Here is a 115,343-nt window from a genome sequence, read left to right on the forward strand (position 1 = left end):
GTTACGGTGGGTCATGGAACGGGTCTCCTTTCGGACGACGGATGTTTTCGACACCACCCATCGTGCCGGTCAGAGGCCCGTTCCTTCTACCCACACTCCGGTGGCCACAACGTCATGGCCCACAACAACTAGGGGCGTTCGCAGCCTGGCTGCCCTACGCGGCCGTTCTGTCTGCCGCGCGCTGCCGCTTTGACTGTCGCGCTGCGCGCCTGCCTTGCCTGTCCACACTCACACTGCCCGGTGCTGCGCGCCTGCCCCGCTGTGCCGCGGCGCGCGCTGCCCTTCGCCAGGCCTCGGTGATCTCCCGTGCTTCACCCTTTCGCCACTTCGCGAAGTGCCCCTCAAATGACGTTTTGCACATGGCGTGCGATAGACATTTCGTCGATTGAGGGGCAAAGGCGGATAGAACAGTGCATGCGGCGTTTTGAGGGGACATTTGCGCGTGAAGCCGCGTTCACTCCAGCAGCCGCTGCGCCCGGTCCGCCACGGGCGAGGCCCACAGCGAGAACGCCTCGTTGGCCGCCGACTTCGCTTGCATTTTTTGGAATAAAGAGGATGCAGGGTTCCTCCTGGTGTCGTTATTTGCAAGCGCACTCGGCATTGCGGATCCCCGTGCGTTTGGGAATGTGGCTGAAGTGACTGGTGTGCCAGCGGAGCGCCGCGGCCGCTGGCCAGTCGCGCAACCGCTGTGCTCATGGATCACCTCTTGGCTGGCGCTTACTATCGGTCTTGCGGCGGCTACTTCCTCGCGATACTCCCAGGATGACTGGCTCTTGTCACCGTTGCACCTGTGACAGAAGCCAGTTAGGAGGCTAGAAGGCGGGCGCTGGGGCTCACTCGCGTGCGGGTGAATTGTGTCTGTCGTTTATCTCTGATTTGTTCTTAACGAGCTCGAGCAGCCCAATCAACTCCGGCTGCCGGCTCATGCAGCATCGACAACTCTTCATAGTTTTCGCGGCGGACTGCCAGATAGTCTTTTCCATCCGCGACCAAGACTACAGCTGGGCGCAGAGCACCGTTGTAGTTGTTCGTCATCGTGTAGCTATAAGCTCCAGTGACCGGCATAACGAGTAGATCACCAGGCTCGGCTCCTTGAAACTCAGCGTCGCTAACGAGCAAATCACCCGACTCACATTGGCGACCGACAACATCTGCAACAAAAATATCGTTCGGGTTGCTCCTGGAGATGTTCGTCACCGAGTATCGCTGCCCAGTGAGCGCGATGTCTAGCTGATCGGCCATGCCGCCATCGACCGCTACAAACGATTTTCTATCACGCCGCTTTACAGAGACCACGGAATACACCGTGACTCCGGATCTCGCGACCAATGCGCGGCCTGGTTCGATGATGATGCGTGATTCTCGAGGGAGAACCTCCACCGCAGCACCGGTCACGGCATCGAGATATGCATCGACAGCGGGGGCGCCTTCGCCGGGGTAATAGTCGACGCCAAGCCCACCACCTATGTCATAGGTAGCAACGTCCCCAAACTCGGCAACGGCTTTGACACCTTCTGCAAAGGGTTCAACATCGAGGATCTGTGACCCGAGGTGCAGATGAACCCCTTCAAATCTCAGGTGTGGATGGGCCTTGATTCTCTCGATCGCCTTACGTGCCTCATCGAATGTCATCCCGAACTTAGATTCTGCATGAGCCGTCACCTGATTCGGATGTACATTGACTGGCACCAGGGGATTGACCCGAAGCATCACCTCCTGAACGCGATCGCAGAGCTTCTCCAGTCGAGCAAGCTCGTCAAAGTTGTCGATGATGAAGCAGCGAATACCTGCATCTAGACCCATTCGGAGCTCAGCTTCGGTCTTAGCATTGCCGTGGAAGTAGATGTGTTCAGGTGAGACTCCGCCGCGGAGTGCCAAGTTCAGCTCCCCGCCCCCCGCAACGTCCACACAAATACCCTCAGATTCCGCAATCGAGTACATTGCACGAATCGGAAAGGCTTTAGAAGCGAAGAGTACGTCACTCTTCGGCCAGCGTGTGCGCAACCCATCTAGCACTCGGCGCATCTGCTGCCGGAGTCCAGTTTCATCGATCACGTGTAGTGGAGTGCCATATTTGGCAGCCAAATCACTGACGGGTAAACCGCCGATTTCAAGGGTGTGCTCATCAGAGAAAGCGGCGGTTTCTGGCAGCACTTGAAGAAGTTCGTTCTTGCTCACTTGTATTCCTAAATAAGTCGGTTCGCGCTCTGAGTATGAGCTGGTGTGGTGCTCGAAGAGTAGAATTAAAGTAGATGCGAAAGGAAATCCCGCGTCCGGGGCTCCTGCGGGTTGGCAATCATTTCGGCGGGTTTCCCAGTTTCAACCACCTTGCCACCGTCGACGAAAATGAGCTTGTCGCCAACTTCACGAGCAAAGCCAATCTCATGTGTGACCACAATCATCGTCATGCCGGTCAGTGCAAGCCGTTTCATGACAGACAAGACCTCGCCAACTAGCTCGGGGTCGAGAGCGCTTGTCGGCTCGTCGAATAGCATGAGCTTGGGTTTCATAGCGAGCGAACGTGCGATCGCCACCCGCTGCTGTTGCCCGCCAGAGAGTGTATTGGGATAGGCGTCACGTTTTGCGCTAAGGCCCACTTTGTTTAGTAGGTCTTCTGCGGTGGGGATGGCTTCACGCTTGGACTCTCGTAGAATCCCTACAGGGCCTTCGATGATGTTCTCTAGCACGGTTAGGTGTGGAAACAGGTTGAACCGCTGGAAAACCATGCCAATTTCACGACGTTGTTGTTGGATAGCGCGATTGGGCAGCTGCTTTAGTACGTCGCCCTTCCGTTCATATCCGATAATCTCACCCTCGACCTCGATGTAGCCACCGTCCGGACACTCGAGATGGTTGATGCACCGCAGTAGAGTCGATTTACCTGAGCCCGAAGGTCCAATGATGCAGGCGACTTGGCCTTTCTCGATTTCAAGGTTGATTCCATCTAGAACGACGTTGTCTCCAAAACGTTTTTCAAGCTCGACGACTGAAACCATAGGCTTTTCTGATGCGGTCATGACTGAGTAGCTCCCTCCGCTACCTTGCCCTGATTCGGGGTAGTTCCTTGCGGATTCTGCTGGCGGCCTTTCCAAGTCGTTAGATTATCGAGAATCAGTCTGCCTAACTTTTGTCCAGACTTCGGGCCGGCACCTTTCGAATAGTGTGACTCAATCACATACTGCACGATACTAAGCAGGGTAGTGGCGGCAATATACCAGAGCGAGGCAGCGATTAGCAGTGGGATGGTCTTGTAGTTTGTAGCCGCGATGTTTTGGGCGGTGTACAAGAGCTCCGGAACTGCAACGACGCTAACTAGTGACGTGGTCTTCAACATTCCGATGGCTTGGTTGCCGGTGGGTGGAATGATGATGCGCATCGCTTGGGGCAGGATGATCCGACGAATGGCGCGAGCCTTTGACATGCCAATCGAGTCTGCAGCTTCACGTTGGCCTTCGTCTACTGCGATCAAACCAGCTCGAACGATCTCGGCCATGTACGCGCCCTCGTTTAGTGACAGTGCCAAAAGGCCTGCCATGATCGGGGTGATGATTTGATTCGCGTCCAGTGTGACAAAGGTTACGACATGGGGGATTCCAATTGTGATTTCTGGATAGAGTGCAGCAATGTTGTACCAGAAAATCACTTGAACCAGCAAGGGTGTGCCGCGGAAGAACCAGATATATAGGTTTGCCAAAGCGGCCAGCAGCGGAACCTTTGACACTTGCAGTAAGGCAAGCACGATTCCGAGTAGGATTCCGGTGGTCATTGAGGCGACTGTGAGCGCAATCGTTACAAGGAAGCCGTTTACGATCCGTTCTGAGAATACGTATTCGAGAACTACATCCCAGTAGAATCGGGGGTTCCCAAGGATGTCAAAAAGAATGAGTGCAAGAATTCCTACTGCAATGATGCTCGCTATCCAGCGTCCGTAGTGGCGCGGATGTTCTACGCGTAGTCCTGACATGTTTCCCCTTGAGTTTATTGCCGCCGCGCGTTCTAGGTACGTGGCTACGACTTAGCATCGTTGATGGTCACGGCATCAATTGAATTGAACTCGTAGAGGCCCCACTTAGTCAGAATTTCCTCGTACACGCCCTCTTCGAAGAGTCTCTTCATGCCGGCCTCAACGGCGGCAACCAGCTCATCATTACCATTTGCGACTGCGATCCCAAGTTTCGCTGGGTCGTTGTAAAGTGACACCACTTCAAACTCCTCGGGTGACTGAGACACCATGTATGCAGCCGAACCGGCAGTGATCATGGCTACATCCGCGCGGTTGCTGGTGATAGCGAGTAGGACTTGGTCCTGGCCTTGAAACTCATTAATGGTTAGTGTGCCCTTGCCTGATTTTGAGCACTCTTCCACTTGTTCTGCAGCTGTGGAGGCCATGGTGGTGCCTGACTGCACTGAGATCGAAAGGCCACACAGGTCTTCGAGCTTCTCGGGTCGGTGCTCTGCAGTGGGTGTTACAACGAAGGCGCCACCATTCTGCATGTAGTCAACAAAGGTCACGGATTCCTGTCGCTCGAGCTTGTCAGCCATGCCTGACATAGCGAGGTCGTACTTTCCGCTGGAAAGACCTGGGATGAGGTTCGCTTGCGCTACAGGTGACATGCGGAACTCCACGCCCATGAGCTGTCCGAGGGCTGCGGCAATCTCAGGGTCGGCACCGATAAGTGTCTCGCCATCTTCGTCGAGGAAAACAAACGGTGGGTATGGGCTGTCAGCAGCGACAGAAATGTAGCCTCGGTCAAGGACCTCTTGAGGAAGCATCTCCCGAATCTCGGGGTCGACTTCCAGGTTGAATTCGCTCTGAGCGGTTGAGGCTGTTTCTTCGCCATCGGTGCCGCCACTTCCACTGGCGCAAGCCGTGAGCAGGAGCAGAGTTGAACTGACTGCCAGAGTCTTAAGCCACTTGTTCATCGTTGAACCACCTTGGGGTAGGGCGAGACGCCTATGTCTCGCGGTAGGGCCACTGTATCGCTCGACTCGTGCAAGTTCTTCGTGCAATCCGACGAGTAATGCTTGGAGTTCTTGTTGAAGACTCTAAACTACAAGCGGTTGGGTGGTCCTAAGTCAGGTTGTCGAGCTTGTCAGGTGTTGCATCGCTCAACTCCTTTGCCCACAGTGATAGCCAAAGGCCGAGGGTTTCGGCCCCGCCTCGGAGATCGAGTTCCCACCGTTCTTTCGCGCGGTTGAGTCGGTAGCGCAAGGTATTGGGATGGATATGTAGTGCTTCAGAAGCGCGTCCAATATCGCCGAAGTGGTTGAAGTAGGCCAGCAGCGACTTCCGATCGTCTGCCACGCTGGGGCTGTCGCCGTCTAGCAGTTCACGCGAGGCGGCGGGTGAGTACCGGCGAGCCGCTTCAAGGGCTTGATCGCCCAGGTCCAGCAGAAAGAAGTAGGTGCGCAAGGAGTTAATGTCGCGTACCTGGCCGCCGATCTGGGGGAGTGTCATGGCTTGTGCGCCCAGGCACAGTTCAGCCCAAGCTCCACCAGACCGGAGTTCGCTCAAGCCATAACGACCGTAGACAACTCTCGTGGGTAGAGTAGTTCGTTCTTCGACCGCTTCTGCGATCGCGTTGGCGCATTTCTCCATGGCCTCTTTTGTGCGGCAGTTCGTGATCATTACGGCTAGATCTCGCGCGATGACTGTTACGACCGCTTGGAACCCAAGTGTCCCAAGCTTGCGGCTGATTGCTAGAGTGAGTTCGTTGACACGGAGGGGTTCATTGTCATCTGCAGGCACGGCGTAGTGAAAGAGCGTTGGTGTCGAGGGAATCTGTTCGAGGTGCTGTGCGAATTCCATAGGGTTTCGTGACTCCCCAATCAAGAGTCGGTGCAGTCGTTGCCCCTCAAGACGCAGCAATAGGAGTTCCTTTTCTCGGACATTGAGCAGTGCTTCGCGGGAGTCTGCCGCGGCACGTCGAAGAGCCGCGGCAGTGTCACCGGGACTGGATTGCCCAGTGTCTAACACCCAGATCGATCCCAGGACTTCCTCTCCATCGCGGATGGTTATTGCAAAACGTGGGAACTCTTCGCCTTCTACGAGGCAGGGGTACCTTCGCGGTGCTTCGTTCTGATACAACTCTTGGTATTGCCCATCGTGAATTGAGCTCTCGGGAACCTTACGTGCCAAGATGCCAGCTTGTCGAAGTGGGTCGATCGGCTGTCCTTCGACACTGGAGTAGGCGATGACGTGACGTTCTACGTTCTCGATGGCAACAGCGCCTCCCATAAGACGTGCCAGGCCATTGGCGATGGCGAATAGTCTCCCTGATGGTGACACGCTACCCACATTGTGTTCGTCCTCTTGGTTCAGCATTGACCAGATTGACACATATGCTCGGCCGAGTGAGCTTTCTCGCCTTAAGTACACCCATGAGACTGCTCTCCAGACGGGGGACCCGTTGGTCGACTGCCCATCGATCTTGACGACAACGGTTGAGAAGCCGTTGTGCAGGAGCTGCTCTTCGGTGAATTGCCGTTGCAGCTCCCCGGGTGAACCTGCGTACACGAGTACGCCCCCAGTGCCAACGTCAGGGATCTCCGTATCGCTGGGTGAAACCAGCGCGCTTGTCAGGAGCCGTGGCTCGGTGTTGGGTGCGCGTTGCCAGCTGTAGACAGTTGTTGGGCCAAGAATCTCGATGAGTGCCTGAATTGAGTCGCGCTCGGTGCGAGGTTGAGTCATTACGATCGCCTCTCTGTGATTACTGACAATCCAGACTGCTAAATCTTGGTTTATCCCACTATGGCTCCAAATGTATGCTCAGGCAAACGAGACAGACTTTCAACGCCGAGGGAGCCACATGGCAATCCAGCTCAGCATCACCAACGCGCGCATCATTGACGGCACGGGGGCACCTGCGTTCACGGGATGGGTAACAATCGAAGACGGCGTGATCACGGCAGTAACGCCAGAGACGACCGCATCAGATGTGTCTCCCCTGCCCAATAGCATTGATGCCAGGAATGCCGTCGTGGCTCCGGGATTCATTGACGTTCACTCCCACGCGGACATTTCACCATTGCTTCAGGAGGACGACATCACCAAGATTCTGCAGGGTGTTACGACCGAAGTAGTGGGGAACTGTGGGAGCACCGTGGCGCCGATCAACCCTGACCGTGCTGACAGTCTCAAGAGCACCATTGGTAAGAGTCACAACGTCCCTCACTATGACTGGGTTACATTCGCTGAGTACCTGGATGTGCTTGATGGCCACGGGTATGTAACTAATATGTGTCCACTTGTGGGGCATGGGGCTCTGCGTGCGGCTGCAATGGGGGTGCGTGCTGAGGCGCCATCGGCCAAGGAGATGCTGCATATGCAGGAACTGCTTTCAGAAGCCCTTGATGCGGGTGCTTTTGGTCTCAGCCTCGGGTTAATCTATCCTCCCGGCCTTTATAGTGAAGAGGGAGAATTGGCGGCACTTGCCCAAATTCTTGGCGCGAAGCATACGCTTGCCTGTCACATGCGCAATGAGTCAAATTCGCTTCACGAGGCAATTGATGAAGTCTGTTCGGTGGCCGAGCGGTCGGGTGCCAATCTACAGATCTCACATCTGAAACTGTCGGGTAGTAATAACTGGGGGAAGGCAGAAGAAGCGCTTGCGCTCATCGAGGCCTATCGCAGTCGAGGCGTAAATGCTCATATCGATGTCTATCCGTATATGGCGGCATCTACCAAGCTTTCAGCATGCTTGCCGCCTTGGGCTCTGGCTGACGGTGCCGCAGAAACCATTTCAAGGCTTCGCTCGCCTGAATCTGCTGCGAGAATTCGGGCAGACCTAGAGTCTACTGAGATTCCCGACTGGGATAGTGCCTATCACAACGCCGGCCCCGAGGGGATTCGTGTTGCTTCGTCGAAAACGGAGCGATTCAATGGAATGAACCTAGTAGAGATTGCCCAGCAGTTTGATATTGATCCAATTGACGCGCTGTTCAAAGTGCTGATTGAAGAAGAGCTTGCTGTCATCATGCTCGAGTTCTCGATGGAAGAGGGTGACATGGTGAAGTTCTTGAGAGCCGATTACGCGATGGTTGGGTCGGACGGCAATTCGGCCAGCCTTGGAGGCTTGCCTCATCCCCGCCTGACTGGCACTTACCCGACTGTTCTCGGGAAGTACGTTCGGGAACAAGGTGCGATGACGCTGGAGGAGGCTGTTCATAAGATGACCGGTCTCCCTGCGGCGAAATTTGGGGTGCCAGCTCGTGGATTCATTAAGCCTGGAGCTGTTGCTGACCTTGTTTGCTTTGACCCCGACTCGGTGCGATCTGGCAGCGATTACGACCACCCGCTTGGTGAACCTGTGGGTATTAACTGGGTGATGCAGTCTGGTCGCATCGTCGTGCAGCAAGGCAAGTGGTGTAATGAACGCAATGGTGTACGACTCATGCCTGCATAGTCGAGTGGTGCCTAGCGTGAATACGGTTTCGATACACAAGCAGCGAGTTGCTCAACGCGTCGCGGAGCGTCGGAATGACCTTATTGCGCTCTCGCGCCAGGTTCATGGGTTCGCCGAAACTGCATGGCAAGAGTATGAGTCATCGCAGGCAGTGTCTGAGTTTTTGAGCAAGGAAGGGTTCGCAATTGAGATCCCTTACCTCGATCTCCCCACGGCTTTTCGGGCAACCTATCGCCCAAGCGAATCAAGAGGAGCAGTTGGTTTCATCGCCGAGTATGACGCCCTGCCTGGTATGGGGCATGCATGTGGTCACAATCTCATCTCTGCGATGTCTGTGGGTGCTGCGCAGGCGCTCTTGCCGGCTGCCGAAGAGTATGGGTTCGAGATTCAAGTCATTGGGACCCCTGCTGAGGAGGGGAAAGGCGGCAAGATCGAGCTGCTTGACCGGGGCGCGTTCGCGGACCTCGGTATTGCGCTGATGGCGCACCCGGGGCCGGAAGACGTAGTCGAGATCAGCCCACTCGCTGTAAGTCACCTTGAGATTGAATTCCACGGCAAAGCAGCTCATGCAGGGGCGTTCCCCATGAACGGGCGCAACGCTGCCGACGCAATGGTGATCGCTCAAACAGCGATTGGGATGCTGCGTCAGCAGCTTTCAGATGGGGTGCGAATACACGGGGTCGTCACTAACGGTGGGGCTTCCGCGAACGCGATTCCAGACCTTGTTGCAGGGCGGTGGTATGTTCGTGCAGCCTCAACAGCGCAACTGCTGGAGGTTGAGGGGCGCGTGCGGAAATGCTTCGAGGCCGGAGCTCACGCAACGGGTTGTGAGGTCTCGATTACTCTCGACGGTGGTCGGTATGCTGAGTTCAACAACTGCCCAGAATTGGCAGGGTTCTACGGCGAGAACATCCAAGCCTTGAATCGTGTGCCCTCAGTCGATAGTCCTGGTTCGCTCATGGCTTCATCAGCGTCAACCGACATGGGGAACGTATCTCAAGTGGTGCCGTCTCTTCATCCATATATTGGCCTCAATTGCTATCCAGTTGTGAATCATCAGGCAGAGTTTGCTGAGGCAGCGATATCGGATGCTGCCGACAAAGTGATCGTAGATGGCGCCATAGCCCTAGCATGGACCGCGCTTGACTGGTTCCACGCTCACGGTCGATGAGTATTCCTTCGACAGGGCCTGACGCACAGCCCCGCCGATCCGCCGTGCTCAGCCCCCCGTGGTACGGCCAGCGACTTCGTCGCTGGCAGGGAGTGCCGTCTCGGGTTGGTGCGCCGCAGATGCCTGCCGGCCACGTCTGATGGGGGTGAAATCCTGACGGGTCCGACGGGGTGACTGCGTTGTAAAGACCTATCGGGGGAGCTAATCCTTTGATGGCTGCTTCGTGGAGCACCGCCCGAGTTCGGATCGCTTGTGAGTCGGAGGTGGCCAGTTTTGCCGCCTCACAGGCGTCGTCCCAGCAGGTCTCAATGACGTCACGGATGCGGTCAATGATTGGCCTTGCCCGCCTGGCGATTGATGTAGAAGTCATTGCTGGTGTTAAGCAGCTCGGCAAGACTGCTGCTGCGCTGACCATCGCGCGAAAACGCGATCGCTTGATTCTCATCCCAGCCACGGCCCCGCGCTGTCGGGTCAAGGTCGTAGGCGGGTGTTAGCGAGAACTCAGCCCCGTCCCAGAACGCGGCGTGATTTCTCGCGTGGTCGTCAACATTGCCGATGGCGATGTTGAATGCGACTCGTCGGAACAGCTCTTCGCTGTAGTGCGCCCCGATCTCGTCAAGGAACTCGGGGTAGGTGGCGTAGCGTCCAGTCATTTCCGTGAGCCGGAGCACGGTCAACATAGAAACGGTGTGACGCCGCCCACCGTCCGGTGTGCGGTCAAACCGTTTGACCAGCAACACATGCTTGCCGAGCGACTGTGCCAGCTCATGTTGGGCTGCCCGCATCCCCGATCGTTTGGCAAGGTCAAGCGCGACGGCTTCGGCCTGCACGACCGGCAGAATATCGGTTGTCGACGAGAACTTTGCGATCCACTCGTCACCCACTTCATTGACCAATTGCGCCTTCGGGCGAGCGCCGCCGATGCTGGTGCCGTGACGGAGCGCGAGTTCAAGGTGCGGCGTGAGTGGTTTGCCCTTGTCTATGAGTTCTGCCGCAGTGTGGAGCTCGTCTAGCGTGGCCCGGCTGCCCCGATGTATGTAATCAACCGGTGACGTCGGGAAGTCGAGTGCACCGAAACGGTTCGAGTCGGCGTGCAGCATGCAGACGTGCATCGATGGTTCGTCAACCTTCAACTGCAGTTCCAGTACCCGCTGGCCCCATCGATCCGGGAGTGCGTCCAGCAGCGCGCCGGGGATGGGGAAGTCGGGATTCACTGGCAGCAGTGGGCCGTCCCGCAGGGGAAGATCTGGTCCGATCGGGATGGCGGCAGGGTTGCCCAGGTATGAACGCCCATACCGGAACCCTCGAGGCGGGGTGTCGACGATGCCCGCGACCACCGGCGAAGACTCTCCGGGTAGCCACGTCCACACATACGCTCTAGAAGTCATTGGGCAGCTCCTTCATCGGTGCGACTCGTGCTGGCAGTAGCTCGAGCTGTGCCTGGCGGCTCGGCGCGGGGTGGGCGCGGGCGGCCGACCCGGTGGTGCACAGTGCCGGGATCGATCTGGCGGTGAAGCCGGGCTACTCGGTGCGCGCGGGGGATTTGCTCTACACCCTGCACGCCGAGGATGCCGACCGCTTTGCGCTGGCGCTCGACTCGCTCGACGGCGCACTCGAGTTGGGTGAACCCGGCGCCGCCGTCGCGAGTCGTTTCGGGTGTGGCTGAAGTGGCTGGTGTGACTGGTGGGGCGTGCCCGGGTGGTGAGGCTTGCCCGACTGGCCCGGCTGGCCTGGCTGGCCTGGCTGATGTGGAGAGTGGTGTGCGACAGGCGCTGCTAAGTGGGGAGTTTGGCCAAAACCGGGAATCCACCGGGAAGCGCAGTATCAACTGACCGACGGGGTGAACCAACCGGTACTGTGTGCAAGCGACCAGAAACGAACGCTATTCAGTGTCATTCTGCACGGTCGGGTCGGTGCAGCGGCCAGATAGCATTGAAGAAGTCGAAATGCAGACCAGCTGCGATTCAATGAGGAGGGTGGCGTAATGGCACGCATTGAGGTCGATCGGCTGATGCTTGCTGACGGCATCGACGCCCGTGAAGTACCCAAAGTGCTGCTGCACGACCACCTCGACGGCGGCCTGCGCCCCGCAACCATCATCGAGCTGGCACAGGCAGACGATATCGCCCTGCCCGCTGAAATCCCCGAAGCGCTCGGCGAATGGTTCCGCACCGCGGCCGACTCTGGTTCGCTGGAACGCTATCTCGAAACTTTCGCGCTCACCGTCGCCGTTATGCAAAGTGCAGCGAACCTTGAGCGCGTCGCTCGCGAGGCGGTGCTCGACCTCGCCGCAGACGGTGTCGTGTACGCCGAACTGCGCTGGGCACCCGAACAGCACCAGCAGCGCGGCCTCGACCTCGACGAGGCGGTTGCGTCGGTTCGTGACGGTATCACTGCCGGGATGCAGCTGGCCGCCGAACGCGGCCACGATATTCGCGTACAGCAGCTGATCTGCGCCATGCGCCAGGCCGACCGCTCAGCAGAAATCGCCGAGCTCGCTGTGCGGCACGCTTCGCCCGAACCTGGCGGCGTGTGCGGCTTCGATCTCGCCGGCCCCGAAGCGGGGTTCCCTCCCTCGAACCACCTCGCAGCCCTCGACTACTGCTGCCGGCACTGGCTGCCCGCCACCTGCCACGCTGGTGAGGCTGACGGTATCGAATCGATCACCTCGGCGTTGCGGGATGCGCGCGCACTGCGGCTCGGACACGGCACCCGGCTGATTGACAACATCACGCTCTCGGATGGAGCGGCAGAGCTGGGTGCGGTGGCCCGCTGGGTGCGCGACCGGCGGATCACCGTCGAATCGTGCCCATCATCCAACCTGCAAACCGGTACGCCAAGCCTCGCCGCGCATCCATTCGAGCAGCTATTCCAGCTGGGATTCTCGATGACGGTCAACACCGACAATCGCTTGATGAGTGCCACGAGCGTGAGCCGTGAACTGGCGCTATTGGCAGCCGAGTTTGACTACACCCTCGACGAAGTCGAGCTGCTGCAGCTCAACGCTGCAGAGGGCGCTTTCCTGCCGGTAGCTGAGCGGGAAGCGCTCGCTGAGCGCATCACCCGACGCTGCGAACAATTGCGCCGCAGCTTTCAACCCCCGGCCGCGGCAACGGGCAGAGCGGAATAATGAGCAGCGACAAACGAATCCAAGTACATTTTGACGAGCAGCTGGTGCGGCTCGGCAGCCGAGCCAACACCTGGCAAGAGGCGGTCACCCAATCGGGTGATTTGCTCGTGCAGGCCGGATGCGCGCGGCAGGGCTACCAGCGGAGACTCATTAATGTGATCGACCGGTTCGGGCCCTATATGGTGATCGCCCCAAACCTGGCGCTCGTGCACGCGCAACCGGGCCCAGACGTTGTGCGCAACGGGCTGTCGGCGGTGACGTTCCCCGACGGCGTGAATTTTGAGCACCCGCACTTCGACCCGGTGGGACTTGTCGTGGGAATCACCACCACGAACTCGGCGCAGCATCTCGGAGTGATCGCCGGTGTGGCCACCGCGCTCGAAAACAACCCCGACCTGGTGGTGAGCGCGGTGCGCAGCACACAACCTCAAGACCTGGTGGCGCTGCTGCGCGCCGAACTGCCGATGCTTGAGCTGCACCACTAGCGGCTCGTGTGGGTTGCACAAAGCGAGACCCCGGCTGCGGCGGCAGTGCCGAGCCGGGGTCATGTTGATGGGCGGGGGATCGGGCCCGAGCCGCTAGCCCAGTAGCACCGCCCGCATTGCCGCTGCCGCAGCATCCGCACGCTGCTCAGCCGACGCGCGCCGCTGCGCAACCGAACCCTCACTCGAAGCCGCATCAATATACGACTTAATTTTTGGCTCGGTTCCTGAGGGTCGCACCATGATGCGAGTGTCGTCAGCGAGACGGATGCGCAAAATATTTGCCGGTTCAGCCGCGGTTTCGAAATCAAAAAACTCGGCCACCGGCACGCCACCGATCTCGGTGGGTGGCTGCTCACGCAGTCGGCTCATCGTCGCGCCCAGCTGGTTTGGTTCGTCAAAGCGCACCGAAACCTGCCGGGATGAAAACGCACCGAACCGTTCCGCAAACTCGTCGTCGAGACTGTGTAGCGTGCGTCCCTCGCCGGCCAGCCAGATCGCGAGATCCAGCATCGCGACCGCCGCCGAAATGCCGTCTTTATCGCGCACCTTATCGGGGTCGACGAGATATCCGAGTGCCTCCTCGTAACCAAAAATGATGCCGTCGGCGCGCGAAATCCACTTGAAGCCGGTCTGTGTTTCGACATAGTCGAGGTCGTATGCCTGCGCCACCCGTGACATCGCGGGGGATGACACCAGCGAGGTCGCCAGCGTGCCACCGGTACCGGCCGCCTTTGCTGCCTCAGCAGCGCGCCAACCGAGGAATTTGCCGATATCGTTACCGCCCAGGCGCTGCCACTGGCCGTGCACATCCTGTAGTGCCACCGCTAGCCGGTCGGCGTCAGGGTCGTGGGCAATCACCAGATTGGCGCCAACCTCGTCGGCCTTTGCATAGGCGAGATCGAGCGCACCCGGTTCTTCGGGGTTCGGGAAATCAACCGTGGGGAAGCTGCCATCGGGCTCAATCTGTTCGGCAACCACCGTCGGCTCAGGGATACCGCAGGCTGCGAGCACCCGGCGATAGGTATCCCATCCCACCCCGTGCAGCGGGGTATAAACCACCTTGAAATTCGCGAGCTGTTCGGCATCGAACCGGCCCCGCAAAACCTTCGCGGTTTCGGCCACATAGGCATCAATGACCGACTCATCGGCAATTTCGTAGCCGGCATCGCGCGGCAGCTCGTTCAGGAGTTGGTGGTTTGCGACCCGCTCGATGGCGGCAGCGATCTCGCCGTCGCTCGGCGGCACAATTTGCGAACCGTGGTCATCACCGCCCAAATACACCTTGTAACCGTTGTCCCACTTGGGATTGTGGCTGGCGGTAACCATGACACCGGCGGATGCGTTGAGGTGGCGAACCGCGAAGGCCAGCACCGGAGTGGGCATCATGCGCGGCAGCAGCGTGGCATTAACGCCCGCCGCCTGCATCAACTCGGCCGTATCGTGCGCGTACACATCACTGTTGACGCGTGCGTCGTACCCGATCACAACCGTGGGTGTGCCGGTGCCGTCACGCTCGGCGCGAGCGAGCAAGAAGTCGGCGAAGCCGCGCGCTGCCTGCCCGACCGTCACCCGGTTCATCCGGTTCGGCCCGGCAGCCTGCCGGCCGCGAAGCCCGGCGGTGCCGAAGCTCAAACGCGTTGAAAACCGGTCACGCAGCTCCCGCCACGCCTGCGCGTGCGGGGTGTCGTCGTCCTCGGCGATCGTGATGCCGTGCGGCTCGATCGAGCCGGCCGCATCCAGCAACTGCTGCAGCTCGGCGCGGGTGTCGGGGTCGGGGTCTTGTTCGAGCCAGCGCTGAGCCGCCGCGCGAATTGCGGTCTGGCTGACGCGGTGCAAGGGAATCATGGGCACTCCTATGCGTTCAAAATCGACTGCACGGCTCGAACGAGCAGCGCGGCCAGCTTGGGTTCGGCAGCCTTACCGGCGGCAATCACCTCGGCGTGGTTAAGCGGCGACGGTGAAATGCCCGCGGCGGCATTGGTGATGAGCGACAGGCCCAGCACCTCCATCCCCGCTTCGCGAGCCGCAATCGCCTCGAGCGCGGTCGACATGCCGACAATATCGCCGCCCATCACGCCCGCCATTCGCACCTCGGCCGGAGTCTCGTAGTGCGGGCCGCGGAACTGCACATACACACCCTCATCGAGCTGGTCGTTGGCGTGCACGAGTGCCCGCAGGCGCGACGAATAAAGATCGGTGAGGTCAACAAAGGTCGCGCCCTCGAGCGGGGATGCGGCGGTGAGGTTGATGTGGTCACGAATCAGCACCGGCGTGCCAGGTGCCCATTCGGGATGCAGGCCACCGGCACCGTTCGTGAGCACCATGACCTTCGCGCCCGTAGCAGCCGCGGTGCGCACCGAGTGCACCACCCGGCGCACCCCGTGCCCCTCATAAAAGTGAGTGCGGGCGCCGATAATGAGGGCGTGGTGGCCCGATTCCAGGCGGATCGAGCGCAGCGTGCCCGAGTGCCCCGCCACTGCCGAGCGGCTAAACCCGGGCACCTCTTCGGCCGGAATTACCGCGACGGTTTCGCCGAGTTCATCGGCTGCTTTACCCCAGCCCGACCCGAGCGTCAGCGCAATATCGTGCTGGTCGACCCCCGTGCGTTCGGCCACCACGCGGGCTGCCTGCTGCGCAATTTCAACGGGATCGGCTGCGGGATTGTCGAGCGGATTGGTGAACTGCTCATCTGTCATGCAATAAGCCTACGTAGTTGTGGGATGCGCAATTTCGGAATGCGCTGAAGATTGCTGGCGCACGAAAACGGGGCGCCCGATCAGCAAAAAGTTAATCAGGTTCACCAATGCATCCGGGCATGGCAAAATGAACCCCATGTCGGCAGCAAAGTTCATGGAACGTAAACACCGGATTGTCGTTATCGGCGGTGGCCCCGGCGGCTACGAAGCCGCCCTGGCAGGCGCCCAGCTGGGTGCCGATGTCACCATCGTCGAAGCATCAGGAATGGGCGGCTCGGCTGTGCTCACCGATGTGGTGCCCTCAAAAGCACTCATCGCCTCGGCCGAAGCAGCCACCGCGATCAGCGACGCGGAGGAGCTCGGCGTGCAGTTCTACGTGCGCGACGACCACAACAACCCGCGCAGCAGCGAAGTGACCGTCAACCTCTCCAAGCTCAACCAGCGCATCCTGCGCCTGGCACAAAACCAATCGGATGACATGCGCCGCAACCTCAAAGACCACGGCGTGCGCATTATCGAGGGCTACGGGCGCCTCGACCACGGCGGCGTTGCGGTAGCAACCTCGCCTGGCGGCACCGACTTCGACCGCCTCGAATATGACTACCTGGTTGTCGCGGTGGGTGCCTCGCCCCGCGAACTCGACTCGGCAAAGCCCGATGGCGAGCGCATCCTCACCTGGAAGCAGCTCTACAACCTCAGCACCCTGCCCGAGCACCTAATCGTGGTCGGTTCGGGTGTCACCGGCGCCGAATTCGCATCCGCCTACCGCGCCCTCGGATCGGAAGTGACGCTGATCTCATCACGCGACCGCGTGCTGCCCGGCGAAGACACCGACGCCGCCGATGTGATCGAGGAAGTGTTCAAGCGCGGCGGCATGAACGTGCTCTCGCGCACCCGTGCCGAATCGGTGGTGCGCGACGGCGATGAGGTGGTGGCGACGCTTTCAGACGGCACCGAAGTGCGTGGCTCGCACTGCCTGATGGCCGTCGGTTCGATTCCCAACACGGCCGGGCTCGGTCTTGAGGATGCGGGAGTTGAGCTGACCGAATCGGGACACATCCGGGTCAACCGCGTGGCGCGCACCAGCGTGCCGAATATTTACGCGGCCGGTGACTGCACATCATTCTTCCCGCTCGCATCCGTGGCGTCAGCCCAGGGGCGCACCGCGGTGTTCCACGCCCTCGGTGACCAGGTGCGACCGATCGGGCTGCGGAACGTGGCCTCGAACATCTTCACCTACCCTGAAATTGCCACCGTTGGTTGGCAGCAAAAAGACATCGAAGAGGGCACCCGCGAGGGCCGCGTCTACAAGATTGACCTGGCCAGTAACCCGCGCGCCAAGATGCAGGGCTTCCGCGACGGCTTCGTCAAGCTGATCGCCGGCAACAACCTCGGCACCATCATCGGTGGTGTGATTGTGGCGCCGCGCGCATCCGAACTGGTGTTGGCGCTGTCGATTGCGATCGAGCAGCGCTTGACCGTTGACGAATTTGCGAGCTCGTGGGCTGTGTACCCGTCACTATCCGGGTCGATTGTGGATGCATCCCGGGCCATGCACGTGGTCGACCGCAACGCTTAGCACCCCGGCTGGTTGCGCTGATTGGCCTGCTGACACCATTCAGCAGGTAATCAGCGCATTCCCAGCCACAAATTAAGTGAACGGTGTTTATAATCGTTTGAGTGGCCGGTTGCGGTCACGCCTGTCGCCGACGCCAGGCCGGTCGGATCGACACGAAACGAATCAAATTCGAATCTTTTAGCCGCAGGCCGGGCATGAAAGAGGAACTCTTATGGGTACCCCAATCAACGTCGAACGCATCGAAGAACTGATCAAGGTCGAGGAAGAGAAGCTCAACGCCGCAACGCAGAAGTCGAAGGAATTCTACGAGGCTGCGCAGAAGCACCTCTCGGGCGGTGTCGCATCGTCGTACCAGCTCCACGAGCCGTGGCCCATCTACGTCGAAAAGGGTGAAGGCCCCCGCATCTGGGACGTCGACGGCAACGAATACTACGACTTCCACAACGGCTTCGGCTCGATGGTGCAGGGTCACGCACACCCCGCCATCGGTAAAGCCGTCAGCGACCGTTACCCCATGGGTACGCACTTCGCCGCTCCCACCGAGGACGCCATCGTCGTCGGTGACGAGCTCGCCCGCCGCTGGGGCCTGCCGAAGTGGCGCTACACCAACTCGGGTTCGGAATCGACCATGGACGCGATCCGTATCGCCCGTGCCTACACCGGTCGCGACACCGTGATGAAGATCTTCGGTTCGTACCACGGTCACCACGACACCGTCATGGTTGACATCGGATGGATCCCCGAGCAGGAGATCGGCCCCCGCGACAACTACAAGTCGATCCCTTACGGCGCCGGTGTGCCCCAGGCAACCGTCGACATGACCGTTGCTGTGCCGTTCAACGACGCAGACACCATGGAGAAGCGCATCGAGGCCCTCAAGGCTGAAGGTCGCCTCCCCGCCTGTGTGATCATGGAAGCCGCCATGATGAACCTCGGTGTGGTGCTGCCCGAGCCCGGTTACCTCGAGCGTGTGCGCGAGATCACCAAGAAGCACGGCATCGTCCTCATCTTCGACGAGGTGAAGACCGGTCTGTGCATCGCTCCCGGTGGCGCAACCGAGAAGTTCGGTGTGAAGCCCGACATGGTGACCCTCGCCAAGGCCCTCGGTGGCGGTCTGCCCGCAGGTGCCATCGGTATGAGCGAAGAAGTTGCCGAGGTTGTTGAGAACGGTTCGGTGTACCAGGTGGGTACCTACAACGGTAACCCGCTGACCCTCGCCGCTGCTCGCGCTTCGCTGCTCGACGTGCTCACCGACGACGCATACGCACACCTCGCTCACCTGAACGACCGCATCCTCGCTGGCTGCAACGATGTCATCAAGCGCTACGACCTGATCGCCTACACCGTGGGTATCGGTTCGAAGGGCTGCGTGGTGTTCTCGGACAACAAGGTTGTCGACTACGAGTCGTACATGGAAAACGCCCGCACCGGTGGCCCCCTGGCCGACCTCGCATGGGTGTGGAACATGAACCACGGCATCTTCATGACCCCGGGTCGTGAGGAAGAGTGGACCCTCTCGGTTACCCACGACGACGCCGCAATCGACGCCTACGTCGAGGCCTTCGACTCGCTCGCAGCTGCTCTGCGCGCGTAGTTCTCGCCTCTTCGCAGCGACCCCGCCGGATGCTTGCCGGCGGGGTCGTCCGCGTTTCCGGCGCAGCGGGGCGCCGCGCGCGCTGCGCGCCCCGCTGCGCCCCGCCGCCTTCCTTCGGGTACACCGCAAATGTCGGGGTACACCGCTATAGCGGTGGCTTTGGCTGTTTGCGGTGTACCTGAGCGAGCGGCCACCTTCACAACAGCTCGAATAATGAGCGCCAGTCTGGTGGCTTGACCCGTTTCACCGGCTCGAGGCGAATAAATCCGCGAGGCGGCGGCGCAGATGCTGCGCTTTCAAGTTGTCTACGCAGCCGCCTGAGTAGCCCGGCTGGTTGCTGCAAATCAACCCAGTTCCAGCGCACCACATCCCATCCAAGTTCGCGAAGCCGTGTTTCGCGTTGCTTTTCAGCCATGATCATCGAAGCCGCAGCCTCACTCGATCCGGCGATGCGGTCATATTTAATGCGGCCATCGAATTCGCCGAGCACTCCGAGCTCGGTGCCGAAATCACATCGGGCAACAAAATTGCCATCAGTGTCGAACACGGAAACCTGCTCGAGGCGCAGCGGCACATCATGCTGAATGAAGATGTACCTGCTCCACGACTCGGCAAAACTCTCGGCTCGTTCAGAAGCATGCGCTTCAACCCAACGCAGCAACCTTCGCTGTCGTCGGGGCTCACTGAGATGTTCAAGGCTGGCGCCCTGCCGCAGGGCTGCGTCGGCTGCGGCAAGGAGCTCGTGTGGTCGAACCAGGCTCGCGAGATCTTGAATTGTTCGCTTTAGCGTGGTTACGGGGAGTTGTTGCACAGAGGTAATGTCTTCCGGGCGCAGCTCAGCGCGGCTGACCATCACGGACGGTCGCCGCGAACCAGGGTTTTTGCGGGTCACAGTGATGGGGCCGCGCAATCGTGATGCAAGCATCGGGAGCCCATGAAGTGCTGCGGCACTAATTCCGCTAAGTGTTGACTTCGAGCTGCGGCTGGCAAACCCAAATGCGCGGGCGACGTGATGGATTTCAGTGGTGATCTGCTGCGCATCTGCGGGGTTTGACTCTAGGTAGGTGCCGTGGTGCACGCGGGTGAGTTCGCCGCGGTGGAGCCGCTGCTGAATCTCAAGGCGGAACGGGCTGTCGGGCGGAATCTCTGAGGCCAAATGTAACTGCATGTTGCCAGCCAAGCGGACACTGGCGAGTTTGGGTGGTGCTCCAGGGCTTGCTGTGGAAAACCGGTGGCGGCGGCACCTGTGGAAAACTGCGCTCGCGGTTGCGGCTCGACTTGCGGGCTTGCCGTACACCACAATCGCTCAGAGACACCGGTATTGCGGTGGCTTTCGAGAGTTTCGGTGGCTTTGAGGATGCGGTGGGCGGCAACGCTGCGGTGGGCGGCAACGCGCGGGACCGTGTTGGTGGCAGGGAAGCCGCTGCGGTGGCTTTGAGGATGCGTTGATCTGCCTCGCCCGGCGCGGAGACCGGGTCTCGCCGGGCGAGGCAGAAACTAGTTGAGCGTCACGTGTTTATTCCACGACCGGTGCGAGAGCAGCAGGCATGCTGCCAGCACAACAAACATTCCGAGGAACACGCCAAGCGGCATCACTTCGCGATCGACATTGTTGACGAGATCATTGATCGGGCTGTAGGTGATGACTTCGGGGGTGTTACCGGATGCAAGCGGTGCGAAATCAAAGCCGAGCGGAACCGCCAGGATGCAGACGAACCCGATAACTTGCCCGGCGATCCAGACGCTGATGGCTGCGATCACTGGCCCGCCAAAGCCCATGCGCCCAAGCCTGCCGGCACTGCCAATAGTGGCGGCAAAGGCGTAGTACACCGGCCATTCGAAAAACAGCGCGAGCAGCAGCAGCGGGACAACGACGCCAATCAGCACTGGCATTGGCACGGAGGCGCTGGCTGCCTGGACTAGCGCTCCCATCATGGCGAACGGGTTTGGCTCACTGATTCCCATTGCTTCGGCGGCGGGTGTGTTGGCCAGGCTGAACCATGTCAAGCAGAACAGCAGGAAGGTGACTGCGAGCGTGATAGCGGTGGCGATCGTAGCCCACAGCAGTTTGGTCCAGAAAATCGTTGATCCTTTTACGGGGATCGAGTGGGTGAGATACCCGTTTGCTTGAAAGCTTGAGCGCCAGAAATCTACGGCAAGAATGATCTGTACAGCTGGGATGATGGCCATCAGCGGAAGCAGGGTGAGTAGTACGCCAAATCCGTCGAGCACTGGTATGCGCAGCATCATCAGGATGCATCCGAGCACTATTGATGCTGTGGCTGCGCCGAGCACAGTGGCGAGGATGCCGCGGGTGCGAATGAATTCGTGTTTGAGCAGCTTGGTAATCATCGGTACACCTTCCGAAAAAGTTCGTCGATGCTGAGGCCGTGTTCGGCACGGAGATCGTCTGCGTCTCCGGTCAGCGTGACCTGGCCTTGACGCATCAATACGACAGTGTCGAGTGCGGGTTCGAGGTCGTGGATGAGGTGGGTAGACATGATGAGTAGCGAGTCGGGCTCGAGATTGCGGAGAATGCCCTCGAGAATGCCTTCGCGAGCAGCCGGGTCGATGCCGCTGATCGGCTCATCAAGTAGATAAAGTTTGGCTCGGCGTGACATGGTCAGCGCGATCTGTACTTTTTCGCGCATCCCTTTTGACATTTCGCTAAGTTTCATTGACTCGTCCATTCCGAAGAACGAAATCATGTCGTGCGCTCGACCTCGGTCGAAATCTGCGAAGAAGTCTTGATAGATCTCAAGGCAATAGCGTACGGTTAGCCCGCGAGGGAGGAACTCGCTGTCGGGCAAGAACGCCGTGACGGCTTTGGTTTCTGGTCCGGGGGTGTTGCCGAGCACCCGCACGTCACCGCGGTAGTCGGCGACAACCCCGGCAATGGTTTTCAATAGGGTCGATTTGCCGCAGCCGTTTTCGCCGAGTAGTCCGACGATGCGGCCGGCTGTGAGATCAAGGTTGACACCGTCGAGCGCGGTTGTTTTTCCGTAGTTTTTGTGGAGGTCACGAATCTGGAGGAGTGGTGCGGTCGTGTTCATGGGGCTATCGACTTTCGGGCTCGTCATGGTCATGGCGGTGCCAACTTTCGGTGATGAGCTGCTGTGCTTGGTCTTGGGTGAGGCCGAGGCCTCGCGCGGAGCGGATGTAGTCGTCGGCTGAGGACTGGGCGAGTTCGACGCGGATGCGTTCGATGAGTTCCGTGTTGTCGGTGATGAAACGTCCGGAAGTGCGTTCGGTTCGGCAGAGTTCACGGCGTTCGAGTTCGGTGAGTGCACGCTGAACGGTGTTGGGGTTGACCCCCAAATCGCCGGCGAGTTCGCGAACGGCGGGGATGCGGTTGCCGGGTTGCCATTCGCCGCTGACGGTTCGGCGGGTGAATTCATCGACAAGCTGCGTCCATATGGGGATGCCGGCTTCGAATTCCACGTCACTCCTCTCGTTGTGTTGCTGTATTGAGGCCATAATACAACAACACAATTTGCGGATGCAAGGGGTCCTGTTTCCATCGGCGTCAGGAAACCGCGCGACGGGTAGTGTGAAAAAAGCGCGCGGAGCGGGGCGCGAGAGGATCTCGGGCGCTGGGGTCAAGAAAAAGAGCCCTGGGACAGGCGTATGGCGCAGGCGTAGGCGCCAGGGAAAGGTGGCAGAGACGCCCCGAAAAAAGCGTCGCGCCCGCCGGACGCGAAATCCAGCGGGCGCGACGCGCTAGGGTACAGGGCTACTCGTCGTCGCCCTCAATCTCGAGCAGCACGGTGCCGGCCGAAACCGTATCGCCCACGCTGCCCTGCAGGTTGCGCACCACACCGTCGCGCGGTGCGGGCATGGGCTGCTCCATCTTCATAGCCTCGAGCACACAGACAAGGTCGCCCTTCACTACGCGCTGGCCCTCTTCGACAGCGAATTTCACGATCGTCGCCTGCATCGGGGCAACCACTGCGTTCCCCGAGTCACCGGTTACAGCGCCCTGCGATTTGCGGCGCGGCGCGTGACCGGCCATTGTGCGGCCAACGCCACCGTGCTGCATCCCCGCCGAAATCACCAGCCGCTCGGGCAGTGACACCTCGATGCGCTTGTCATTTACCTCGACAACCACTTCGCGGCGCGAACCCGGCTCAACAATTTCCCCAGCCTCGCCCGACCACGGCTCAATTTCATTGACGTAATCGGTTTCGATCCAGCGCGTGTACACGTCAAAGCTGCCGTTTTCGGCGGTGAATGCCGGCTGTCGCACAACATCCCGGTGGAATGGAATCACCGTCGGCAACCCGGCCACCTCAAATTCGTCGAGCGCACGGCGCGCACGATCCAGCGCCTCCTCGCGAGTTTTGCCGGTGACGATCAGCTTGGCCAGCATCGAGTCGAACGCGCCCGACACCTGGTCGCCCTGGCGCACACCCGAATCGATGCGCACACCCGGGCCCTCGGGCGTGACAAAAGTCGTGATCTTGCCGGGCGCGGGCAGGAAACCGCGCCCCGCATCCTCGCCATTGATGCGAAACTCGAACGAGTGTCCCTCGATCTTCGGGTCGTCGTAACCGAGTTCCTCGCCCTCGGCGATGCGGAACTGCTCGCGCACCAGGTCAATTCCGGTCACCTGTTCGGTAACTGGATGCTCCACCTGCAGTCGCGTGTTCACCTCAAGAAACGCGATGGTCCCGTCACTCGACAGCAAAAACTCGCAGGTGCCGGCGCCCTGATAGCCCACCTCGCGCATGATCTTCTTGGATGCGTCATACACCTGACGCTCCTGCTCGGCAGTGAGGAACGGCGCGGGTGCCTCTTCGACGAGCTTCTGGTTGCGGCGCTGCAGCGAACAGTCGCGGGTGGAAACCACCACGACATTGCCGTGCGCATCCGCCAGGCACTGGGTTTCGAGGTGTCGCGGACGGTCGAGGAATTTTTCGACAAAGCACTCGCCGCGCCCGAATGCGGCGACGGCCTCGCGGGTGGCCGAATCAAATGCATCCGCCACCTCGTGCTCTTCGCGCACCACTTTGAGCCCGCGCCCGCCGCCGCCGAATGCGGCCTTGATGGCCACCGGGTAGCCGACCTCGCGTGCGAATTCGATCACCTCGTCAGCAGATTTCACCGGCTCGAGGGTGCCTGGTGCGAGCGGCGCGCCGACGCGTTCGGCCACGTGACGCGCGGTCACCTTGTCGCCGAGCGCCTCGATGGCTTCGGGGGAGGGGCCGATCCAGATGAGTCCGGCGTTCTGCACGGCGCGCGCAAACTCGGGGTTTTCGCTCAAAAATCCATAACCGGGGTGGATCGCATCGGCGCCACAGCGGCGGGCGACCGACAGGATTTTCTCGATCACGAGGTAGGTGTCGGCACTCGTTGTGCCGCGCAGCGCGTAGGCTTCGTCGGCCAGCCGCGCATGGGGTGCATCGCGGTCTTGGTCGGCGTACACGGCCACCGAGGTGATCCCGGCGTCGCGTGCGGCGCGGATAATGCGGACTGCGATTTCACCGCGGTTGGCGATGAGCAGTTTGGTAATTCGGGCCATAGTCACCAAGCCTATTCAGACTTTCCCGGTGGGTGTTATTCAAACCACACAAAGGTGGATGCGGTCTATTGCTGAAACCTGCAAAACATTCCGGGGTGGCACGATGGTCACATGGAGATCGTTGCAGCAGCAGATGGTTCATCACTCGGTAATCCCGGCCCCGCAGGCTGGGCATGGGTGACCGCCGAGGGGGATTGGCGGGCCGGTGGGTGGCCGCGCGGCACCAATAATCAGGGCGAGTTGATGGCCGTGCTCGACCTGTTGCGCGCGACCGAAAAGCTGGATGCATCCCTGCGCATCCTGTGCGACTCGCAGTACGTGATCAATTCGGTTACGAAATGGATGCCCGGATGGAAGCGTCGCGGATGGAAAAAATCTGACGGTAAGCCGGTGCAAAACCGCGACCTGCTGGAACAGATTGATGCGGCGCTCGCGGGGCGCAAGGTGTCGTTCGAGTGGGTGCGCGGGCATTCGGGGCACGATCTCAATGAGCGCGCCGATGACTACGCGCGTGCTGTGGCGACGGCCTATCAGCGGGGTGTCGAGCCTGAAACCGGTCCCGGCCTGGGTGAGGGCCGGGGTGCGGGCAGTGCTGCTGGTGCTTCGCGCGCCGGGGCGGCGGATGCTGATGGTGCGGCGGGTGCAGACGGTGCTGGTGGTCTGGAACGCGTCTCCGACCCCGCGTCGGCGGCCTCGAAACGCGCGGGCTCGGAACGCGCGGGCTCGGAAGGCGCTGCCCGAACCGTGGCGGGCGGCGAGGGCGCCTCGCTTGATGCGGCGCTTTTTGACCTGGATGACGAGTCGTTTGCGGCGGATACGAGTGCCGCGGCTGTCGCCGAGCTGCGGAGACTTGAGGCCGACAGCGCTGGCCGCGAGCATCCGGATTTTGAGCGAGTGGGTCCGGTGCTTGCCGGCGACCCCGAGCTGGTGCGCGTTTTGCTGGTTGGGTCGGGGATGGCGGTCGTGCGCTCGCAGATTTCCGGGCGCGAACGCACATCCGTGTGGCAGCTGACCGATGGGGGCGACTTCCAGCGCTGGCTGTTGCGCCTGCGCCACCAGTCGTAGCCGCGCCGCTACGCCGTGGCGGCGGCGCGCGCTCTGCGCCGCATGCCTGCCGCCGCTTCGCCGCCCGTGCCGCGTCCGCATCCCGCCGCCCGCGCCCCTACGTCCGCACCGCATCCGCCGCCGCTCGAGCCGGCTCTACTCGCGATCTGTGTGGGTTCGCGTCATTTGTATGTGGCAGAGCACACACATTTGACGCGGAGGCACACACGAGGTGAAAGAGGTGGCGGCGCAGAGGCTGCGTGCGCAGGGGCTGCGTGCGCAGGGGCTGCGTGCGCGAGGCGAAAGAGGTGGCGGCGTAGAGGCTGCGTGCGCATTCCTGCGCGCGCGAGGCGAGTAAGTAAGCGAGGCGCGCAAGCTCAGCGTGTATCCGGCAGCGGCTGTGACAAAATAACTTGGTTACGCGCCGCACGCGCCGCACGCGGCGAACAAGCCAAAACGCCGACCGGCGCGGCTCGCACTAGTTCCGATCCCACAAGGATGCACATGCTGGGCAAACTGCTCATTCGATACCTCCGCAGATACCGGCTCTTTGTCGCCGGCGTCCTCGTCTTTCAATTCGTGCAGGCACTCGCGGCACTGTATCTACCGACGCTCAACGCCGACATCATCGATAACGGTGTGGCCAAGGGCGACGTCGGCTACATCTGGCGAGTGGGTAGCTTCATGCTGCTGATCGCCTTTGTGCAAATCGTGAGCAACATCACCGCCATCTACTGCGCCTCGCGCGCCGCGATGGGCGTCGGGCGCGATATTCGCCGCGACATTTTCGAGCGGGTATCCGAGTTCAGCGAGCGCGAGGTGAGTCATTTCGGCGCCGGTTCGCTCATCACCCGCAACACCAATGACGTGCAACAGATTCAGATGCTCGCCCAGTTCGGCATGATCATGCTGGTGTCGGCGCCGATGCTGGCAATCGGCGGCGTGATTATGGCGCTGCGGCAGGATGTTGGCCTCAGCTGGCTCATTGCGGTGGCCGCTCCCGTGCTGATCGCCATCGTGGGTGTTGTGGTCGGGCGAATGATCCCGCTTTTCCGCTCGTACCAAGACCGAGTGGATGCGATCAACCGAGTGCTGCGTGAGCAGCTCACGGGTATCCGCGTGGTGCGCGCATTCGTGCGTGAAGATATCGAGCGCGAACGATTCCGTGAAGCGAACCAAGACATGGCCGATGTGGGGCAGCGCATCGGAAACCTTTTTGTCGCCGTATTTCCCGCCGCATCCCTGGTGATGCAGCTGACGATCGCTGGGGTCATCTGGTTCGGTGGTATTCAGATCAACAACGGCGATGTCGAGGTCGGCACGCTCTTTGCCTATATCGCCTATGTGACGCAGATTTTGATGGGCGTGATCATGGTGAGCTTCATGACCACGATGATCCCGCGCGCGGCGGTGTGTGCCGAGCGTGTCGGTGAGGTGCTCGCAACCGACACCTCGCTGGTGATGCCCGAAAACGGTGTGCGCGAGCTGCCCGAACCCGGCGCGATCGAGTTCGCCGGGGCGGGGTTCGCGTATCCCGGTGCCGAGCATCCGGTGCTTGGTGATATTTCGTTCCGCGTGCATCCGGGCCAGACCGTCGCCGTGATCGGATCGACGGGCGCCGGTAAAACGACGCTGGTGAATCTCGTGCCGCGCCTATTCGACGTCACATCGGGTGCCGTGCGCGTTGGCGGGGTGGATGTGCGTGAGGCCGACCCGGCCGCGCTGTGGGATGCGATTGGGCTGGTTCCGCAGCGTCCCTATCTATTTGCTGGCACGGTGCGCTCGAACCTCGAGTTTGGTTGCTCGGATGCGACCGATGAAGAACTGTGGCGGGCGCTGGAGATTGCGCAGGCTGCCGAGTTTGTGCGCGAACTTGATGGTGGCCTGGATGCACCGATTTCGCAGGGCGGCACGAACGTGTCGGGCGGTCAGCGCCAGCGACTATCAATTGCCCGCGCGATCATTCACGAACCGCAGATTCTGGTGTTTGATGATTCGTTCTCGGCGCTTGACCTGGTGACGGATGCGCAGCTGCGGCAGGCGCTGTGGCGGGAGCTTCCCGAGGTGACAAAGCTCGTGGTCGCGCAGCGCGTATCCACCATCACCGACGCCGATCAAATCGTGGTGCTGGAGGACGGCGCCGTGGTTGGTCAGGGAACGCATGACGAGCTGCTCGCATCGAATCCCACCTACCAAGAAATTGTCGAGTCGCAGCTCGGAGCGGAGGTGGAGCGATGAGTCAACAACAAAACAAAACGACCTCGCATGACGACGAGTTTGACGAGGCGGCAACCGCTGCATCCGCTGGCTGGGGTGCGGGTGACACTCGCCCGGCCAAAAATTTTTGGCCGAGTTTTAAACGCCTATTGAGTTTGCTTGCGCCCTGGCGCTGGCAGATCGCGCTCGCGACCCTGTGCGGTGCCGGCTGGGTGGCGCTGTATGTGCTCGGCCCGAAGCTGCTGGGTGAGGCAACGAACATCATCTTCGAGGGCGCGATTTCGAGTCACTTGCCGGCGGGTGTCTCGAAAGAGCAGCTCGCGGCCAGCCTCGAAGCCGAGGGGCAGCACGAGTTTGCGCAAATGCTGCAGGCGATGCATATCGTGCCCGGTGAGGGCGTTGATTTCACCCGGCTTGGCACAGTGCTGTTGTGGGTGGTGTTCATCTATCTCATCGCCAATACGCTCGACTACCTCTCGGGATACATCCTCAACCGCGTGGTGGTGCGGGCAATGTATCGACTGCGCGATCGGGTGGAAGAAAAAATCCACAGCCTGCCGCTCAGCTACTTCGACAAGGTCAAGCGCGGTGAGTTGCTCAGCCGCGTCACGAACGATGTCGACAACATCACCAACTCGCTACAGCAGTCGCTCATTTATGCGCTCACATCGCTGCTCACCGTGCTCGGTGTGCTGGTGATGATGTTCAGCATCTCGTGGCAGCTGGCGCTGGTGGCGCTTGTGGTGTTGCCGATCACGGGCGTGATTTTTGCGGTCATCGGGCCGAGATCGCAGCGCAATTTCCGCACCCAGTGGCAAAAGACCGGTCGCCTCAATTCGCGTGTCGAAGAGTCGTTCTCGGGCCACGCGCTGGTGAAGGTGTATGGCCGCGGCGACCAGGTGCGCGCCGCGTTTAACGAAGAAAACGATGCCGTGTACGAGGCCTCGTATAAGGCGCAGTTTTTGTCGGGTTCGATGATGCCGCTGATGCAGTTTGCCGGCAATCTGTCGTATGTCGGCATCGCGGTGCTCGGTGGTCTGCAGGTAGCGAGCGGCCAGCTGCGGCTGGGCGATGTGCAGGCGTTTATTCAGTATTCGCAGCAGTTCACGCAGCCGCTGGCGCAGCTGGGTGGGATGGCCGCAACCGTGCAATCGGCGACGGCTTCGGCCGAGCGCGTGTTTGAAACGCTCGATGCTGAGGATGAGCCGGCGGATGCTGTGGATGCGCCCGAGCTGGTGCCTGGGCCCGGTGAAATTGAGTTCCGCGATGTGCAGTTCTCGTATGTTCCCGAAAAGGAACTGATTCGCGACCTGTCGTTCGCGGTGCATCCGGGCCAGACCGTGGCCATTGTGGGGCACACAGGTGCCGGTAAAACAACGCTCGTGAACTTGCTGATGCGGTTCTATGACGTTGATGGCGGCGAGATTTTGCTTGACGGGCAAAACACTGGTGAGCTGCGTCGGCGTGAGGTGCGCGCTCGCACCGGAATGGTGCTGCAGGATCCGTGGCTTTTCCAGGGCACGATCCGCGAAAACATTCGCTATGGTCGCCAGTCGGCAACGGATGAAGAAGTGCTGGCGGCTGCGAAGGCGACCTTCGTTGACCGCTTCGTGCACTCACTGCCGGACGGTTACGACACGGTGCTTGATGAGGATGCATCGAATGTGTCGGCTGGCGAGAAACAGCTGATCACCATTGCGCGAGCGTTCGTGGCGAATCCGGCGGTGCTGATTTTGGACGAGGCGACCAGCTCAGTCGACACGCGCACCGAGCTGTTGCTGCAGCAGGCGATGGCTGCGTTGCAGGAGGGGCGCACGAGCTTTGTGATTGCGCACCGACTTTCGACGATTCGTGACGCTGATCTCATCCTGGTGATGGCGCAGGGTCGCATTGTTGAGCAGGGCACGCATGCTGAGCTGCTCGAGCTCGATGGTGCGTATCGCGAACTGTATGAATCACAGTTTGAGCGCGCGATGGTGGATGAGGGCGAGCTCGACGCTGGAAGTTCGGTCGATGGTTCGCACACCCCAGGCACCCCCGGAGTTGAAAACGATTCGCAATAACGTTAGGCTAATTCCGCACGAGGTTCGAGGGGGACCAGATCGTGTAAACCGGCCCGCAGCGATAAGCGCGGGCCGGTTCGCTTTTCCGGGCCGGCAGGCGTTCGCGGCCGGCATGCGTTCGCGGCCGGCAAACGTGAGTTCAACGGAAGATTTTGGGCCCAGGATGGCTGTAGCCGCATCCTGGACCCAAAATGTTCCGCGGACCTCCTCGCTCTAGCTCGCCGCGCCCGCCCGATTCCAAAACTCGTCCCAGCGAACCCCGAGCTCGCCGGCAAGCTGGCGCAGCGTCGGCAGCGAAATACCGATCACCGTCGAGGGGTCGCCAGCAATGCGCTCGATGAACGCGCCACCCAGCGAATCGATCGTGAACGCACCCGCCACCTGCAGCGGTTCACCGGACGCAATATAGGCGTCGATTTCGTCATCGCGCAGATCATCAACAAACGTCACCTCGGCCGACTTCACTGCGCCAACACCCGCATCGCCGTCATGGCCTGCGCGGCGGTCGACCAGCCAGTGCCCCGACCAGAGCGTGCCGGTGCGGCCCCGCTGCATCTGCCAGCGCTGACGCGCCACCTCGGGCGTGTGCGGCTTCCCATAGATTTTGCCGTCGAGCTCAAACATCGAATCGCCGCCGAGCACAATGCCGTCGGGGCAGTCGTCGCCATCAGCCACGGCGAGCGCCTTGGCCCGCGCGAGGGTCAGCACCGTTTCGGCAGGCGACAGTTCGCCGGATCCGGCGAGCACCGCATCCTCATCAACCGAACTCGGACGCACGATCGGTTCGATGCCGGCGGCGCGCAGCACCGCGAGGCGGGCGGGGGAGGTGGACGCAAGAATAAGTTGCATGGGCACCAGCGTAGTCAGCCTGGCCAGTGCGCGGCGCGGCTACCCTGGAAGCGTGAACGAAGAGCAAGAACTTACCGTCGACGATCTCGTCGAACTCGAGATTGGCGATGTCGCGCATGGCGGCATCTTCGTCGCCCGGCACTCGTCAGGTCGGGTGGTGTTTGTCTCGGATGCGCTGCCGGGCGAGCGGGTGCGCGCCCGCATTACCGAGGTGCGCAAACGCCATGCCCGCGCTGCCACGGTTGAGGTGCTCGATGCATCCACAGAACGTCAGGAGCATGTGTGGCCGGCGGCATCGCTCGACCGCGCCCCCGAAGACCGGGCGGGAGGGGCCGAATTTGGTCACCTGCTGCCGAGTTTCGGGCGCGAACTCAAACGCCGAGTGCTGGCCGACGCGCTTTTTCGGTTTGGTGGGCTCGATCCCGAGGACCGGTTGATTCGCGAGCTTGAGGTGGATGCACTGCCCGGCGATGATGAGTCGCGCGGCACCGGTTGGCGCACTCGCATCACTCTGCACATGGATGAGGCGGGCCGGGTTGGGCCGTTCGCGGCGCGCAGCCACCGCGTGGTTGATGTCGACTCGTTGCCGCTGGCGACTCCGGCGATTGAACAGCTCGCACTCGAGCAGGTGCGCGCCGGCGGACGCGGCAGCGGACGGATCGACTTTGCGGCGCCCGCCGACGGTTCGGCGCGGATGCGTGTGCTGCTTGACGGGCGCGAGCCGCGTGCCGCGGAGACGCTTGTCGAACGGGTTCACGATCACGAGTTTGTCGTGTCGGAGGCGGGGTTTTGGCAGGTGCACCGCGCCGCTGCGACCGCGCTATATGACGCGGTGCACGACATGGTTGATCCGGCGCGTTTCGACCCCGAGGCCGGCAACCTCGACCTCTACGGCGGGGTGGGTCTGTTTGGCGTGGCGCTGGCTGAGCTGGGCGGGCCGGTGACGAACCTCACTTCGGTGGAGGCGGTGGATACCGCCACCGAACTCGCCGCACGAAACCTGGCCGATTGGCAGTACGCCGCGGCCGTGACCGGGCGGGTTGACCGATTTTTGCGGGCCCTGCGCGACGATGCTGATGGGGCTGAGCGCGCGGCGCTGCGTCGCGGCACCGTGGTGCTTGATCCGCCGCGTTCGGGGGCTGGTCGGCAGACGATCGAAGCGCTGGCAGAAATCCAGCCGGCGCAGATCGTGTACGTTGCCTGCGACCCGGTTGCGCTTGCCCGGGATGTGGCACTGTTGCGCGAGCGCGGATACCGGCCGGTTCGGATGCGCGCGCTCGATTTGTTTCCAAATACGCACCACCTCGAGACGGTCGCGCTGTTCACCCGCGACGCCGAATAGGGCTCGCGGCGCGGCGCGCGGGGATGCTCCGCACCCTTGCGCTCCCACCTAGGCAGATTTGTGTGGGTTCGCGTCAACTGTGTGTGTTTTGCCACGTACAAATGACGCGAACCCACACAAAACCGGGATAGAGCGTGCGGGAGTTGGGCTTTCCGTGGCGGTGCCCGCGCCCGCACGCATCCGCACCGCACGCGCCGTCGCTGGCCGCGCACTCCGCTGCCCACCGCGCATCCCGCCGCTCGCCGCGCATCCCGCCACCTAGCTGGATTTGTGTGGGTTTGCGTCAACTGTGTGTGTTTTGCCACGTACAAATGACGCGAACCCACACAAAACTAGGATGGGTGTGGGGCGTGTGAGCGTGGTGAGCGCTAGGGGTGGGGTGCGGCGGCGCTCGCACGCGCCGCGCGCCAGCGCTACAGCTGCGGCGGCAGCGGCGAGGCCGGCAGCGGCTCCTGCACGCCGGTTTGTCCGGCGCCAACATTGCCGGTCAATTCGCGCAGCGCCTGGGCAACCGTCACCACATTTGGCACGTCGTGCAGCTGCAAACGCGCGCCATTGACCGCATCCAGCACCACATCACCCGAACCAAAAAGACGCTGCCAGCCGTTCTGTTTGAGCGTCACGCGCGCAACGTGATGGTGCGGCATCTCACGCTTTTTGACGCCGAGAAACCCGTGCCGCTGCACCGTTTTCACGGTGGTAATCACCACCCGATGCCGCAGCCAGCCAATAATCGGCAGCAGCCCGAGCAGCACCGCAACCACCGCCGCGATCGCCGCCCACATCAGCCAGCTGCCACCGTCGCGCAGCCCGCGCATCGCGTAACCAATGAACCCGGTGGCACCAATCAGCACCAGGCTCGGCAGGATGAGTCCGCGCCCGTGCAGGTGCAGGGTCGCCAGTCGCCACTCACTCATTGCTCGTCCTCAGCTTCCGCAGGGCGAGGCTCAGCTTCCGTGCGGCGCGAATCAGCTTCCGCAGAACGCACATCGGCTTCCGCGGGGCGCACATGCTCAACATCGCCCACCGACACGCTGTGCAGTTGGCCCTGCCCGTCCCGCACCTCAAGCCGCCCAAGCGCATCCACCCCAATCGCGCGGCCACGCAGCGCGGTGCCGTCGGCGAGCGTCACCGCCACATCCGCACCGATCGTGCTGCAATGGCGCCGCAGTTCATCCCGCAAGCCGGATGCATCCGCATCGCCATCCGCATCCGCAAGCGCCGTGAGGCGACGCGCGATCGCGCGAATGAGCTCGGGAGCAAGATCGAGCGGATCAACCGCAACGCCCTTCAACTGCAGCGAGGTCGCCTGCTCGGTCGGAAGCTGGTCTTCGGGGATGCGCGTGTTTACGCCGATGCCGATCACGCAGGCAAACGCGCGCCCGCCATCAACAACGCCCAGCAGCTCGCCGAGAATACCGGCCACCTTCGCGCCGTCGAGCTGCACATCATTGGGCCATTTGATGCCGATGTGATTGGCGACGATGCGGCTCGCCAGCACCTCGCGCAGCGCCAGCCCCGCGCTCAGCGACACCCAGCCCATCGCGCGTTGCGCGGCCGATGCGGGAAACTCGGCGTACACCGATAGCGCCAGCGTGCATCCCGGGGGCGCGATCCACTCGCGATCAAGCCGTCCCTTGCCGGCCGTTTGCGAGGTGGTGGCAATCGCGTAGAACGGCGCGAACTGTTCGTGTTTGTCAACGAAACGCTCGTGAAACAGCGCGTTGGTTGAGGCGAGTTCGGGATGCACCTCGAGTGTGCTGGATGCAGACAGCTCGGTGAGCGCGATGGTGCGGACGGTGACGGTCATTGAAGATCCTGCTCGGCTACTCGGTGGGCGTACTGTGCGCATTGTCTCGCATCTGTGGGCGCATCCGGGTTCGCGTCGCCGGGGGCGGGGGAGATTTATTGCTGGCGGGGGATGCGCCACCTGACCAGCTTTGTAGGAATCCTCAAGAAATCGGCTGCTGGATGCATGGGTTGCGCCACACAATTCATCCTGTCGCTGTGTAGATTGGTGACGATGAACGACTACCTCGACGACGAAGCGGCCATTGACCTCAGCACCGCCGGCCGCATCCGCGACCTAAAAGACCGCCACGCGGAGGCGGTCACCGACGCCGAAGTGCGCGCGGCCGAAAAGCAGCACGCCAAGGGTAAAAACACGGCGCGCGAACGCATCCTGGCGCTGCTTGACCACGGCTCGTTCGTGGAAATCGATGAGTATGTGCGACACCGCACCACCGCATTCGGGATGGATAAAAACCGTCCCTACGGCGACTCGGTGATCATCGGCACCGGCACCATCCACGGCCGCAACGTCGCGGTCTACTCACAAAATTTCACCGTTTTTGGTGGGTCGCTCGGTGAGGTTGCCGGCGACAAAATCATCAAAATCATGAAGCACGCCCTCAAAACCGGTGTGCCGATTATTGGCATTCTCGACTCGGGTGGTGCGCGCATCCAAGAGGGCGTGATCGCGCTCGGTAAATATGGCGAGATTTTCCGACTCAATACCGCCGCATCCGGGGTTATTCCACAGATTTCAATTGTGATGGGGCCGGCCGCCGGTGGTGCCGTGTACTCGCCAGCGCTCACCGACTTCGTGATCATGGTCGACAAGACCAGCCACATGTTTGTGACCGGGCCGGATGTGATTAAAACCGTCACCGGTGAAGATGTCGGGATGGAAGAGCTCGGCGGCGCGCTCGCACACAACCGCACCTCGGGTGTTTCGCACTATCTCGCGAACGACGAGGATGATGCGCTCGATTTTGCGCGACACCTGCTGTCGTATCTGCCCGACAACAACCTCTCTGATCTGCCGACCTACGATGCTGATGTTGAGCTCGAGGTGACCGATGCCGATATGAAGCTCAACGAAATCGTCCCCGACTCGCCCACGCAGCCCTACGATGTGCTCACGGTGATCGAATCGATCGTTGATGACGGCGAGTTTTTGGAGATCCAGTCGCTGTTTGCCCCGAACGTGGTGGTGGGTCTGGCACGCATCGAAGGATCGCCGGTGGGGATCATCGCCAACCAGCCCAAACAGATGGCCGGCACGCTCAACATCGACGCGGGCGAAAAAGCGGCGCGTTTTTTGCGGATGTGTGACTCGTTCTCGATTCCGATTGTGACGCTGGTGGATGTGCCCGGTTACCTGCCCGGCACCGACCAGGAGTGGTCGGGTGTGATTCGCCGCGGCGCCAAGCTGCTGTATGCCTACGCCGAAGCGACGGTGCCGCTGGTGACGGTGATTTTGCGCAAGGCTTATGGCGGTGCCTACATCGTGATGGGGTCGAAGCAGCTGGGTGCTGACATGAACTTCGCCTGGCCCACCGCCGAGATCGCGGTGATGGGTGGTCAGGGCGCGGTGAATATTTTGTATCGCCGCGAAATTAAGGCCGCCAGCGACAACGGTGAAGACCCGGTGGCGCTCGGGAAAAAGCTTGCCGATGAGTACACCTATGAGGTGGCGTCGCCGTATTTGGCGGCCGAGCGCGGCGAGATCGACTCGGTGATTGAGCCGGCGAGCACGCGGGTGATGGTGACCAGGGCGCTGCGGTCGCTGCGGTCGAAGCGCGCCTCGCTGCCGCCGAAAAAACACGGAAACATCCCGCTGTAATGCCGAACGTGAAGCGACCGAATGTTGCGATTCCCGACCTCGATCTGAGCGACTCGCTGTCGCCGGGCGAGGCGCAGCTGCTGCGGGGGAATCCCACCGATGATGAGCTTGCCGCGGTGGCGGCGACGCTGGCGGTGCTGTTTGCTGACGGCGTGCAGGTCGACCGGCCGCGGGATGCGGTGGTCAAGCTCACGCCGTGGGAGCTGAGCCGGCGCGCGCTGCGTGGCGGTGGCGGGTCGGGCGACCCCTTCGGCGGACGCTACCGGCTGTAGCCGGCTGTTTTGTGCTGCCGGCTCTGTGCTGCCGGTTGCGCAGTTCTGCCGGCTAGGGGCCGACTCCCGGGGCGTGCTGCGGATTTTTGTTTCCTGGCCTCAGAAATTTGGCTGCAAAACTGCTGGCTGAAACGTTTCAAACGGCAGGAGGCGCTGTTTTTGCAGCCTAAAAACAATTCTCCGTCCGAAAGTGCAGCCAGGAAACAAAATTCTGCAGGGGGATGCAGGGGATGCAGGGGCAGCGGATGCAGGGGTGCGGCAGGTCTGGGTCTGGATGCAGGGAATGCAGGGCGCAGGACGCAGGGGGGATGCGGCACGTCACGCGGCAGCACCGGCCAGCGCCTGCGACGTACAAAACTCGCTAGCTGACGCGGTGGGGCGCGTACACCCACCAGCGGTAGAGCAGGAACCGGAAAACAGAACCAACCCCAATACCGATGAACTTCGCGATGTTGTCGGCGGCCACCGAGGTCATCCCGAGCAGATAGTGCGAAATCCACAGCGGGATGAGGCCAATCACCATCCCGGCAAGGCTCACCAGGAAAAACTCAACCGCCTCGCGGGTCGCTCCATCGTCGCGTCGCTGTTCGCGGAAGGTCCAGAGCCGGTTACCCACCCAGTTCCACAAAATCGCGACGATAGTCGCGATGATGGTTGCCCACAGCGGCCCCCAACGCCAATCATCCGGTGACAGCACGGTGCTGCGTAGCAGGTTGAACACACCAAAATCGACGATGACGCCGGTGCCGCCCACCAGCCCAAATTTCAACAGCTGCGAGAACAACTGGCGAAACCACGGCCAGCTGAATTGGCGTGGCTGATCACCGGGATGCGCGGCAGAGTCGGCGGATGCGGCGGCGATAAGTGCGATGGGGCCCGTATTTGGAGACCGTCGATCGTGCCAGTGATACGGCTGAGCGGGCTCGCGCTGAGCCTGGCGGCGCTGATCGTTCGGTTTTTGCACAGGAGAATCTTTCAGGGGTGCTTTGGCAAACAAAATAGTTGGCCGGTGACTCGTTGCAGCCTAGTCGCCAAAGGTGATGCTCGCACTGTGCCCAGCCACACTTCCGCAAAACGTTAGCTACGCGCAATCTGCTTCGGTGGCTGACACCGTGTCCAATAAGCTCGCGAGACTCTCGAAGCTGGCCGAGCGAGGGTATGGGAACCAAATAGTAGCCTGAGGATGCCAAAGCGAGCAGCAAAACAGTCCGGTTATCAATCAGGTGATTAAAGAGATGAGGAACAGTGGGAAGTGAGCGGGGTTTGAGTTAATGACTGCTCGTGAATCTCTCTTGCGGAGGTCTGCCGCGCTCTTGTTGGGGGCGTCGCTGTTGCTGGCGGGGTGCGCATCTTCAAACTCTGCAGATCCATTACCGACCGGTACGGATTTGTGGGCCGGGGAGCCGATTGTGGATGCGCAGAGCGCGAAGCGGGTGATCTCGAGTGTGCTTATTGAACTTATCGAGCTTGCTCCTGAAGATCAGATGCTTCCTGCGGAGTCTCAGGCTCCGAAACCTGGGACAACGCCACAGTATTTAGTGTCGTGCAGCGAGCGCAATCACTATTACTATCCCGCGGCGACCGCGGTGTTCTTCAAGGATGAGGCGTCAGCTCGGGCCTATGAGTCGGTGGTGCGTGAATATCTGGGGTCTCAGGATGGGTGGGAGGCGCGGCAGGTGACGAACTCCACCGGCGGTATTGAGACGGTCTTTGTTTCGGCGAATCGTATTGTATTGACGGTTGAATACGATACGTATCGAGGGCGGCAAGAAGTGGTTATCTGGGTTGACGGTCCGTGTTTTCCGATGCCGGAAGATTTCAACTCCAATGTTGAACAAATCTAGAGCCGGGTCGTTGAACAACCCGGTGACCACGCAACGTTCCGCCTAGCGTCCCCATTCCTCGCACGCACCCGGCCAGCCGCCGCATCCCGGCCAGCTCTCCATCACGCCAACCCGCCCGGTGGCAGAATAGAGCGCAGGATCATCCACCCCGCAGCGAAAGGCGATGCACGATGCCCGTACCCACAGTAGGCGTGATTGGTGGCGGACAACTCGCCCGCATGATGGTGCCGGCGGCATCCGCGCTCGGTATTGAGATCCGCGTGCTGGCCGAGGCAGAAGGTTCATCAGCGCGGCTGGCCGCGACCGCAGTGGGTGACTACAAAGACATTGAAACCGTGCTGAAGTTCGCCCGCGAAGTCGACGTCGTCACCTTCGACCACGAGCACGTCCCGCAGGAAGTGTTGCGGGCCATGACCGCCGAATCGATTGCCGTGCATCCCGGACCCGACGCGCTCATCGCGGCACAAGACAAGCTGCGGATGCGCGAAATGCTGGCCGAACTGGGCGCACCGATCCCCGAGTGGGCGGCGGTGGCTTCACCCGAACAGCTGCAGGCGTTCATCGACGCCCACGACGGCGCGGCGGTGCTAAAAACCCCGCGCGGCGGCTACGACGGCAAGGGCGTGCGCATCGTCACCAGCGGTGATCAGGCCGCCGACTGGTTTGCACAATTCGACCAGCTGCTCGTCGAAGAGCGCGTCGATTTTCGCCGCGAACTCGCACAGCTGGGTGCGCGTCGTCCCAATGGTGAACTGCGGGTATGGGATGTGGTCGAAACCGTGCAGCGCGACGGCGTATGCAACGAGGTGTACGCACCGGCACCCTCGGCAACACCACGGATGCGTGAGGTTGCGGCCGAAATCGCCAAACAGGTGGCCGAAGGGCTCGGCATCACCGGCACCTTCGCGGTCGAAATGTTTGAAACCAGCGACGACCGGCTGCTCATTAACGAGCTGGCGATGCGCCCCCACAACTCAGGGCACTGGACCATTGACGGCTCGATCACCAGCCAGTTCGAGCAGCACCTGCGCGCGGTGCTCGACTGGCCGCTGGGCGCAACCGACGCGATCGCCAAGCACGCCGTGATGGTGAACATCCTCGGTGGCCCGCAGCACGAGGCAATCACCGACCGGTTCGCAAAAGTGTGGCGCACGCATCCCGCAGTGAAACTGCACACTTACGGAAAATCGGCGCGCCCCGGCCGCAAGGTCGGCCACGTGACCATGATTGGTGATGACCTCGATGAGGTCGTGTACCAGACGCGCGCAGCATCCGAACTTTTTGACGACCTCGACGACTAGTTCGGTAAGCAGCGACAACTCATGCACAGCCAACAAGACGGGAGCGAATCGATGACGGCAGCCGGGCCCCAGGTGGGCATCATTATGGGATCGGATAGTGACTGGCGCGTCATGCACGAGGCCCACGACATCCTCAACGAGCTCGGTGTTGCCGCCGAAGTTGAGGTGGTGTCAGCCCACCGCACCCCCGACAAAATGGTCGAATACGCTCGGTCGGCGCGCGCTCGCGGCGTGCAGGTGATCATCGCCGGTGCCGGTGGCGCGGCACACCTGCCGGGCATGGTCGCGTCGATGACCACGCTGCCGGTGATCGGCGTGCCGGTGCCGCTCAAATATCTTGACGGGATGGATTCGCTGCTGTCGATCGTGCAGATGCCCGCCGGTATTCCGGTGGCGACGGTGTCGATTGGCGGCGCAAAAAACGCCGGAATTTTGGCGGCCAGGATGCTCGGCGCATCCGACCCGGAAATCGCCGACCGCCTGCAAAAATATGCCGACGGCCTGACCGCGATGGTTGCCGACAAAAACGCGGCGCTGCAGGCACAGCTTGATGTCTAACGCGCTGCCGCTCAAGCATCCCGACACCAGCTCGCCGGCACTGATGACGCGGCGGGCCTGGTGGCTCGTATTTGCCAACCTGGTGATTCCAGGCATCGGGCCACTGCTCGCAGGTAACCGCCGTTTTGGTCGAGCGGCGCTGCGCGTGTGGCTGGGGGCGATCGTCACCCTGATCGTGGTGCTGGTGCTCGCACTGGTGCTGCGTGCGCCGCTGCTGTTCGTGCTCACCACCGTGTGGGGGCTCGGGATTGTGAAGTGGCTGCTGCTCGCGTACGGGCTGTGGATGCTCGTCACCATGATCGAGACCGTGCGGCAGGCGCGGTTGGTAAAAGTGGATGCTGCGGCGCGCGGGCTCGTGCTGCTGGTTGCGGTGCTGCTCGGTGCGCTGCCGGTGTTCGGTGGCGTGTTTGCCTGGGCGCAGGTCGGGCAGGTGCAGTCTGCCGTACAGACGCTTTTTGGCGGCAAAAAAGCTGGGCTGACGCTGCCGTCGGATGGTCGCATCAACATCATGGTGCTCGGAGCCGACCGCGGTGAAGACCGCGAGGGGTCGCGTCCCGACTCGATCAGTGTGATGAGTTTTGACATGTGGTCGGGGCAGCTGGTGACTATCGGTTTGCCGCGGTTGCTGCACGGTTTCGGGTTCGTTGACGGCCCGATGCGCGATATGTACGGCGACGACTATTCCGATTGCAATGTGGATGTTTGCTACCTCAACTCGGTGTACACCGAGGTGGAGGTGTACGACTACGACATGTATCAGGATGCGGAAGACCACGGTTCTGAGCGCGGTATCGAGGCCACACGGGATGCGGTGGAGTGGATCACCGGGCTCGACATTCACTACTACGTGCTGGTCGATATGGCCGGTTTCGCTACGCTCATCGACGCCATGGGCGGTGTTGAGGTGGATGTGCAGGAGCGGGTCGGTCTCGGCATCAACGATGATGGCACCAACCCCGATTGGCAGCCGCCGTCGGTGTATATCGAACCGGGGAAACAGGTGCTCAACGGCGAGATGGCGCTGTGGTACGCGCGTTCGCGGTATGAGTCGACCGACTATGACCGGATGCAGCGCCAGCGTCAGCTACAGGATGCGGTGATCGCGCAGCTGCCGGGGAAGATGGCGAGCCGCAGCAGTCAGATCATGCAGGCGGTCGATGACGTGGTGCAGACCGATATCCCGCAGGGCGCTGCGGGGTTGATTGCGGATCTGGCGCTGAAATCGCGCGGTCGCGACGATAATTCGCGGGTTGCGCTCGCGCCGCCGCTCGTGGATCCCGAAGCCGAGCAAATCGATTACGACGTAGCGCGCTCGGCGATCCGGGATGCGCTCGACGGTAAGCCGCAGCCGGAGGACACCCCCGCCGAATAGGCGGCGCGCCGCCTGCCGCCTGCCGCCTGCCGCCTGCCGCCGGCGCCGCGCTTGTCGCCGCGCTTGTCGCCGCGCGCCCATCGCCCGCCGGCGCCGCGCTCCCGCTTCCCGCGCGCGGCACCTTCTTCAACCGGATTTGTGTGGGTTCGCGTTAATTGTGTGTGGTGTGCCACATACAGATGACTCGGGTGCACACAGAAGGCGGTGAGTGGTCTTGTGCAGCTGCGCGCGGTGCGTGCACGCGGTGCCGCGGGGCACGGAGGCATCGCGTTGTGCGGCACCGCGCGCGAGCATGACCGCACCGGTGCCCCTGTGGATAGCCACCTATCCACAGCGACCGCCTGCACAAGAACGAAACCTGCCGGAATGCCGTCAAATGATGCGCATGCGGATAATTCGACCTGCGGCTCAATCGATTGGTGACTACCGCCCCGAAACGCTTCGCCGACGCCTGCGACGCGACGAGATCCACCGCGTCTACCGCGGCGCCTACGTTGAAATTGCAAGTGATGCCTGGGAATCGCTCGCGCCGACCACGCAACATGTGGCGCGCGCGATCGGCGCCGTTGGTGCATCCGAAACCGCTGTGGTCTGCGGCATCAGCGCCGCAGCGATCCACGGCCTGCCGCTGCTCAATTCTCGGCTGAGCGGGCCGGTCACTGTGAACCGATCGAGCGCGTCGCCGCCGGTGGCGGGTTTGCGAGTCATGCGGTCGCGGCTCAAGGATGCGGACATTGTCGAGATGTACGGGCTGAAAATGACGACGCTCGAGCGAACGATCCAAGACCTTGCCTCGCTGGTGTCGGGGCACGAACTATTGGCGGCGGCCGACGCGGCGTTGAGGTTTGGTGCGAATTTCGATGCGCTGGATGAACCGCTGCGCCACCGATGCACCCTGCGCTGGGTGAAAACGTACGCGAGCGATCGTGCCGAAAGCTATGCCGAGTCGTGGAGTAGATATTTGATGATCGAGCACGGGGATGAGTTCGATCTGCAACAGGCAACGATCCTCGACGATAACGGCGAGTTCTTGGCGCGCACCGATTTCGCCTCGCGCGCCGGGGTGCTGGGCGAGTTTGACGGCAGGATCAAGTACGGAAAATTGCTGGCGCCGGGCGAGGATGCGGTGGCGGCGGTCATGGCTGAGAAACAGCGAGAGGCACGCTTGCGCGCGGCGGGTTGGGAGATGGTGCGTTGGATGTGGAGTGATCTGCAGCATCCCCAAAAATTTATTCGGATGCTTGAGCGCGGCTTTGAGCGGGCGCGCAAGTTGCCTGCGCCGCGCGGTCATGTGGTGCTTGATCCGGTGCGGCCGCCGCAGCAACCTGACTGGAGCTTTCTCGTGGAGTAGCCGCGCTCGGCGCCGTCCGCCGCCCACCGCCCGCCGTGGACTGTGGGTGGCGTCGCCGTCGCCCGCCGCCCCTCGCTGCGTTCGGCACCGACCCTCCACGGATTTGTGTGTGCTCGCGTTATTTGTATGTGGCAGAACCCACACATTTGACGCGAACCCACACATTTGACGCGAACCCACACATGAGGGCGAAAGGACGGGGTGCGAGGCGACGAGGGCGCGGCGGGCAAGGCTCTACGGGCGCGAGGGTGAGGCGGTGTGAATGGGTGCGGCGGGTGAAGCGCAGCGACGTGGGGTGAAGGCCGCTAGCGTCGTGTCATCGTCGCTGCGAGAGGTGCGTGGCTCGGCGCGCACGACGTGGGGGCCGCGTTTCTTCGGGATTTGTGTGTGCTCGCGTTATTTGTATGTGGCACAACACACACATTTGACGCGAACCCACACACGAGGCGAACGGGTGGGGTGCGAAGGGCGGGTGTGGCACGAGGCGACGAGGGCGGGGTGCGAAAGAGTGGGACGCTAAGGGTGTGGTGCGAAGGGTGTGGTGCGAAGAGGGGGGCGCTGCGCGCCGCCCGGGGGCGGGCCCGCCCGCACGCCGCGCACGCCGCGCGCGCCGGGCGGCCCCACGGCCGCGCGCCGGCGCAACGCAGCTAGAGGTCGGCGTGCAGCTGCCAGACGAGGTCGGCCGAGTACGCCCACGAGTAGATGGGCTGGCGGTCTTGCCCGGCAAGCGTCAGGGTTTCGCGCAGTTCGCTGTCGCCGAGCACATTCGATAGTGCGATCGACAGCCGCTCCACGAAGGTCGCTTCGTCACCGAGACCAACATGCAGGGATGCACCCTGCGACACTTCCATGAGCGCCGGCACGTCGGTGTGTACCACCGGGGTGCCGGCCTTAAACGCCTCGAGAATCGGCAGTCCGAATCCTTCGTCGAGCGAGGGTATGCACAGCACGGTGGCGCGGTCGAGCACCACGGCAAGTTCGGCATCGCTCACATAGCCGAGGTTGCGCACTCGCGATCGGTCGACACCGGCAGCCGCGCAGAGTGAGCTGAGATCCACCTCGCCCCAGCCTTCGGGGCCGACGTGCACGAGCTGTGCATCCTGCAGCCGCGGCTGCGCCAGCGCCTGAATGAGCCGGTCAATCCCCTTGCGCGGTTCGAGCGTGCCGATCGCCAAAATGAACGTCTCGGGCAGCTGAAAGCGCTGGGCGATGTCGTGCTGCGCGGCCTCATCCGGCAGCTGAATATCGGGCGATGCGGCACCTGGAATCACACGCAGCCGGTCGCCAAAGTCGTGCAGCTCGGCCACCTGTTCGGCCGCGGCGTGCGTGGGTGTCACCACGGCGGCCGCGTACTGCCAGGCGCGTTTGAGCATCGCTTTGTGCCACCGCACCCCGTTGGGGGTGAGGGTTTCGGGATGCGTCCACGGCACTATGTCGTGGATGGTCACCACCACCTGTGCCGGGTCGCCGCTTTCGAGGGGGCGCAGCGGCGCTAGCAGGCTGGGGGAGTGAAATAGGCCACCGCCGAACGAGTTGGTGAACATGCCGCGCCGCCACGCCTGCGAGAGCATTTTGCGGTTGAGGCGTGACATGCGCACCGATTCGAGGCCCGGCAGCCGGTCGAGCAGTGCCGAGCGCTGTTCATCCGAAACGAACGAGGTGATGCCCGCCACATCGCAATCGTGTGGGGCGCGGCGAATCACCTCGCGCGCCAGGTTTTCGGTGTATCGACCGATCCCGCCGGGCACTTCGGCGGTGAGTTGATCGACAATAAAGTTCAGCGTGACCATTGGTGGCTAGCGCACCTCGGCAACCGGCGTGGGGTCGACCACGAGTACGCCGTCGTCGGCTGCGGCGGCAATCGCTTCGCGCCAGTCACGGATGGGTTCGAGTCCGGCCTCGTGCCAGCGTCGGTGTCCGAGCACCGAGTAGGCGGGGCGGGCGGCGGGGCGAACGAACGCGCTCGAGTCGGTTGGTTTGACTCGTTCGGGGTCGTTGCCGGTGAGCCGAAAAATTTCGCGCGCGAAATCAAACCAGGTGCACTCACCCGAGGAGGTGCCGTGGTAGATGCCGACGGGAGCATCTGCATCCAGTAGCCGAACGGTTTGTTCGGCCAGGTCGCGCGTGTAGGTGGGCTGGCCGCGCTGGTCATCCACCACCGTAATTTCGGGGTGCGAGCCGGCGAGCTTCACCATCGTTTTGGCAAAGTTGCCGCCGGCGGCTCCGTAGAGCCAGGCGGTGCGGATGATGTAGGTGCCGTCGGGATGCGCGGCCAGCGCCGCGATTTCACCGTCGGCTTTGGTGCGTCCGTAGGCGTTCAGCGGATCGCGCGGTGCGTCTTCGTCGTACGGCTCGGTGGCGTCGCCCTGGAACACGTAGTCGGTGGAGTAGTGCACGAACTTGGCGCCCGTGGCGGCGGCAGCTTTGGCGAGGTGCTCGACGGCGGTGGCGTTGAGCAGGTGCGCGGCCGACTCATCGGTTTCGGCCTGGTCGACTGCGGTGTACGCGGCGGCGTTAATTACCACGTCGTAGCCGGCGACCGCCGCCGCCACCGCATCCGCGTCGGTGATGTCGAGGTCGGTGCGGCGCAGCGCGGTGACGTCGCGGCCCTGCAAGGCACGCTGGAGGTCTTGGCCCAGCATGCCCGCAGCGCCGGTGATGAGGTAGCGCTGGCTAGCCTTCAAGAGCGGCACGCTCCTTCAGCGGCTCCCACCAGTCGCGGCGGTCGCGGTACCACTGCACGACGTCGGCGAGTCCCTGCTCGAACGGCACCTGGGGTTCGTAGCCGAGCTCGTTCTGGATCTTGGTGATGTCGACGCAGTAGCGCAGGTCGTGGCCCTTGCGGTCTTCGACGTGGTCGACGTACGACCAGTCTTTGCCCATGAGCTCGAGGATCTTCTTGGTGATCTCGACGTTGGTGAGCTGGGTGCCGCCGCCGATGTTGTAGACCTCGCCGGCACGGCCCTTGGTGTAGACGAGCGCGATGCCGCGGCAGTGGTCGTCAACGTGCAGCCAGTCGCGCACGTTTTCGCCGGTGCCGTAGAGGGGCACGTGCTTGTCGTCGAGCAGGTTGGTGACGAACAGCGGGATGAGTTTTTCGGGGAAGTGGTAGGGGCCGTAGTTGTTCGAGCAGCGCGTGATCGAAATGTTCATGCCGTGGGTGCGGTGGTAGCTGCGGGCCACGAGGTCGCTGCCGGCCTTGGATGCGGCGTAGGGCGAGTTGGGCTCGAGCGGCCACTCTTCGGTCCATTCGCCCTCTTCGATCGAGCCGTACACCTCGTCGGTCGACACGTGCACGAAGCGGTCGATGCCGTGTTTGAGGGCGGCGTCGAGCAGGCGCTGGGTGCCGATGACGTTGGTTTCGAAGAAGATCGACGAGTCGCGCACCGAGCGGTCGACGTGCGATTCGGCGGCGAAGTGCACCACGCCGTCAACGCGCGGCATGAGTGTGTCGAGCAGTTCGGCGTCGCAGATGTCGCCGTGTACGAACTCGTAGCGGGGCGAGTCGGCGATCGGGTCGAGGTTTTCGCGCACACCCGAGTAGGTGAGGGCGTCGAGCACGATGATTTCGGCGCCTTCAAGGCCGGGCAGCTGGTCGTTCAGTGCACGACGAACGAAGTTCGAGCCGATGAAGCCGGCACCGCCGGTGACGAGTAGTTTCATTGCATTCCTTCTCGGTTTCCCAAACTGCGCCGCTTGGGCGCAAACACTGCCTTCTAGCCTACCGGGGCGAAGCATCGCTAGCGCGGCAAACGCTGAGCCGCAGCAAAGTCTTGGTCTGCCAGCCAGGCAGGGTAGCGTTTTTGGTATGAGCGGAATCGTCACAGCAACGGCCATTGTCGTCACTTGGAATGGTGGGGCGGAGGCGGTCGCGGCGGTGCGGTCGCTGCTCGACCAGCATGTGCCGGCGGGGATGCGGTTGCGGGTTGTGGCGGCCGATAATGGCTCGTCCGACGATACGGTTGCGCGCATCCGGGCCGAAGCCCCCGAGGCCGAGGTGCTCGAGCTGCGCACCAATCTTGGGTATGGGGCTGCCGCTAACCGGGCGATGGCTGAGTATCCGGCCGATGCCTATCTGGTGCTGAATCAGGATGCGGTGTATCAGCCGGGTTTTGTGGCGGCACTACTGAGCGAGCTCGCGAATGATGAGCGGCTGGGTGCGGTGACTGCGCAGGTGCAGTTGGCGGGGGAGTTCGTTGCGGCTGAATCAGACACGCCGGCTGCCGAGGTGTTTGTGGGTCATGATGGCGCGCGTTGGCGGCGCACCCGAGATGGTGAGCACGGGCAGCGGCTGATTAATTCGACCGGGAATCAGCTCACCCGTTCGGGTAATGGTCTTGACCGTGGCTGGTTGGCGCCGGTTGGCACCGAGTTTCCGCGCAGTGTGCTCGGGTTTCATGGCGGTGCTTGCGGGCTGCGGGCTGATGCGGTGCGGGCGCTCGGCGGTTTTGATGAGCGGTATTTCATGTATTACGAAGACACCGATTTATCGCTGCGGATGCGCACGGCCGGCTGGTCGGTTGCCTATGTTCCCGAAGCGGTTTCGGTGCATCAGCACGCGGGGAGCTCTGGCACCACGAGCCCCGGTTTTGTGGAGTGGAATGCCCGCAACCGGGCTTGGAACGCGCGGCGCAATGGTCCGGCGCGGATGCGGATTGCGGCCACCGGGCGCACGCTCGCGGGTGCGGTGAAGGGTGCGCTGACGGCTGCCGATCCGCGCCGGCCACGGGATGAGCGCGAGCTTGGTCGGGCGCGGGCGCGCGGTGCGTTGGCGGGGGTGTTCGCGCCGGTTGGTGCGCGCCGCGAGTCGGTTGCGGATGCGCCGTCTGCGCTGCCACAGGATGCGGCTGAGGGTGCGCCGGCGCGGCAGCCGCGCACGCTGATTGATCTCACTTCGGTGCCGGCGCAGCTCGGGGGAGTGGGGCGCTACCTTGAGGGCCTCCTCACCGGGTTCGAGGAAATTGGTTTTAAACCGGTGCTCGTGTGCCGGGCCGAACATCGCGAACATTTCGCTGCGCTGGCGCCGAACGCCGAGCTGCATGTGGCCCCGCGCACCACGGCTAAACGGTCGGCGCGGTTTGCGTGGGAGCAGACGGGCCTTTTGCGTTTGGCAGGTGAGGTGCGTGCCGAGGTGATTCATTCGCCGCACTATTCGTTCCCGCGCGGTACGCCGCTGCGGCGGGTGGTGACGCTGCACGATGCCACGTTTTTTTCTGATCCCGAGGCGCATACGGCCGTCAAACGGCGCTTTTTTAGCAGCTGGATTCGCGCGGCGGTGCGGGCGGATGTGTGGCTGATCACACCCTCTGCGGCGACGGCGCGTGAAATTGAGCGGTATGCGGGCCGGCCGCGGCGGGCAATGACGGTGGCGCTGCACGGTGTTGATCGGGATGTTTTTCACGAACCGACCGCGGCCGAGGTCGCGGCTTTCCGCGATAAGTACGAGCTTGGCGACCGTCCCTATATTGTGTTTCTCGGCACGATTGAGCCGCGTAAACAGGTGGCGCAACTGATTCGCGCGCACCGCATCCTGAACCAGCGCCTGGGGGCGGACGCTCCGCTGCTGCTGATTTCGGGGCAGCGGGGTTGGGATGCCGAGGCGATCGAGCTGCTGGATGCGGCGGGCACCGATTCGGGGGTGCGTGAGCTCGGGTATTTACCGCTGGATGAACTGCGGACGTTTCTGGGTGGCGCGAGCGCGTTCTGTTATCCGTCAATTGCGGAGGGCTTCGGGCTCCCGGTGCTTGAGGCAATGTCGGCCGGGGCTGCGGTGGTGACAACAAATCGCACGGCGCTGCCCGAGGTTGGTGGGGATGCGGTTGTGTATGCCGAACCCGAGCCTGCAGCGCTCGCGGATGCGCTCGAAAATATTTTGACGGATGCTGACGCTGCTGCCGGGTTGCGCGCGGCGGGATTGGCGCGCGCGGCCGAGTTCACCTGGGAACGTTGCGCACGCATCCACGTTGATGCGTATTCGCGGGCGGCACATGGGTAATCGCGTTGTCACACTCGCGTCAATCAGCCACGGAGCTATCCGATGTGGTGACAGTTCCATTGCGAATTGTGAGCATACGTTGTGATAGTGAGCGAATATGCTCTGAATCGTGGCTGGTGAACACCACGGTTCCTCCATTCGCATGAAAGTCGCGAATCATCTCCATCACGGTTGTTACGGCATCAGCGTCGAGTGCATTGAATGGCTCGTCGAAAAGCAGTACCTGGGGGTTCTCCATGAAGGCCTGTGCGATAGCAATCTTTTGTTTCATGCCCAGCGAGTAGTGCCGCATTTTTTGACGTAGGTCGGGATCCAGTCCGAGAGTTTGCATGAGTGAACGTATCTCCTGTTCGCTCACACGTTTGCGTATTTCGGCGAGTTGTAGCAAATTGTCGAGCCCGGTTTCATCTGGCAGGTAGCCTGGTCGATCAATAATGATGCCAAACCGGTCAGGGTAGGTGCGCCGCTTGGAGAGAAACCGGGGTGAAATGCTGATGCTCCCACTATCTGGCTCTGCAAGAGCGCACATGAGTCTGAGTAAAACACTTTTGCCTGAACCGTTGGGTCCGACTAATCCGGTAATGGTTCCTTGGGGTATTTCGAAGTTTACGTCGGTGTACAGCGGCCGTTGGCGATAAGACTTGCTGACGTTGACCGCCTGAATCACTGATTCCATGCGCTTTACGCTCCATTCTGCACTGTGAAGAGATTTACTAGTTGGACTATTTATACAGGTTGGGGATGCTTGTATCGGTTGGGGATAAGTAGGGCAAATATGCTAGAGGCAAGAGCTAGCAGCCAGATCGCTAGAATGGATCCATAATTGATGCTTTGTAAGCCCGGGTCGATTGAGTAGGGTGCGCCAGGGTTTATGGCTGCTGGAGGCAGGGCGTAGCCGATTAAGAGCACTACTGAACAGATGGCGATCCAGGTCTTGTCGATTGATGACCACCAGATGAGGGAAAGAGTTGTCGAAAATGAGAAAATGCAAAGGGCTGCTGCGCCAGATCCTGCGGCAAGAAGCAAGTACGGCAGTTGTTCGGGACCAAAAGTGTCGTTTTGTGCGGATGTGTCGATGAGGGCCACTAGCCCGAGGAATGCGCCAATCCAGCAGCATATCCAGGCAACTTCGCGCAACCACAGGTGTCTTAGCCAGCGGCCGTTCGTTCCGTAGCGAATGGCTCGCTGTTCGAAAACGGATCTGGGTGTTGATTGTTTCCGCACTCGCAAAACTGACAGAGAAGTGAACCCGAAAAGTATTATCTGTATGACCGCATACGAGATTAGGTCATTATTTCTTCCTGCTAATCTGTCGGCAGTGCCGGATGTGTTGGTTGGGAAAGAAAGGGCTAATGGTATGGCGATGGCAAGAAAAACCAGGCCGGAAACGCGATGAGAAAAAAGGGCTCGGGTGTAATTCGCTATTGCGCTCACTGAGTACATTGTTATCAGCGAGGTCAGTGCAAGTATGCAGAAAAAGACAACTATTGAAGTGGTGAAGGTTTCGGTTCCGATCGCCCAAGGGAGTGACACTAGGCTCACGGGCAAAAAGGAATCCATGCTCCCTGCAAACGTGGTGATTGCCATGGCTGAAAAGACTGTCCAAAGCAAGACAGCTGCTGTCACTCGTCCGAAACGAACTGCGACCGCGATGCACAGCGCAGCAATCAGCAGGTAGCCAGTCGCGCACCACGCGAGTATTGCGATGAGAGCAGTGAAGGGTGACTCAAAGTGTGCGAGCAGTGCTCCCGGGCTGAACACAGATAGTTGGATTTCGTCTCTAAGGTCATGTAGTAGATGTGCGCTTTCGCTCCAATAAAGGCTGTTACTTTTCGCGCTCGCGACACAGTAGGTTGACGCCGAAACGAGGAGTAGCCCAGCAAGAAGGCTGGGAAGCAACTGCACTAGTGAATAAGTCACCGACCGTAGAACCGAGCCAAGTCGAATGAGTCGCTCGGGTGAAACGACGGTCGGGATCTGGCGGGCGAGTAGAAGGGCCCACCACAAGAATGTAACGAGCGCCAGGGTGCGTGTCTCTGAAAGTTGTGGCAGGAAAACATCCCACGCATTTTGCTGACCGTATGACTCAGGCGGTTGGGATAATGCGTAGAGAGTTAACCCGACCTGGAGCAATGCAAGAGTAAGGGAGGGCCACCAGGTAATCGTGTTCCAAAACTGCCTGATCATGAAAAGCGTCCCGAATGGCGAGCCCGCAGTATGATGAATGTGCATCCGGCTATGCCTATAAGGAATGTGACTCCCATTGGTATGGCTGCAGGTACAAGTTTAAAGTTGGTGAGGCCGTAGGGATATGGGGTGGTGATGGTGAACGAGTACTCAGGTAGTCCGGCAATCTGCGCGACAGTCGAGGTTCCAAAAAACCAGATAAATGGCACGATGAGTGCGACGAGTGAGTTGTTGATGGTCAGCGAGGCGATCGCGGTGGCAAGAGCGAAAGCAATTGCGGTCAGGCTGGTCCAGCAGGAAATAGCCGCGACAAAAGCTAATGGGCTGAGGTTGAGAGCACCGGCTAACGGAGCGGTCTGGATAGACTCGGCAAGAATCTCGTCACTGCTGTGTAGGCCGTACTGTGTGGGGGAAATCGCATCTGGGAAGAGTGCGGGTGCGATCCAGTAGCCGATGCAAGAGAGTGTTAGCCCAAAAATAAAGAACAGTGCCCCTGCTTTCAAGCATGCGTGAATAATATTTTGAGTGAGTAGCTTCCTCACATCAATCCGGGTGCGCGTCGAGACAATGTATCGTTCCTCAATAAGGCGGTAGAGTATTGGTTGACATATGAGCGCCACGACCACTGGAAATAGCAGGCGAGCTGGTCCCTGAAAGAACGCCGCTGTCATAGTCTGAGGTGAGGGGTACACCGAAGATTGCGCGTCGTAGAAACCGGCAATTATATGAAGCGCTAGCAATACGGTGAATGAAATCAATCCAACTGTGTTGTGATGCGGATAGACTCTCATTTAGAATCCCTCACTGTCAGTTTGCGAAGTGTGAGCTGCACTAGCAGGTGCAGCTCACACTTATTGCTCATGTTCTCTCCTGGTGTATCAACTACGCTGTTGTTCGGAGGAGCTAGCTCGAGCAGAAATTGTACTCAACTGTCGAGACACTTTCTCGCCATCCAGTGATTTTTACGGATTTACTCAGCAAACACCTGGTCGGGCCACCACGGCACGTGGTCGTGGATTTCGTCAGCGAACCGCTGGGTGAGTGTGCGCGAGAACGCAGTGGTGATGTGGCTCGCATCGAACCAGGTGACGACACCCCCGACTTCGGGACGGCAGGTGCCGTCGGGGCAGTAGTAGTCGGTGAAATCGACCCAGAGCGCGCCAGCATCCTCGATCTGTTTGATGTAGGTCTTGCTCACCGGTTTGTTTGCGGGATGCTGACAGTCGGGTGAATCAAACCCGTTGACGAGCGCGCACTCGTAGGGCGACACCTCAAACCGGGGGTTGTCGCGCACCACCACAAATTTCGTATCGGGCGAGGTCTTGCGCATCTGTTTCAGCCAGGTGGGGAAATGCTCCCAGGTTTCTTCGGTGCCGTCGGGTGCCGATTTTGTGCCGAGTACCACGACGAGTTCGGGCTGTTTATCGGCGATGTAATCGGATGCATCCAACCAAACTCGGTCGCACACATCGGCCGCTTGCAGGCCGGGCTGCCAGGTGAACGTGCAGCTCGGGCCGGCTTGCACTCGCACATTGAGATAGCCGGTGATCGCGGCGGTTTGATAGCCGACCGGTGCCAGCTGCTGGGTGTGTGAATTGCCCACGAAAAACGCGGTGGGTGCTTTGGTGTTGCCGGAGGCGAGCTCCCAGCAAATGGCGTCGTCACCGGGGTTGGGTGCGTGGTCGGTGCAGTCGGTGCCTTCACCGGCGTAGGTTTGTGCCGCATCCGGGTCGTCGGGTACCGGGGACGGATTGGCGGGTGCATCTGGGTTTTGCGCGCCCACTTGCACATCCAGCGGCGCAAAATCGGGGCCGTCGTAGGCATCCTCGGTTTCGGCGGGGGTGGGGGTGCTGGTTGCGGTGGCGAATTCGTTTTCGAGCTGCGCCTGCGAACTGGCATTATTGGCGAGCCGCTGCTGGGTGTGGATGAGCGCCGGTGCAGCGACCATGATCGCGGCAATGGCGATGACGGCCAGGTGGCGGGCGGGGTTGCGCGGTTTCCCCACGCGCGAGACGGGTTTTTCGATGAGTTCGGTCAGCACAAAACTGAAACCGAACGCGACTGCGAGCACCCCGGTGCCGAACATGAAATTGGGTTCGGTGTTTTTGGTGAGTTGCACGGCGAGCAGCAACAGCGGCCAGTGCACGAGGTAGAGCGCGTAGGTGTATTGCCCGAGCCAGCGCAGTGGCCCGGTCGCGAGGAGCCGTTCGGCGCTGAAGCGTGCCGGTGGCTCGTCGTTTCTGGCTTCGGCGGCCACGATGATGAGCACGGCCGAGAGGGTTGGCCACAGTGCGGCAAACCCGGGGAAGCTTGATTCAACCGGCAGCACGATGCCGCACAGCACCACGCCGAGCAGCCCCAGCCACGACATGAGGTTGCGCATCCCGGCGCTCAGCTGCAGGCGATTGGCGACTAGCGCCACTAGCGATCCGAGCGCAAATTCCCACATCCGCGCGAACGTGTCGAAGTAGGCGTGCGGCTGGTTGTCGATGGTGTGCAACACCGACCAGGCGAACGAAGCAATAAAAACGATCCCGAAAATCAGGCCCAGCACCCGGGGCAGCCGGCGGCCACTGCGGTGCGCGATCGCGTAGCCGAGCAGGTGCAGCAGCGGCCAGATGATGAACACCTGCCCCTGGATCGACAGCGACCAGAAGTGTTGGAACAGGCTCGCGCCACCGAGATCGTGCGCGTAATAGTCGGCTTGCAGCTGCTGTAGGCGGATGTTTTCGAAATAGCCGAGCGAGGCGAGCGCATCCCCGGTGAGGGTGGCGTGTTGGGACGCGGGCATGATGAGCCAGCCCGCCACGAGCGTCAGCAGGATGGTTGCGGCGGCGAGCGGCAGCAGGCGAGCAAATTTGCGCAGGATGAATTGGAGCGGCTTGGGTGCATTGCCGGCGGTTGCGCTCGCGGTGAGTGAGCGGGTGAGCAGGTAGGCCGAGATGAGGAGAAAAACATCGACGCCGCCCGAGACCCGGCCGATCCAGATGTGAAAGATCGCGACCAGCACAACCGCAACGGTTCGCAGCCCCTGTACCTCGGGGAGGTAGCTGGTGCTCGGGGCCGGAATGGGCCGCTGTGCGCGGACGGCTGGGCTCATTCACTCTCCCTCGGGTTCGTGGTGGGTGTGGTTCGGTGGGCGCACCAATGGTAGCGACGTCGGATGCAAGTCGCGCGTCGTTTCCGGTCAGGATGTGCGCAAGGTGCTACCAGATGCCTAGCGCGATGGTTGCCGCCAGCACGAGTTGATCGCGGCGTCGGCGGCGAAGATGGCGCGCACGGCGAGCCAGGCGAAGGCGTGATCGAAGGCTGTTTGTTTCGATCTGTGTCGCGATCCAGTGCAGCCGCGCCGAGTGTTTTGCGTCTGCAACCTCGAGTGCGGCGACGACGACATTGGCTACGTCGGCTCGGTAGGTGCCCTCGCGAATCACTGCCAGGCGGCGCAAATGTTGGCGCCAGCCCTCGTTGGCGCCAAGGACGTTGTCTTCGTGCTGGCGGTATTCGACAGTTGGTTCGCCATCGATGAACCATCGCCCACCATTGGCGCGGATGAGTGCGTAGATGAGCCAGTCGTGCGATCTTGCGGTGTTGGCGCTGCTTTGCGGGTTGCGTAGCTGTTGCTGTACAAGCCGGAACGCTTCGGGCCGGATGAGAAAGGTTGAGCCGGGGCCACCCGATTCGAAGGCGTAGTCGGCGAGCTGCTGGGTCTGATTCTTGACGATCAGCTGCCGGGTGCCGTCGGGGGCAAAGGCCGTAACGTTCGACGAGACTGCCGAGTAGCTGCCGAGGCCGTCGAGTCCGCGGGGTGCCGACAAAATGTCAAAGTGCCGGCGGAGCTTTCCGGGGCGCCAAATATCGTCCTGGTCGCACAGGGCGACGGCATCAAAACCGGTGGGGTCGGCATCCCGGATCAGCCGAGCGAAGTTTTTTGCCGCCGAGCCAAACTGGCCGGGTTCAAGTAGGGCGACGCGTGAATCGGTTTCGGCGCGTTGCGCCAGCATCGGGATGGTTTGGTCGGTCGATGCGTCGTCAGAGACCAGGACAGTGACGTCAACATCGGCTTGTGAAAGCACCGAGTTGAGTTGTTCGTCGAGAAATTCTTGACCGTTGTGCGTGGCGAGCAGCACCAGGATGCGGGGACGGTCCCCATCGCCTGGTGGCGAGGGGCTGTGTGCGCGCAAAATTGAGCTAGACATCCTTCAGGTAACCTAGCCCACCGTTCGGAAACATAAAATGACGGCTGCGATTGTCACGCTCACGGGTATGATGGGGGTTTGATTTCGGCCCCGTTGCATAGGACTTGTCTGCATGCGTGTTTTCGTTCAGATCCCCTGCCTGAATGAAGAGGAGACTCTGCCGCTCGTCATCAACTCGATCCCGAAAGAGATTCCCGGAGTTGACGAGCTGCACATCCTCGTAATTGATGATGGTTCAACCGACCGCACGGTTGAGGTCGCGCGTTCGCTGGGTGTTGAGCATTTTGTGATCCACGCCCGCAATATGGGGCTCGCACGTTCGTTTAGTGACGGTGTCGACTACGCGCTCAGCCACGGCGCCGACATTGTCGTCAACACCGATGGTGACAACCAGTACCCGCAAGACCGCATCCCCGATCTACTCGCACCGATCATCGCCGGTGAAGCTGATATCGCGATCGCTGACCGTCAGACCGCGACCATTAAGCACTTCTCGCCGTTCAAGAAGGCGATGCAGCGGTTCGGGTCGGGTGTGGTGAACAAGGCCGCCGGCACGAAGCTGCCGGATGCCGCATCGGGTTTCCGTGCCTATTCGCGTAACGCGTTGTTTCGCCTGAATGTGGTGACGCAGTTCAGCTACTGCATGGAGACCATCATCCAGGCTGGCAACAAACGCCTGCGGATTGCTTCGGTGCCGGTTGAGACAAACGCCAAGACACGCGAGTCTCGGTTGTTCAAGAACATCTGGCAGCACATGTTCAAGTCGGGTACCGCCATCGTGCGCTCGTTCTTGATGTTTAAGCCGCATGTGGTGCTGATGACTATCGGCATCATCATGGCGATCATTGGCTTGATCCCCATGGTGCGCTGGTTCGTATTCTTCTTGCTGGGTGACGGCGCAGGCAATATGCAGTCGCTGTTGCTCGGCGTGATGTTCATGCTGGGATCATTCTTGAGCTTCGTGCTGCTGGTGATAGCCGACCTGCAGCGCACCAACCGCGTGCTGCTTGAAGACACGCTAGAGCGCGTTAAACGCATTGAGTTTGGCGGCCCGCACGTGGCCGGTACGCAGTACACCGTGCTCGATCTGGGGCACGACACCGATGGCGTCGAGGAAGTGCAGCGACTGCGTTTTGACGAATCCAGCCAGTAACTCGGAGGCAAAGTCGGAGCAGCCCACCGAATCCGACGCACACACCAACGGGCCTAAGAAGAGCATGGTGGCAACAGTCGTTGCAGCTCTACGCAGTAAGCCTGTTCGTTACGCATTTGTGCTCGTCGCCCTTGCAGGTGCTGCCTGGGCGCTCGCGTCGGTGTGGCCATCGGTAATGGATGCGGTGCAGAAATTCCCATGGTGGGTTTCTTTGGTCTCGCTCGCGATTGGAATTATCTATGTGGTGCTTACGATGCTCTCGTGGCGCGCGGTATTGATTGGGCTCGGCACGAAACTATCGTTCGGTGCAGCCGGTCGGCTGTTCTTTGTGTCTCAACTAGGGAAATTTGTGCCCGGGGGTGTATGGAACTATCTCGCGGTCGTCGAGATGGGGGCGGCGCATCAGATTCCACGCCGTCGGTCATTGTCTGCGATGGTGGTTTCTGTCCTGATCTCGATTGTGACTGCCGGGGTGCTTGCAATTCCCGGCATTGTGCTAACGGGTGCGCTTCCGCAACCATGGACGACGGTCGCACTCATTTGCATTCCGCTCGTTGCTTGTCTGCTTATTCCGACGGTGCTCAACCGCTTAATTGAGTTTGCGCTTCGTGTAACCAAGCGCCCGGCTCTTGAATCCCCGCTGCAAGCGCGTCAGATCTTGGCGTCGTCGGGCTGGGCGCTTGGCGGCTGGATGCTTGCTGGGCTGATGATCTGGTTGCTCGCCATTCAGTTGGGGCTCACTCCGTCGTTCGAGTCGCTGCTCCTTGTCGTGGGCGGCTACTCACTCTCATGGGCTGTCGGCTTCGTGATCTTCTTTATGCCGGCAGGCATTGGTGTACGCGAGGTTGTGCTCGCCGCGATGTTGCAAGGAGTGTTGGGCACTGGCGAACTCGTGCTTATCGTGCTGTTAGCTCGAGTGATATCCACACTCGCCGATGTGGCGCTCGGAGTGGCGGCACTTATTGCTTCTCGACGCACTTTTTCAACTGTCGAGATTGACGGTGCTGTTAAGGATGGGCCAGTCAGCTAGTTCCGGTGCGTTCGTGTTGGGAAATGGGGCGAACTAATCTGCGGTTTGGACCCATTCCCAGGTGAGCTTAAGACCGTCTCGCAGCGTGACCGTGGGTTCCCAATTCAGATAGTCGAGAGCGGCGCGTACATCTAGCCAGTTGGCAGGTGTGTCAAAGCCTCGGTTCTCTTGGTATTTGATCGCGCTGTCAGCTCCTGCCACATCGAGGCAAAGCCTTGCTAGCTGTGTGAGCGTCGTGGGTTCACCTGAGCCGATGTTGATGATACGGAACGGTTCAGGAGATGTAAGTGAAGCAGCAGCTAAGACTGCCTCAGCGATGTCTTTCACATACACGTAATCCCGCACAGTAGAACCGTTGCCAAAAATTGAGATGGGTTTCTTGTCGCGGAGGGCTCGCAGCCAGTAGCCAATGACGCCCTGTCCGCGTGCTGCTTGTTGGCCGGGGCCGTACGCGTTCGCAACTCGCAGCACGGTCGTTGGGACACCACTCCCGTGAGCGATATTTTCAAGTGCAAGTTTTGCTGCACCGTAGCGGTTGACGGGTTGAGGGACGTCTGTTTCCACATACGGTGCGTCATTGCCGCCGTATACCGTGCCTCCGGAGGACATGACTACAAGGTGATGATCTCTCGGGGAGTTTGCGAGGGAGGTCACGAGCTCGCTAAACGCAGATCTTTCGGCCGACACTGCCTCTGGGCTTTCTTCGGCGGTCGCCGGAGTGATCATTGAGGCTGCCCATACGACGACGGGGGCGGAGAGTAGGTCGGGGTGCGCGACTCCAGCGTTGGTGGCTGGATGTTGACGTGTAAAGTCACAGTGGCTGATTTCTCGTTCGCGAGCGAGCTCACGAAGGTGAGAACCAATGAAGCCATTCGCGCCGACGAGGGCAAACCCTGGCGTGGAGGCGTTATGGAATACTTGCGACATCTCAATAACCCTAGCTTGGATGGAGAGAATCTTGGGCAAGTCAAGGCTGCTAGTCCTCGCATCAACGTTTCCCGCTGTACCCGGTGACGGTACCCCGGAGTTCGTCGCGGATCTCGCGAGTGAGCAGGCCAAGCACTTTGACACAGCCGTGCTCGTTCCTGCCGTCCCCGGTGGTGATCGGAACGAACAACGTAATGGTTTCCGTGTACGCCGTTTTCGGTTCTTTCCCCGCAGGTGGGAAGACCTTGCAGACGGGGCGATTATTGAAAACATTCGCACGCGCAAGTCACGACTTCTGCAAGTCGTTCCCTTTTTGCTCGCTGAAACTGTAGCGACATTTCGGGCTGTTCGTCGTGGGAAACCCGACATAATTCATGCCCATTGGATTATCCCGCAGGGGATCGTGGCGCGTCTCGTGGCGCCGACCACACCGACGGTAATCACCACACTGGGGGGCGACCTTTATGCGCTCAACAGCGGGCCATTCCGTGCGTTGAAACGTTGGGTGCTTAAGCGTGCCGCTTATGTAACCGTCATGAACGAAGAGATGGCCAAGCTGGTGGTTGACCTTGGAGCGGATCCAGACAGGGTTGAAGTGTTGCCCATGGGGGCGGACCTGAGCACCGTTCGACCGCACGTGCCGTCCACCGACGACACGCTTCGACTGCTGTTCGTAGGACGGCTTGTCGAGAAAAAAGGGGTGTCCGTGTTGTTGCAAGCTCTCCGGTCGCTCGAAGATGTCAACTGGGAGCTCACGGTCATTGGGGACGGTCCGCTTAGGGAATCACTTGAAGCATCTGCGTCGGAAGGTGTGACCTTCCTTGGCACACAAGGGCGCGAAGCGTTGCGTGAGGCGTACGCGAATTCTGACCTAGCACTCTTTCCCTCAGTCCCGACGGTCAACGGCGATCAGGACGGACTGCCTGTTGCACTGCTTGAAGCTATGGGGTCAGGATGCGCAATTGTTGCGTCTGACTTGCCTGGAATCTCCGAGGCTGTAGTAGAAGGTGAAACCGGGCTACTGGTTGAGCCAAATGACTCCGACGCACTCGCGACGGCTATTCGAGAGCTTGCCTATGATCAGCCCCGACGCAAGGTGCTCGGTGCGGCTGCGGCGGAGCGGGCAAACGAGCGCTACAGTAAAGCGGCCATCGGTAAACGCTACGTAGAGATCCTGCAACACATCACCGACCAATCGGTCTAGGACACCCGAAGGCAGACGAGCGACTGGCGCGGCTCGATTGGTAGGGTGAGGTATCTTGACGTCATACGCCTGTCGGGCATTCGCGCCGGAGGTTTCAACACAACACCTGCCACGCACATGGCAGCGCGTGGTCAGTCGGCGCGAGGGCGGGACGTGACTTGACGGTGGTTGGCAGTACTTGATTATGGGAGCGCAATGACCAACGAATCGGTATCGCACGCGAAACCGAACCCCGCGGATCCGTCCTCGGCGGCCACTCCCGAACAGATAGCAGCTAGTTCAGGGCGACAGCAACCGTCAAACTCCGCTTCGGATAGCCGCACTTCGAAGAGAACAACCGGCGCCCACGCAGTTGACCGAAGCAAGTACGTGAGCGACGCCGACCGGCGTCGGCGTCGACTTGCCATGGCTGCGGTAGGGCTGGGCTGGGCGGTATACGTCGGGTTTGTTGTGGTTTCGGTCCTCTCGTCACTTTTCTCCGGCAAGGTGTTCGCCGCAACCGACATGCTCTTGCGTTCACCGGCATATTGGGAGAACGCCACGATTGATGGTGAACTGATCAACAGCGTTTCTGGCGACACTGTCGACTCGGTCATTCCCCGCTCCATCGAGTTTGCGGATCGCCTCCATCAGGGAGATTTTCCCGAATGGAACCCCTACATAGTTGGCGGTGAGGAATTCGCGGGTTTGCCGAACACTGGCCTCATGTCGCCATTGTCGTTGCCCTGGTGGATTGCGCCGCCGGAAATTGCCCCGGCCCTCGTTAAGGTGCTTGAGTTTGCGGTAGTGGCGCTCGGCATGTCACTTTTCCTGCGACGACTCAAACTTCCGGCAGTTACCTGGCCTTTGGCTTCGCTTGCGTTCTGCTCATCGGGATTCATGATTGCCTGGACCAACTGGCCACAAACTCGCGTTGCCGCGCTCATCCCCCTCGCTTTCTGGGCTGCCGACTACGCAGTTACTCGCCGAAAATGGTTCGCATTTTGGCCACTTGCGCTCGCCTTCGCTGCGATGTGGCTAGGGGGTTTCCCTGCGCTAGTTTTCCATACCGCGTATCTCACTTGCGCCTACGGTGTTGTTCGTGCCGTTGCGCAGACGCGGTGGCGTGAAAGCGGTGCGATCTGGCAGTTCTGTGGTGACGCTTTGCGATACGCGGCCGGGATGATTAGCGCTGGGGCGCTCGCCGCTGTCGCGCTCCTGCCGTTCTATTTGAATTCTAAGGATGTGCTCGATTTTTCGGTGCGCAACTACCGTGGCTCTTCGCTTAACCCAGAAGCGTTCGGCACCGCCATCCTGCCCTATGCGGTCGGCACCGCTGGAATGAAAAATTTCACCGGACCGTTCAACCCTGTGGAAGCGCTGTCGTATTTGGGCGTGGTCGTCGTGCTCTGCGCACTGCTCGCACTGGTATTTCACCGGCGGTTGCTGGTTTCACGCGCGCCGATGTGGTTCTTCGTTATCGCAGCGACACTGTGCGGCATAGCCATGTACTGGGGCGGGCCCGTGCTCGATGCCATTCAACAATTGCCGACGATGAGCACCAGCCTGATCGGTCGCTTACGGGCGGTTTTCGGATTCTGCGTCGCTGTGCTCGCTGCCTACGGTGTCACGACGCTCATGAGTGCCCGTATTCCTGCGCTCGCGCAGAGTGAAACCACAAGCAGCCGCAATGCTGCAACACGCACTGTGCTGCGCGATCTTGCCGGGTGGGCGCTTGCTGCTTTTTTTGCGGTACTCGTTGTACAAGCCGCAAGCGTTGCGCAAGAAGGTTCGAAGCTGCCGGAATGGTCTGCCAGATGGGTTAAATATTCTGCAGTATTCGCTGTGGTCGCACTCGTGATGGTGGCGCTAATTCCGCTCGTGAGTCAGCGCTGGTTCAAGAACCTCGTTGTAGTGGGGCTGATCACAGTCATGGCTGTGCCCAGCCTACTGATTGTGCGAGCTTGGTGGCCGCACAGCAAGCCCGAAAGCTACTACGCCCCTGCTGAGGCCTTTACTTATCTGCAGGAAAACCTTGGTGACGACAGGTTCGTTGCTCTCGGCGGAGCATTACCCACGGGAGCGTCAACGGTTTACAAAACTCGGGATGTGCTCGGTCACGCGTTCATGACTGGGCGATGGAAAGACATGCTGCAGCAAGTCTATCCGGATGTGCTCGTTACCCCGACATACCCGAGCATCCCATCAGGTCTACTGGAAGAGGTTATTGACAGTCCGATCCTCGACCGTTTGGCCGTGCGCTACGTCGCGGTGGGAAGTGCTGAATCGGTGCCGGGCCGCCTGGAACAACTAAGTACCGGCGATTCGCCCATTGATCTGCGAGCAGATGGTGTGATTCGCAGTGGACAGTTCACCGGTCCTGTTCGTGGCATTCAGGTCACTGCTTTGGCTGCGAGCCTTCCCGCAGGCACTGAAATACCACTGCATGCGCGCGTAGTTGGGCACGACGGTACCGTGCTGACAGAGGCCCAGTTTTTGTTGCGGCGGATAGATAAAGAAACATTCATTCCGCTCGATGGCGACGAGTTCTCCGAAGACCAGCCCTGGCACCTTGAGCTTGAGGCCGAAGAACAACCTGGCATAGTCACCCTCGGGGCGGATGACCAGGGAAATCTTGCTATTTCAGCTCTTCGTCCCCTCCCTGATGGGATGAATGTGGCGCAAACGGGGAACGTTACTTTGATTGAGCGCACAAGTGCGCTTGATCGAGTGCGCTGGGCGAATGATGTCGTGGTTGAAGAAGACGCAGCGGCACGTATGGAACTACTGGGTAGCGGTCTAGCACCGGATATGGTCGTGCTCGAACGCAACCCCGCTAATGCCGCAACCCCTGGATCGACAGCAACGATAGAGGTGCTGCCAAGCAACGATCTCGACCAGAACACGATTCGGGTGAACTCAACGGGCGCCGGGTGGGTAGTCGTGGCCGACTCCCTCGACCGATCGGGGTGGACGGCCACCATTGACGGTCAACAGACCGAGTTGTTTCGAGCGGATCACGTGGGTGGCGCCGTGTACGTTCCTGATGCGGGAGAACACACAATCACGCTCGAATACAAAACTCCTGGCTTGCGAGTAGGGGCGACCGTGTCGGCGATCACTCTGGTAGCCGTACTCGCACTTGCCTTGGTGGATTGGCGCGCTCGACGACGCATCACTGCAGAGTCCGCCCAATGCGATCAGCAGCAGAATTCCGACTTGCAGGTTACTTAGGAGCATGACACGCGTGTGCTTGCTACATTTATTCGCGGCTCCCGTCGCTGGCGCCCGTTATATCCATGATCGAGCCGTACACTGCTAACTATGGATATCCGCGAACTGAGCATTGCAGGTAGCTTCGAGATCACACCGAAGCAGTTCCCCGACGACCGAGGTGTCTTCCTCGAGTACTACCGATTCGACAAACTCGCTGAGGCAGTGGGGCACCCCCTCGACCTCAAGCAGGCCAACACCTCGGTGTCGAAGCGCGGCACGGTCCGCGGCATCCACTTCGCGGATGTGCCGCCGAGCCAGGCGAAGTACGTTACCTGCACCCGCGGCGCGGTGATCGACTTTGTGATCGACATCCGCGTCGGTTCGCCCACCTTCGGTCAATGGGACCAGGTGCGACTCGATGACGTAGACCGTCGTGCCATCTACATCCCCGAGGGCCTCGGCCACTGCTTCGTTGCACTCGAGGATGACTCGACCGTCAGCTATCTCTGCTCGGCCACCTACGCACCCGGCCGCGAACACGGCGTGAACCCGCTATGCAAAACCATCGGGCTCGATCTACAGCTGCCCGAAGACGAGCTGTTGCTCTCACCCAAAGACACCGAGGCGCCGGGCCTGCTCAAAGCGAAAGAGCAGGGACTGCTGCCGAAGTACGAAGACTGTGTAGCGTTCTACAACGAGCTCAACGAAAAGGCAGGTGCGTAAGTATGAAGGGCATCATCCTCGCCGGTGGTTCGGGCACTCGGCTCTGGCCGATCACCAAGGGCATCTCGAAGCAACTCATGCCCATCTACGACAAGCCGATGATCTACTACCCGCTATCGACCCTCATGATGGCCGATATTCGCGAGGTGCTGATCATCACCACACCCGAGTACAATTCGCAGTTCCGCGCACTGCTCGGCGATGGCTCACATCTCGGCATGACGATCGACTATGCCGAGCAGCCCAGCCCAGACGGGCTCGCACAAGCATTCATCATCGGTGAAGAATTCATCGGCGACTCGGGATGCGCGCTCGTGCTCGGTGACAACATCTTCCACGGCACCGGCCTCGGATCGTCACTGCGCGCCCACGGAGAGATCGATGGCGGGCTCATTTTCGCCTACCAGGTGGCCGACCCAACCGCATATGGCGTCGTCGAATTCGACGAGAACATGAAGGCGCTGTCGATCGAAGAAAAGCCCAAGCAGCCGAAGTCAAACTACGCCGTGCCGGGTCTGTACTTCTACGACAACGACGTCATCGAAATCGCCAAGAACGTCAAGCCCTCGGCACGCGGCGAACTCGAGATCTCTTCGGTGAACTCGGCCTACCTCGACGCAGGCAAACTGCAGGTGCATGTGCTCGACCGCGGTACTGCCTGGCTCGACACCGGAACCTTCGAATCGATGATGCAGGCATCGGAGTACGTCAAGGTGATTGAAGACCGTCAGGGTCTCAAGATCGGCTGCATCGAAGAAATTGCCTGGCGCGCCGGATGGATTGACGACGAGCAGCTCGCTCGACTCGGCGAACCGCTGAAAAAGTCGGGCTACGGTCGCTACATCCAGCGACTGCTCGACCAGGCGTAGACCTCATGACGAGCTCTGCTGACAAGCAGCCTCGCATTTCGGTCATCGTGCCGGTTTATAACGCGAGCAAATATCTGGTTGAGACGATTTCAAGTGTCACGCGGCAGACGCTTCGTGATCTCGAGATCATCATCGTTGACGATGGAGATCGACCGACGACTCAGTTGCTATCGCAGAGGAACTCGCCGCTGGTGATGCGCGCATTCAGCTCTTCGCGCTCGAAACGAACCAGGGGGTTGGTGCCGCGCGAAACTTTGGGATCAAACATGCCACGGGAGAGTTCCTCTACTTCCTAGACAGTGATGACCGCCTGCACGAAGAAGCACTGGAAGTGCTTTCAAGAAAATCCGCCAACGAGCAGCTCGACATCCTGTATTTTGACGCCGAACCCTTCTTTGACTCGCCGCAGCTCGAATGTGAAAAGGGTGGCTACCGCATCTACTACCAGCGCAGCGACAGCTACCCCGGAGTCAAACCAGGTGTCGAACTCCTCGTCGAGATGACCGCGAACGATGATTGGAAGCCGGGCCCGCCGCTGCAGCTTGCACGCCGCTCTTTTATCGAAGAAAAGGGCGTCACATTCCCCGAGGGAACATTTCACGAAGACAACCCCTACACGCTGTTGAACGCGCTAGCCGCAAAACGAGTCGCCTATGAACCACGCGCGCTCCTATACCGACGCATTCGTGAGGGATCAATAGTAACGAGCAGACCAACGCCAAAGCACATCTACGGTCTTTTCGATGCCTATGTGCAGGGAAGCTCCATCGCCGACCGTCTGGGTTACGAGCCCAGTAGTCGAGAAGGTCAGGCAATCGATTGGGAGATCCGCAAGCTGGCAGACGATGCTCAGCGAAAACATGCGCGGCTTTCTACGGAGGCTGAGAGAACACAAGTGCGTGATCAGCTGGGCTCTTCGTTCGCTCATCGGGATATTGCTGAACTGTCGCAGCTTCGGGCAGAGGCTGCAGCCTACCGGCGAAATCTTCAGAAAGTTGAGCAGGATTTGCTTGCCATTCAACAGCGGTCGGCCCGACGGTCGCGTAGCCTGTTCGTGCGGGCGCTCGGCAAAATAAAGAACCGAGCTTCAACACTGCTCCGCCGCTTGCGACGATGAAGCCGCCGGCTGACCAATATTCACTTGGCCGGTCTCATCGGGAACGAACGCATCAGGTCTGATTGAATGAATGCTAGATTCCGGAGAGGGCGCCACAGTGAGATGTAATGGTCGAGATGATCCATTAGGTCTATCGGTGAAACGGGTTCACGCTTGGTTGCGAACGCCGAATAAAAATCATCAAACTTGTAACGACCACCAATTACCTGGTCGCTGAACTGCACCCAGGCATTGGGAACGCCGAACGACTCCGCAACGATCACGCCGTGTAGGCTTGATGAGATCACGAATCTACTCGTTGCGATTTCCTTGATCACCTGGCTGACTGGTGCCATTACGTCGATGTGGTGAGCTCCCAGTCGGGAAACCAGCTCCTGTGCTGCCGTATTACCTTGGTCAACATAATGTGGAATTACACTCACGCTAAAGTTAGGAGATGCGGTTTTCGTAACTTCTGGAAAGGCAAGCGGGGTGAGGATTCCCGGATCGCCCAATGCGATATGCCGCTTCGTAAGATGCCGTATGCGCTGCAGTGAAAGCTGCCCGCGCACCGCGCGAATGTCGAGCGGCGGGCCAGAATAATTCTCACCGGGAGCTACGAATCCAGACCCCCAGATCACGGGGTCGGCGAAAGGTTACCGTTTGTTCGACCTCTTGCAAGACTGAGCCGATGCTCACGAGTTCGCATTCATCAATGGGGGCATAAGTGGTGTTGACAGCGAAAAGGCGCTCGATCAGCTCTTTGCTGAGTTGGTCGCCAAAATTGCCGGTAGGTTGATCCCCTTTCCAAGAGAATAACCTGACGGGCTGTGATCTCCAGAGAATGGACCGTGGAACTTGTCGACGCGCCAGTGACTTGAGTCGCTTCAATTTCTGCACTCTTATTCGCCTAGGTTCCTTGCGGTGGCGGGTCGAGACCGTTCACTAGTGCCGCGTCAATCGGCGAGTGAAGTTGATGGCACCCTGGAGAAATTCGGGTGCAAGTTGCGTCTTGAGGTGTGCGTTTTCGTCGAGGAGTTCGACAATTTTTTGATCGAGCATCAGTTCGCGTTCGTGCCTGCAAGTCATTTCAGTTTCTAACTCTGTCTCCAAGCTTAGGATTTTCTCATGCTGCAGCTGATTGTGCATTTCAAGGTCGGCGGTATGCTGCTGTGACTCATGCAGGTCCCGCTGCAGCCTCGAGACTTCTTGGGTCCGCCCGCTTTCAACATTGACTAATATCGGCCCGACACGTTTGTAGTCGGCAAGCAATTTGTCGGCATCAGGCATCGCAATCGGCGCAAACTGACCGGTGTGTTTGGAAGCAGAAATGCTCTGGTAGAGCTTCGCGATTCGTTCATCCGTTACGAAGCCGTCACCGTTAATTCCTACAGAAAGTCTCGCTACGAAAAACGGTTTTAGAAAGTCAGCCTTAAGCCAACGGTAGTCGCGCATGGTGTGATGACGGGGGCTAGGTTTTAAGTCTGGGTTTGACTCATATGCCTTCCCAGTCATGGTAACTCGCGCACGGTACTGCTGCCATGAGCGCCATGGGACATGTAGTACCTCAATTGCAATACCTTCTGGCAGGCCGTCTGCTTCCGGAGCAGAACTGAAATGATTTCCCTGCGCAACCTCTATATTCTCACAGCCCGGATGAATAAGGTTATGCGTCGGGTGAGTGTGGAGGCCGACTAGTTTCAACTGTTCCTGTGTGCGAACATCCCGAAGCGTGGTGCTGGCGAGGTCTATGCCAGACTCGAGAGCGCGGCCAATCATGTTGCTGACCGGGATGGGGAAAGATTCCCCCGATCGTGGGAGTGATCGAACCGCATTGCCGAGGGATTCCCCTTCGGGTACGACCCAAAACTCATCGGCGTCTGAGTTTAATACCCAATCCGCCGAGTACTGCGTGTACGCGTCACGCGCCATTCCCGTGACCACCTGATATTGCCTCTTGTCATGGTGGGGATAGTGGCGTAGGTCAATCAGACCCTTACTAGCATAGTTTTCAAGGATCTCGCGGGTGCCATCGGCCGAAGCGTTGTCAGTCACGATGATTTGATCAAGTCCCTGTGAAAGGTGGTATTCAAGCCAGGTGGATATGATGTCGGCTTCGTCGCGCACCATTAGAGTCATCACCACGCGAGGCTTACGCTGGTTGTTTGCACCCATTACTTGCTCCCTCACAAACGGAAGTTACTAAACGTCAACTTGAAGCTTCGATACGACTTTTGAATACACCGGGCCGATGCTTTCTGCGCCTGCGACGACTTCGAAAGCGCCGAGCGACTCGGCACGTGAAATTTCACGACGCTTGCCATCATAGAATGTTGCATTCACTGTGTAGGATCCACTTCCCAGCGATAAGTCAGGAATCTCAAAGATGACCTTGAACTTTCCAGAGATAGGGATATTTCGTGAGCCAGTAACATGAGTAGATGTTGCCAATACGGTGGTGTCAAGTTGATTTACGAGCGATATGGCAAGGTCCCATTGATCAAACTCAACGCGAGAATCAACTGTCACCTCAACCGTTAGGTCGTTTCCGGGTGTGAGGTGGGAACCACTTCGTGGCCTCGACACAATGTCGATGATGTCGAGCTGTTCATTTAGGCGCTTGAGTTCTTCTTCGCGTGCTCGTTCACGTGCGATTCGCGCGCGAGCTGCGTCAGCGTCGAGTTCGCTGTCAAAACCGGCACGCAAGATGCTCACCGCCTCATCGGCCGGGCCGTCAAAAACGACGTGTCCTCGTCCCAGTACGACCGCTCGGCTGCAGAATTTGGTAATTTGGCCAAGACTATGCGAAACCAAGATGATGGTACGTCCCTCATCCTGGAAGCTGCGGATCTTATCGAGACATTTTTTCTGAAACGCCTCGTCGCCTACTGCGAGTACCTCATCAACCAGGAGTATGTCAGGGTCCACGTTGATTGCGACGGCAAATGCGAGCCGCACGTACATGCCTGATGAGTAGAATTTGACCTGTGTATCGATGAAGTCGGCAATACCCGAAAAGTCGACGATTTCGTCAAACAGTTCGTCTGTTTGTTCGTGGCTGAGCCCAAGAATTGACGCGTTCAGGTAGATATTTTCGCGCCCAGTGAGATCTGGGTGGAACCCTGCACCAAGTTCTAACAGCGCTGCCATGCGCCCACGAGTGCGAACGCTTCCAGACGTCGGTTCGATGATGCCACCAAGCGTCTTCAGCAGGGTAGATTTGCCTGAGCCATTGGGTCCGATGAGGCCCACCGTTTCGCCAGCTCGGATTTGAAGGGATACTCCATTGAGAGCCCAAAAGTCCCGACGATTTGCAGTTGAGCGGCGCGGGTTGACGAGTCGCTCCTTGAGTGACTTGTTCTGCTGGACTACAAAGCGCTTTGTGATTGATTCGAGATCGACGACGACTGGCATTTCGTTGAGGTTGATGAGCTGATCTGTCACTTATAGCTCCTGTGCAAAATTGCCTTGAAGGCGTGCGAATATTCTTTGACTAAACCAGATGCCGATCACGCCAACTGCGAGTGCTATGAGCATGTTAGTCATGAGGCTGTCTGGAAAGTACCCGCCTGGGTACGCAGCCTCGAGCCCGGAGCCAGGTGCCCAAAAAGCTGCTTGGAAGCCGAGAATTGCGAGCGTAACGGGATTGCTTACGTAGATGGTGTTGAGTGTCTCGAGACCGTTGCCCATAAGGACTTGGTGGACCATCTGCCATGAGTAGACGATCGGGCTGAACCACATGAGTAGTAGCAGAAGAACCTCGACGAGATACTGCACGTCTCGCAAATAGACGTTCGTTGCAGCGAGCGTAAGCCCAAGGCAGGTACCCCACGCCAAGACAATGAGCAGCGCAACCACTGCGTAAAGCAGGTGTAGGCCAAAGCTCAATGTGCCGAGGACGCCTGCGGCAATTAGCAATATGACCATCTGCATCGTGAAGTTGAAGAGCGCTGAGCCGATTGTCGAGATAGGGAAGATCTCTCGAGGGAGATGTACCTTCTTCACTAGAGCTGCATTCGTGACTATCGACCCAGTCATGGATTGGATGATTTCACTGAAAAGTCCCCAAAGCGTGAGGCCCGTGAAAATATAGACGGCGAAGTTGGGGACGCTACGGGCTGCGCCTAAGAACTCCCCCATTACCAGGTAGTAGATAAGCAGCTGCGTGAGGGGCCTGATGAGTGTCCACGTGAATCCGAGGACTGAATCTTTGTAACGCCCTACGAGTTCGCGGCGAACCAGCAACCCTAGCAGTTCCCGGCGTCTAGCTAGTTCACGCACGGAGTTGATGAACCCTTTGAAGGGATTTCGAGTCGGTTCCCGTGTCTCGAACTCGAGTGACTGCAAGCGTTGTGCTCGGCTGATAGCTTGCTGTTCCATCTCGTTGATATAGTCCATGCACTTCTTCCTTCGGGCGCACTTTGCTTGTCTGGTGTGCCGCGTGATTGGCAATCATACTCATTGAGCGCGTGACGCTACGGTGGACGGGCTGAATAGTATGATCTTCTCAGTCAGGTTCAACCACAACAGGAGGCTCACGGTGCGTCGCCACCTCGTTTTCTTGCACTACGACCCCGAGGGGTACGTTGACAACGCTGTCCTCCACACTCTCCGTGGGTTTCGTCCCCACGTCGAGAAGATCTTTGTAGTCGTCAATGGTTTCCTCGACGCGCAGTCACGTCAGCGCCTTGACGGGGTCGCAGACGAAGTCATGGAACGGGAGAACATCGGTTTTGATATCGGAGCGTACCGTGCAGCTTTCGGGCGAATTGGCTATGGAGAGCTTGCAAAATATGATGAGCTGCTCCTAGTGAACTATACGTTCCTTGGGCCGGTTGGCAGCTTCGCCAGTCTCTTCGAACGCATGGATGCCGTGCCAGTGGACTTCTGGGGCATGACTGACCACATCGCTATGACCCCACACCCTATCGCAGGTGTGGGTACTATGCCTCAACACCTCCAGTCCTACTGGATTGCAATTCGTCAGCGTATGCTCGCATCCGCAGACTTCCGGGAGTACTGGTCCGGGCTGAAAAACGCGCACTCCTACAACGACGTCATCATCAAGTTTGAGACGCAGTTCACCAAGCATTTCGCGGACCTCGGATACACGTGGAAGTCTGCTTACGGTCACGAGCGATACGGCACTCTCAATGCTTCCATGGAAGCGCCACTGGCGCAGCTCGATGACGGCTGCCCGATTTTCAAGCGGCGAATCTTCTTCCATGATGCGGTTGACCGAGACCATGCAGGTTTGGCAGCGGCCGAGGTCGCGAAACGTGCGATTGAGCTCGGTTACCCGCGTGACGTTCTTATTGACGGCATCTATCGGCGGACCCCATCGCGTCAGCTTTCCGCCGCGCTTGATGGCTATCTTGTGTTGCCGGAGCAGGCTGGCGACAGTGCAAACGTTGGTTCCAAGGCTGTAGTGAACGACGACGAGCATTTCTGGCAGTCGTGGTTGCGAGACGGGCAGAACGTTTTCGAAGGTGCTTCATACCTAATTAGAACTGGAAATGAATTTGACGCCGCGTCCGTCCACGCGGCATTGCGAGCCGCTCACTCGCGGGCGTTCGGTGTCATCGTCCGCCAGCCTGCTGGGATTGTGAACGCGTTTGATCAAGACGACCGTCTTGGCTTTGTCGTCCCTCTCGTTGAGCATCGGTCAACCGACGCGCTGGGCAAGGGCTATGCGCAATACGGCCCGCAGGTTCACGCACTCGCTGACTTGCTCGGTGTCCGTCCACCTTTAGAGCCAGACGCACCACTGACTCCGGTGCTTGGGATCTCAGCGTTGCGTTCAGACGCCTTCGCTTCGCTGCCGCAACAAGTGGCTGCGGCCGGTGGGTGGGATTCCCTGGCATCAAGTATGGGTGGAGACAAGGCGCTGTCAGACCTGCTCGACCTTCTTGCGGCCGATATAGCCAGGTCCAATGGCTTCTACACAGCGCAAGCAACTACGGCATTTCAGCTGCGTGTTTCTCACTCAATGCTTGAGCAAAAATTCTCGCGCCTGTCATCTCGGTTTGGTCCCGGGCCGCAAACGCCATTCAAAGGGGAGCTCAGGACCGGGAATGGTGAGGCTCGGGCCGCTATTGCGAGAGCTATTAAGCGTCTAGCCCCCAAGACTGCGGCCCGGATGGGCGCGGCCGAGCGAAAAGCCAAGTCAACGGTTAAACGACTTGCTCAAGCCTTTCGGCGGATGGTGAAATGATGATGAGCCGTGGCCGTCTCGTTGTTTACGCGCTGAATGATAGTGCAGCGCGACTGTCAGACTACGTATTCTACGCACTTGAGAGGTACCGGCCCGCGGCCGAACAACTTGTTGTTGTAGTGCAAGATAGCCTTCAAGTTGAGTCGCTGTGTATCCAGAAACTGAAAAAAATCGCGGATAGTGTCTGGCACACCAAGCAGCCGCGCAGTATCTCAGCGATTTGGCATACGCTTAGGACCCGAATCGGGCGCGAAGGGTTGTCCCAGTTCTCGGAAGTTCTAGTCGTGGACGACACGAGCTTGGTCGTCTTTGATGGGCATCTTCCTCAGCCGGAGCATGTTTCGACGTTGGATGCCTGGACACTAGTTCGACCAGATCGAGGGGAAGGCCGAGAACGCACTGCGCTCAACTGGCTCGGAGTATCGGGAAAGACATTTGCTTTTGAACGATTCTGGGCTGTTGTGGATCGCGGTCCAGTGGGATTTGACGAGTTTAATGACCACCTAGTATCAATGAGCTTTTCTGTTAGTCGTATCTTCGAGCGCCCAGCGGAAAATGATGCTTATCTGCTCCGGGACTCTCTTCTAGATCTGGTTGATCAGGGGTTGCCCATTATTCCATGGAAGGCTCTCACCATTGACCCCCTCGTTGCAGATCGTTGGGCGCTGCAACCCCGCAAGTCTTTTGACATCGCTGTTGCGAAGGGAGTTCCGGAAGAACTAATTTGGCAGCACCTCTTGCGATCATTGCAGCCGCGTGTCTGGTACACAAATTTAGCAATGCACGAGATCGTGCCTTCTGCGTCAGCGTCTGAGAGTAAGCCAGCACTCATAACCGCTGTCGTTATGCATGTTTACTACGTAGATATGCTTGATGAGTTGTTGGGGTATGCTGCAAACGTTCCTGGCGACAGGCGGCTGGTTGTCACAACAAACACTGCCGAGAAACGTGCTGAGATTGAAGATCTGGTTCGTTTAGATGGCCGTTTTGAAAATTTCGAGGTCAGGGTCGTGACTAGTAACCGTGGCCGGGACATATCTGCGTTCGTGCTTGATTGTGCTGACATCCTGCGCGACGAGTCGATTGACCTGATTGTCAAGCTGCACTCGAAACGTTCAGTTCAGGACCCTGAAAGTGTAAGCTCATGGTTCCGTCGGCACCTGTTTGAGAATTTGCTTGGTACAGCTGAGTACGCGCGTAACGTTTACACGCTGTTCGAAAATGAAGACGGCCTTGGGATGGTATTCCCGCCAACAGTTCACAGAGGCCTCCCGACACTTGGTCATGCCTGGTCAAGGAACGCCGATTTAGCTGTCGAATTGGCGCCACGGCTTGGGATCACCAGTCCCCTCGATGAGCTTACGCCGTTGGCTCCCTATGGGTCGATGTTTATTGCTCGCAGGGAGGTGCTCGCCCCGCTGCTCGATGCAGCCTTCACCGTTGACGAATTCCCTGGTGCCGCTGAGTACCAGGATGGTTCGCTGGCTCACACCCTGGAGCGGCTCATCGCATATATGAGCATTAGCCAGGGCCGCTACATCAAGACCATTGAAACGAGTGATTTGGCAGAGATTAGCTCGACGGGACTCGAATACAAGCTTCAGAAAGTTGCTAGCTTTCTTCCACCGTTCACGGTTGACCAGGTAGACACGCTCTCAGGCGTGGGACAAATTAGCTACATTTCAAGTTCGTTTAAGCGAGGGGTAACACACCGCGTCTATCGACGCTTCCCTCTGATAACGAAGTCGCTACAGCCGCTAAAACCAGCCCTTCGCTGGTTGTGGCCGAGGGTCAAAGTCGTCATGCGTCGCGTGCTCGGTCGATGACTTGGATAACGCCGGTATGCAGATGGCGGGGTAGAAAAGAAGGGCTAGTTATGCGGAGCTTCGCATAGATTGCAGCCCAGCATAAGAACATCCAATTGCCTTCAACAAGGAGCCGTGACTCAGTCATCGACTGCACCGCCAGGGCAACCAAGATGAGAAACGGGGCCGCGGTCTGACTCGCGAGATGCTGGCGGGCGCCCTGCTGGCCAGTAACCGTCAGGAATGGCGTGTCTGGCTGGTCGATCGCGATCCACCAGGTGCGGATGAGCGCAGTAAACGTCAATAGCGCAAAGAGCGCGACACCAATTGCCCCCGTTTGCATCCAGACGTCCAGAAACGCGTTGTGCGCCTGGTGGTACGCGGTGCCTTCAATTACGGCGAGATCGTCAAACTGGGGAAGCCAGGGCGCCCAGTAACTAATCCAACCGATGCCAAAAACCGGTGACTGTGTCCCCAGAGTGATCACGGCGCGCCAGATATCTCCCCGGCCAGACATGTCTGGTGAGCGGTTCATTGTTGCAAAAATGAAATCGTTATTGGCGACGACAAAAAAGGCGCCGGCAACGAGCAGTGTGCCAACCGCCCAGTACATCGCCCAGCGCAGCGTTCGAGAAATCCGTCGTCCAAGAAACACGAGCATGCCACCAAGTGCGACGAAGGCGAGCGCGATGAATGCCGTGGCTGAGTGGGCGTGCACCAGCACGAATGCTGATATCGCGATCATGCTCATGGCATAGAGACGTGGAAGATAGCGATCCCACAGCTGTGCGATGGTCATGATCAGGGCAATCACCGCAATCATCGCCAAAAGGTTGCGGTTGCCCGGTAGGCCCTGGATATCACCCTGCGCGAAAATACTGAGATTTGCGTGACTCCAGTAAAAATTACTGGGGATGTTTGCAAGATCGTGTGGGGTGTCTGGCCCAAGGAAGAATTGCAGCTCATTCAGGTAGAGGTAGGCCGGCGGTACCAGACCGTGCGGGGCGAAGATCTTAACGCCGAGCTCAAATAGCAGGGAACCGCCCGTGAGAATGCGTGCGGCAGCACCGAGTGCCTGAAAGAACTGAAATCGGGTGAGGCAGAGTGCCAAGCCAAGGCCGAAGTAGGCGGTGAGTAGCTGGGCCGCCGACGCTGCCAGGGTCTCGAGAGGATACTGCGACCACAGGGTCGAAAGCCCACACCAAGCAACGAATGCAAGGAGCATGGTGGGCAAATGGCGCAGGCGCACCTGTGAATGCCGGCGCCGAAGCGCGATGCCCAAGAGCACTGCGAGTACGAGCGTGATTAGCACGTAACCGACCCAGCCGATGGTGTATCGCAGTGCATCACCAGAGAACGCGATCGCGATGATGGCAGTGCTCAACAACATCGTTCGAGATGTCCGAGAAGGATTGGACTGTGTGCGCGCATCGGCTGTAGCAGTCTGAGATGAGACGCCGGTAGGGGGCCGATGCGGGAATGCCATGCGGTCCATTCTCGCATCCGGTGAATCCGCGGGACATGTCCCTGGGTATCACTTCTATGACAAATTACATGCGTGTAACTAGCTGAGGTCTGCGGGAATCCGGCCTTTGACCTCGGCGTGTCGGATCTTTTTCGTGACAAATGTGACGAGTGTGACTACTGTTGCAAATGTTATTTACCGTGACGACACGCCGAGTGTTGGAGGAATCATGACTAGTCAAGCCAGTTCGTCGGATAACGGGAGCCGCCTGCGCTGGCTGGTGCTCGGGTTGGGAGCCGTGACGCTGTCGCTCGCAGCTTGCACCGGTGCCGTCAGCGGTGGCGGCGAAACAACTGCAACCGCAACCACGACTCCGGCTGTGCCCACTGTCGCGCCGACCGCCGAGGTCGAGACCGAAAGCGCTCCAGCAACGGCTGAGTCGACCGACGCGGCATCGGGTGATGCAAACGTCATCGTGGTGGCTGCCGACTACGACGCTGACTCCGCCACTATCGAGGTGCGCTCGATCGTGACCAACCTCATTGCCGAAGGCACCTGCACGGTAACCGCCACGAGCCCCGAGGGTGAGGAGCTTACCGCTACGGTTGAGGCTCGCCCTGACGCACAAAGCACCGTGTGCCCGCTCGCAACTATCGAGGGCGTGACCGGCGAAGGCTGGAAGGTCCAGGTGGCCTTTGAAAGTGCCGAGGGCAACGGCATTTCTGAAGCCGTGGTGGCGGAGGTGCGCCAGTGATTCGCCGTCTTCGACGACACATCGCGCTCGCTTGCGCTGGTGTGCTGATTGCTGTCAGTGGGATCGTGCTAACCGCAAGCCAGCAAGACGCGCAGGCCGCCGATGCATCCAATTTTCGACCCGGTTATCTCATCAGCGACGAGAACTTCTACGACTCGGCCGCGATGTCGGTTTCACAAATTCAAGACTTCTTGAACAAGCGTGGCTCGAGCTGCACGGGTAACTGCCTCAAAGACAAACGCGTCGATACGGTGAGCAAGGCGGCCAACAGGTACTGCGGTGCCTATCAGGGCGCACGCGGTGAATCGGCCGCGCAGATTATCTCGAAGGTCGGTAAAGCCTGCGGTATTTCACCCAAGGTGCTTCTCGTGATGCTCGAAAAAGAGACCTCGCTGGTCACCATGGATAACCCCGGCGAATGGCGCTACGAGCGGGCAATGGGCTACTACTGCCCGGACGACCCGAACCGCCCCGGATGGTGTAACCCCGAATATGCCGGCCTGTACAACCAGCTCTACCGGGCGGCCTGGCAGTTCAACCAGTACGCGGCGAACCGCGGCGACTATGCCTATGTGGCCGGGCGCAATAACAGCATCCTCTACAACCCCGACCGCAGCTGTGGTGCCTCGAACGTCTACATCGAAAACCAGGCAACCGCATCGCTGTACATCTACACCCCGTACCAGCCCAACCAGGCCGCACTGTCGAACCTCTACGGCACCGGTGACGGCTGCTCGAGCTACGGAAACCGCAACTTCTGGCGCCTCTACACCGACTGGTTTGGGTCGCCGACCGCCGCGCCGCAGCCCGTAGCGCACGATCCGCAGGGTGCTTATGACACGCTCACGCCCGTGAATGGTGGGTTTCGGTTGACAGGGTGGGCTGTTGATGCTGATAAGCCGAAAACTTCGTTGGAGGTGCGTATCGATTTCGAAGGCCGCAAAGAAGTTGTGACGGCCAAGGAATATCGACCGGATGTTGAGAGAGCTATTGCTGCAGCCGGGGCAAACCAGGGTTTTGACAAGATCATCAAAGTAGAGCCTGGTTCCTACCAGGTGTGTATAACTGCAATCAACATCGGAGGCGGTAACGATAAGTCGCTTGGTTGTAAGTCCGTTAAGGTGTCTGCTCCCAAGCCGAAGCCGACTGAAACGGTGAAACCGACGGAGACAGTGAAGCCGACTGAGACGGTGAAGCCGGTGGAGACGGTGAAGCCGACTGAAACGCTGAAGCCACAGCCGAGCGAGACTGCTAAGCCGACCGAGACGGTCAAGCCGATTGAAACGGTGAAGCCGAAGCCGACGGAGACTGCGAAGCCCTCAGAGCCAGTAGTGACTGAGTCGCAAGAAACCGCGGCGGCGGGAACGGGCGGTGGTGCTCACGGTGGACAAGTGGGCACTGCGAGCGAGCCACCTGTCAGTGTTGTCCCGAACGGAGGCGGAAAATTGCCAACCGAGGAAACATTGGCTGACAACGCCGAGCGCCCCGAAGCTGCCGCTCCGCAGCCGCTATCGGTGATCCCCGATGAGGATGCGGCCGAAGCGCCGAGCTCGTCGTCGAGCGACGCATCCGAACTTGCCGCAACCGGCATGCAGCCAATGGCAACCCCGGTGCTCGCCGCACTCGGAGTGCTGCTGGTCAGCGCCGCGGCCCTGCTGGGGATGCAAGGGCTGCGTCGCGAGCCCTAGCGGTGAGCTGCCGCAAATAAGCTGAGCAATCCCAGTCTCAGCACAGGTCAGGCCCAAACGTGGAGACGCGTTTGGGCCTGACACTGTTTCTGACACGAGTAACGGGTAGAGTCACCAACGATGTTTGTAACGCTCGAGAACACACCGATGCGCTATGCCTGGGGCGCACGAGGCGCGATTACCGACTACCTCGGAAACACCGGCGCCGTTCTCGAACCCGAAACAAGCGGCGCCGAAGCCCCAGTGCAGGCCGAACTCTGGCTCGGTGCACACCACGGCTCGCCCGCAAAAATCACCAGCCCCGAACTGGTGGGCGGCCACACCGACCTGCGGCAGTGGATCCAAGCCGAACCCGAACGCGCGCTCGGCCAGTTCGCGGTCGGTCTCCGACGCGGCGAACCGGTGCGGCTACCTTTTCTTCTCAAGGTGCTTGCCGCGGGCGAACCGCTCTCGCTACAGGTGCATCCCGACCTCGCCCGCGCGCGACTCGGATTCGCCGCCGAAAATGAGGCGGGCATCCCGCTCGACGACCCGAGCCGCAACTACCGCGACCCCTTCCACAAGCCCGAACTGCTCATCGCACTCAGTGACACCATGACCGCGCTGGCAGGCTTCCGCAGCTTCGGTGAAGTGCGCGAACTTGTGGCAGATATTGCCGAGCTCGCAGCCGAAGCTGGCACCGCATCCCGATTCGCGCCATTCGCAGAGCGCGTCGCCGAACTCGATTCCGAAGCAGACCTACGCGAACTGGTGGCCTTCAACCTGTCGAAATCTACCGAGGCAGTCGACGCGCTACCGGTGCTCTACCAGTGGGCCGAGGGCGACGGTAGATGGCAACGCGAACGGGCCACCGTGCGCGCCATCCGCCGCGCGCATCCCGGCGACGCCAGCGTATTGACAGCGCTACTCATGAACCACGTCGCACTGCACCGCGGTGAAGGTCTTTACATCCGTGCCGGTGTGCTACACGCCTACGTGGAGGGCGTGGGTATTGAAATTATGGCCGCAAGCGACAATGTGCTGCGCGGCGGGCTCACTGCCAAACACATCGATGTCGACGAACTCATGGCGGCGCTCAGCTTCGCGCCCACACCGCCGCCGTATCTCAGCGCCGAACAACTCAACAACTTCGTCACCACTTTCGACCCCGACGAGCCCGACTTCCGCCTGCAGCGAGTGCAGGGCGTGCGAGTCGACACGGAAATCAACGTCGTCGGCCCGAGCGTGCTGCTCAACCTGGGACAGGCGGTCGAGGTCACCGATGCGGCTGGCGAAACGACTACTCTCGCGCACGGCCAGGCAATTTTTGCCACTCCGGATGCGCCGCCACTGCGAGTCATCGGCACGGACGTTGATCTTGTGGTCGCGTCTACAGGTGTGGATGCGGGCGAGTCGCTGCCGCTCGATTAGGTTCAGGTGAGCGCTCGGCGTGCGACACGGCGGCGCGCAGGCTGGGAAATCCCGCAAACTCTCAAGTTGTGGATTAGAGTTTCCGCCCCTGGCACTTGACGCAACCGGTCTTACACCGGTGTAATTACATTGGAGACACGAACAGTCCGTTCGTGGGAATGCGTTGGAGTTGTGATATGGCACAGGGTTTGAACCGACCGGTACCAGAAAACTGGTACGTCGATCCGCTGACGCTGGGCGTACCCGGTACGCCCGACTACATCGGCGACGACAACCCGCTCTCGTGGCAGGCTGACGCGCTGTGCGCCCAAACCGACCCCGACGCGTTTTTTCCCGAAAAGGGTGGCTCAACCCGCAACGCCAAGTCGATCTGCCAGGCCTGCGCGGTGCGCGCCGAATGCCTGCAGTACGCGCTCGATAACGACGAGCGCTTCGGCATCTGGGGTGGCCTTTCAGAGAGAGAACGCCGCAAGCTGCGCCGGCAGGCCTAAGAGCGGAGCACAGCACACTGTGCCGCGGGTTATCTCGACCACGCTTCCGGCTCGCCGCACAGAATGCCAGCCCGCCCGAATTCAGTCACTAGCATTCTGCTAATGCGACCCAAAGTCACCGCAGTTGTCGTAGCTCGCGATGCTGCCTCCGCACTCGAACGCACCATACCCGCGCTCGAGTCGCAAACCGCGCCCATCGCGACATCAGTGTTCGTGCATATCGATTCGCGCGACGACACCCTCGAAATCATGCGCGCGGCGCAGCCAACGCTGCTGCTCACGGTCGCCCAAGACTCCTCGTTCGGCAAAGCTGTCGCCACGGCAGTCAGCGAACTCGACAAGAGCGAACCGATCCGTGAAGCCGATACCGGTGCCGCGCATCCCGATGAATGGCTCTGGCTCATCAACGCCGGTGACACCCCAGAACCAAACGCGCTCGCAGAACTGCTCGACACGGCCGAACGAAACCCATCACTGGCGGTAACCGGCCCCAAACTGGTGTCGGCGCAAGACCCCAGCCGACTCGTCGAATACGGGCAGTCGATCGTCCCCACCGGCGAATCAATCCGGCTGCGCACCGACGCGCTCGACCAGGGGCAGTACGAGTCGTTCAGTGACGTGCTGGCAGTTGCCACCAACGGGATGCTCGTGCGCCGCGACGTGTGGAACGACCTGCAGGGTTTCGACCCCGGGCTGGAAGCCGTCGACGACTCACTCGACTTCTGTGTGCGCACCTGGCTAGCCGGAAACCGGGTGCTGCTCACCCCCGACGCGCGCGTTGAAACACTCGGCAGGGATGCTCCCGGTACCGCAAAATACGGGCGCCGCACGGGTGCCCAAGCCCGCCACCGGCTACGTCGCACCGCAACTCTGCACCGGCGACTGGCTTGGTCGGGCCCGCTCATGTTCTGGGTGTACTGGTTGCTGCTGCTTCCCGAAGTGCTCGTGCTCACGGTGCTCAACCTGCTGCGCAAACAGCCGGGCCGCATCCTGCCCGAACTGTTTGCCGCACTCAAAGTGTTTTTTGGTGGCACCCGCGCACTCAGTGCCCGGCGCCACTTCGCGGCCACCAGCACACAACCCCTGTCGAGCCTCGACCGGCTCCGCATCTCAGCTTCCGAATGGCGCACCATGCGCGCCATCAAACGCGACGAGCAGCTTGCTCTCGCCCAGCAGGGTGGCGACCGCTACAACTTCATCACCGGAGGCGGCGGCTGGGTCGCGCTCATCACCGCGGTCGCCTCGGTAATCATGCTCTTCCCGCTGCTGCGCAGCAGCGTGCTCAGTGGCGGAGCACTGCTGCCACTATCCGGCAGCATCGGCGAGCTGTGGGCCGCCACCGGGTACGGTCTGCGCGACACCGGCGGCGGCATCGGTGTGGCCGACCCGTTCCAATTCGTTCTTGCCGCGCTCGGCAGCCTCACCTTCTGGCAGCCAAGCCTGATCGTGGTCATCATCTGGCTCATCGCGCTGCCGCTTGCCGCAACGGGTGCCTGGTTCATTGCTGCGCGCTTTACGCGCCGCCCGTGGCTACGCGCCTTTTTCGCTCTGGCCTGGGCCTGCTCGCCCACACTGCTCGGCGCACTCGCCGACGGTCGCCTGCCCGCGGTGCTCGTGCACATCACGCTGCCCTGGTTTGCGTTCGCATTCTTCGCCGCACGCTACCGCTGGGCCGCATCCGCAGTCGCATCCCTGCTCGGCGTCGTTATCGCAGCCAGCGCACCCTCACTCATCCCCGCACTGATCTTGCTTTGGTTGCTCATGGTGACCACTTCGGGAACCGGATGGCTACGGCAAACGTTTGTACCCATCCCGGCTGCCGCGATGTTCCTGCCGCTATTGGTGACGCAGCTCAACCGCGGCCGGCCGCTCGCAATTTTTGCCGACCCGGCACTGCCGCAGCCCTACGATCCGCTCCACGGCTGGAACACGGTATTCGGATTCGCCGACACGGGACTCGGCGGCTGGCCCGAATTTTTGCAGCAGCTCGGGCTCACCGACATCGACCCGTTCCTGCTTTTCGCCGTGCTAATGGCGCCGCTCGCGCTGCTCGCTGCCATCGGCATCTTTGCAAACGGCTGGCGACTGGCACTTGCCGGGCTCATCATCGCGGCAACGGGATGGATTACCGCCGGCGTGGCCGGTGGCCTCTCGTTTGCGGTGTGGGAGGCGACTGCAGCGCCGATCTATCCGGCCGCGGCCCAGTCACTCGGCTATTTCGGCCTCTTGATGGCCGCAATCGCCGGCGCCGCCTACATTGGGCCGTTGCGCGTACCGGTGACGATGCTCGCGCTCGCCGGTGTGACCGCCCTGATCGTGCCGCTCTTCCCGGCGCACATCACCGGAAGCGCGGCGGTAGCCGCATCCGACGGCCGCACCCTGCCGGCAATCGCCTCGGTGCAGGGCGAAGATGCCGACCAGCTGGGTACCCTCCGGGTCACCCCAATGGGGCCCGACCAGCTGCGCCTCAGCCTCGAACGCGGCTCGGGTATGAAACTGAACGAGATCTCCACCCTCGCAACCACCAACCCGGCAACCTCAAAAACCGATGAGGCACTCGCCGAGCTCGTGGTCGACTTTTTGAGCATCGGCAAATCAAACCCCATGTCACAGCTGCACGAACTGGGCATCGGATTCGTGCTCATTCAGCCCGCCGAGGGCGCCGGCGCACCACTCGGACAGCGGCTGGTCACGGGCCTGTCAACCAACGAATCGGTGACGAGCATCGGCAAAATCAAGGGATACGGCACCCTCTTCCAAGTGGTGAACGCTGCCGAACGCCCCACCGACCCGGTGCTCGCGCAACAACTCGAGGTGACCAACTGGCAGAACGTACTCGGCCGCGCCATGCTCATCGTGCAAACGGTCATCCTGCTATTCGTGATTTTGCTGGCGCTACCCACCGGACGCATCGCCGACCTCAGCGCAGCCGCGCGCCGCACCAAACCGCAGTGGGAAGACCTCGACCGCGGCAGCGACGTGCTGACGCTGCGCAATTACCGACTCGATAACGAGCGGGTCGAAGTGTACTCATCGGCCGCCAGCGGAGAAGCAGTCGGCCCCGCAGGGAAGGAGGAACTCGGTGACTGATCGCAAACATGAGGATGACCCCATTCGCCCACACAGTGACGACGCCGCGCAGCCGGTCGACTCCGGCGCTGCGCAGCCCGAAACCGAAGCCCTCCGGCCTCCGGTAATTGAGGCGCTCAGCATCGACGATAACGAGGCCTTTGGCGATGGCACAGGCGAAGCCGTAACGAGCACCGACGCGGCAACTGCGGGGGAGAGCACCGCTGATAAAGACAGCGCTGAGGGCGCGCCCGCCGAAGACAGTGCTGACGGCACGCCCGTCAGTGACAGTGGCGATAGTTCGCCCGTCGGCGACAGTGCCGACAACGAGACCTTTGGCGACACCGCCGACGACAGCATCCCCGCGAACGAATCCCCGGCAGCTGCCGCCCCGCAGCCCGCAGCTGACGAATCAAAACCTGCGCCCGCATCCGAAACGCCAAGCGCGCCGCACCCCGACGGGCCACGGCTGCGCCGAGCAGGTAGCGGTGCCACCGCCGCAGTGCGCCGCAAACGCACTGAAAGCGCCGAACGCCGCCGCCGTAAAGCGGTGAGCGCCCTCGCGCGCACTGCTGGCGTGGTCACCTCGCTCGCGGTGGTCACCGGCACCGTGTGGGCGCTCGGCTGGATGCCGCTGCCGAACCGCACCGCCGAACCGACGGGGATGCAGCTCACGCCGCCAATCGGCGACCAGCAAGCCGTGTGCCCGGGCCCGCTGCTACAGCTCGGGCTCAGCAGCGACGCAAACCAGATCAGCCCGGTGGGTGAACCCCAAACCACCCACCACTCCCGCGGCGCAAACGCTGAGGCCACCAACTTGGGTGAAGGCGGCCCCTCGGTGTTCGTGCAAAAAGCAGCCGAAGACCAAAACCAGGTGCTGACAGCCGCCGAATCGGTCACGCTCGACACCCCAAAAACGAACGGCTATGCGGCCACCAACTGCACCATACCCGCATCCTCTCAGTGGCTTTTGGCAGGCAACACTGAAACCGGGCACACCGCCGCACTCGACATCCTCAACCCCGGTGCAGTGAAAGCACGCGTCAACTTCCGCGTTTTCACCAGCACCGGACTGGCCCCATCGGGCCCGGCCGAAATGGTGCTCGAACCCGGCGAACACAAAAGCCTCAGCCTCGCCGGCGTGGTTCCTGAGTCATCCGTGATGGCGGTAGAAGTCATCGCCACCGGCGCGCCCGTGGCCGCCTACGTCCACGAAACCTTCACCGAAACGCTCACCCCGCGCGGCGCCGAAATTGCCGAATCGACCACCGAATACGGCACCACACAGTTTTTGCCCGGCGTGGTCGTTTCGGCGTGGCCGGTAGACGGCCCCGACACTACGGCAACGATCGGCACCGCGGTGCGGCTGCTCAACCCCGGCGACGCCGAAACCACGGTAGCGCTGCAGGTACTCGACGAAAATGGCAAGGTCGCCTTCCGCGACGATGTTCCGGTGGCACCGAACACTGTTTTTGACTACCCCGTGGGTACTGTGCCCGATGGCAAATACACCATCCGCGTCGACTCGCCCACACCGATCGTCGCCGCCGCCCGCGTGGCACCGCTCGACTCCAGCGAATTCGGGTGGCTCGCGTCATCACCCGCGCTGAGCGACAGCGCACTGATCGCGGTGCCCGCAGGAGACTCACCCCGGCTGGCGGTCATGAACCCGGGCGAGGCCCGCGAAATCACCGTGAACGGCAAGCGCGTGAAAATCGCCGAGGGCGCAACCTACGAAACCGACATCTCGGGCGACACTGTCGAACTCGCGGGTGTGAGCGGGATGCGCGCGGCCGTGCATTTCGTAGCGCCCGGTGCCTACTCAGGTTTCCCGGTGCACCCGAGCATCAGCGAAGGCGACACCATCACCGTCTACCGCTAGCGCAGCGTTAGCGACCCCAGCCGCCCGGATCGAGCCGGTCTTCGAGCCGACCATCCAGCAGCTCGTTTACTCCCGACATGACCACGCGCTCCACATACTCGCGGAACATGGGCTGATCGGCCGGATCCGAAAGCGACACACGAGCCATCCGTTCAACCGGCACCCGGTAAATCACCACGCGCTTGAGTGTGCGGTCAAGACCCCACAGGCCTACCGCATCCTGGCCCGTGGCATCAGCCGGCGGCATCCCGGCCACAGTGACCGAAACATCCTCCATCAGGTCGGGCGCAACCGCCTGCAAAAAACCAACCGTTTCAGTGACCACTTGAAAAAACCTCGGGATGCGGCCGGTCAGCTGCGGCAGGTACGGTCCGGCCACGCTCGAACGCAGCTCGCGGCCGTGCCGGCTACGTGAGCCGCGCGAACGGCGCTGCGAGTGCATCCTGCGGGAACGAAACATACGCATCAGCCTAGCGCGCGGCGGGGTGGAGTCGCGGTTGGTGCGCGCTGCGGCCGGCGCGGATCAGTGCTTGTTTTGGATCAGCGCTCGTCGCGGATGAGGGCGAGCGCCAGATCGCGCACCTGCTCCATCTGCTCAGGGGCGGCCGCCTCAACATTGAGCCGCAGCAGCGGCTCGGTGTTCGACGGGCGCACATTCACCCACCACCAGTCACGGCCAGCAAACGAGAAGGTGAGTCCATCCAGTTCATCCACCGACGCAACACCAGAAAACTCGGTGACCAGCCGCTCATAAGCCGCGGGAATATCCGCAACGGTCGAATTAATTTCGCCCGACGCAAAATAGGGGGTGTGTTCGGCCGCGATCTTTGACATCGGCGCGGTCTGCGAACCCACGTGGGCGAGCATGTGCATCGCCGCGAGCATCCCGTTATCGGCACCCCAAAAATCACGGAAGTAGTAGTGCGCCGAATGTTCGCCACCGAACACCGCATTCGTGCGGGCCATTTCGGCCTTGATGAGTGAGTGGCCAACGCGGGTGCGCACCGGCGTTGCCGAAATCGTTTCGATCGTTTCGATGACGTGACGCGAAACCAGCAGGTTGTGGATCACCGTGACATCGGTTTCGCCAGCGGAGCGCACGCGCTCCACCTCGCGGGCAGCGACGATCGCACACACCGCCGAGGGGGAGACGGGGTTGCCGCGTTCATCCACCAGGAAGCAGCGGTCGGCATCACCGTCAAACGCGAGCCCGAGGTCGGCACCCTCGGCAACAACGCGCTGCTGCAGATCGACGAGATTTATCGGGTCGAGCGGGTTGGCCTCGTGGTTGGGGAAATTGCCGTCGAGTTCGAAATACATCGGCACGATTTCCAGCGGCAGTTTTGGCAGTTCGCATGCCGAGCCCAGCACGGCCGGAACGGTCTTGCCTGCCATACCGTTACCCGCATCCACCACGATTTTTAGCGGGCGAATACCGCTGAGATCGACCAGCTGGCGCAGGTAGGTGGCGTAGTCATTCAAAACATCGCGCTCGGTTGCCTCGGCGACGGTGTCGCTTGCTGCGGGGATGCCGTCGCGCAGGTAAGCGGAGGCACGGTCACGCATTGCGCCGAGGCCGGTGTCGAGAGAAATACCGCGGGCGCCGGCGGCCGAGAGCTTCATACCGTTGTAGGCGGCCGGGTTGTGCGAGGCGGTGAACATGGCGGCGGCGGCGTTTTCGCGTCCCGAAATGAAGTAGGTCATATCGGTCGAGCAGTAGCCGAGCAGCACCGGTTTGGCTCCGCGCACGGCCGCTCCGCGGGCGAAGGCTGCGGCGAACGCGGGGCTTGAGTCGCGCATGTCGTGGCCGATAAAAATTTCGTGGCCGGCCAGGTCGAGTTCATCGACAGTGGCGGCGCCGACGGCGGTGACCAGGGGTTCGGTAATGGTGTCACCGACAAGTCCACGGATGTCGTAGTTTTTGACGATGGCGTTGAGATCACCAAGCTGAGCGGGGTCTGCCGCAGGGATCGCTGTGTTCATGACGAACCAGTGTAGCCAGTGGCAGATGGGGAGGGCCGGATCGCGTTGTTTGTGTACTAGGCAGCCGGCGGTACCGGTGGCTGGCCGAGCGGGGTGGGTTTGATGAGCAGCCACCCGGCGGGCACCGACGTTTTTTCGGCGTGAAACTGGCACAGGTCGTAGCTGTGCGGTTCGGCGCGGTATGCCAGCGGGCCGAGGGCGGCCATCTTGTCGCCGTAGTCAAACGTGAGCGTGAACTGGGCACGACGCGAGCAGCCAACACGGCAGCAGGGTCGAGTACGCATACCGGCAAGTCTACTTCTCGGCGGGCGACCACCAGCGGCGTGAGTTCAGCGGAAGATTTTGGACCCAGGATTGCTGTGGATGCATCGTATGGGCGAAATGTTCCGCTGAACTCACCGCTTGCGACACGGCGACCACCGTCGGCCGCGATTGAGTGCACTGGCTGCCCGCTGGGACACACTCACCACCGTCGGCCGTGGCGCAGCCGGGACTGCGCTCAGCGCTGGCAGCTCGGGCACCACACCGATTCGCGATCGGTGGCACCGCTGCGGGTGGTTCCCGAGTCGTGGGTGCCGGCAACCAGGTCGCTGCCGCAGCGGCGGCATTGGCGCCCCTCGCGGCCAAACACCCAGTTGGGGCGGCGAAGGTCGCCGGTGAAGGTGCGCTCAACCCGGTCGCGGTTGGCGAGCATGAGCTGCCGCCCGAGCGTCAACCACTCGTCAATATCGCCGACCTCGGCGACAGTTCGGCTCGGCAGCACGCCTCGCAAAAAACACATTTCGGTGACGTATTCATTGCCAAGGCCCGCCACATTGCGCTGGTCGAGCAACGCCGCGGTAATGCTGCGGTCGGGTTGCGAGAGGACGCGTCGCCGCGCTTCCGCAAGATCGGGTTCGGCTGCCAAAAGATCGGGGCCGAGCCAGCCCAGTCGCAGCGGTTCATCGGCGGTGGGCCAACATTCGAGTTTCGCGAGGTCGATACCGAGCGCGATTACCGCGTCGGTGCCGATGATGGCGCGGATGCGGTGCGTGGCTGGCCAGGCCACTGTCGGGCCGCCGCGTGCCCCGTCGATGCGTGCCGGACGTCCGCGCAGTCCGCCCGAGCTGCTGCGCAGGCCACCCGAGCTGCCGGGCGGTACGAGCCGCCACGATCCGTCCATCCCGAGGTGCGAGTGGACGGTGTGGTCGCCGATGCGCAGCAGGATGTGTTTGCCGCGTGCATCCGCGCCGACAATTTTTTCGCCGGTGAGGTCGAACTGCACGAAATTTGGTACCCGCAGCTCGAACCGGTCGATGGTGCGGCCAGTGAGCGATCGCGCCAGGTGGTGCGCGGCGCGGTAGGCGGTATCTCCCTCGGGCATTAGGGCTGCACCCGCATTCGGAATCCGCGCGGCGTGGCGCTGAACCCGGCCTGTTGCAGTCGGGTGGCGGTGTCGGTTTCGAGTGCGTAGTTGCCGTTGATGCGTTCAATCACGAGGTCGGGGATGCGTGCGGTACGCACCGTGGCGGCGAGCGATTCGGCTGCCTGGCTGATGAGCCGGTCGTCATCGGTGAACTGCAGCATGGTTTTCCCGCCGCGCTCAACATAAAACACGAGCTGTCCGTCGACGAGGGTGACGAGCCCGCCGGCTTTGCGGCCAGGCCGGTGTTTGCTCTGTGCGAGTTCGGGCCAGGGGAGGGCAGCGCCGAAGGGGTTGGCGGTGTCGGTTGCGGCCAGCGTCACCACGCGGGGGAGGGCATCGGCGTGGTAGCCGTCGGTTTGTTCGCGAGTGGTGCGGTCGATGGCGCGCAGCCGGTCGATAGCGCCGACGGTGGCGAACTGCGCAGCGCCAAGCTGCGTGACGAAGTAGCCGCGGCGGGCGTGGCCGGCCTGCTCAAACTTCGCGAGCAGCTGATAGACGGCGGCGAACCCGCCGGGGACGTCCGCGGCGGTGACGGTACCTTTGGTGACCACACCGTAGCGGTACAGCAGCAGCTCGCCGAGAGTTCCAGCCCGTTCGGCGGCCTCGAGCGGGCTGGGGGCGCTGTCGGTGTTCGGGGTGAGTGACCAGCGTCCGGCTGCATGTGGCGGGGTGGGCGTCACCGGCCCCGGATGCAGACCGCCGCGGTAGAGGCGGCCGCGCGCGGCGCGTCTGGGAGTGCGGTGTGCCGAGGTGGATGCTCTCCCGCCCGGTGCGGCCAAAAGTGCGCGCATCGGGGCGAGCGCATCGGTGGTGGCGCATCCCGCCCAGGCGAGTTCCCACAGCGCATCGGCCACGATCGCTGGCTGCGGTGCGTTGTCGCCGAGGGCGCGCACGAGCTCGGGGAAAAACATGGCTCCGGCGCTGGCGAGCTGGGCGCGCAGCTGTTGTGCGAGGGGCGACAACTCAACGGTTCCGGGCTGCGGCGCCGGCGCGAGCGGCAGCAGTTCGGTGAGCGAGAGCGATACCCAGCCGTCGCTTGCGCCGATGGCGCCGTGCCCCTGCCAGCGCACTTCGCCCGAGGCGAGCAGGCCGTCGAGCATGGCGGGTTGATAGTCGCGGATGCGGGCGGGCAGGATGAGTGATTCCCAAGCGGATGCTGGTAGCGGCACCCCGTGTAGCTGCTCGATCACCGCGATGAGCCCGTCGATGCCCTCGAGCCCGTCGGCTTCGATCGTCCGGGTTGCGGGGTTCTTGCGGTCATGCGCCGCGGCAGGTTGGTTGTAGCGCACATGCTGCCACTCGGCCAAAAATTGCGCGTATGCCCGCTGTGACACCGGTTCTACTTCGCGGCGCAGCTTCGCGAGGGTGCGTGAGCGGATGCGTCGCAGTACCTGTTCATCCACCCATTCGGTGCCTTCACGGTCGGGAGTGAATTCGCCGTGCACCACGCGCTGTGCCACTTCGAGTCGGCGCAGCACATCGGCCACAACCGCCTGGCCGAGTCCGAGCGCTTCGGCGGCAGCGGCGGTGGTGAACGGTGCGTGTGTGCGCGCGTAGCGACCCACGAGATCGGCGAGCGGGTCGGCAACCGGTTCGAGAAACACGGCGGGTATCCCCGGGGGCATTGGGGTGCCGAGTCCGTCGCGCAGGCGCGCTGCATCCTCTATTGGGGCATACACTTCGCGCCCCGCGATGCGCACTTCGATGGCGCGGCGCGCAGCCACGATCTCGTGCAGTGCCGCTGCCGCGTCGAGATGTGCATCTGCATCGATGCGCGCCGCAATCTCGGCAGCATTGAGCGGACCAACCACTCGCAAAAGATCGACGATGCCCTCAATATCGCGGGCCTGCCAGCCGGCCGCGGTGCGCTGCAGTTCCGCCTCGACCGCGGTGATCGCCTCGGCATCGAGCAGTTCGCGCAGCGATGCGGTGCCGAGCAGGTCGCCCAGCAGGTTCATATCGAGCGCGAGCGCTGCGGCCCGCCGTTCGGCAAGCGGCTGGTCGCCCTCGTACATGAAAGCGCCAACATAACCGAATAGCAGCGTGCGCGCGAACGGTGACGGTTCGCCGGTGGTGACGGTCACCACCCGGATGCTTCGCGAACGTATTCCCTGTAACAGCTCGTGCAGCGCGTCGAGGTCGTACACATCGTGGAGCACTTCGCGCACGGTCTCGAGCACGATCGGAAACTCGGGGTAGCGGCGGGCCACTTCAAGCAGTTGCGCGGCCCTCAAGCGCTGCTGCCACAGGGGCGAACGTTTGCCGGGATGCGAGCGCGGCAAAATCAGTGCCCGGGCGGCATTTTCGCGAAAACGTGCCGCGAACAGTGCCGAGCCTCCCACCTCGCGGGTGACGAGCTGCTCAATTTCATCGGGTGCAAAATCGAAGAGTTCGGCACCCGGCGGCTCGGCTTCGATATCGGGCAGGCGCACGATGATGCCGTCGTCGCTGGCAATTGCCGAGGCTTCGAGCCCGAATTGTTCGCGCATCCTGGCCGTTACCATCAGCGCCCAGGGGCCGTGCACCCGCCGCCCGTAGGGGCTGTGCAGCACGATGCGCCAATCGCCGAGCTCGTCGCGGTGCCGTTCGACCACGAGCGTGCGGTCGGAGGGAATATGCCCGGCGATCTCACGCATTTCGTGCAGGTAGCCGCGCAGGTTCGCTGCCGCGAACGGGTCGAGGAGGCCGTCGAGGTCGTTGCCGGCCTCGCTGTCGGCATATTCGCGGGCAAATGCGCCCATCGCGGCGCCGAGTTCGGCGGGCCGGCCGAGCGCATCACCGATCCAAAACGGTAATCGGCCGGGCTCACCAAACGCGGGGGTCACGCGCACCTGGTCGGGGCCGATTTCGCGGATACGCCACGAAGTCGAGCCGAGCGCAATAACGTCGCCCACCCGCGATTCGTACACCATCTCTTCGTCCAGTTCGCCCACGCGGCGACCCACTACGCGCCGCGGCGCGGTGCCGTCGTCGGGCAGGTCTTCGGTGCCGGTGAGCATGAACACCCCGAAGATGCCGCGGTCGGGAATTGTGCCGCCGCTGGTGACTGCGAGTCGCTGGGCGCCGGGACGACCGGTGAACGCATCCAGTTCGCGATCCCACACGATGCGGGGGCGCAGCTGAGCGAACTCGTCGGATGGGTAGCGTCCGGCGAGCAGATCGAGCACGCTGTCGAGTAGCGCTCGCGAAAGCGTGGCAAACGGTGCCGAGCGGCGTACGAGGTTGAACCAGTCTTCTGCCTGCCACCGGTCGAGTGCCGAGGCGGCAATGGTTTGCTGCGCCAGCACATCGAGCGGGTTGGTGATGGGCGTGAGCGCCTCGATCGACCCGGCCAACATGCGTGATGCCACCACGGCCGAGTGCAGCACATCGGCACGGTGTTTGGGGAAGATCACGCCGCGCGACACCTCGCCAACCTGGTGACCGGCGCGGCCGAGCCGCTGCAGGCCGCTTGCCACCGACCAGGGCGCTTCTACCTGGATGACCAGATCAACATCACCCATGTCGATACCGAGTTCGAGGCTCGAGGTGGCCACCACACAGCGCAGCCGACCTGATTTCAATGCGTCTTCGACTTCGGCGCGAGTTTCTTTGGACACCGAACCGTGGTGGGCGCGGGCAAGTTCGGGGGCGGCGCCGGCGAACTCTCCCGAACCACCAATCAGCGTGGCATTTTTGAGGCGCGGGTTTGGATGCTGGCGTGATTCGCGCTGTTCGGCCGGCGAGGGCGGGGGTGGTTGCGAAGGCGGTGAGGGGGCCGGAGGCGGCGGCGCTGGCAGATCTTCTGGGGGAGTTGCGAGCGATTGGCGCTCATCGTAGAGCTCATTCAGGCGCGCGGTGAGCCGCTCCGCGAGCCCGCGCGAATTGACAAACACGATGGTCGCGCGATGCGCGAGCACCCGGTCGAGAATTTCCGCCTCGATATGGGGCCATACCGAACCAGCGCGCTGTTCGTGTGCGATCGATTGGGATGCATCCCCAAAAATTGGTGCGTCGCCGGCATTCCCGGCGCTGTCGCCATGCTCGGCGCGGTCAGTATGCTCGGCGTTGCTCGCGGTGCGCCGCGCCTCAACCGGACCCCCTGCGGCGATATCGCTGAGATCTTCGACCGGAACGACGATACGCAGATCAAAACTTTTTTCGCTGGGTGGCGCGACAATATCGACCGGTGCTTGGCCGCCGAGAAATTGCGCCACCGCATCCAGTGGCCGCACCGTGGCCGACAGCCCGATGCGTTGCGCGGGACGTTCGAGCAGCGCATCGAGTCGTTCGAGCGAAAGCGCCAGATGCGCGCCACGCTTAGTGGCCGCCACCGCGTGCACCTCGTCAATGATGACCGTGTCGACATGTCGCAGCGTGCGCCTCGCCTGCGAGGTGAGCAGCAAAAACAGTGATTCGGGTGTGGTGATCAAAATATCCGGCGGCTTTGCCTGCTGGCGGCGCCGCTCGGCCGGGGGAGTGTCGCCCGAGCGTATCCCCACGGTGAGTCGTGGCACCTCGTAGCCGAGCCGCTGCGCGGTTTGGGCGATCCCCACCAGCGGTGCGTTCAGATTGCGTTTGACATCGACCCCGAGCGCTTTTAGCGGCGATATATAGAGGATGCGCGTGCCGCGCGCCGGGCGCTCGGCAGGCGAGTCTGGGGCATCAGAGTCTGGGGCATCCGAGTCTGGGGCATCCGGGTCTGGGGCAGAGCCGGGTGCTGGTTCAGACTGGGGTGCGGCACTGCCAGGCACAACCGCATCCGATTCGCTAGCTCGGCTGCGCTCACGCATGATCCGATCGATCGCCCACAAAAACGCCGCGAGTGTTTTTCCCGACCCGGTTGGTGCGACCACGAGCGTGTGCTTGCGCTTCGCGATCGCCGCCCAAGCCTCGCGCTGCACCCGCGTGGGTTCGGCAAACGCCGCCCGAAACCAGGTGGCGGTTGGCGCGCTGAACAGCTCGAGCCCACCGCTCGCCGCCGAAGAGTTGTCATGCGCCATGACACCATCCAACACCTAGCCACCGACATTTGTGGCCGATGCGGTGGTATCGCGCTGTTACCAGTGCTGCAAACAGCTGATCGCGGCGCGCAATATCGACCCGCGCCCACCCTCGAGCTCGTCAAGCAGGTCGGGGTCGGTGGCCTCGTCCGGGGTCACCCAGGTGACCTCCAACGCATCCTGGCGCGGTTCGCATTCGCCGGTCACCGGCACGATATAGACGAGTGCGATGGCGTGCTGGCGGTCATCGTGCAGCTCGGTCATCGGCATCGGCGAAAACTCGGCAACCGTGAACGGCACCAGCGTGAGCGGCACCTGCGGGAACGCCATCGTGCCGAGATCTTTTTCGAGGTGTCGCATCAGGGCCTCGCGCAGCGTTTCGCCGTAGTGCACCCGTCCCGAAACGAACGAGCGGGCAATCATTCCATCGCCGGTGGCGCGCAGCAGCAGGCCAAGATGCTCCACCCGCCCAGAACCGTCGACACGCACGGGAATCGCCTCGACATACACGATTGGCACCCGCTTGCGGATGAAATCAAGCTCGTCGGCGTCCATCCAGCCGCCTTGGCCTTCGGGGTCGGGAGTGCGAACGTCCATACCGCTGATTGTGCCCCATCTTGACGTTCGGTGCGAGACAATGTTGCCATGCTCACCGCGAACGACCACCTGACCGATGCGCCACTGGTGGTGCTGCTGCACGGCTACGGCGCTGATGAACGCGACCTGGCCGGTCTGGTGCCCTACCTGCCCGAGCACTATCGTTACGCATCGCTGCGGGCGCCCGAACCGGTGCCGGGGATGCCCGGCCACCAGTGGTTTTCGCTGCGTTGGCTGCCGGGTCCGGCCGGCCCCACCCTCGATACGAGCGCCGAAGCCGAGGCCGCGCTCAACCGCGAAGTCACCGCGGCGGCCCGCGATCTGCTCGACCGCATCGCGGCACTTGGCGCCGAGCAAGTGGCCTTCATCGGGTTTTCGCAGGGCGCGGTTGCGGGGATGCAGGCCTGGCGGCTCGATCCCGACCGTTTCGTATGCGGCGTGGTGCTGTCGGGGTTTGTCGCCTCGGGCGAGGTGGCGGGGGATGCGGTGCTCGCCGAGCGGCGCCCGCCGGTGTTTTGGGGCCGCGGTGATGCCGACCCGGTGATCCCGCAGGCGGCGATTGAGTTCGCTGGGCCGTGGCTGGATGCGCACACCACTCTCGAGCGGCTGGTGATTCCCGGCGCGGGGCACGAAGTCACCTTCCCCGAACTCAACGCGGTGGCGCACTTTTTGGATGCGCAGCTGCGCTGATCTCGGCACCAGCCTGGCTGGGCGCGGCAGCAGACCACTTCACCCCAGGCACCGATATTTTGCATATAAGTTCACATCGCCGAGCCAGCCAGCGCGAACCCGTATTGGTGGGTTGCTGCTAATGCGATGCGTGCAACGTCTCGTTGGAAATCGTCACGAGTGGAGGTGCCCATCCGCGTCCTTTCAACTCGGGAAACCGTGACTCCCAGGCATCAATGATGAACCGGTCCAGACTCAGCCTCGGCCACAGTTGGATGAGCCGATCGGCGTTGAGGTATTTGCAGATCTCCGCGGTGGTGCCTTCAGTAAGCACTGCTTGGTAGACGACAGTTGCTGCTCCGAGGTCACCGAGGTCGTATTCGTTATTGCCTGGGGCCCAGACAAGGTGGTGCGGCAGCGAAACCGTGCCGGCCGCCGGGCCTTGCAGGCTCGTCAGTGATGCGGGGACGTTGATTGGCTTGAAATGGCGAATCGTCAGGTGCTGCGTCACTGGTGCTCCTATCGCTTCGTGCAATAAGGATACGGCGTTGGTATTGCACGGGCAATGTTCTGCACCTGGGTTTTGATCCTGCCGCTGCTTACGAAACCGGCTGGTCATCACGAGTTTCCGAGTGGTAGCCGCGCACTCAGCGCGCATCGACCAGCCTTACCGTGGGTGTGCGCAGATGCACGAGGCTCGGCAGCTTTCTAACCGTTGAGTGCCAGTGCGCCAGCCGATAAAATCAATCACAAGCTGAGGAGGGATCGTGATGGCCGAAGCTCAAGCGAAGTCTGAAACTACTTCGCCAGATGTGCAGCGCACGCTCGATTTTGTGCATGGTGCGCTTGGTGCGGCCGGTCACGCGGTTACTGACCCGGTGGCACTCGAGCTGCTGGAGCGACTGGCCCGAGGTGAGATCTCCGGTGACGAGTGCCGTGCTGCGATGATCGATCGAGCTCTCCAGTCATGATCGCGCAAGATTCATGACCACGCAAAGGTTCGGTGCCTGGGAAGATTATTTCATTCCAGGCACCAGTGTTTTGCGCAACAAATTCACTTCATCGACTCAACCGTTCGGCGTCACTGACCCCCTGTTGCTGGAACACCTCGAAGCTCATGTGGTGAGTACTCGTCTACTGGAACTAGAGCGGCAACCACTATCGGGCAACTTCGATTACGCGCATATGAAGTCAATCCATCGCTATTTGTTCCAAGATGTCTACGAGTGGGCTGGGGAACCAAGATGCGGACCGGCAAGTGCGATGGTGAAACAAGGCCCGAACGTGCTTGACCCCACCGACCCGAGGCCGCGAGCCTATGCCTATTACCCCGGAAACGACGAGATGAACCGAGCAGCCGAAGCGCGGTATGCCGCGCTCGCGAACGACAACTATCTGCGCGGTCTCGACCGCAGCAAATTTGTTTCGTTGCTCGCCGAGCACTGGGGCGAGCTCAATGTGATTCATACCTTCCGGGAGGGGAACACTCGTGCTCAGTTTGTGTTCTTTTCGCAACTCATTCACGAGGCCGGTTATGAGCTTGACAACAGTCGTTTCCAAGTGGTTGACGCCAGCACGCAACGCGAACTGATTCGAGCGGGGACGCCAAATATGCGGGAAGCGTTTGTAAACGCCCGATTTTATGGTCAAGCGACCGGGCACAACGATCGCTTGGCGCGGGTGCTTGACGAGGTGCTTTTGGGGTAGCTGCGCACTCAGCGCGCATCGACCAGCGCGCCGGGAAGCTCGGCCACCACGGCGGCGAGTTCGGCGCGCACCGCGGCGATTGCCGCATCCCCCTCGCTTGCTTTTCGCGCGGCAGTGAACAGGTGCCGCCGCGGCGAACCCGCAAGCTCGACCAGTCGCACCGTGGGGGTACGCAGATGCACGAGACTCGGCAGCAGCGCCACCGCGTTTCCGGTTTCAACCAGCCGCACATGCGCCTGCAGATCGGCAGTGACAAAACGAATATCCGGTTCAAAACCGGCGACGCGGCAGGCCTGCTCAGACCAGTGGCGCGTCGCGGCACCCACCGGTTCCATCACCCACGGCAGCGCTGCCGCATCCGCTATCGAAGTGATGTTGTCGTAGGCGCCACCACCCACTCCGAGCGGCGGGAGCGCCAATTGGATGCGGTCGTGGGTGAGCGGTACACGGTCGAGGCCGGGGAAGTGCCGGCGGGCATGGCCGGGATACTGTTCGGCCACCACGAGATCAAACTGCCTGGTCCAGATTTCGCTGAGTGCCGCCTCGGGCTCGTACTGTTTGAGCTCAACCCGCAGCTTGGGTGCCGAGGTGCGCAGCCGCTGCACCACATCCGGAAAGAGCGCCAGCAGAGCGGTTTGAAAGGTGGCCACCCGAATCGTGCCGGTGACCTCATTGGATACGCGGTGCAGCACCGACTCGGCGCGTTCGAGGCCATTCAACAACGGCTCGATTTCGGGAACGAGCGCCTGCGCGGCGGCGGTGAGTTCGAGCCGGCGTCCCGATTTTCGCAGCAGCGGCACACCGGCCTCGCGTTCGAGCAGCGCCAACTGCTGCGAAACCCCCGAGGGCGTGAAGCTCAGCGCGGCAGCAACGGCGGCGATCGTGCCGCGATTGTGCAGCTCCCACAGCAGGCGCAGGCGCTTCATATCGAGCATCTCGGTCCTCTTCCATTTGCTGGCGCGGTTCTATTGCGGGTGCTGTGCCGCCGCAGGTCTGGCCTCGGCGGCGCAGCATCGCAATACTTCAGTAAAACTGAACCTTATTGGGAATAAACCATAACTTTACGTGACGGTTATTCGGTCGCACACTGGTGACAACTCAACGAATCGGCGGCGCCAACGAAGGCGCCCGGCGATTCAACCGTTTGTCGAGCACTGTTGACCGATACCGCATCCCGAGCCGAACTCGCCGCGGATGTCTGTCGAACCGGGCTCGCTGTCGAAAGGCATGATCGTCATGACGCAAACACCCCGGAGTGCCACGGTGCGCCCCCAAGACCTCGCCGACGAGACCATCGCGCTGGTGCAGCGCTGGCTCGCCGAAGCCGCAAACGAGCCCGTCGACCCCGCCGCCGAAAACCTCGCCGGGGTGCTGCGCGACGAAAACGGCCTCGACTTCACGGTCGGATTCGTCGACGGTGTGGTGCGCCCCGAAGACCACGCTGCCGCCGCCCGTAAACTCGCACAGCTCACACCCCTCACCCCGAAGTTTTTGCCCGCCCCGATGCGTGGCGCAATCAAACTCGGCGGCACGGTCGGCCCGGTAGCGCCAGGCGTGGTGGTGCCCATCGCCCGCAAGGTGCTGCGTCGCATGGTGCGCCACCTCATCATCGACGCCACCGACAGCAAACTCGGCCCGGCAATTGCCCGCATCAAAAAAGACGGGCTGCGACTCAACGTCAACCTGCTCGGCGAATACATCCTCGGCCAGGGCGAAGCTGAACGGCGCCTCGAAGGCACCCGCAAATTGCTGGCCCGCCCAGACGTCGACTATGTGTCGATCAAAGTGTCATCAACCGTGGCACCCCACAACCACTGGGCCTTCGACGAAGCGATCGACCACATCGAACAGCAGCTCGTACCGCTGTATGAACTGGCCGCAAAATCGTCGCCGCAAAAATTCATCAACCTCGACATGGAGGAATACAAAGACCTCGACCTCACCATCGAGGTCTTCACCCGCATCCTCGAACGGCCCGAGTTCCACAACCTCGAAGCGGGCATCGTGCTGCAGGCCTACCTGCCCGATGCGCTCGCGGCGATGATTCGGCTGCAACACTGGGCCGCAAAACGCGTCGCCGCCGGTGGCGCCCCCATCAAAGTGCGCCTGGTGAAGGGCGCCAACCTGCCGATGGAGCGGGTGGATGCGGCCATCCACGGCTGGCCGGTAGCAACCTGGCACAGCAAACAGGCCAGCGACACCGGCTACAAGGCCGTGCTCGACTATGCGCTGCATCCCGAACGCGTGTGCAATGTGCGGGTGGGTGTGGCCGGCCACAACCTTTTCGACGTGGCCCTCGCATGGCTGCTCGCGAAGGCGCGCGGTGCCGAATCGGGTATCGAATTCGAGATGCTGCTCGGCATGGCGCAGGGGCAGGCCGAGGTGGTGCGCCGCGAGGTGGGATCACTGCTGCTGTACACCCCGGTGGTGCATCCGGATGAGTTCGATGTCGCCATCGCCTACCTCATCCGCCGGCTCGAAGAGGGTGCCAGCCAGGAAAACTTCATGTCGGCCGTGTTTGAACTCCACGACAACGACGCGCTCTTTGCCCGCGAACGTGACCGCTTCCTCGCATCCCTCGCCGACCTCGAAGCGATCACCGGCGACGGCGATGCAGCAAACTTCAACGTCCCGCGCCCCAACCGCATCCAAGACCGCCGCGATTTTGAAACCGACGGTATCGAGGCACGTGTGGATGAATGGACCAGCGGCGGCTATGCCGGGTTCCGCAACACCCCTGACACCGACCCCGACCTGCCCGGTAACCGGGAATGGGGTCGCGCAATTGCCGAGCGCATGGTCGAATCCAAGCTCGGATGCGAACTGGTCGCGAACTCGCGCATCAAAAACGAAACCGAACTCGACAGCGTTATCGGCCGCGGCGTCGAGGCCGCCGACCGTTGGCGTGAGCTCGGCGTTACCGAACGCACCCGCATCCTGCACCGCGCCGGCGAGCTGCTCGAAGCGCGCCGCGCCGAACTGCTCGAGGTGATGGGCTCAGAGTGCGGCAAAACGATCGACCAGGGCGACCCCGAGGTCAGCGAAGCGATCGACTTCGCGCACTATTACGCCGCGCTCGGGCAAGAACTCGAACGGGTTGACGGGGCGAATTTCACGCCCGCAAAACTCATCGCGGTGATTCCGCCGTGGAACTTCCCAACCTCGATCCCCGCCGGCGGTGCGCTCGCCGCGCTCGCATCCGGTGCCGCGGTCATTTTCAAACCCGCATCCGCCGCCGCCCGCACCGGAGCCGTGCTGGTCGAAGCGCTGTGGGAGGCCGGCGTGCCGAAAGACGTGCTGCAATATGTGCAGTTCGCCGATCGCGGCCTCAGCTCAAAACTCGTCGAAGATCAGCGGGTTGAACGCGTGATTCTCACCGGCGCCTATGAAACCGCCGTCGCCATGCGAGAAACCCGACCCGACCTGCCAATTCTTGCTGAAACCAGCGGCAAAAACGCGATTATTGTGACCCCGAATGCCGACCTCGATTTGGCAGTGCGCGATGTCGTGCAATCGGCGTTCGGGCACGCCGGACAAAAGTGTTCGGCCTCGTCACTGGTCATCCTGGTGGGTTCGGTGGCGAAATCAGAACGGTTCCGTCGACAGCTACTGGATGCGGTGCGCTCGCTGCGCGTGGGCACCCCCGACGATCTCGAATCGCAAATGGGTCCGGTGATTGCGCCACCATCCGGCAAGCTGCTGCGCGGGCTGACCACCCTCGGCGAGGGGGAACGGTGGCTGATCGAACCCGCCCCGGTCACCGACGCCGGGCCGCTCTCGCGCAATGAGGACGGCGAAACAAAACTGTGGCGACCGGGTGTTCGCGAGGGCGTGCGTCGCGGTTCGGAATACCACCTCACCGAATATTTCGGCCCCATCCTCGGCATCATGACCGCCGACACGCTCGAAGAGGCAATCGAAATCGTCAACGACATCGACTACGGCCTCACCTCGGGGCTGCAATCGCTCGATGCCGACGAGCTCGCCACCTGGCTCGAGGGCGTGGAAGCCGGAAACCTGTACGTCAACCGCGGTATCACCGGCGCGATCGTGCGCCGGCAGTCGTTCGGCGGCTGGAAAAAATCGGCCATCGGCCCCGGCGCGAAGGCGGGCGGACCGAACTATTTGCACGCTTTCGGCAGCTGGTCGGATGCACCCGTGCGCGACACTGCCGAGGTTGCCGAACCCGTGGCGCAGCTGCTGCGCGGTGCTGCCGACGCCGACCTGGATGCGGAAGAGCTGCGCTGGTTGCAGGACGCGGCCGGATCGGATGCGCGCGCCTGGGCCGACGAATTCGGGATCGCCCGGGATGCATCCGGGCTCGGTATCGAACGCAACCTGCTGCGCTACCGGCCGGTGCCGGTGGTGGTGCGTGCCGGCGCGGATGCGACACTCGCACAGACCCTGCGCGTGATCGCGGGTGCGCTCGCCGCAGGATCGCCGGCAACGATTTCGCTCGCGAACCCGCTGCCGGTCGGTATCGCTGAACAGCTGCGAGCCGCGAAGCACACCGTGGTCGTCGAAGACGAAACGCTGTGGGCGAATCGTGTGCGCGCACTGGCGGCTGCCGAGGGACCGCAGGCCGGCGCGCGCATCCGATTGGTTGCTGGCGCATCCCGCAAACAGCAGCTGCAGGCAATTATTGAAGCAAGTGCTGGCAAACCGGATATCGCCGTTTATGACGGTGAAGTGGTTGCAGCCGGACGTGTTGAATTGCTACCGTTCCTTCGCGAACAGGCTGTCTCAATTACCGCCCACCGATTCGGAACTCCGAATGCGCTTTCAGAGGGGCTGGTTTAATAGGTAGCCGTAACTTGCGCGGCCAGCTTTTTTGGCCGCCCCGGTTTCGTCGCGAGTTTGGCCCGGCGCGCGACCGGAACTGATCCACTATCCGGGCCCGCACACCGTCCAGCATCCGCCAACAGCAGAGAAGGAAAACAAAGGTGTCCAATCAAGCGTTTTATTTCATCGCGCTCGGCATTTATTTTGCCGGGATGCTCGCCATTGGCGTTATCGCATTCTTGCGCACCAAAGACCACGAAGATTATGTGCTCGGCGGTAGAAAACTTCCGCCATTTGTTGCGGCGCTAAGTGCCGGCGCATCCGATATGTCGGGCTGGCTCATTATGGGTCTGCCGGGTGCCATTTATGCGACGGGTTTGCTTGAGGGCTGGATCGCGATCGGGCTGTTTATTGGCGCCTATCTCAACTGGCTCATTGTCGCGCCGCGGCTGCGTGCCTACAGTGAGGTGTCAAAAAACTCGATCACAGTGCCGAGCTTTTTTGAAAACCGCACGCGTGACCGTTCGCGGCTGCTGCGCATCGTGTCGAGTGTGATCATTCTCGTGTTTTTCACGCTCTATGTGTCGAGCGGTATGGTCGCCGGCGGTAAGTTCTTTGTTTCGTCGTTCGGCGGCGAATACCTGGTGGGTATGACGCTGATTGCCCTGGTGACGCTCGCCTACACGCTGTTCGGCGGCTTCCTGGGTGTTTCGCTGACGGATGCAGTGCAGGGCATCCTGATGTTCGTCGCGCTGATTGCGATTCCGGTCGTGGCGCTGTTCACCATCGGTAGTTTCGACGAGACCGCCACCCGGATCAACGAGATCAACCCTGCAGCGCTCTCGCTGGTGGGTGACGGCTCGCTCAGCACCTTCGCCGTGAGCATGTTCATCATCTCGGGTCTGGCATGGGGGCTCGGCTACTTCGGCCAGCCGCACATCATCGTGCGATTCATGGCGCTGCGCAGCGCCCAGGAGGCGAAGACCGCTCGCCGTATTGGCGCTGGCTGGCAGCTGTTGTCGCTGGCTGGTGCCGTGATGGCCGGTCTGATCGGTGTCGCCTACTTCTCGAAATTCGGTGGTGCTCCCGACGACCCCGAAACCGTTGTGCTGCTGATGTCGCAGGTGCTTTTCCACCCGCTGGTTGCCGGTCTCGTGCTCGCGGCAGTGGTTGCGGCGATTATGAGTACGCTGTCGAGCCAGCTGCTGGTGACCTCGTCGGCACTGGTTGAAGACATCTACCGCGTGGTGCGCAAAGACCCGCCCTCGCAGGTGTCGCTGATGTGGCTTGGCCGCGGTGCGGTGCTCATTGTCGCAGTCATTGCCGGGCTGCTGGCCGTGAACCCGAACGACACCGTGCTTGGCCTGGTGGGCTTCGCGTGGGCCGGTTTTGGTGCCGCATTCGGCCCGATTGTGCTGCTGAGCCTCTACTGGCGAAAGCTGAGCAACTGGGGTGCGCTGGCGGGCATGATCACCGGTGCGGTGACCGTGTTCGTGTACAAGGAAATCGACAAGATGTTCGAGATCGGCCTCTACGAGCTGGTGCCGGCGTTCTTGCTGGCGCTGGTAGCGGCGATTGTGGTGAGCCTACTCACCCCGAGCATCGACCCCGAAATCGAGGACGAGTTCGACGAGACCGGTGCCATTTTGCTCGGCGAAACCACTGCCGGTGCGGCAGCGGCGGATGCTGATGGCAAGCCTGCCGGTGGGGCCGCGACGGCCTAGTTTTCGGCAAGCATAAGAGGGCGGCGTCAATTGTGACGCTGCCCTCTTTTTGCGTGGTGGCGCGGGTGCTGCGCCGGCTGGTGAGTCGGGGGTTAGCGTTGTGGCTGCTCGGGCGGCAGAGTGCCGCCGGTTGCGAGCTTCATGAGGTCGGATTCAAAATCGACTGCGAACTCGTTGCCGCCATCGCTGCCGAACTGGTGCTGGTAGCTGTGCCAGGTGTCTTCGCGCACGCTGCGGGCAAAACCGCTGCGCATGAGCAGCCACAGTTCGTAGGCGGCTCGTTCAATGCGGTCGGCGAGTTCGGGTGAGCTCCAGTCTTCGGTGGTCGCAAAAACCCCCGTGGGGGTGACGAGCGCGCGCAGATAGGCGAAGGATGCGCGCATCCCGTTATCGACCACTAGCGAGTGGCGCGGTGTGCCGGCCGTGGCCGCGAGCAGCACCGGTTTGCCGATGAGTAGGTCTTGGTCGAGCACTTGGAATAGTGCGGTGAACGAGGCTGATGGTGCGGCCTTGTAGACGGGCGAGACCGCCACTAGGCCGTCGGCTTCGCGCAGCACCTCAACCGCGTGTTCGAGTTTGGGGCCGAAAAACTGGCTGGTCATCGCGTCGGCGAGTTCGGAGTTGAGTTCGCGTGTTTCGATCACGTCGACGCGCAGCGTCACACCGGTGGTCTGAGCGAATTTGTTGGCTGCTGCCACCAGTCGATCGGCCAGCATTCGGGTGGTGGAGGGGTCGCTCGTGCCGGCGCTCACCACCGCGAGTCTCAGTTCGTTCGACATTCAATAACCTCTTTCATTCCTGACCACGTTAGTGCCCGCCCCTGGACACGTCAGTTTTGCTCCTCGACAAGGTCGATGTAGGGCGAGCCGCCGGTGACGTTATCGCCGCGGTTTGCGGCCGGGCGAGGCTGGCGAGGTTCACCGTCGCCATATTTGGCACGCACGAGATCGGCGTGCGTGGGTGGGCCTGCGGGCACTTCGGGGTCGCGGCGGGATGCAAATTCGCGGCGTAGCACGGGAAGCACTTCGGCGCCGAAGAGTTCGAGCTGGTCGAGCACGGTGCCCAGTGGGATACCGGCGTGGTCGACGAGGAACAGTTGCCGTTGATAGTCGCCGATGTAGTCGTGGTAGCCGAGGATTTTGTCGATGACCTCTTGCACGCTGCCCACCGCGAGCGGGGTTGATTCCGAGAACTGTTCGAGTGAGGGGCCGCCGCCGTATACCGGGGCCGCGTCGAAGTAGGGGCGGAACGCATCCTTCGCGCCCTGGCTGGTGCGGCCAACAAAAAATTGTCCACCGAGGCCAACGATCGCGGTTTTCGCGGGGCCGTGGCCGTGGTGCTCGTAGCGTTCGCGGTAGAAGTTGACCATGCGTTTGGTGTGTGAGGGCGGCCAGAAGATGTGGTTGGCAAAAAACCCGTTGCCGTAGTAGGCGGCCTGTTCGGCAATTTCGGGGGTGCGGATCGAGCCGTGCCACACGAACGGGGGTACGTCGTCGAGCGGTCGCGGGGTGGAGGTGAAGCCGTGCAGTGCGGTGCGGAAGCGGCCCTCCCAGTCGACGACGTCTTCGCGCCAGAGTCGGTGGAGGAGGTTGTAGTTTTCGAGCGCGAGGTGCAGGCCGGTGTGGATGTCGTGGCCGAACCAGGGGTAGACGGGGGCGGTGTTGCCGCGGCCGAGCATGAGATCCATGCGGCCGTTTGAGAGGTGTTGCAGCATCGCGTATTCCTCAGCGATGCGCACGGGGTCGTTGGTGGTGATGAGCGTGGTTGAGGTGGTGAGGATGAGGCGCTCGGTTTGGGCGGCGATGGCTGCGAGCAGGGTGGTGGGGCTTGATGAGAAGAACGGCGGGTTGTGGTGTTCGCCCACCGCGACGACGTCGAGGCCGACTTCTTCGGCTTTTTTGGCGATGGTGACGAAGTCGCGGATGCGTTCTGCTTCGCTGGGGTTTTGGCCGGTGGTGGGGTCGCGGGTGACATCGCTTACCGACATGATTCCGAACTGCATTGGGTGGCTCCTCGGCTGGTGGCTCAACTACTGCACACAATTCTATGCGTCTGCATAGAAGCGCTCTAGGGGTAAACGCTGGCGGTTGCGAGTTATTCCAGGCTGCCGGATGAAGTTTGCAGTTCGGGATGCGGTTAGGGGTTTGGGGTGAGGACAGTGCTGAAGCGGTAGGTCGCGATGGGTGCGGTGGTTGCGGTTTGTTGGATGGTGCCGCTGACGTTGATGCTGGTGCCGTTGACGTGAACGACGGCGCGGTAGTGGATGGTGGCGTGGACGGTGTAGGTGCCACCGGTGGTGTAGGTGTGGCTGGTTTGGGTGACGGTGTGGGGTTGCTGGTTGAGGTCTGACCAGGATGCGCCGAGTGTTTCGGTGGTCGTGGTGGTGCCGTCGCCGTAGTCCCATTGCACCCGGGTGGGGACGAATTCGACGGTGACCGGGGTGTTGAACAGCGTGGTCTGCACGCGGGGTGCGCCGGTTTCGATCCAGAAGTTGGTGGGCGAGTTGAGCAGCGCCCAGCCGTCTGGCTCCATGTGGATGCGGGCGGAGTTTGGTTGGGCGCGCGTGAGATCGGTGACGGTGACGGTTGTGGGGAATGACGGGGTACCGGATGCGGTGCCGGTTGCGAGACCGACGCTGAGGTTGCTGCCGAGCGGGTTGCTGGAGGATGCATCGGTCGAGTCGGCGGCGCCGGTCGAGGTGGAGGAGTCGCCGTAGCCGGAGTCCTCATAGCCGGAGTCGCCGCCGTCGAAAGAACCGCCGTAGTCGGGTTCGGGGGAGTCGGCGGGGACTTCCTCTTGCCAGTTCCCCGAGATGTTGACGGAATCTAAATCTGCACCTGTACAGACGAACTTGCCGCCCACCATCTGACCAGGACAGTCCTGGGCAATGGGAAAAGAGTTGAGCGGGAGAGCTGGTAGCAGTGTTAGAGCAGCTAGGGCTAAGAGTCGCACGGGTTAACCTCGCCGAGTTGCTCTTGGCGCTCCACTTTGAGCGCATCGATCGGGCCCTTCACGATAACGACGATCGGCCAACGGTCACCCTCAGAGCGATCTCGAATGTGTTCGTGCTCGGCATTAGAAATGGTGACCTCGCCGTCGACCTGGCAAGCAATGAACTGCAATCGCACCGAGTCCGGGCTGATTGCGGAGTTGGTCAGCTCTATGTTCTCGAGCTTGTACTCGCCCTCAACCTTCCAAGGCCCTTCTTCGGCTGCTGTCTTGGCGAACCACTCGACGGCATCGTCCATTGAGGGTTGCACGTAGTCGTGCAGGGCGCTTGCATCAAGCTCGTGGGCGAGCACTCGCAGCGCCGCTTCCTGGTAGTTCTGATACGCCTCAACCGCCAGGTCGAGGTACTGGTCCTCGTATTCTGGCGGCACGGTGCCCTCGGGAAGCGAGGGCAGGGGCGGCTCAGCCGCCGCGGTCTCGGTTGCCGTCATCAGCGTTGGGCGAGCGGTTTCACTCGCGCCAGAAGCCGCGCATCCCGCCAACACCACGACCATGAGGGCCGTCACCACCAGCCCGCTGAACTGCCTGTGCATCCCGTCTCCTCGCAACTAGAGCCGTCAATCAGGCGCTCAGCCTAAACAACCCCGGTAATCCCCGCTCGAGTTATCCACAGCAGGCAGCAGCTCAGCGAATCAACCGCGGCCGATCATCCCGACTGCCCGAAGGCATCACATCCGGATACCCCGACTCGCGCAGCGTCCGCAACATAAACCCGCTCGGATCCGGCGACGGCCGCCGCACCGCATCCGTCAAAATGTCAAAATCGCGCGCCGAAATCTCCACCCAACCCGGCCGCAACCGCTCACCCCAAAACCGGTCATCGCGCGTCAACTCGAGCATGTCGCGCAGCGGGCGAATCGAACTCACCCGCGCATCCGGCAACCAATCAACATCGTGACGCCACGGCGACCGCGCCGCATTACCCCACTGGCGCGGCTCCTCGCTCACAACCCGACCCGACGCCACCGCCGCCCGCAGCGGCTCACCATCGGGGTTCGAAACCCGGGGGCTATACAGAATGACACCGTCCGAGACGCGCATCTGATCGAGTGGCGACCGTGCACCCCACGGCACCTGCACGCATCCCGCCGCCACCAGCTCACGGGCACGATCAAGTGGCTGCACCACGAGCCAATAGCGAATGGCCAATGACTATCGACGCCCCTGCGGCACGCGCCGATACACCTCACCAGCCACCGCCAGGTCTTGCCACGACATGCCAACCGACTTGTACACGATCGGCTTATCGCGGCGCACCAGCCGCGGATCACGCACAAAATCATGCAGCTCAATCAGTTCGTCATCGCTGATCGCGCCCTCGGCCGCAGCCATCGCCACATCGCCCGCCTCGCGCATCGCCGTGGCGCGGTCTTCGACAATCACATACGAGCGGCCCAGCAGCTCAGCCTCAAGCTCGCGGCGATCATTGTTGTGCGACCCGATCGCCATCACCAGCGTGCCCGGCTTCACCAGCGACGAATCAAAAAGCGGCTCACCAGCCCCGGTGACGGTGATAATCACATCGGCCTGCGGGATTGTCGACTCGGGCGAGCGCGCCGCACCAATACGCGCATCCCAGCCGTGCTCGGCGGCATTCGCGGCAAACATCTCGGCTTTCACCTGGTTGCGGCCGGTGATAACCACCTCGCTCAGCGACGGCCGCACCTCTTTCAACGCGAGCAGATGCGCGCGAGCCTGAGCCCCATAACCAAACAGCATCACCGTGCGCGCATCCTGCGGCAGCAGCGCATCGGCAACCACCATCGACATCGCCGCCGTGCGCAGCTCGGTGAGTTCACTGCCGTCAATAATCGCGCGCGGCGTGGTGGTGTCAGAATCCATCAGCAGGTACACGCCCTGCACGCGGTCGATGCTGCGGCGGTAGTTCAGCGGGTTCACCGAAATAAGCTTCGTGCCCACCCAGTCGCGCGATTGCGACGGCATGAACAGCAGCTGTTTCCGGTCGGCCAGCTCGAGAATCTGGCGCGGAAAATCGGTAGCCGGATCAACATCTTCAAGCAGTGCATTACGCAGCGCAGTCATCGCGTGGCGGTAGGTAACGTGTTTGCGGATATCGCTGTCGGTGATGTGTGGGATGTGAATGGTCATGCGTGCCCCTCGCAGACAGATTCGGTGCCGCGGCTCAGCGGCTGGTTACTCCATTGGTGTGCGTCACACTGCGCGTACTCTCACAATACCGCCGGTCATGTCGTAAATCGCGGCGGATGCGAGTGTTGAGCTGGTTGCGGTCGGATGCGTTTCGTGAACGCTAGCATCCGCCCCCGACAATCTCAGCAATATCCGTGACCAATTCATCCACGGCCGCATCGGTGGTGTCCCACGCGGTCATGAGTCGCACCGTTCCGGGTGCATCCTCGGCCGGCCAGTCATAGAATCGCCAGCCGCGCTCGCGCACCGCATCCGCAACCCCGGCGGGGAGCGTCGCAAACACCGCATTCGCTTCGGTTTCGGCATAGAGGCTCACCCCGGGCACCTCGCGCAGTGCCGCAGCAAGCCGCGCCGCCTGAGCGTTGGCGTTCCCCGCCAGTTCGCGCCACAGCTCACCGCCATACAGTGCCAGCAGCTGCGCCGACAAAAACCGCTGCTTCGATGCCAATTGCAAATCAATTTTTCGCAGCCGGTCGATACCGCGCACCGCCTCAGGATTGCGCACCACGATCATCTCGGCCCCGAGTGCCCCGAGTTTTGTGGCACCGAGCGAAATCACATCCACATCCGCGGTGATGGTGGCCAAATCGGTGCCGAGGGCCACCGCCGCATTCGCCAGCCGCGAACCATCACAGTGCACGAGCAGTCCGTGCCGGTGTGCGGTGCTCGTGATCTCGGCCACCTGCTCGAGCGAGTGCACGGTGCCAAACTCGGTCGAGTTTGAAAACGACGCCGCGAGCGGCTCGGCCGAGTGTGGCACCATCACATCCGCCAGCGCCGGCGCAATCTGGGCGGGGTCAAACCGGCCATCGGCCGAACGCTGCGGCAGCAGCTTGATGCCCGCAATCCGCTCGGGCGCAGCGTTTTCATCAGTATTTACGTGCGCGGATGCGGTGATCAGTGCCGCACCCCAGCGCGGCAGCATCGCCTGTAGCGACACCACGTTGGCGCCGGTGCCATTAAACACCGGATAAATCTCGGTTTCGGGTCCGAAAATTTCACGCATCCGGGCTGCAAGTTCGGCGGTGATCGGGTCGTCACCGTAGCCGGGAACATGGCCGGAATTGGCGCGCACGATCGCATCAATTACCGCGGGATGCGCGCCAGCATAATTATCGGAACCAAAATGGATGGACTTCGTTGGCATGGCAACAACGATAGGGGTGCCCGACTGCAAAACGATCAGGATGCGGCGGCTACTGAACGATCAGGATGCGGGCCGGTCGGCCGCCCGCTCGGCTTCGGTGCGCTCGCGCCAGCGGATGAGATTGCGGCGATCAAAACGGCGCGAACACTTCCCGCACGACACCGGTTTGGTTGGCCGTCGGAACCGCACAATTTCGTGTCCGGCGGGGCAGATTCCCACCCAGCGCGCGTACTCGCGAGCCACCTCGCCGTCGTGCGTGCGGCCGCCGGTGTAGCCGAGCTGGCGGGCGATGCGCAGCCATGCATCCCCGTGCCCGGCCGCGGGGCCGGCCAGCGCGTGCGCGATTTCGTGCAGGAGGGTTTGCTCGTTCTCGGCATCCGAGTGACGCGCGGCCAAATAGCGCGATAGCGAGATTTGTTGGCGCGTGAAATCACACTTACCGGCCCGCAATTTGGCCGTGTCGTAGCTGAATGACCAGCTCGGGCCCAGATGCTGCGCGAGTAGCCGTTCGGCCCGCTCGCGCAGCTCGTGAAGATCGCTCAATTCGCGGCTACGAGTCGACCGAGTGAACCGGCAGCGTCTCGTCGGGGGCTGAGTCGCCCTCGATTTTGGCGCGGGTCACACGGATCGCGAATTTGGTCGAATTGAGCTGATCGGCCGGCGCACTGTGTGCCTCGCGGTATTTCAGCGCCGACTCAAAATCTGCCAGCGCCTCGTCGTAGCGTTCGAGATCGAACAGCACCTTGCCGCGGTGCTGCAGCGCGAACCCGGCCAGCGCTGCCCACTCGTGCGCGATCGCTTCTTCGGCGCAGTTGGTCAGCTCGTTCAACGCCGGGTCGAGATTGCCGCGGAACTGCTCAACCTGCGCGCGGCGGATGCGTGCGGCAAGCGAGTCTTCACGTGAGCCGGTGAAACGAGACAGGCGGCAGGCGGCCTGCGCCTTTTCGAAAGCCTCGTCGTAGCGGCCCAGCATGCGCAGCAACGCGATCTGCTCGTTGACGGCCGAGAGTGACCGGAATTGCTCGATCTCCTCGAGGCGCGCGGCCACCGCATCCGGGTCGATGCGTTCGCGGAGCGTCTCGGGGTCGTAACCAAGAATCATTGGAGCTGGAGCGTCAGACACGCCATGAGAGTACCGATACTTCCTGAGGCGGGCGGGTTTCGGTGTCGGCGTGCCCGGGATGTGCATCAAGATCGGATGCAATTGGCTGCGGCTGATCTTGCCAGCGCGGTCGAGCGCGGCGCGCTCAGCGGATAAAAACCGAGGCGTCTGGTGAGGGTGAGCCAACCGCATCCGCATCGCTGAACGGTGTGGCCCCGCGCATCCAGGCCACCGCTTCGGAATCGGTGACCACCGCGCCCGGTGGGAAGCCATTGCCCACTCGACGCGCCAGGCCATCCCACTCGCGGGCCTCGCGGCCGGCGGCCACCACGATATTGCCGAAGCGGCGTCCCTTGAGCACCGCGGGCTCGGCAATCAGGGTCACCGGGCCCACCGCTTCGCGGATCGTGGCCACCTCGCGGCGAGCAAAATTGAGTCCGGCCCCGTCGGCGACATTGGCGAGCACAATTCCCGCGGGTGAGAGGCGGCTTGCAACTTCGTCAAAAAATTCGGCGCTCGTGAGGTGCGGGGGAGTGTGATCGCCGGCGAACACGTCGACAATGAGCGCGTCGACGGTGCCGCGCAGCCCCTCCGGCAGTCGGGCGAGCTGTTCGCGGGCATCCCCGTAGCGGACGCGGATGGAAGCGTGCGCGGGCAGCGGCGCGACGCGGCGCACAAAATCGATGAGCTCGCGGTCGATTTCGATGACCTGCTGGCGCGAGCCGGGGCGAGTGGCCTCGACATAGCGGGGGAGAGTCATGGCTCCGGCGCCGAGATGCACCGCGGTGATGGCGCGCTTGGCAGCGAATGCCAGGTCGAGGGCATGCCCCATGTGGCGGATGTACCCGAACTCGAGTCGGGTGGGGTCGAACAGGTCGATCTCGGATTGCGGGGTGCCGTCGATGTGCAGCTGCCAGCGATCACCCTCGCGTTCAAACCAGGCCTGCCGGCCCGAGGCGAGCGTTGTGGTGAGGTCGGAGCTGGGGTGGCGATTGCGGCGAGACACCCGTGCATTCTCGCAGTTCGGCGTCGGGTGCGTGAGGTTCTGGCCGGATTTCGCGTGTTCGTCGCGCTGTGAAGCATCCTGGATGCGAAATGTTCCGCTGAACTCACGGGGTCGAGTGGAAAGTGCCGCGAAGCTGGGCATCACCTGGGCATACTTTTGAATAGATCAAAATAGCGCGGTAAAATAGTGGTATGCAGCAAACAGCGCCGCACGTTCCGTATCCCGACCGCCTCCGCGCGGCTGGGCTGCGCGTGACGTCGCGGCGCGTGGCGATGCTGCACGACCTCGACGCGCACTCGCACAGCTCGGCTGAAGAGCTGTATCAGCGGGTGGCGGCGCAGGTGCCCCACCTCACCCGGCAGGCGGTTTACGTCAGTCTCAACGATTTTGTGTCGCACGGCCTGGTTCGCAGTATTGAGCTACCCGGTTCGCCGGCGCGCTACGAAACCCGCACCGGTGACAACCACCACCACCTCGTGTGCAAACACTGTGGTGCGATCGTTGATGTCGACTGTGCCGCGGGAGACGCGCCCTGTCTCACCCCGAGCGATAGCGCCGGCTTTGAGGTTCACACCGCCGATGTCACCTACTTTGGGATCTGCCCGCAGTGTCGCGGTACTACCGCCGACGCTACGGACATGCCCGAATCTCCGGAAGTCCGAACGTAGCGGTTCACCGGTGGCCCGTCCCCATCCACCCAAATTTCCAATCCAGTATTCGTCCGCAAGTACAAAGGAGCACAATCGTGACGCTTGACAGCAACATCGACCCCACGCTGCCCTCGACGCGCCAGAACGGCGCCCCGGCCGAGAGCGACCGCAACTCGCTGACCGTGGGCCCCAACGGCCCCATCACCCTGCACGATGTGCAGCTGGTTGAAACCCTCGCCGCGTTCAACCGCGAGCGTGTGCCCGAGCGTAACCCGCACGCCAAGGGCTCGGGTGCCTTCGGCACCTGGGAGGTGCTCGAGGACGTTTCGCAGTACACCCGCGCAAAGGTGTTCCAGCCCGGCGCCAAGGCTCGTATGCTGGCCCGCTTCTCGACCGTTGCCGGTGAGCAGGGTTCGCCCGACACCTGGCGTGACGTGCGCGGCTTCTCGCTGCGGTTCTACACCGAAGAGGGCAACCTCGACATCGTCGGTAACAACACCCCGGTGTTCTTCCTGCGCGACCCGATGAAGTTCCCGCACTTCATCCGCTCGCAGAAGCGGCTGCCCGACTCGGGCCTGCGTGACAACACCATGCAGTTTGACTTCTGGACGCAGAACCCCGAAACCGCACACCAGGTGACCTACCTGATGGGTGACCGCGGCCTGCCCCGCACCTGGCGCCACATGCACGGCTTTTCGTCGCACACCTACTCGTGGATCAACGCCGAGGGTGAGCGCTTCTGGGTGAAGTACCACTTCCGCACCGATCAGGGCGAACAGAACATGACCAATGAGGAAGCCGAGAAGCTGGCAGGTTCGGATGCCGACTTCCACCGCCGCGACCTCTTCGACGCGATCGAGCGCGGCGAGTTCCCCTCGTGGACGCTCTACATGCAGGTGATGCCCTACGACGAGGCGAAAAACTACCGCTTCAACCCGTTCGACCTCACCAAGACCTGGTCGCACAAGGACTACCCGCTCATCAAGGTTGGTCGCTTCACGCTCAACGAAAACCCGGCCAACTTCTTCGCCGAGATCGAGCAGGCAGCCTTCTCGCCCGGTAACTACGTGCCCGGCACCGGCATCTCGCCCGACAAGATGCTGATGGGCCGCATGTTTGCCTACCCCGACGCACACCGCGCCCGCATCGGCACCAACTTCAACCAGCTGCCGGTGAACCGCCCCGTGGTGAAGACCAATAGCTACACCTTCGACGGCAATATGCGCTTCGACCACTCGGGTAACGCCCCGGTTTACGCGCCCAACTCGTTCGGTCGCCCGCACTCCGACGAAACCGGCCCGGTTGAAAACTCGTGGGAGGCTGACGGCGAACTCGTGCGCAGCGCCTATGAGCTGCACCCCGAGGACGATGACTTCGGTCAGGCCGGTGACCTGGTGCGTCGCGTGTTTGACGACGCGCAGCGCGAGCGCTTCGTTGACACCGTGTCCGGTGCGCTGATGAGCGTGCAGGAGCCGGTGCTGTCGAACGCCTTCCAATACTGGAAGAACGTCGACGCCGAAACCGGCGCCAAGATCGAGGCCAAGGTGCGCCAGGAGCGCGGCCTCTAAAACAGTCAGTTATTCGCCCGCGGGGCTCGGCACCTACTTGCCGGGCCCCGTTCGGCGTATTGGGGATGCATCCGGTCACGCTCTTCAGCTGCGAGGAATACGATGAGGTCCCGTTTTATTCATATTGAAAGGACCGCTGGTGAACCAAACCGCGTCAGCACCCACTCGAATCCGTGTCGCAATTGCCGGTTATGGCAACCTCGGCAAAAGCGCCGAGCAGCTGGTGAAGCGCCAGGCCGACATGGACTTGGTCGGGATCTTTTCGCGACGCGACAACCTGGACACCGACACCCGCGTGCTGCCGGCCGCCGACGCAGCTCGCTACGCCGATGAGGTTGACGTGCTGCTGCTGTGCCTCGGCAGCGCAACCGATATTCCCGAGCAGGCTGCCGAATTTGCCGTGCACTTCAACACCGTCGACACCTACGACAATCACGCGCTCATCCCCGAACACCGCGCCAAAATGGATGCGGCTGCGCGCGAGACGGCGCATCTCTCGTTGATTTCCACCGGCTGGGATCCGGGCCTGTTTTCGCTGAACCGAGTGATTGGCGCATCCCTTTTCCCCGAACCGCAGCAGGCTACCTTCTGGGGGCCGGGTGTTTCGCAGGGGCACTCGGATGCGATTCGCCGCATCCCCGGCGTGATTCGCGGCGTGCAATACACCGTGCCGAACGAGGACGCGGTTGCCGCAGCGAAGACTGCCGGCGCCGAAATCCCCACGGGTAAGCAGGCGCACGCTCGCCACTGTGTTGTGGTGGCGGATGAAGCCGACCACGACCGCATCCGCGAAACGATCGTGAATATGCCCGACTATTTTGTGGGTTACGAAACCACGGTCGAATTTGTCAGCGAAGAAGAATTCGAGCGCGACCACACCGGGATGCCGCACGGCGGTCGCGTGATCACCAGCGGCGACCTGGCCGGCTCGCACTCGTCGGTTGAATTTGGGCTCGACCTCGGACGCAACCCCGATTTCACCGCCGCAATGCTCGTGGCGTCGGCCCGTGCGGCGGCGCGGATGCATACCGCCGGTCGCGTGGGCGCGGTGACGGTGTTCGAGGTGCCGCCGTACCTCTATTCACCGCAGCCGCTTGACCAGCTGGTTGCCGGCTCGCTCTAGTTGCCGGCTGGTTGTGTTTCGCGCCGCTGCAGTAGCTTTTCGGCGCCCAGCAGCGCGAGCACAATCACGGCTCCGAGCACAGCCAGCAGCACCGGCCAGAGAATCGGCTCGGTCGGAGCGAGCAGTGCGCCGGCGCCATCACCATCGGCCGCGCCGATGGTCTGCCACGGCCACAGCGCGCGCAGCGAACCGAGCATGAGCCCGGCCATCGCCAGCAGCGTGGTGCGCCGGTGCTCGTTCAGCAGGTAGTGCAGCAGCTTCACAAACGCGGCTAACCCAACGATGGCACCGAGCATAAACACGCCGAGATAGGCGAAGTTGCGGTCATCCACCGCCTGCAGCGTGGGGGCGTACAGCCCCACCGCGAGCAGGAAAAACGACCCCGAAACGCCGGGAATTACGAGCGCACAGATCGCAACTGCGGCAGCGATGAACACGATCGGCAGCGCCGGGTTTTCAACCACCTGGCCACCAGCAAAACTGGTCAGCACAAACGCCACCACGGCAGCCACCACGACGATGACCCAGTCCCACACCGGTGAGCGGCCTTTTGCTCGTGCCGGCGCCATCTGTAGCGGCACGATCAGGCTTGCGGCCACCATCCCAAAAAACAGGCCGCGCGCGTGCTCGGGGGTGTTGGCGACAAAGTCGTGCATCACACCGGCGACGGTGAACACCACCGTGGCCATACCGATCAGCACCGGCACCACCATCCACCAGTTCACGCTGCGCAGTTCGGCGCCAAAGCGCTTGCCGCGTTCGGGTCCGGTGACCAGCGCGCGCAGGCCCTGCACCACGTGGTTTGCCGATTTGATGAGTTCGTCATAGATGCCGGTAACCAGCGCCACGGTGCCGCCTGAGACACCGGGCACCAGCTCGGCCATTCCCATGAGCGCGCCGCGAACGAAATCAACAGGGATGAGATAGCGGGGCCGCTGGGAAGTTGTTGTTTGGGTCATTGAGCTCTTTCTGCTGCACAAAGATGGTGCGGATGTATTAGCAGGCTAGTGGCAAGCGCCGGGTTAGCGAGCAGATTGGCACCCGGTGGCGGCCACATTCACAGCTTGCGGGCGCCGTTACCCCGCGAAATTCTGGTGCATCGCCAGGAAGCGCCAACTAGGTTGGGTGACATGACGCATCCATTCATCCCCAAACTGGACGCTTTCGGCGGCATCGAAATTCACTACGCCGAGCTCAACGACTATGAAAACAATTGCTATGTCGTTGTTGATACGGCGTCAGGTAAAACGCTGGTGGTGGATGCGGCGGATGCGGCGCCATACGTGTTCGGGCTGGTGGATGCGGCGCGCGAGTCGGCGGCGCAAGCCGGCCGCCCCGAGATCGCGCCGGTAGGCGTGCTCACCACACACTCGCATCCCGATCACTGGCAGGCGCTGGCGGAGGTGAAGGATGCGCTCGCGGTGCCCTCGCTTGCGGGTGAGGCGGATGCTGGCGAAATTCCGGTGCCCACCGACCGGCTGGTCAACCACGGCGACACGATTGAGCTGGGTGAGACGGTGCTCGAACTCATCGGTCTGCGTGGTCACACACCGGGGTCGATCGCGGTGGTGATTCGGCAACCGGGGGAGGCCACCCGCATCCTGACCGGTGACTCGCTATTTCCCGGCGGGATCGGGAACACGTGGGACGACCCCGAGCGGTACCGGCAGCTGCTTACCGATTGCGTCGAGCGAATTTTCCGGTGCTTCCCGGATGAAACCGTGTTTTATCCCGGGCACGGTCTGCCGTCGACGATCGGTCGGGAGCGCGGGTTCCTTAACCGCTGGCGGTTGCTTGGCGACCTGGATCCCGTGGATCCGAGTACCGACCGCTATCTTGGCGAGGCGTAGTTTGGTGCCCGGTCGGCGTAGATCGCGCTAGGATAAGTCTGTATGCCAGATTCGGGCAGATTCTCTCTGGTATTTCTCGGCAATCCGTCTTACAA

93 protein-coding genes and 2 pseudogenes are annotated in these 115,343 nt (G+C 61.5%); 45 read left to right on the top strand and 50 right to left on the bottom strand.

All coding sequences use genetic code 11. The features are described 5' to 3' along the window. Nucleotides 1-882 precede the first annotated feature (882 nt). The 5 genes from lysA to JMV54_RS03280 all read right to left on the bottom strand — a co-directional run bounded on the left by lysA (nucleotide 883) and on the right by JMV54_RS03280 (nucleotide 6,691). Nucleotides 883-2,178 carry a diaminopimelate decarboxylase gene (gene lysA / locus JMV54_RS03260; protein ID WP_230972792.1) on the bottom strand — a complete coding sequence of 432 codons (1,296 nt, stop codon included), beginning with the start codon at nucleotides 2,176-2,178 and terminating at the stop codon, nucleotides 883-885. A 65-nt stretch (nucleotides 2,179-2,243) separates the two neighbouring features. Beyond that, on the bottom strand, nucleotides 2,244-3,017 hold the full coding sequence (locus tag JMV54_RS03265; RefSeq protein ID WP_276529518.1) for an amino acid ABC transporter ATP-binding protein: 774 nt from the start codon (nucleotides 3,015-3,017) through the stop codon (nucleotides 2,244-2,246). After that, complete coding sequence (locus JMV54_RS03270; RefSeq protein ID WP_201517481.1) at nucleotides 3,014-3,964, bottom strand: amino acid ABC transporter permease; 951 nt, start codon at nucleotides 3,962-3,964, stop codon at nucleotides 3,014-3,016. The genes JMV54_RS03265 and JMV54_RS03270 overlap by 4 nt, the downstream gene beginning before the upstream one ends. 44 nt (nucleotides 3,965-4,008) lie before the next feature. Beyond that, a complete protein-coding gene (locus tag JMV54_RS03275; protein ID WP_201517482.1) occupies nucleotides 4,009-4,923 on the bottom strand; it encodes an ABC transporter substrate-binding protein in 915 nt (304 codons plus the stop codon). 148 nt (nucleotides 4,924-5,071) lie between these two features. Continuing rightward, entirely contained in the window at nucleotides 5,072-6,691 is a 1,620-nt protein-coding gene (locus tag JMV54_RS03280) for a PucR family transcriptional regulator (RefSeq protein WP_201517483.1), read from the bottom strand. A 118-nt stretch (nucleotides 6,692-6,809) separates the two neighbouring features. Here JMV54_RS03280 and JMV54_RS03285 point away from each other — a divergent pair, with 118 nt between their 5' ends. Both JMV54_RS03285 and JMV54_RS03290 read left to right on the top strand, forming a co-directional pair. Beyond that, nucleotides 6,810-8,405 carry an N-acyl-D-amino-acid deacylase family protein gene (locus JMV54_RS03285; protein WP_201517484.1) on the top strand — a complete coding sequence of 532 codons (1,596 nt, stop codon included), beginning with the start codon at nucleotides 6,810-6,812 and terminating at the stop codon, nucleotides 8,403-8,405. A gap of 16 nt (nucleotides 8,406-8,421) precedes the next feature. Then, nucleotides 8,422-9,576 carry a M20 family metallopeptidase gene (locus JMV54_RS03290; RefSeq protein ID WP_230972794.1) on the top strand — a complete coding sequence of 385 codons (1,155 nt, stop codon included), beginning with the start codon at nucleotides 8,422-8,424 and terminating at the stop codon, nucleotides 9,574-9,576. A 326-nt stretch (nucleotides 9,577-9,902) separates the two neighbouring features. On the opposite strand, the gene JMV54_RS03295 is transcribed toward JMV54_RS03290, so the two are convergent. Then, on the bottom strand, nucleotides 9,903-10,964 hold the full coding sequence (locus tag JMV54_RS03295) for a type II toxin-antitoxin system HipA family toxin (RefSeq protein WP_201517485.1): 1,062 nt from the start codon (nucleotides 10,962-10,964) through the stop codon (nucleotides 9,903-9,905). On the opposite strand from JMV54_RS03295, the gene JMV54_RS03300 reads away from it, so the two are divergent. The 3 genes from JMV54_RS03300 (at nucleotide 10,964) to JMV54_RS03310 (ending at nucleotide 13,191) form a co-directional block, all read left to right on the top strand. Further along, on the top strand, nucleotides 10,964-11,242 hold the full coding sequence (locus JMV54_RS03300; RefSeq protein ID WP_201517486.1) for a hypothetical protein: 279 nt from the start codon (nucleotides 10,964-10,966) through the stop codon (nucleotides 11,240-11,242). The two genes, JMV54_RS03295 and JMV54_RS03300, sit on opposite strands and share 1 nt — an antisense overlap. A gap of 318 nt (nucleotides 11,243-11,560) precedes the next feature. Next, nucleotides 11,561-12,706, top strand: coding sequence for an adenosine deaminase (locus JMV54_RS03305; RefSeq protein WP_230972795.1), 1,146 nt, complete (start codon nucleotides 11,561-11,563; stop codon nucleotides 12,704-12,706). Further along, complete coding sequence (locus JMV54_RS03310) at nucleotides 12,706-13,191, top strand: PTS sugar transporter subunit IIA (RefSeq protein WP_201517487.1); 486 nt, start codon at nucleotides 12,706-12,708, stop codon at nucleotides 13,189-13,191. The genes JMV54_RS03305 and JMV54_RS03310 overlap by 1 nt, the downstream gene beginning before the upstream one ends. A gap of 93 nt (nucleotides 13,192-13,284) precedes the next feature. Here the strand turns inward: JMV54_RS03310 and JMV54_RS03315 are convergent, their stop codons facing one another. After that, nucleotides 13,285-15,036: a phospho-sugar mutase gene (locus JMV54_RS03315; protein ID WP_201517488.1), complete on the bottom strand. Its 1,752-nt coding sequence runs from the start codon at nucleotides 15,034-15,036 to the stop codon at nucleotides 13,285-13,287. 8 nt (nucleotides 15,037-15,044) lie between these two features. Further along, the gene (locus JMV54_RS03320; protein WP_201517489.1) at nucleotides 15,045-15,887 is read right to left on the bottom strand and encodes a purine-nucleoside phosphorylase; all 843 of its coding nucleotides are present in this window, start codon (nucleotides 15,885-15,887) and stop codon (nucleotides 15,045-15,047) included. Nucleotides 15,888-16,014: 127 nt separating this feature from the next. Here JMV54_RS03320 and JMV54_RS03325 point away from each other — a divergent pair, with 127 nt between their 5' ends. Both JMV54_RS03325 and JMV54_RS03330 read left to right on the top strand, forming a co-directional pair. Next, nucleotides 16,015-17,466: an NAD(P)H-quinone dehydrogenase gene (locus JMV54_RS03325; RefSeq protein ID WP_201517490.1), complete on the top strand. Its 1,452-nt coding sequence runs from the start codon at nucleotides 16,015-16,017 to the stop codon at nucleotides 17,464-17,466. Between the two features lie 211 nt (nucleotides 17,467-17,677). Beyond that, a complete protein-coding gene (locus tag JMV54_RS03330; protein WP_201517491.1) occupies nucleotides 17,678-19,060 on the top strand; it encodes an aspartate aminotransferase family protein in 1,383 nt (460 codons plus the stop codon). A 196-nt stretch (nucleotides 19,061-19,256) separates the two neighbouring features. Here the strand turns inward: JMV54_RS03330 and JMV54_RS03335 are convergent, their stop codons facing one another. The 5 genes from JMV54_RS03335 to JMV54_RS03355 all read right to left on the bottom strand — a co-directional run bounded on the left by JMV54_RS03335 (nucleotide 19,257) and on the right by JMV54_RS03355 (nucleotide 24,581). Next, nucleotides 19,257-20,228 carry a hypothetical protein gene (locus JMV54_RS03335; RefSeq protein WP_201517492.1) on the bottom strand — a complete coding sequence of 324 codons (972 nt, stop codon included), beginning with the start codon at nucleotides 20,226-20,228 and terminating at the stop codon, nucleotides 19,257-19,259. 329 nt (nucleotides 20,229-20,557) lie between these two features. Beyond that, entirely contained in the window at nucleotides 20,558-21,412 is an 855-nt protein-coding gene (locus JMV54_RS03340; RefSeq protein ID WP_201517493.1) for a hypothetical protein, read from the bottom strand. Continuing rightward, nucleotides 21,409-22,113, bottom strand: coding sequence for an ABC transporter ATP-binding protein (locus JMV54_RS03345; RefSeq protein ID WP_201517494.1), 705 nt, complete (start codon nucleotides 22,111-22,113; stop codon nucleotides 21,409-21,411). The genes JMV54_RS03340 and JMV54_RS03345 overlap by 4 nt, the downstream gene beginning before the upstream one ends. A 4-nt stretch (nucleotides 22,114-22,117) precedes the next feature. Continuing rightward, nucleotides 22,118-22,501: a GntR family transcriptional regulator gene (locus JMV54_RS03350; protein WP_201517495.1), complete on the bottom strand. Its 384-nt coding sequence runs from the start codon at nucleotides 22,499-22,501 to the stop codon at nucleotides 22,118-22,120. A 292-nt stretch (nucleotides 22,502-22,793) separates the two neighbouring features. Beyond that, on the bottom strand, nucleotides 22,794-24,581 hold the full coding sequence (locus tag JMV54_RS03355; RefSeq protein WP_201517496.1) for an acetyl/propionyl/methylcrotonyl-CoA carboxylase subunit alpha: 1,788 nt from the start codon (nucleotides 24,579-24,581) through the stop codon (nucleotides 22,794-22,796). Between the two features lie 111 nt (nucleotides 24,582-24,692). Here JMV54_RS03355 and JMV54_RS03360 point away from each other — a divergent pair, with 111 nt between their 5' ends. From JMV54_RS03360 to JMV54_RS03370, 3 genes are all read left to right on the top strand, one after another. Continuing rightward, complete coding sequence (locus tag JMV54_RS03360; protein WP_201517497.1) at nucleotides 24,693-25,646, top strand: ribonuclease H family protein; 954 nt, start codon at nucleotides 24,693-24,695, stop codon at nucleotides 25,644-25,646. 483 nt (nucleotides 25,647-26,129) lie between these two features. Beyond that, nucleotides 26,130-27,863: an ABC transporter ATP-binding protein gene (locus tag JMV54_RS03365; RefSeq protein ID WP_201517498.1), complete on the top strand. Its 1,734-nt coding sequence runs from the start codon at nucleotides 26,130-26,132 to the stop codon at nucleotides 27,861-27,863. After that, entirely contained in the window at nucleotides 27,860-29,905 is a 2,046-nt protein-coding gene (locus JMV54_RS03370; protein ID WP_201517499.1) for an ABC transporter ATP-binding protein, read from the top strand. Before JMV54_RS03365 ends, JMV54_RS03370 begins: the two co-directional genes overlap by 4 nt. A gap of 213 nt (nucleotides 29,906-30,118) precedes the next feature. On the opposite strand, the gene JMV54_RS03375 is transcribed toward JMV54_RS03370, so the two are convergent. Beyond that, nucleotides 30,119-30,754: a Maf family protein gene (locus JMV54_RS03375; RefSeq protein WP_201517500.1), complete on the bottom strand. Its 636-nt coding sequence runs from the start codon at nucleotides 30,752-30,754 to the stop codon at nucleotides 30,119-30,121. On the opposite strand from JMV54_RS03375, the gene JMV54_RS03380 reads away from it, so the two are divergent. Beyond that, on the top strand, nucleotides 30,753-32,096 hold the full coding sequence (locus tag JMV54_RS03380; protein ID WP_201517501.1) for a class I SAM-dependent RNA methyltransferase: 1,344 nt from the start codon (nucleotides 30,753-30,755) through the stop codon (nucleotides 32,094-32,096). The two genes, JMV54_RS03375 and JMV54_RS03380, sit on opposite strands and share 2 nt — an antisense overlap. Nucleotides 32,097-32,509: 413 nt before the next feature. Here JMV54_RS03380 and JMV54_RS03385 read toward each other — a convergent pair whose 3' ends face one another. Together JMV54_RS03385 and JMV54_RS03390 are read right to left on the bottom strand one after the other, a co-directional pair. After that, nucleotides 32,510-33,013, bottom strand: a complete 504-nt coding sequence (locus tag JMV54_RS03385; protein WP_201517502.1) for a PH domain-containing protein — start codon at nucleotides 33,011-33,013, stop codon at nucleotides 32,510-32,512. After that, nucleotides 33,010-33,906 carry a biotin--[acetyl-CoA-carboxylase] ligase gene (locus JMV54_RS03390; protein WP_201517503.1) on the bottom strand — a complete coding sequence of 299 codons (897 nt, stop codon included), beginning with the start codon at nucleotides 33,904-33,906 and terminating at the stop codon, nucleotides 33,010-33,012. The genes JMV54_RS03385 and JMV54_RS03390 overlap by 4 nt, the downstream gene beginning before the upstream one ends. A gap of 213 nt (nucleotides 33,907-34,119) precedes the next feature. On the opposite strand from JMV54_RS03390, the gene JMV54_RS03395 reads away from it, so the two are divergent. Together JMV54_RS03395 and JMV54_RS03400 are read left to right on the top strand one after the other, a co-directional pair. Further along, nucleotides 34,120-35,724, top strand: a complete 1,605-nt coding sequence (locus JMV54_RS03395; RefSeq protein WP_201517504.1) for an acyl-CoA carboxylase subunit beta — start codon at nucleotides 34,120-34,122, stop codon at nucleotides 35,722-35,724. After that, complete coding sequence (locus tag JMV54_RS03400; RefSeq protein WP_201517505.1) at nucleotides 35,724-35,996, top strand: acyl-CoA carboxylase epsilon subunit; 273 nt, start codon at nucleotides 35,724-35,726, stop codon at nucleotides 35,994-35,996. Before JMV54_RS03395 ends, JMV54_RS03400 begins: the two co-directional genes overlap by 1 nt. Before the next feature lie 361 nt (nucleotides 35,997-36,357). On the opposite strand, the gene JMV54_RS03405 is transcribed toward JMV54_RS03400, so the two are convergent. Then, complete coding sequence (locus JMV54_RS03405) at nucleotides 36,358-36,960, bottom strand: GtrA family protein (RefSeq protein ID WP_201517506.1); 603 nt, start codon at nucleotides 36,958-36,960, stop codon at nucleotides 36,358-36,360. Nucleotides 36,961-37,267: 307 nt separating this feature from the next. On the opposite strand from JMV54_RS03405, the gene JMV54_RS03410 reads away from it, so the two are divergent. From JMV54_RS03410 to JMV54_RS03430, 5 genes are all read left to right on the top strand, one after another. Then, on the top strand, nucleotides 37,268-37,840 hold the full coding sequence (locus tag JMV54_RS03410) for a hypothetical protein (protein ID WP_201517507.1): 573 nt from the start codon (nucleotides 37,268-37,270) through the stop codon (nucleotides 37,838-37,840). Nucleotides 37,841-38,010: 170 nt separating this feature from the next. Continuing rightward, complete coding sequence (locus tag JMV54_RS03415) at nucleotides 38,011-39,141, top strand: 5-(carboxyamino)imidazole ribonucleotide synthase (RefSeq protein WP_201517508.1); 1,131 nt, start codon at nucleotides 38,011-38,013, stop codon at nucleotides 39,139-39,141. A gap of 21 nt (nucleotides 39,142-39,162) precedes the next feature. After that, the gene (gene purE / locus JMV54_RS03420) at nucleotides 39,163-39,699 is read left to right on the top strand and encodes a 5-(carboxyamino)imidazole ribonucleotide mutase (RefSeq protein WP_230972657.1); all 537 of its coding nucleotides are present in this window, start codon (nucleotides 39,163-39,165) and stop codon (nucleotides 39,697-39,699) included. Further along, nucleotides 39,692-41,071, top strand: a complete 1,380-nt coding sequence (locus tag JMV54_RS03425; RefSeq protein ID WP_201517509.1) for an LCP family protein — start codon at nucleotides 39,692-39,694, stop codon at nucleotides 41,069-41,071. Before purE ends, JMV54_RS03425 begins: the two co-directional genes overlap by 8 nt. A 385-nt stretch (nucleotides 41,072-41,456) precedes the next feature. After that, nucleotides 41,457-42,422: a hypothetical protein gene (locus JMV54_RS03430; RefSeq protein ID WP_201517510.1), complete on the top strand. Its 966-nt coding sequence runs from the start codon at nucleotides 41,457-41,459 to the stop codon at nucleotides 42,420-42,422. Nucleotides 42,423-43,069: 647 nt separating this feature from the next. Here JMV54_RS03430 and JMV54_RS03435 read toward each other — a convergent pair. From JMV54_RS03435 to rfbB, 3 genes are read right to left on the bottom strand one after another with little or no spacing between them, the layout of a single operon-like run. Next, nucleotides 43,070-44,212: a glycosyltransferase family 4 protein gene (locus JMV54_RS03435; protein WP_201517511.1), complete on the bottom strand. Its 1,143-nt coding sequence runs from the start codon at nucleotides 44,210-44,212 to the stop codon at nucleotides 43,070-43,072. A 6-nt stretch (nucleotides 44,213-44,218) separates the two neighbouring features. Beyond that, nucleotides 44,219-45,106, bottom strand: coding sequence for a dTDP-4-dehydrorhamnose reductase (rfbD, locus tag JMV54_RS03440; protein WP_269144439.1), 888 nt, complete (start codon nucleotides 45,104-45,106; stop codon nucleotides 44,219-44,221). Beyond that, a complete protein-coding gene (rfbB, locus tag JMV54_RS03445; RefSeq protein ID WP_201517512.1) occupies nucleotides 45,096-46,085 on the bottom strand; it encodes a dTDP-glucose 4,6-dehydratase in 990 nt (329 codons plus the stop codon). Before rfbB ends, rfbD begins: the two co-directional genes overlap by 11 nt. Nucleotides 46,086-46,230: 145 nt before the next feature. Here rfbB and JMV54_RS03450 point away from each other — a divergent pair, with 145 nt between their 5' ends. Beyond that, nucleotides 46,231-48,417 (top strand): glycosyltransferase, encoded by a 2,187-nt coding sequence (locus tag JMV54_RS03450; protein ID WP_201517513.1) that lies wholly within the window; start codon nucleotides 46,231-46,233, stop codon nucleotides 48,415-48,417. Nucleotides 48,418-48,436: 19 nt separating this feature from the next. Here the strand turns inward: JMV54_RS03450 and JMV54_RS03455 are convergent, their stop codons facing one another. From JMV54_RS03455 to JMV54_RS03475, 5 genes are all read right to left on the bottom strand, one after another. After that, on the bottom strand, nucleotides 48,437-49,093 hold the full coding sequence (locus JMV54_RS03455; protein WP_201517514.1) for an ABC transporter ATP-binding protein: 657 nt from the start codon (nucleotides 49,091-49,093) through the stop codon (nucleotides 48,437-48,439). 50 nt (nucleotides 49,094-49,143) lie between these two features. Continuing rightward, nucleotides 49,144-50,004, bottom strand: coding sequence for a hypothetical protein (locus JMV54_RS03460; RefSeq protein ID WP_201517515.1), 861 nt, complete (start codon nucleotides 50,002-50,004; stop codon nucleotides 49,144-49,146). A 596-nt stretch (nucleotides 50,005-50,600) separates the two neighbouring features. Continuing rightward, nucleotides 50,601-51,395, bottom strand: a complete 795-nt coding sequence (locus JMV54_RS03465; RefSeq protein WP_201517516.1) for a hypothetical protein — start codon at nucleotides 51,393-51,395, stop codon at nucleotides 50,601-50,603. A 179-nt stretch (nucleotides 51,396-51,574) separates the two neighbouring features. Continuing rightward, the gene (locus JMV54_RS03470; RefSeq protein WP_201517517.1) at nucleotides 51,575-53,704 is read right to left on the bottom strand and encodes an acyltransferase family protein; all 2,130 of its coding nucleotides are present in this window, start codon (nucleotides 53,702-53,704) and stop codon (nucleotides 51,575-51,577) included. Between the two features lie 106 nt (nucleotides 53,705-53,810). After that, a complete protein-coding gene (locus tag JMV54_RS03475) occupies nucleotides 53,811-54,800 on the bottom strand; it encodes a glycosyltransferase (protein WP_201517518.1) in 990 nt (329 codons plus the stop codon). Nucleotides 54,801-54,912: 112 nt separating this feature from the next. On the opposite strand from JMV54_RS03475, the gene JMV54_RS03480 reads away from it, so the two are divergent. Continuing rightward, nucleotides 54,913-55,953 carry a glycosyltransferase family 2 protein gene (locus JMV54_RS03480; RefSeq protein WP_201517519.1) on the top strand — a complete coding sequence of 347 codons (1,041 nt, stop codon included), beginning with the start codon at nucleotides 54,913-54,915 and terminating at the stop codon, nucleotides 55,951-55,953. 64 nt (nucleotides 55,954-56,017) lie between these two features. Further along, nucleotides 56,018-56,983 carry a lysylphosphatidylglycerol synthase domain-containing protein gene (locus JMV54_RS03485; protein WP_201517520.1) on the top strand — a complete coding sequence of 322 codons (966 nt, stop codon included), beginning with the start codon at nucleotides 56,018-56,020 and terminating at the stop codon, nucleotides 56,981-56,983. A gap of 33 nt (nucleotides 56,984-57,016) precedes the next feature. On the opposite strand, the gene JMV54_RS03490 is transcribed toward JMV54_RS03485, so the two are convergent. After that, a complete protein-coding gene (locus tag JMV54_RS03490; RefSeq protein ID WP_201517521.1) occupies nucleotides 57,017-57,910 on the bottom strand; it encodes an NAD-dependent epimerase/dehydratase family protein in 894 nt (297 codons plus the stop codon). 19 nt (nucleotides 57,911-57,929) lie between these two features. Between JMV54_RS03490 and JMV54_RS03495 the strand changes: the two genes are divergently transcribed. From JMV54_RS03495 to JMV54_RS03520, 7 genes and pseudogenes are all read left to right on the top strand, one after another. Next, nucleotides 57,930-59,114 (top strand): glycosyltransferase family 4 protein, encoded by a 1,185-nt coding sequence (locus JMV54_RS03495; RefSeq protein WP_201517522.1) that lies wholly within the window; start codon nucleotides 57,930-57,932, stop codon nucleotides 59,112-59,114. A gap of 369 nt (nucleotides 59,115-59,483) precedes the next feature. After that, on the top strand, nucleotides 59,484-62,327 hold the full coding sequence (locus JMV54_RS03500) for a glycosyltransferase family protein (RefSeq protein WP_201517523.1): 2,844 nt from the start codon (nucleotides 59,484-59,486) through the stop codon (nucleotides 62,325-62,327). A 90-nt stretch (nucleotides 62,328-62,417) separates the two neighbouring features. After that, on the top strand, nucleotides 62,418-63,032 hold the full coding sequence (locus tag JMV54_RS03505) for a dTDP-4-dehydrorhamnose 3,5-epimerase family protein (protein ID WP_201517524.1): 615 nt from the start codon (nucleotides 62,418-62,420) through the stop codon (nucleotides 63,030-63,032). Between the two features lie 2 nt (nucleotides 63,033-63,034). Next, a complete protein-coding gene (rfbA, locus tag JMV54_RS03510) occupies nucleotides 63,035-63,901 on the top strand; it encodes a glucose-1-phosphate thymidylyltransferase RfbA (protein WP_201517525.1) in 867 nt (288 codons plus the stop codon). A 5-nt stretch (nucleotides 63,902-63,906) separates the two neighbouring features. Continuing rightward, nucleotides 63,907-64,035 (top strand): annotated as a pseudogene (locus tag JMV54_RS10815) (glycosyltransferase); the annotation flags it as partial. A 68-nt stretch (nucleotides 64,036-64,103) separates the two neighbouring features. After that, nucleotides 64,104-64,220: pseudogene (locus tag JMV54_RS10820) on the top strand (glycosyltransferase family A protein); the annotation flags it as partial. Nucleotides 64,221-64,232: 12 nt separating this feature from the next. Next, entirely contained in the window at nucleotides 64,233-65,018 is a 786-nt protein-coding gene (locus JMV54_RS03520) for a glycosyltransferase family protein (RefSeq protein WP_230972797.1), read from the top strand. A 20-nt stretch (nucleotides 65,019-65,038) separates the two neighbouring features. Here the strand turns inward: JMV54_RS03520 and JMV54_RS03525 are convergent, their stop codons facing one another. From JMV54_RS03525 to JMV54_RS03540, 4 genes are all read right to left on the bottom strand, one after another. Further along, nucleotides 65,039-65,569 (bottom strand): polysaccharide pyruvyl transferase family protein, encoded by a 531-nt coding sequence (locus tag JMV54_RS03525; RefSeq protein WP_201517527.1) that lies wholly within the window; start codon nucleotides 65,567-65,569, stop codon nucleotides 65,039-65,041. A gap of 373 nt (nucleotides 65,570-65,942) precedes the next feature. After that, a complete protein-coding gene (locus tag JMV54_RS03530; RefSeq protein WP_201517528.1) occupies nucleotides 65,943-67,172 on the bottom strand; it encodes a glycosyltransferase family 2 protein in 1,230 nt (409 codons plus the stop codon). 27 nt (nucleotides 67,173-67,199) lie between these two features. Next, nucleotides 67,200-68,441 (bottom strand): ABC transporter ATP-binding protein, encoded by a 1,242-nt coding sequence (locus JMV54_RS03535; protein ID WP_338085373.1) that lies wholly within the window; start codon nucleotides 68,439-68,441, stop codon nucleotides 67,200-67,202. Further along, nucleotides 68,442-69,395, bottom strand: a complete 954-nt coding sequence (locus JMV54_RS03540) for an ABC transporter permease (RefSeq protein ID WP_201517529.1) — start codon at nucleotides 69,393-69,395, stop codon at nucleotides 68,442-68,444. A gap of 163 nt (nucleotides 69,396-69,558) precedes the next feature. On the opposite strand from JMV54_RS03540, the gene JMV54_RS03545 reads away from it, so the two are divergent. Then, a complete protein-coding gene (locus JMV54_RS03545) occupies nucleotides 69,559-71,211 on the top strand; it encodes a rhamnan synthesis F family protein (protein ID WP_201517530.1) in 1,653 nt (550 codons plus the stop codon). Further along, entirely contained in the window at nucleotides 71,208-73,037 is a 1,830-nt protein-coding gene (locus tag JMV54_RS03550) for a rhamnan synthesis F family protein (RefSeq protein WP_201517531.1), read from the top strand. Before JMV54_RS03545 ends, JMV54_RS03550 begins: the two co-directional genes overlap by 4 nt. Here JMV54_RS03550 and JMV54_RS03555 read toward each other — a convergent pair. Further along, the gene (locus JMV54_RS03555; RefSeq protein ID WP_201517532.1) at nucleotides 73,012-74,400 is read right to left on the bottom strand and encodes an O-antigen ligase family protein; all 1,389 of its coding nucleotides are present in this window, start codon (nucleotides 74,398-74,400) and stop codon (nucleotides 73,012-73,014) included. The two genes, JMV54_RS03550 and JMV54_RS03555, sit on opposite strands and share 26 nt — an antisense overlap. A gap of 310 nt (nucleotides 74,401-74,710) precedes the next feature. Between JMV54_RS03555 and JMV54_RS03560 the strand changes: the two genes are divergently transcribed. The 6 genes from JMV54_RS03560 (at nucleotide 74,711) to JMV54_RS03585 (ending at nucleotide 83,775) form a co-directional block, all read left to right on the top strand. Continuing rightward, nucleotides 74,711-75,235, top strand: coding sequence for a hypothetical protein (locus JMV54_RS03560; RefSeq protein ID WP_201517533.1), 525 nt, complete (start codon nucleotides 74,711-74,713; stop codon nucleotides 75,233-75,235). After that, nucleotides 75,232-76,923: a hypothetical protein gene (locus JMV54_RS03565; RefSeq protein WP_201517534.1), complete on the top strand. Its 1,692-nt coding sequence runs from the start codon at nucleotides 75,232-75,234 to the stop codon at nucleotides 76,921-76,923. The genes JMV54_RS03560 and JMV54_RS03565 overlap by 4 nt, the downstream gene beginning before the upstream one ends. A 120-nt stretch (nucleotides 76,924-77,043) precedes the next feature. Continuing rightward, the gene (manA, locus tag JMV54_RS03570; protein WP_201517535.1) at nucleotides 77,044-78,333 is read left to right on the top strand and encodes a mannose-6-phosphate isomerase, class I; all 1,290 of its coding nucleotides are present in this window, start codon (nucleotides 77,044-77,046) and stop codon (nucleotides 78,331-78,333) included. A gap of 176 nt (nucleotides 78,334-78,509) precedes the next feature. Beyond that, nucleotides 78,510-78,824 carry a WhiB family transcriptional regulator gene (locus tag JMV54_RS03575; RefSeq protein ID WP_201517536.1) on the top strand — a complete coding sequence of 105 codons (315 nt, stop codon included), beginning with the start codon at nucleotides 78,510-78,512 and terminating at the stop codon, nucleotides 78,822-78,824. Nucleotides 78,825-78,926: 102 nt separating this feature from the next. After that, entirely contained in the window at nucleotides 78,927-81,914 is a 2,988-nt protein-coding gene (locus JMV54_RS03580) for a glycosyltransferase family 2 protein (RefSeq protein ID WP_201517537.1), read from the top strand. After that, nucleotides 81,907-83,775, top strand: coding sequence for a DUF5719 family protein (locus tag JMV54_RS03585; RefSeq protein ID WP_201517538.1), 1,869 nt, complete (start codon nucleotides 81,907-81,909; stop codon nucleotides 83,773-83,775). Before JMV54_RS03580 ends, JMV54_RS03585 begins: the two co-directional genes overlap by 8 nt. A 7-nt stretch (nucleotides 83,776-83,782) precedes the next feature. Here JMV54_RS03585 and JMV54_RS03590 read toward each other — a convergent pair whose 3' ends face one another. The 6 genes from JMV54_RS03590 to JMV54_RS03615 form a co-directional block, all read right to left on the bottom strand. Then, nucleotides 83,783-84,235: a hypothetical protein gene (locus JMV54_RS03590; protein WP_201517539.1), complete on the bottom strand. Its 453-nt coding sequence runs from the start codon at nucleotides 84,233-84,235 to the stop codon at nucleotides 83,783-83,785. A gap of 80 nt (nucleotides 84,236-84,315) precedes the next feature. Next, on the bottom strand, nucleotides 84,316-85,758 hold the full coding sequence (locus JMV54_RS03595; RefSeq protein WP_201517540.1) for a phosphomannomutase/phosphoglucomutase: 1,443 nt from the start codon (nucleotides 85,756-85,758) through the stop codon (nucleotides 84,316-84,318). Between the two features lie 56 nt (nucleotides 85,759-85,814). Next, complete coding sequence (locus tag JMV54_RS03600) at nucleotides 85,815-86,042, bottom strand: DUF3499 family protein (RefSeq protein ID WP_201517541.1); 228 nt, start codon at nucleotides 86,040-86,042, stop codon at nucleotides 85,815-85,817. A gap of 215 nt (nucleotides 86,043-86,257) precedes the next feature. Further along, a complete protein-coding gene (locus JMV54_RS03605; RefSeq protein WP_201517542.1) occupies nucleotides 86,258-87,121 on the bottom strand; it encodes a DNA-formamidopyrimidine glycosylase family protein in 864 nt (287 codons plus the stop codon). After that, nucleotides 87,121-92,145, bottom strand: a complete 5,025-nt coding sequence (locus JMV54_RS03610) for an Lhr family ATP-dependent helicase (protein ID WP_201517543.1) — start codon at nucleotides 92,143-92,145, stop codon at nucleotides 87,121-87,123. Before JMV54_RS03610 ends, JMV54_RS03605 begins: the two co-directional genes overlap by 1 nt. Before the next feature lie 57 nt (nucleotides 92,146-92,202). Further along, a complete protein-coding gene (locus JMV54_RS03615; protein WP_201517544.1) occupies nucleotides 92,203-92,742 on the bottom strand; it encodes a DUF4916 domain-containing protein in 540 nt (179 codons plus the stop codon). A gap of 48 nt (nucleotides 92,743-92,790) precedes the next feature. Here JMV54_RS03615 and JMV54_RS03620 point away from each other — a divergent pair, with 48 nt between their 5' ends. Then, nucleotides 92,791-93,432 carry an alpha/beta hydrolase gene (locus tag JMV54_RS03620; protein WP_201517545.1) on the top strand — a complete coding sequence of 214 codons (642 nt, stop codon included), beginning with the start codon at nucleotides 92,791-92,793 and terminating at the stop codon, nucleotides 93,430-93,432. Between the two features lie 118 nt (nucleotides 93,433-93,550). Here the strand turns inward: JMV54_RS03620 and JMV54_RS03625 are convergent, their stop codons facing one another. Further along, entirely contained in the window at nucleotides 93,551-93,922 is a 372-nt protein-coding gene (locus tag JMV54_RS03625) for a transcriptional regulator (protein ID WP_201517546.1), read from the bottom strand. Between the two features lie 259 nt (nucleotides 93,923-94,181). Between JMV54_RS03625 and JMV54_RS03630 the strand changes: the two genes are divergently transcribed. Both JMV54_RS03630 and JMV54_RS03635 read left to right on the top strand, forming a co-directional pair. After that, nucleotides 94,182-94,382 (top strand): antitoxin VbhA family protein, encoded by a 201-nt coding sequence (locus JMV54_RS03630; RefSeq protein ID WP_201517547.1) that lies wholly within the window; start codon nucleotides 94,182-94,184, stop codon nucleotides 94,380-94,382. Between the two features lie 13 nt (nucleotides 94,383-94,395). After that, nucleotides 94,396-95,118 carry a Fic/DOC family protein gene (locus JMV54_RS03635; protein WP_201517548.1) on the top strand — a complete coding sequence of 241 codons (723 nt, stop codon included), beginning with the start codon at nucleotides 94,396-94,398 and terminating at the stop codon, nucleotides 95,116-95,118. 8 nt (nucleotides 95,119-95,126) lie between these two features. Here JMV54_RS03635 and JMV54_RS03640 read toward each other — a convergent pair whose 3' ends face one another. Beyond that, on the bottom strand, nucleotides 95,127-96,053 hold the full coding sequence (locus JMV54_RS03640; RefSeq protein WP_201517549.1) for a LysR family transcriptional regulator: 927 nt from the start codon (nucleotides 96,051-96,053) through the stop codon (nucleotides 95,127-95,129). A gap of 301 nt (nucleotides 96,054-96,354) precedes the next feature. Here JMV54_RS03640 and JMV54_RS03645 point away from each other — a divergent pair, with 301 nt between their 5' ends. Further along, nucleotides 96,355-99,918 (top strand): bifunctional proline dehydrogenase/L-glutamate gamma-semialdehyde dehydrogenase, encoded by a 3,564-nt coding sequence (locus tag JMV54_RS03645; RefSeq protein ID WP_230972798.1) that lies wholly within the window; start codon nucleotides 96,355-96,357, stop codon nucleotides 99,916-99,918. Between the two features lie 143 nt (nucleotides 99,919-100,061). After that, a complete protein-coding gene (putP, locus tag JMV54_RS03650) occupies nucleotides 100,062-101,624 on the top strand; it encodes a sodium/proline symporter PutP (RefSeq protein WP_201517551.1) in 1,563 nt (520 codons plus the stop codon). Nucleotides 101,625-101,716: 92 nt separating this feature from the next. Here the strand turns inward: putP and JMV54_RS03655 are convergent, their stop codons facing one another. The 10 genes from JMV54_RS03655 to JMV54_RS03700 all read right to left on the bottom strand — a co-directional run bounded on the left by JMV54_RS03655 (nucleotide 101,717) and on the right by JMV54_RS03700 (nucleotide 110,057). After that, entirely contained in the window at nucleotides 101,717-102,403 is a 687-nt protein-coding gene (locus JMV54_RS03655) for a CE1759 family FMN reductase (protein WP_201517552.1), read from the bottom strand. A gap of 50 nt (nucleotides 102,404-102,453) precedes the next feature. After that, nucleotides 102,454-103,626 (bottom strand): CE1758 family FMN-dependent luciferase-like monooxygenase, encoded by a 1,173-nt coding sequence (locus JMV54_RS03660; protein WP_201517553.1) that lies wholly within the window; start codon nucleotides 103,624-103,626, stop codon nucleotides 102,454-102,456. A gap of 134 nt (nucleotides 103,627-103,760) precedes the next feature. Then, nucleotides 103,761-104,489, bottom strand: a complete 729-nt coding sequence (locus JMV54_RS03665; RefSeq protein WP_201517554.1) for a hypothetical protein — start codon at nucleotides 104,487-104,489, stop codon at nucleotides 103,761-103,763. Nucleotides 104,490-104,563: 74 nt separating this feature from the next. Beyond that, nucleotides 104,564-105,166, bottom strand: a complete 603-nt coding sequence (locus JMV54_RS03670; RefSeq protein ID WP_201517555.1) for a hypothetical protein — start codon at nucleotides 105,164-105,166, stop codon at nucleotides 104,564-104,566. A gap of 91 nt (nucleotides 105,167-105,257) precedes the next feature. Beyond that, nucleotides 105,258-105,782, bottom strand: coding sequence for an EVE domain-containing protein (locus JMV54_RS03675; RefSeq protein WP_201517556.1), 525 nt, complete (start codon nucleotides 105,780-105,782; stop codon nucleotides 105,258-105,260). A gap of 3 nt (nucleotides 105,783-105,785) precedes the next feature. Next, nucleotides 105,786-106,742, bottom strand: coding sequence for an ornithine cyclodeaminase family protein (locus JMV54_RS03680; protein WP_201517557.1), 957 nt, complete (start codon nucleotides 106,740-106,742; stop codon nucleotides 105,786-105,788). Nucleotides 106,743-106,902: 160 nt separating this feature from the next. Continuing rightward, the gene (locus tag JMV54_RS03685; RefSeq protein WP_201517558.1) at nucleotides 106,903-107,949 is read right to left on the bottom strand and encodes a threonine aldolase family protein; all 1,047 of its coding nucleotides are present in this window, start codon (nucleotides 107,947-107,949) and stop codon (nucleotides 106,903-106,905) included. A gap of 60 nt (nucleotides 107,950-108,009) precedes the next feature. Beyond that, the gene (locus tag JMV54_RS03690) at nucleotides 108,010-108,492 is read right to left on the bottom strand and encodes a SprT-like domain-containing protein (RefSeq protein WP_201517559.1); all 483 of its coding nucleotides are present in this window, start codon (nucleotides 108,490-108,492) and stop codon (nucleotides 108,010-108,012) included. 7 nt (nucleotides 108,493-108,499) lie between these two features. Then, entirely contained in the window at nucleotides 108,500-109,072 is a 573-nt protein-coding gene (locus tag JMV54_RS03695; RefSeq protein WP_230972799.1) for a tetratricopeptide repeat protein, read from the bottom strand. Nucleotides 109,073-109,196: 124 nt separating this feature from the next. Next, nucleotides 109,197-110,057, bottom strand: a complete 861-nt coding sequence (locus tag JMV54_RS03700; protein WP_230972800.1) for a spermidine synthase — start codon at nucleotides 110,055-110,057, stop codon at nucleotides 109,197-109,199. 191 nt (nucleotides 110,058-110,248) lie between these two features. On the opposite strand from JMV54_RS03700, the gene JMV54_RS03705 reads away from it, so the two are divergent. The 3 genes from JMV54_RS03705 to JMV54_RS03715 all read left to right on the top strand — a co-directional run bounded on the left by JMV54_RS03705 (nucleotide 110,249) and on the right by JMV54_RS03715 (nucleotide 113,398). Next, the gene (locus JMV54_RS03705) at nucleotides 110,249-110,725 is read left to right on the top strand and encodes a Fur family transcriptional regulator (RefSeq protein ID WP_201517560.1); all 477 of its coding nucleotides are present in this window, start codon (nucleotides 110,249-110,251) and stop codon (nucleotides 110,723-110,725) included. Between the two features lie 77 nt (nucleotides 110,726-110,802). Beyond that, nucleotides 110,803-112,275, top strand: a complete 1,473-nt coding sequence (locus tag JMV54_RS03710; RefSeq protein WP_201517561.1) for a catalase — start codon at nucleotides 110,803-110,805, stop codon at nucleotides 112,273-112,275. Nucleotides 112,276-112,414: 139 nt separating this feature from the next. Beyond that, on the top strand, nucleotides 112,415-113,398 hold the full coding sequence (locus JMV54_RS03715; RefSeq protein WP_338085374.1) for a diaminopimelate dehydrogenase: 984 nt from the start codon (nucleotides 112,415-112,417) through the stop codon (nucleotides 113,396-113,398). Here JMV54_RS03715 and JMV54_RS03720 read toward each other — a convergent pair. Then, nucleotides 113,395-114,357, bottom strand: a complete 963-nt coding sequence (locus tag JMV54_RS03720; protein WP_201517562.1) for a DUF368 domain-containing protein — start codon at nucleotides 114,355-114,357, stop codon at nucleotides 113,395-113,397. The two genes, JMV54_RS03715 and JMV54_RS03720, sit on opposite strands and share 4 nt — an antisense overlap. A 171-nt stretch (nucleotides 114,358-114,528) precedes the next feature. Between JMV54_RS03720 and JMV54_RS03725 the strand changes: the two genes are divergently transcribed. Further along, the gene (locus JMV54_RS03725) at nucleotides 114,529-115,248 is read left to right on the top strand and encodes an MBL fold metallo-hydrolase (RefSeq protein ID WP_201517563.1); all 720 of its coding nucleotides are present in this window, start codon (nucleotides 114,529-114,531) and stop codon (nucleotides 115,246-115,248) included. The last annotated feature ends 95 nt before the right edge of the window (nucleotides 115,249-115,343 follow it).

Source organism: Gulosibacter hominis (assembly GCF_904842695.1).
GTDB classification, from domain to species: Bacteria; Actinomycetota; Actinomycetes; order Actinomycetales; family Microbacteriaceae; genus Gulosibacter; species Gulosibacter hominis.

Coding starts and splice junctions, on each gene's coding strand:
- JMV54_RS03265 (WP_276529518.1), bottom strand. CDS start 3,017: ATGACCGCATCAGAAAAGCCTATGGTTTCAGTCGTCGAGCTTGAAAAA.
- JMV54_RS03270 (WP_201517481.1), bottom strand. CDS start 3,964: ATGTCAGGACTACGCGTAGAACATCCGCGCCACTACGGACGCTGGATA.
- JMV54_RS03275 (WP_201517482.1), bottom strand. CDS start 4,923: ATGAACAAGTGGCTTAAGACTCTGGCAGTCAGTTCAACTCTGCTCCTG.
- JMV54_RS03280 (WP_201517483.1), bottom strand. CDS start 6,691: ATGACTCAACCTCGCACCGAGCGCGACTCAATTCAGGCACTCATCGAG.
- JMV54_RS03285 (WP_201517484.1), top strand. CDS start 6,810: ATGGCAATCCAGCTCAGCATCACCAACGCGCGCATCATTGACGGCACG.
- JMV54_RS03295 (WP_201517485.1), bottom strand. CDS start 10,964: ATGACTTCTAGAGCGTATGTGTGGACGTGGCTACCCGGAGAGTCTTCG.
- JMV54_RS03305 (WP_230972795.1), top strand. CDS start 11,561: ATGGCACGCATTGAGGTCGATCGGCTGATGCTTGCTGACGGCATCGAC.
- JMV54_RS03310 (WP_201517487.1), top strand. CDS start 12,706: ATGAGCAGCGACAAACGAATCCAAGTACATTTTGACGAGCAGCTGGTG.
- JMV54_RS03315 (WP_201517488.1), bottom strand. CDS start 15,036: ATGATTCCCTTGCACCGCGTCAGCCAGACCGCAATTCGCGCGGCGGCT.
- JMV54_RS03320 (WP_201517489.1), bottom strand. CDS start 15,887: ATGACAGATGAGCAGTTCACCAATCCGCTCGACAATCCCGCAGCCGAT.
- JMV54_RS03325 (WP_201517490.1), top strand. CDS start 16,015: ATGAACCCCATGTCGGCAGCAAAGTTCATGGAACGTAAACACCGGATT.
- JMV54_RS03330 (WP_201517491.1), top strand. CDS start 17,678: ATGGGTACCCCAATCAACGTCGAACGCATCGAAGAACTGATCAAGGTC.
- JMV54_RS03335 (WP_201517492.1), bottom strand. CDS start 20,228: ATGCAGTTACATTTGGCCTCAGAGATTCCGCCCGACAGCCCGTTCCGC.
- JMV54_RS03340 (WP_201517493.1), bottom strand. CDS start 21,412: ATGATTACCAAGCTGCTCAAACACGAATTCATTCGCACCCGCGGCATC.
- JMV54_RS03345 (WP_201517494.1), bottom strand. CDS start 22,113: ATGAACACGACCGCACCACTCCTCCAGATTCGTGACCTCCACAAAAAC.
- JMV54_RS03355 (WP_201517496.1), bottom strand. CDS start 24,581: ATGGCCCGAATTACCAAACTGCTCATCGCCAACCGCGGTGAAATCGCA.
- JMV54_RS03360 (WP_201517497.1), top strand. CDS start 24,693: ATGGAGATCGTTGCAGCAGCAGATGGTTCATCACTCGGTAATCCCGGC.
- JMV54_RS03365 (WP_201517498.1), top strand. CDS start 26,130: ATGCTGGGCAAACTGCTCATTCGATACCTCCGCAGATACCGGCTCTTT.
- JMV54_RS03370 (WP_201517499.1), top strand. CDS start 27,860: ATGAGTCAACAACAAAACAAAACGACCTCGCATGACGACGAGTTTGAC.
- JMV54_RS03380 (WP_201517501.1), top strand. CDS start 30,753: ATGGGCACCAGCGTAGTCAGCCTGGCCAGTGCGCGGCGCGGCTACCCT.
- JMV54_RS03375 (WP_201517500.1), bottom strand. CDS start 30,754: ATGCAACTTATTCTTGCGTCCACCTCCCCCGCCCGCCTCGCGGTGCTG.
- JMV54_RS03385 (WP_201517502.1), bottom strand. CDS start 33,013: ATGAGTGAGTGGCGACTGGCGACCCTGCACCTGCACGGGCGCGGACTC.
- JMV54_RS03390 (WP_201517503.1), bottom strand. CDS start 33,906: ATGACCGTCACCGTCCGCACCATCGCGCTCACCGAGCTGTCTGCATCC.
- JMV54_RS03395 (WP_201517504.1), top strand. CDS start 34,120: ATGAACGACTACCTCGACGACGAAGCGGCCATTGACCTCAGCACCGCC.
- JMV54_RS03400 (WP_201517505.1), top strand. CDS start 35,724: ATGCCGAACGTGAAGCGACCGAATGTTGCGATTCCCGACCTCGATCTG.
- JMV54_RS03410 (WP_201517507.1), top strand. CDS start 37,268: ATGACTGCTCGTGAATCTCTCTTGCGGAGGTCTGCCGCGCTCTTGTTG.
- JMV54_RS03415 (WP_201517508.1), top strand. CDS start 38,011: ATGCCCGTACCCACAGTAGGCGTGATTGGTGGCGGACAACTCGCCCGC.
- purE (WP_230972657.1), top strand. CDS start 39,163: ATGCACAGCCAACAAGACGGGAGCGAATCGATGACGGCAGCCGGGCCC.
- JMV54_RS03425 (WP_201517509.1), top strand. CDS start 39,692: ATGTCTAACGCGCTGCCGCTCAAGCATCCCGACACCAGCTCGCCGGCA.
- JMV54_RS03430 (WP_201517510.1), top strand. CDS start 41,457: ATGCGGATAATTCGACCTGCGGCTCAATCGATTGGTGACTACCGCCCC.
- JMV54_RS03435 (WP_201517511.1), bottom strand. CDS start 44,212: ATGGTCACGCTGAACTTTATTGTCGATCAACTCACCGCCGAAGTGCCC.
- rfbB (WP_201517512.1), bottom strand. CDS start 46,085: ATGAAACTACTCGTCACCGGCGGTGCCGGCTTCATCGGCTCGAACTTC.
- JMV54_RS03450 (WP_201517513.1), top strand. CDS start 46,231: ATGAGCGGAATCGTCACAGCAACGGCCATTGTCGTCACTTGGAATGGT.
- JMV54_RS03455 (WP_201517514.1), bottom strand. CDS start 49,093: ATGGAATCAGTGATTCAGGCGGTCAACGTCAGCAAGTCTTATCGCCAA.
- JMV54_RS03460 (WP_201517515.1), bottom strand. CDS start 50,004: ATGGCAATCACCACGTTTGCAGGGAGCATGGATTCCTTTTTGCCCGTG.
- JMV54_RS03465 (WP_201517516.1), bottom strand. CDS start 51,395: ATGAGAGTCTATCCGCATCACAACACAGTTGGATTGATTTCATTCACC.
- JMV54_RS03470 (WP_201517517.1), bottom strand. CDS start 53,704: ATGAGCCCAGCCGTCCGCGCACAGCGGCCCATTCCGGCCCCGAGCACC.
- JMV54_RS03475 (WP_201517518.1), bottom strand. CDS start 54,800: ATGTCTAGCTCAATTTTGCGCGCACACAGCCCCTCGCCACCAGGCGAT.
- JMV54_RS03480 (WP_201517519.1), top strand. CDS start 54,913: ATGCGTGTTTTCGTTCAGATCCCCTGCCTGAATGAAGAGGAGACTCTG.
- JMV54_RS03485 (WP_201517520.1), top strand. CDS start 56,018: ATGGTGGCAACAGTCGTTGCAGCTCTACGCAGTAAGCCTGTTCGTTAC.
- JMV54_RS03490 (WP_201517521.1), bottom strand. CDS start 57,910: ATGTCGCAAGTATTCCATAACGCCTCCACGCCAGGGTTTGCCCTCGTC.
- JMV54_RS03495 (WP_201517522.1), top strand. CDS start 57,930: ATGGAGAGAATCTTGGGCAAGTCAAGGCTGCTAGTCCTCGCATCAACG.
- JMV54_RS03505 (WP_201517524.1), top strand. CDS start 62,418: ATGGATATCCGCGAACTGAGCATTGCAGGTAGCTTCGAGATCACACCG.
- rfbA (WP_201517525.1), top strand. CDS start 63,035: ATGAAGGGCATCATCCTCGCCGGTGGTTCGGGCACTCGGCTCTGGCCG.
- JMV54_RS03530 (WP_201517528.1), bottom strand. CDS start 67,172: ATGGGTGCAAACAACCAGCGTAAGCCTCGCGTGGTGATGACTCTAATG.
- JMV54_RS03540 (WP_201517529.1), bottom strand. CDS start 69,395: ATGGACTATATCAACGAGATGGAACAGCAAGCTATCAGCCGAGCACAA.
- JMV54_RS03550 (WP_201517531.1), top strand. CDS start 71,208: ATGATGATGAGCCGTGGCCGTCTCGTTGTTTACGCGCTGAATGATAGT.
- JMV54_RS03560 (WP_201517533.1), top strand. CDS start 74,711: ATGACTAGTCAAGCCAGTTCGTCGGATAACGGGAGCCGCCTGCGCTGG.
- manA (WP_201517535.1), top strand. CDS start 77,044: ATGTTTGTAACGCTCGAGAACACACCGATGCGCTATGCCTGGGGCGCA.
- JMV54_RS03575 (WP_201517536.1), top strand. CDS start 78,510: ATGGCACAGGGTTTGAACCGACCGGTACCAGAAAACTGGTACGTCGAT.
- JMV54_RS03580 (WP_201517537.1), top strand. CDS start 78,927: ATGCGACCCAAAGTCACCGCAGTTGTCGTAGCTCGCGATGCTGCCTCC.
- JMV54_RS03590 (WP_201517539.1), bottom strand. CDS start 84,235: ATGTTTCGTTCCCGCAGGATGCACTCGCAGCGCCGTTCGCGCGGCTCA.
- JMV54_RS03595 (WP_201517540.1), bottom strand. CDS start 85,758: ATGAACACAGCGATCCCTGCGGCAGACCCCGCTCAGCTTGGTGATCTC.
- JMV54_RS03600 (WP_201517541.1), bottom strand. CDS start 86,042: ATGCGTACTCGACCCTGCTGCCGTGTTGGCTGCTCGCGTCGTGCCCAG.
- JMV54_RS03605 (WP_201517542.1), bottom strand. CDS start 87,121: ATGCCCGAGGGAGATACCGCCTACCGCGCCGCGCACCACCTGGCGCGA.
- JMV54_RS03610 (WP_201517543.1), bottom strand. CDS start 92,145: ATGGCGCATGACAACTCTTCGGCGGCGAGCGGTGGGCTCGAGCTGTTC.
- JMV54_RS03615 (WP_201517544.1), bottom strand. CDS start 92,742: ATGGACGTTCGCACTCCCGACCCCGAAGGCCAAGGCGGCTGGATGGAC.
- JMV54_RS03620 (WP_201517545.1), top strand. CDS start 92,791: ATGCTCACCGCGAACGACCACCTGACCGATGCGCCACTGGTGGTGCTG.
- JMV54_RS03630 (WP_201517547.1), top strand. CDS start 94,182: ATGGCCGAAGCTCAAGCGAAGTCTGAAACTACTTCGCCAGATGTGCAG.
- JMV54_RS03635 (WP_201517548.1), top strand. CDS start 94,396: ATGACCACGCAAAGGTTCGGTGCCTGGGAAGATTATTTCATTCCAGGC.
- JMV54_RS03640 (WP_201517549.1), bottom strand. CDS start 96,053: ATGCTCGATATGAAGCGCCTGCGCCTGCTGTGGGAGCTGCACAATCGC.
- JMV54_RS03645 (WP_230972798.1), top strand. CDS start 96,355: ATGACGCAAACACCCCGGAGTGCCACGGTGCGCCCCCAAGACCTCGCC.
- JMV54_RS03655 (WP_201517552.1), bottom strand. CDS start 102,403: ATGTCGAACGAACTGAGACTCGCGGTGGTGAGCGCCGGCACGAGCGAC.
- JMV54_RS03660 (WP_201517553.1), bottom strand. CDS start 103,626: ATGCAGTTCGGAATCATGTCGGTAAGCGATGTCACCCGCGACCCCACC.
- JMV54_RS03665 (WP_201517554.1), bottom strand. CDS start 104,489: ATGGTGGGCGGCAAGTTCGTCTGTACAGGTGCAGATTTAGATTCCGTC.
- JMV54_RS03670 (WP_201517555.1), bottom strand. CDS start 105,166: ATGCACAGGCAGTTCAGCGGGCTGGTGGTGACGGCCCTCATGGTCGTG.
- JMV54_RS03680 (WP_201517557.1), bottom strand. CDS start 106,742: ATGACCATTCACATCCCACACATCACCGACAGCGATATCCGCAAACAC.
- JMV54_RS03685 (WP_201517558.1), bottom strand. CDS start 107,949: ATGCCAACGAAGTCCATCCATTTTGGTTCCGATAATTATGCTGGCGCG.
- JMV54_RS03705 (WP_201517560.1), top strand. CDS start 110,249: ATGCAGCAAACAGCGCCGCACGTTCCGTATCCCGACCGCCTCCGCGCG.
- JMV54_RS03720 (WP_201517562.1), bottom strand. CDS start 114,357: ATGACCCAAACAACAACTTCCCAGCGGCCCCGCTATCTCATCCCTGTT.
- JMV54_RS03725 (WP_201517563.1), top strand. CDS start 114,529: ATGACGCATCCATTCATCCCCAAACTGGACGCTTTCGGCGGCATCGAA.